83 protein-coding genes and 1 pseudogene (1 of these 84 running past the window's edge) are annotated in these 115,343 nt (G+C 73.9%); 48 read left to right on the top strand and 36 right to left on the bottom strand.

Annotated features, from left to right (window positions below; genetic code table 11):
* The 5 genes from RND61_RS12445 to RND61_RS12425 form a co-directional block, all read right to left on the bottom strand.
* Window positions 1–909: the beginning of a discoidin domain-containing protein gene (locus RND61_RS12445; RefSeq protein WP_315877954.1), read on the bottom strand. It extends 1,266 nt beyond the left edge of the window; 909 of the gene's 2,175 nt are visible here — the first part of the coding sequence; the start codon lies at window positions 907–909; its stop codon lies beyond the left edge, outside the window.
* Between the two features lie 262 nt (window positions 910–1,171).
* Entirely contained in the window at window positions 1,172–3,367 is a 2,196-nt protein-coding gene (locus tag RND61_RS12440; RefSeq protein ID WP_315877953.1) for a discoidin domain-containing protein, read from the bottom strand.
* Window positions 3,368–4,040: 673 nt separating this feature from the next.
* On the bottom strand, window positions 4,041–4,607 hold the full coding sequence (locus RND61_RS12435; RefSeq protein WP_315877952.1) for a DUF3558 family protein: 567 nt from the start codon (window positions 4,605–4,607) through the stop codon (window positions 4,041–4,043).
* Between the two features lie 568 nt (window positions 4,608–5,175).
* Entirely contained in the window at window positions 5,176–6,666 is a 1,491-nt protein-coding gene (locus RND61_RS12430) for a SulP family inorganic anion transporter (RefSeq protein ID WP_391653355.1), read from the bottom strand.
* 5 nt (window positions 6,667–6,671) lie between these two features.
* Window positions 6,672–7,265 (bottom strand): carbonic anhydrase, encoded by a 594-nt coding sequence (locus RND61_RS12425; RefSeq protein ID WP_315877951.1) that lies wholly within the window; start codon window positions 7,263–7,265, stop codon window positions 6,672–6,674.
* 897 nt (window positions 7,266–8,162) lie between these two features.
* Here RND61_RS12425 and RND61_RS12420 point away from each other — a divergent pair.
* The 3 genes from RND61_RS12420 (at window position 8,163) to RND61_RS12410 (ending at window position 12,937) form a co-directional block, all read left to right on the top strand.
* The gene (locus RND61_RS12420; protein ID WP_315877950.1) at window positions 8,163–9,002 is read left to right on the top strand and encodes an aminoglycoside 3'-phosphotransferase; all 840 of its coding nucleotides are present in this window, start codon (window positions 8,163–8,165) and stop codon (window positions 9,000–9,002) included.
* Between the two features lie 1,342 nt (window positions 9,003–10,344).
* On the top strand, window positions 10,345–11,055 hold the full coding sequence (locus tag RND61_RS12415; RefSeq protein ID WP_315877949.1) for a glycoside hydrolase family 11 protein: 711 nt from the start codon (window positions 10,345–10,347) through the stop codon (window positions 11,053–11,055).
* Between the two features lie 955 nt (window positions 11,056–12,010).
* Entirely contained in the window at window positions 12,011–12,937 is a 927-nt protein-coding gene (locus RND61_RS12410; RefSeq protein ID WP_315877948.1) for an aminoglycoside phosphotransferase family protein, read from the top strand.
* 243 nt (window positions 12,938–13,180) lie between these two features.
* Here RND61_RS12410 and RND61_RS12405 read toward each other — a convergent pair whose 3' ends face one another.
* Window positions 13,181–14,164, bottom strand: a complete 984-nt coding sequence (locus RND61_RS12405) for a pirin family protein (RefSeq protein WP_315877947.1) — start codon at window positions 14,162–14,164, stop codon at window positions 13,181–13,183.
* A 724-nt stretch (window positions 14,165–14,888) separates the two neighbouring features.
* Between RND61_RS12405 and RND61_RS12400 the strand changes: the two genes are divergently transcribed.
* Window positions 14,889–15,992: an LLM class flavin-dependent oxidoreductase gene (locus RND61_RS12400; RefSeq protein WP_315877946.1), complete on the top strand. Its 1,104-nt coding sequence runs from the start codon at window positions 14,889–14,891 to the stop codon at window positions 15,990–15,992.
* A 55-nt stretch (window positions 15,993–16,047) separates the two neighbouring features.
* Here the strand turns inward: RND61_RS12400 and RND61_RS12395 are convergent, their stop codons facing one another.
* Window positions 16,048–16,566 (bottom strand): hypothetical protein, encoded by a 519-nt coding sequence (locus RND61_RS12395; RefSeq protein WP_315877945.1) that lies wholly within the window; start codon window positions 16,564–16,566, stop codon window positions 16,048–16,050.
* A gap of 147 nt (window positions 16,567–16,713) precedes the next feature.
* Between RND61_RS12395 and RND61_RS12390 the strand changes: the two genes are divergently transcribed.
* Entirely contained in the window at window positions 16,714–17,301 is a 588-nt protein-coding gene (locus RND61_RS12390) for a TIGR03086 family metal-binding protein (RefSeq protein WP_315877944.1), read from the top strand.
* 152 nt (window positions 17,302–17,453) lie between these two features.
* Here RND61_RS12390 and RND61_RS12385 read toward each other — a convergent pair whose 3' ends face one another.
* A complete protein-coding gene (locus tag RND61_RS12385; protein WP_315877943.1) occupies window positions 17,454–18,962 on the bottom strand; it encodes an MFS transporter in 1,509 nt (502 codons plus the stop codon).
* 226 nt (window positions 18,963–19,188) lie between these two features.
* Here RND61_RS12385 and lanKC point away from each other — a divergent pair, with 226 nt between their 5' ends.
* The 4 genes from lanKC to RND61_RS12365 all read left to right on the top strand — a co-directional run bounded on the left by lanKC (window position 19,189) and on the right by RND61_RS12365 (window position 25,799).
* A complete protein-coding gene (gene lanKC / locus RND61_RS12380; protein ID WP_315877942.1) occupies window positions 19,189–21,783 on the top strand; it encodes a class III lanthionine synthetase LanKC in 2,595 nt (864 codons plus the stop codon).
* Window positions 21,784–21,785: 2 nt separating this feature from the next.
* A complete protein-coding gene (locus RND61_RS12375; RefSeq protein WP_315877941.1) occupies window positions 21,786–21,914 on the top strand; it encodes a SapB/AmfS family lanthipeptide in 129 nt (42 codons plus the stop codon).
* Window positions 21,915–22,230: 316 nt separating this feature from the next.
* Window positions 22,231–23,985 carry an ABC transporter ATP-binding protein gene (locus tag RND61_RS12370; RefSeq protein WP_315877940.1) on the top strand — a complete coding sequence of 585 codons (1,755 nt, stop codon included), beginning with the start codon at window positions 22,231–22,233 and terminating at the stop codon, window positions 23,983–23,985.
* Window positions 23,982–25,799 (top strand): ABC transporter ATP-binding protein, encoded by a 1,818-nt coding sequence (locus RND61_RS12365; protein ID WP_315877939.1) that lies wholly within the window; start codon window positions 23,982–23,984, stop codon window positions 25,797–25,799. Before RND61_RS12370 ends, RND61_RS12365 begins: the two co-directional genes overlap by 4 nt.
* A gap of 77 nt (window positions 25,800–25,876) precedes the next feature.
* Here the strand turns inward: RND61_RS12365 and RND61_RS12360 are convergent, their stop codons facing one another.
* Entirely contained in the window at window positions 25,877–26,479 is a 603-nt protein-coding gene (locus RND61_RS12360; protein WP_315877938.1) for a response regulator transcription factor, read from the bottom strand.
* Window positions 26,480–26,900: 421 nt separating this feature from the next.
* Window positions 26,901–27,410, bottom strand: a complete 510-nt coding sequence (locus RND61_RS12355; protein WP_315877937.1) for a MarR family winged helix-turn-helix transcriptional regulator — start codon at window positions 27,408–27,410, stop codon at window positions 26,901–26,903.
* A gap of 421 nt (window positions 27,411–27,831) precedes the next feature.
* Here RND61_RS12355 and RND61_RS12350 point away from each other — a divergent pair, with 421 nt between their 5' ends.
* From RND61_RS12350 to RND61_RS12335, 4 genes are all read left to right on the top strand, one after another.
* Window positions 27,832–32,169: a HAMP domain-containing protein gene (locus RND61_RS12350; RefSeq protein WP_315877936.1), complete on the top strand. Its 4,338-nt coding sequence runs from the start codon at window positions 27,832–27,834 to the stop codon at window positions 32,167–32,169.
* Window positions 32,166–34,652 (top strand): SpoIIE family protein phosphatase, encoded by a 2,487-nt coding sequence (locus RND61_RS12345; protein WP_315877935.1) that lies wholly within the window; start codon window positions 32,166–32,168, stop codon window positions 34,650–34,652. The genes RND61_RS12350 and RND61_RS12345 overlap by 4 nt, the downstream gene beginning before the upstream one ends.
* A 345-nt stretch (window positions 34,653–34,997) precedes the next feature.
* On the top strand, window positions 34,998–36,185 hold the full coding sequence (locus RND61_RS12340; RefSeq protein WP_315877934.1) for a PP2C family protein-serine/threonine phosphatase: 1,188 nt from the start codon (window positions 34,998–35,000) through the stop codon (window positions 36,183–36,185).
* Window positions 36,186–36,993: 808 nt separating this feature from the next.
* Window positions 36,994–37,278 carry a hypothetical protein gene (locus RND61_RS12335; RefSeq protein ID WP_315877933.1) on the top strand — a complete coding sequence of 95 codons (285 nt, stop codon included), beginning with the start codon at window positions 36,994–36,996 and terminating at the stop codon, window positions 37,276–37,278.
* Window positions 37,279–37,445: 167 nt separating this feature from the next.
* Here the strand turns inward: RND61_RS12335 and RND61_RS12330 are convergent, their stop codons facing one another.
* Entirely contained in the window at window positions 37,446–39,062 is a 1,617-nt protein-coding gene (locus tag RND61_RS12330; RefSeq protein WP_315877932.1) for a family 20 glycosylhydrolase, read from the bottom strand.
* 255 nt (window positions 39,063–39,317) lie between these two features.
* Between RND61_RS12330 and RND61_RS12325 the strand changes: the two genes are divergently transcribed.
* Complete coding sequence (locus RND61_RS12325) at window positions 39,318–40,604, top strand: glycoside hydrolase family 1 protein (RefSeq protein ID WP_315877931.1); 1,287 nt, start codon at window positions 39,318–39,320, stop codon at window positions 40,602–40,604.
* A 10-nt stretch (window positions 40,605–40,614) separates the two neighbouring features.
* Entirely contained in the window at window positions 40,615–41,193 is a 579-nt protein-coding gene (locus tag RND61_RS12320) for a TetR/AcrR family transcriptional regulator (protein ID WP_315877930.1), read from the top strand.
* Between the two features lie 94 nt (window positions 41,194–41,287).
* On the opposite strand, the gene RND61_RS12315 is transcribed toward RND61_RS12320, so the two are convergent.
* Together RND61_RS12315 and RND61_RS12310 are read right to left on the bottom strand one after the other, a co-directional pair.
* Entirely contained in the window at window positions 41,288–42,511 is a 1,224-nt protein-coding gene (locus tag RND61_RS12315) for a serine hydrolase domain-containing protein (RefSeq protein WP_315877929.1), read from the bottom strand.
* 1 nt (window position 42,512) lies between these two features.
* Window positions 42,513–44,807 (bottom strand): glycoside hydrolase family 3 C-terminal domain-containing protein, encoded by a 2,295-nt coding sequence (locus tag RND61_RS12310; RefSeq protein WP_315877928.1) that lies wholly within the window; start codon window positions 44,805–44,807, stop codon window positions 42,513–42,515.
* Window positions 44,808–45,151: 344 nt separating this feature from the next.
* Between RND61_RS12310 and RND61_RS12305 the strand changes: the two genes are divergently transcribed.
* Window positions 45,152–46,126 carry an SGNH/GDSL hydrolase family protein gene (locus tag RND61_RS12305; RefSeq protein WP_315877927.1) on the top strand — a complete coding sequence of 325 codons (975 nt, stop codon included), beginning with the start codon at window positions 45,152–45,154 and terminating at the stop codon, window positions 46,124–46,126.
* Here RND61_RS12305 and RND61_RS12300 read toward each other — a convergent pair.
* Entirely contained in the window at window positions 46,116–46,775 is a 660-nt protein-coding gene (locus RND61_RS12300) for a TetR/AcrR family transcriptional regulator (RefSeq protein WP_315877926.1), read from the bottom strand. The genes RND61_RS12305 and RND61_RS12300 overlap by 11 nt on opposite strands.
* 269 nt (window positions 46,776–47,044) lie before the next feature.
* Here RND61_RS12300 and RND61_RS12295 point away from each other — a divergent pair, with 269 nt between their 5' ends.
* The 5 genes from RND61_RS12295 (at window position 47,045) to RND61_RS12275 (ending at window position 52,646) form a co-directional block, all read left to right on the top strand.
* The gene (locus tag RND61_RS12295) at window positions 47,045–48,574 is read left to right on the top strand and encodes an ABC transporter substrate-binding protein (protein WP_315877925.1); all 1,530 of its coding nucleotides are present in this window, start codon (window positions 47,045–47,047) and stop codon (window positions 48,572–48,574) included.
* Window positions 48,575–48,650: 76 nt separating this feature from the next.
* Window positions 48,651–49,592 (top strand): ABC transporter permease, encoded by a 942-nt coding sequence (locus RND61_RS12290; protein WP_315877924.1) that lies wholly within the window; start codon window positions 48,651–48,653, stop codon window positions 49,590–49,592.
* Window positions 49,589–51,424, top strand: a complete 1,836-nt coding sequence (locus RND61_RS12285) for a dipeptide/oligopeptide/nickel ABC transporter permease/ATP-binding protein (RefSeq protein WP_315877923.1) — start codon at window positions 49,589–49,591, stop codon at window positions 51,422–51,424. Before RND61_RS12290 ends, RND61_RS12285 begins: the two co-directional genes overlap by 4 nt.
* Window positions 51,421–52,302: an ABC transporter ATP-binding protein gene (locus tag RND61_RS12280; protein ID WP_315877922.1), complete on the top strand. Its 882-nt coding sequence runs from the start codon at window positions 51,421–51,423 to the stop codon at window positions 52,300–52,302. Before RND61_RS12285 ends, RND61_RS12280 begins: the two co-directional genes overlap by 4 nt.
* A gap of 68 nt (window positions 52,303–52,370) precedes the next feature.
* Window positions 52,371–52,646, top strand: a complete 276-nt coding sequence (locus RND61_RS12275; RefSeq protein WP_315877921.1) for a hypothetical protein — start codon at window positions 52,371–52,373, stop codon at window positions 52,644–52,646.
* Between the two features lie 147 nt (window positions 52,647–52,793).
* On the opposite strand, the gene RND61_RS12270 is transcribed toward RND61_RS12275, so the two are convergent.
* The 8 genes from RND61_RS12270 to RND61_RS12235 form a co-directional block, all read right to left on the bottom strand.
* Window positions 52,794–55,799, bottom strand: a complete 3,006-nt coding sequence (locus RND61_RS12270; protein WP_315877920.1) for a carbohydrate binding domain-containing protein — start codon at window positions 55,797–55,799, stop codon at window positions 52,794–52,796.
* A 333-nt stretch (window positions 55,800–56,132) separates the two neighbouring features.
* A complete protein-coding gene (locus RND61_RS12265) occupies window positions 56,133–57,125 on the bottom strand; it encodes a phosphotransferase family protein (RefSeq protein ID WP_315877919.1) in 993 nt (330 codons plus the stop codon).
* A gap of 105 nt (window positions 57,126–57,230) precedes the next feature.
* Window positions 57,231–58,115, bottom strand: coding sequence for an LLM class flavin-dependent oxidoreductase (locus RND61_RS12260; RefSeq protein WP_315877918.1), 885 nt, complete (start codon window positions 58,113–58,115; stop codon window positions 57,231–57,233).
* 427 nt (window positions 58,116–58,542) lie between these two features.
* A complete protein-coding gene (locus RND61_RS12255; protein WP_315877917.1) occupies window positions 58,543–59,871 on the bottom strand; it encodes an APC family permease in 1,329 nt (442 codons plus the stop codon).
* Window positions 59,872–60,046: 175 nt separating this feature from the next.
* Window positions 60,047–60,613, bottom strand: a complete 567-nt coding sequence (locus RND61_RS12250; protein WP_315877916.1) for a VanZ family protein — start codon at window positions 60,611–60,613, stop codon at window positions 60,047–60,049.
* Window positions 60,614–60,712: 99 nt separating this feature from the next.
* Entirely contained in the window at window positions 60,713–61,933 is a 1,221-nt protein-coding gene (locus RND61_RS12245; protein WP_315877915.1) for a metal-dependent hydrolase family protein, read from the bottom strand.
* Window positions 61,934–61,970: 37 nt separating this feature from the next.
* Complete coding sequence (locus tag RND61_RS12240) at window positions 61,971–63,710, bottom strand: flavin monoamine oxidase family protein (protein ID WP_315877914.1); 1,740 nt, start codon at window positions 63,708–63,710, stop codon at window positions 61,971–61,973.
* A 320-nt stretch (window positions 63,711–64,030) separates the two neighbouring features.
* Window positions 64,031–64,699 carry a hypothetical protein gene (locus RND61_RS12235; RefSeq protein ID WP_315877913.1) on the bottom strand — a complete coding sequence of 223 codons (669 nt, stop codon included), beginning with the start codon at window positions 64,697–64,699 and terminating at the stop codon, window positions 64,031–64,033.
* Window positions 64,700–65,736: 1,037 nt separating this feature from the next.
* Here RND61_RS12235 and RND61_RS12230 point away from each other — a divergent pair.
* Window positions 65,737–66,102: a response regulator transcription factor gene (locus RND61_RS12230; RefSeq protein ID WP_315877912.1), complete on the top strand. Its 366-nt coding sequence runs from the start codon at window positions 65,737–65,739 to the stop codon at window positions 66,100–66,102.
* Window positions 66,103–66,261: 159 nt separating this feature from the next.
* Complete coding sequence (locus tag RND61_RS12225; protein WP_315877911.1) at window positions 66,262–66,675, top strand: hypothetical protein; 414 nt, start codon at window positions 66,262–66,264, stop codon at window positions 66,673–66,675.
* A 237-nt stretch (window positions 66,676–66,912) separates the two neighbouring features.
* Here the strand turns inward: RND61_RS12225 and RND61_RS12220 are convergent.
* The 3 genes and pseudogenes from RND61_RS12220 to RND61_RS12210 form a co-directional block, all read right to left on the bottom strand.
* Window positions 66,913–67,960, bottom strand: a pseudogene (locus RND61_RS12220) (LLM class flavin-dependent oxidoreductase).
* A 76-nt stretch (window positions 67,961–68,036) separates the two neighbouring features.
* Complete coding sequence (locus RND61_RS12215; RefSeq protein WP_315877910.1) at window positions 68,037–68,459, bottom strand: DUF6003 family protein; 423 nt, start codon at window positions 68,457–68,459, stop codon at window positions 68,037–68,039.
* A 133-nt stretch (window positions 68,460–68,592) separates the two neighbouring features.
* A complete protein-coding gene (locus RND61_RS12210; protein ID WP_315877909.1) occupies window positions 68,593–69,840 on the bottom strand; it encodes an SLC13 family permease in 1,248 nt (415 codons plus the stop codon).
* A 320-nt stretch (window positions 69,841–70,160) separates the two neighbouring features.
* Between RND61_RS12210 and RND61_RS12205 the strand changes: the two genes are divergently transcribed.
* Complete coding sequence (locus RND61_RS12205) at window positions 70,161–70,610, top strand: SRPBCC family protein (protein WP_315877908.1); 450 nt, start codon at window positions 70,161–70,163, stop codon at window positions 70,608–70,610.
* A gap of 110 nt (window positions 70,611–70,720) precedes the next feature.
* Here RND61_RS12205 and RND61_RS12200 read toward each other — a convergent pair whose 3' ends face one another.
* Window positions 70,721–70,978: an HU family DNA-binding protein gene (locus RND61_RS12200; RefSeq protein WP_315877907.1), complete on the bottom strand. Its 258-nt coding sequence runs from the start codon at window positions 70,976–70,978 to the stop codon at window positions 70,721–70,723.
* Window positions 70,979–71,276: 298 nt separating this feature from the next.
* Here RND61_RS12200 and RND61_RS12195 point away from each other — a divergent pair, with 298 nt between their 5' ends.
* The 4 genes from RND61_RS12195 to RND61_RS12180 all read left to right on the top strand — a co-directional run bounded on the left by RND61_RS12195 (window position 71,277) and on the right by RND61_RS12180 (window position 75,498).
* Window positions 71,277–72,161 (top strand): alpha/beta fold hydrolase, encoded by an 885-nt coding sequence (locus tag RND61_RS12195; protein WP_315877906.1) that lies wholly within the window; start codon window positions 71,277–71,279, stop codon window positions 72,159–72,161.
* A gap of 742 nt (window positions 72,162–72,903) precedes the next feature.
* Entirely contained in the window at window positions 72,904–74,001 is a 1,098-nt protein-coding gene (locus RND61_RS12190; RefSeq protein WP_315877905.1) for a helix-turn-helix domain-containing protein, read from the top strand.
* Between the two features lie 123 nt (window positions 74,002–74,124).
* Window positions 74,125–74,514: a hypothetical protein gene (locus RND61_RS12185; RefSeq protein ID WP_315877904.1), complete on the top strand. Its 390-nt coding sequence runs from the start codon at window positions 74,125–74,127 to the stop codon at window positions 74,512–74,514.
* 168 nt (window positions 74,515–74,682) lie between these two features.
* Entirely contained in the window at window positions 74,683–75,498 is an 816-nt protein-coding gene (locus RND61_RS12180; RefSeq protein ID WP_315877903.1) for an SAM-dependent methyltransferase, read from the top strand.
* A gap of 40 nt (window positions 75,499–75,538) precedes the next feature.
* Here RND61_RS12180 and RND61_RS12175 read toward each other — a convergent pair whose 3' ends face one another.
* From RND61_RS12175 to RND61_RS12165, 3 genes are all read right to left on the bottom strand, one after another.
* Window positions 75,539–76,360, bottom strand: a complete 822-nt coding sequence (locus RND61_RS12175) for a helix-turn-helix domain-containing protein (protein ID WP_315877902.1) — start codon at window positions 76,358–76,360, stop codon at window positions 75,539–75,541.
* Between the two features lie 210 nt (window positions 76,361–76,570).
* The gene (locus RND61_RS12170; RefSeq protein ID WP_315877901.1) at window positions 76,571–76,807 is read right to left on the bottom strand and encodes a DUF397 domain-containing protein; all 237 of its coding nucleotides are present in this window, start codon (window positions 76,805–76,807) and stop codon (window positions 76,571–76,573) included.
* 1,067 nt (window positions 76,808–77,874) lie between these two features.
* Window positions 77,875–79,410, bottom strand: coding sequence for a hypothetical protein (locus RND61_RS12165; protein WP_315877900.1), 1,536 nt, complete (start codon window positions 79,408–79,410; stop codon window positions 77,875–77,877).
* An 842-nt stretch (window positions 79,411–80,252) separates the two neighbouring features.
* Here RND61_RS12165 and RND61_RS12160 point away from each other — a divergent pair.
* The 10 genes from RND61_RS12160 (at window position 80,253) to RND61_RS12115 (ending at window position 94,248) form a co-directional block, all read left to right on the top strand.
* Window positions 80,253–81,674: a vanadium-dependent haloperoxidase gene (locus tag RND61_RS12160; RefSeq protein ID WP_315877899.1), complete on the top strand. Its 1,422-nt coding sequence runs from the start codon at window positions 80,253–80,255 to the stop codon at window positions 81,672–81,674.
* Between the two features lie 319 nt (window positions 81,675–81,993).
* The gene (locus RND61_RS12155; protein ID WP_315877898.1) at window positions 81,994–82,260 is read left to right on the top strand and encodes a hypothetical protein; all 267 of its coding nucleotides are present in this window, start codon (window positions 81,994–81,996) and stop codon (window positions 82,258–82,260) included.
* Between the two features lie 539 nt (window positions 82,261–82,799).
* Complete coding sequence (locus tag RND61_RS12150) at window positions 82,800–84,164, top strand: hypothetical protein (RefSeq protein WP_315877897.1); 1,365 nt, start codon at window positions 82,800–82,802, stop codon at window positions 84,162–84,164.
* 964 nt (window positions 84,165–85,128) lie between these two features.
* The gene (locus RND61_RS12145) at window positions 85,129–88,005 is read left to right on the top strand and encodes a beta-ketoacyl synthase N-terminal-like domain-containing protein (RefSeq protein ID WP_315877896.1); all 2,877 of its coding nucleotides are present in this window, start codon (window positions 85,129–85,131) and stop codon (window positions 88,003–88,005) included.
* The gene (gene redW / locus RND61_RS12140; protein ID WP_315877895.1) at window positions 88,005–89,165 is read left to right on the top strand and encodes an L-prolyl-[peptidyl-carrier protein] dehydrogenase; all 1,161 of its coding nucleotides are present in this window, start codon (window positions 88,005–88,007) and stop codon (window positions 89,163–89,165) included. Before RND61_RS12145 ends, redW begins: the two co-directional genes overlap by 1 nt.
* Window positions 89,166–89,181: 16 nt before the next feature.
* Window positions 89,182–89,544 (top strand): RedY protein, encoded by a 363-nt coding sequence (locus tag RND61_RS12135; protein ID WP_315877894.1) that lies wholly within the window; start codon window positions 89,182–89,184, stop codon window positions 89,542–89,544.
* A complete protein-coding gene (locus tag RND61_RS12130; RefSeq protein WP_315877893.1) occupies window positions 89,541–89,801 on the top strand; it encodes an acyl carrier protein in 261 nt (86 codons plus the stop codon). The genes RND61_RS12135 and RND61_RS12130 overlap by 4 nt, the downstream gene beginning before the upstream one ends.
* Entirely contained in the window at window positions 89,798–91,663 is a 1,866-nt protein-coding gene (locus RND61_RS12125) for an aminotransferase class I/II-fold pyridoxal phosphate-dependent enzyme (protein ID WP_315877892.1), read from the top strand. Before RND61_RS12130 ends, RND61_RS12125 begins: the two co-directional genes overlap by 4 nt.
* Window positions 91,664–91,691: 28 nt before the next feature.
* Entirely contained in the window at window positions 91,692–93,308 is a 1,617-nt protein-coding gene (locus tag RND61_RS12120) for a D-alanine--poly(phosphoribitol) ligase (RefSeq protein WP_315877891.1), read from the top strand.
* Between the two features lie 232 nt (window positions 93,309–93,540).
* Window positions 93,541–94,248, top strand: coding sequence for a 4'-phosphopantetheinyl transferase family protein (locus tag RND61_RS12115; protein ID WP_315877890.1), 708 nt, complete (start codon window positions 93,541–93,543; stop codon window positions 94,246–94,248).
* 42 nt (window positions 94,249–94,290) lie between these two features.
* On the opposite strand, the gene RND61_RS12110 is transcribed toward RND61_RS12115, so the two are convergent.
* The 5 genes from RND61_RS12110 to RND61_RS12090 form a co-directional block, all read right to left on the bottom strand.
* On the bottom strand, window positions 94,291–95,046 hold the full coding sequence (locus tag RND61_RS12110; RefSeq protein ID WP_315877889.1) for a ZIP family metal transporter: 756 nt from the start codon (window positions 95,044–95,046) through the stop codon (window positions 94,291–94,293).
* Window positions 95,047–95,187: 141 nt separating this feature from the next.
* Window positions 95,188–95,970: an HD domain-containing protein gene (locus RND61_RS12105; protein ID WP_315877888.1), complete on the bottom strand. Its 783-nt coding sequence runs from the start codon at window positions 95,968–95,970 to the stop codon at window positions 95,188–95,190.
* A 129-nt stretch (window positions 95,971–96,099) separates the two neighbouring features.
* Window positions 96,100–100,719: a tetratricopeptide repeat protein gene (locus tag RND61_RS12100; protein WP_315877887.1), complete on the bottom strand. Its 4,620-nt coding sequence runs from the start codon at window positions 100,717–100,719 to the stop codon at window positions 96,100–96,102.
* A gap of 51 nt (window positions 100,720–100,770) precedes the next feature.
* Entirely contained in the window at window positions 100,771–101,109 is a 339-nt protein-coding gene (locus tag RND61_RS12095) for a trypco2 family protein (protein ID WP_315877886.1), read from the bottom strand.
* A 367-nt stretch (window positions 101,110–101,476) separates the two neighbouring features.
* The gene (locus RND61_RS12090; protein ID WP_391653320.1) at window positions 101,477–102,379 is read right to left on the bottom strand and encodes a DMT family transporter; all 903 of its coding nucleotides are present in this window, start codon (window positions 102,377–102,379) and stop codon (window positions 101,477–101,479) included.
* Between RND61_RS12090 and RND61_RS12085 the strand changes: the two genes are divergently transcribed.
* A complete protein-coding gene (locus RND61_RS12085) occupies window positions 102,378–103,814 on the top strand; it encodes an aminotransferase-like domain-containing protein (protein ID WP_315877884.1) in 1,437 nt (478 codons plus the stop codon). The genes RND61_RS12090 and RND61_RS12085 overlap by 2 nt on opposite strands.
* 530 nt (window positions 103,815–104,344) lie before the next feature.
* Window positions 104,345–105,358: an SGNH/GDSL hydrolase family protein gene (locus RND61_RS12080; RefSeq protein WP_315877883.1), complete on the top strand. Its 1,014-nt coding sequence runs from the start codon at window positions 104,345–104,347 to the stop codon at window positions 105,356–105,358.
* 152 nt (window positions 105,359–105,510) lie between these two features.
* Here the strand turns inward: RND61_RS12080 and RND61_RS12075 are convergent, their stop codons facing one another.
* Both RND61_RS12075 and RND61_RS12070 read right to left on the bottom strand, forming a co-directional pair.
* A complete protein-coding gene (locus tag RND61_RS12075) occupies window positions 105,511–106,455 on the bottom strand; it encodes an aminoglycoside phosphotransferase family protein (protein ID WP_391653318.1) in 945 nt (314 codons plus the stop codon).
* Window positions 106,456–106,721: 266 nt separating this feature from the next.
* Window positions 106,722–107,693: a TIGR03557 family F420-dependent LLM class oxidoreductase gene (locus RND61_RS12070; protein WP_315877882.1), complete on the bottom strand. Its 972-nt coding sequence runs from the start codon at window positions 107,691–107,693 to the stop codon at window positions 106,722–106,724.
* A gap of 220 nt (window positions 107,694–107,913) precedes the next feature.
* Between RND61_RS12070 and RND61_RS12065 the strand changes: the two genes are divergently transcribed.
* The 8 genes from RND61_RS12065 (at window position 107,914) to RND61_RS12030 (ending at window position 115,295) form a co-directional block, all read left to right on the top strand.
* Window positions 107,914–108,378 (top strand): SRPBCC family protein, encoded by a 465-nt coding sequence (locus RND61_RS12065; RefSeq protein WP_315877881.1) that lies wholly within the window; start codon window positions 107,914–107,916, stop codon window positions 108,376–108,378.
* A gap of 159 nt (window positions 108,379–108,537) precedes the next feature.
* Window positions 108,538–109,011, top strand: a complete 474-nt coding sequence (locus tag RND61_RS12060) for a MarR family winged helix-turn-helix transcriptional regulator (protein WP_315877880.1) — start codon at window positions 108,538–108,540, stop codon at window positions 109,009–109,011.
* 189 nt (window positions 109,012–109,200) lie between these two features.
* Window positions 109,201–110,790: an MFS transporter gene (locus RND61_RS12055; RefSeq protein ID WP_315877879.1), complete on the top strand. Its 1,590-nt coding sequence runs from the start codon at window positions 109,201–109,203 to the stop codon at window positions 110,788–110,790.
* A 229-nt stretch (window positions 110,791–111,019) separates the two neighbouring features.
* On the top strand, window positions 111,020–112,354 hold the full coding sequence (locus RND61_RS12050; RefSeq protein WP_315877878.1) for a phytase: 1,335 nt from the start codon (window positions 111,020–111,022) through the stop codon (window positions 112,352–112,354).
* A 123-nt stretch (window positions 112,355–112,477) separates the two neighbouring features.
* Window positions 112,478–113,047 (top strand): GNAT family N-acetyltransferase, encoded by a 570-nt coding sequence (locus RND61_RS12045; RefSeq protein ID WP_315877877.1) that lies wholly within the window; start codon window positions 112,478–112,480, stop codon window positions 113,045–113,047.
* Between the two features lie 131 nt (window positions 113,048–113,178).
* Complete coding sequence (locus RND61_RS12040) at window positions 113,179–113,775, top strand: dihydrofolate reductase family protein (protein WP_315877876.1); 597 nt, start codon at window positions 113,179–113,181, stop codon at window positions 113,773–113,775.
* Window positions 113,776–113,914: 139 nt separating this feature from the next.
* Window positions 113,915–114,646, top strand: coding sequence for a Type 1 glutamine amidotransferase-like domain-containing protein (locus RND61_RS12035; protein ID WP_315877875.1), 732 nt, complete (start codon window positions 113,915–113,917; stop codon window positions 114,644–114,646).
* 136 nt (window positions 114,647–114,782) lie between these two features.
* Window positions 114,783–115,295, top strand: coding sequence for a putative immunity protein (locus tag RND61_RS12030; RefSeq protein ID WP_315877874.1), 513 nt, complete (start codon window positions 114,783–114,785; stop codon window positions 115,293–115,295).
* Window positions 115,296–115,343: the final 48 nt, after the last annotated feature.

The following is a 115,343-nucleotide window of genomic DNA, read 5'->3' as shown; positions in this document are numbered from 1 at the left end:
GTTCCACATCAGCGTGGCCGGGTGCGACTTGTAGGTCTCCACCCACTTCGCGAACTCCGTCAGCGCGGTGCTCTTGTACGCCGAGTCGGTCACGTAGTTCACGCAGCCGCCGCTGCCCGGGCCGCCGCCCGGCTGGAGCCAGAAGCCGTTGATCACCCGGATGCCGTTCGCCGCCGCCGCGTCCAGCAGCGGCTTGGTGGAGCCGTCCGTGCCCCAGGTGCGGATCGTGTTGGCGCCCATGGACTTCACGTCCGGCATGTACCGGGGCGCGTCGGCGATGGCCGGACCCCAGGTCAGCCCCTTGACCGTGTACGGCTGCCCGGCGACGGTGAGCCGCCAGTCCCCCTGGGAGCCGGTCACCCGGACCGGGCCTCCCACGGGGGGCGGGACGGTGCCGTCCGTGTTCCCGTAGACCTGGAACTCCCACAGGGAGTAGCCGTAGCCCCCGGACCGTTCCGTTCCCAGCACGCGCACGTAACGGCCGGAACCGGAGAGGGCGAGGTCGTCCGTGCCGCCGTCGCCGCCGGTCACGGCCCTCAGCGTCCGCCAGTCCGTGCCGTTGTCGGACGCCTGGACCTGGTAGCTCCTGCCGTACGCGGCTTCCCACGTCAGCACGGCGCGGCTGAGGTTCGCGACACGGCCGAGGTCGACCTGCAACCACTGCGGGTCGCTCCACCGGCTGGCCCAGCGGGTGCCCGTGAGGTCGCCGTCGACGGCCGCCGACGCGGCGTACGCGTCGCCCTCCTGTGACGAGGCGGTGGCGGGCCTGCCCTGCGACAGCAGGGTGTCCGCCGCCCGGGCGGGCGGGGCGGCGAGGCCGAGCGACGACGCCACCAGCGCGCCGAGGGCCAGCAGGGGCAGGCCGGTGCGGCGGTGGGCCGGTGCGGGTGGGGAGGGGGGTCTGGTCACATCTGCTCCTCGCGGGTGGGAGTGCTGGGCGGGGGGAGCGCTCTCCAGGGGTTCCCCGCCCCCCGTTCGGCGCGTGGCCGCGGCCTGCCGCCCGGTTCGGGACGGCCGGTCGCCCACGGGCACCACGGGGTGGGGGACGCGCCCGGTCCGGGCCCCGGCCGGGGGAGCGGCCCCTCCGGGCCGGGCCCCGGGGATGCCACCCGGCCCGGAGGGGAGTCACCGCCGGGACGCCGGACCGTCCGGCCCGCCGGCGGGCGGAGCGTCAGGGGAAGGACACGAGGGTGGACGGCACGGTCGAGGTTCCGGCGGGGACCGTGGACGCTCCGGTGTCGTTGATGACGTGGTTGTAGTGGCCCATCCCGCCGAGGGACACCACCAGCAGGCTGTGGAACCTCACGCCCGGCTTGACCGGGGTCTTGAAGCCGTGGTGCTGGCGGATGGACGGGTCCACGTTGTAGTTGCAGTAGCTGCCCAGGCCCCACGCCTCGTGGGTGTCGACCGAGTCGTCGACCCGGTAGGCGGCGTACCCCTGGGTGGAACCGTTCTGGATGGCGGCCTGGTTGGGTGCGTCGTACGCCTTCTCGTTCTGGTAGAAGATCGTGCGGCCGCGCTCGCCGTACCACTCGACGTCGTACTTGTTGAAGTGCTCGACGAACAGGCCGGTGGCCAGCACGTCGTCGCCGTTGACGCGGACGCCGTAGTCGGCGCGGTTGGTCTCCCAGCCGACGCCCTCGCCGTGGTCGGCGCGCCACACCCAGGTGTGGTCGATGATCGTGTCGTCGCTGTTGACGACCATGCTGGTGGTGGCCCTGCCCGCGCCGGCGCCGCCGATGCGGAGGTAGACGTCCTGGACGGTGGTGGGGTTGGCGGCGTGGTCGGCGGAGGCTCCCTGCGGGCCGACCTCCAGCAGCGTCGGGGAGTTGACCGGGCCGGCGTCGATGAGGAAACCGGCCAGCCGCACGCCGTCGACGTCGGCGACCCTCATCGCGGTCACCCCGTTGTCGGGGATGATCGTGGCCAGGCCGAGGCCCAGGACGATGGTGTTCGCCCGGTCGACGTTGATGGTCCGGTCCACGTGGTAGACGCCCGGGGTGAACAGCAGGTGCAGCCCCTGGGCGAGTGCGGCGTTCATCGTGGACGCGGTCGTGCCCGGCTTGACGACGTAGAACCGGCTCAGCGGGATCGACTCGCCCTGCGGGGCGCCGTTCGCCCAGGTGGTGCCGCGCGCGTTGGTGCGCTTGGCCGGCGCGAAGACCTTGTACTCGCCGCCGTCCAGGTAGAGGAACGGCTTCTCGCGGGAGATGGGGGTGGTGTTCAGGGTGGTGTAGCGGGGCTCGGGGAAGCTGGTCGCCGGGGCGCCCTCGACGCCGGAGAAGACCTGGTTCCACACGGAGTTGGACCAGCCGCCGATGGCGCTGTCGCGGGTGTACCACTGCTGCTGCGAGTAGTTGCCGACCTGGCCGTCGATCTTCGAGTCGGCGATGTAGCCGCCGCTGGCCCAGCCGTAGCCGTTCGGCGCGAGGTTCAGCCCGCCCTTGACGTGCATGCGGCGGAAGGACGCGGCCTGCGAGACGGCCCACCGGTTGGTGCCGCTCACCGGGTTCAGCGCCAGGTTCTCCGCTGCCCGCCAGAAGTTCTGCGTGGCGTTGCCGTTGAACCAGCCCGCGTCGACCGTCACGTCGCCGTTGATGGTCGTGTCGCCGGGCCGCAGGCCGAGCCCCGCGATCTGGGTGTAGAAGCCTATCTGCGCGTTGAGGCCGTTGTACGTGCCCGGCTTGAAGAGGAACGCGTGCCGGCCGCTGCCGAACTGCGCGGACTCCTGCTGCCGGAACACCTCGTCCAGCTTGGCCTGGATGCCCGGCGTCGAAGGGTCGAAGACGTGCACGTTCGGGCCGAGGTCGCCCCCGCCGGGCAGTTGCGGGCCTCCGGTGCCGCTCTCGCCGTACACCTTGAACTCCCAGAGCGAATAGCCGTACTGGGTGCCGCGGGCGGTGCCGTACATCCGTAGGTAACGGGCCTCGCCCGCCACGGCGATGGTGTCCGTGCCGCCGTCGCCGGTGGTGGTCTGGTAGGCCGTCGACCAGTCGGAGCCGTTGGTGGAGAGCTCGACGCGGTAGCCCTTGCCGTACGCCGCCTCCCAGTCCAGGACGACCTGGCTCACCCGGGCGGTCGCGCCGAGGTCGACGCGGATCCACTGCGGGTCGGAGTGGGCGCTGGACCAGCGGGTGCCGGTGTTGCCGTCGACGGCGTCGGCGGCCGGGGTGCCGCCGTGCTCCTGGCTGGAGGCGGTGACCGGCTTGCCCTGGGACAGCAGTACGGGCGCGGCCTCGGCCTCCTGGGCGGGGGCGAAGGTGAGGAGGGTGGCGGCGAGAGCGGCGACCAGCGCGCCGACGACACCCCGGCGCACGGGTCTGCGGGGTGCCGGTGGCGCCACGGACGGTATGCCGGCTGAGGGCATGGGGGGCTCCTTGGGAAGGGGAAGGGGAACGAGGCGGGAGAGCGCTCTCCGAAACCTTGCCCGTAACGACATGGGTGGTCAAGGGATCTGTCACCACTTAACTTTCGTCTTTCATTAAGTGCCGGTCGAGAGCTCGGCCCTCCTCTCCGGGGCGGAGCGCGGGGGCTGCCGCGGCACTACGCGACGGTGGGCGGGGCGCCTCGGTGACCAGGTCGGCCCGCGCGTGCTCGACGGCCTTCGCGGCGGCCGGGCCCGCGATGGCGGCCCGGTGCCTCCTGTACGGCCACGCCACAGCCGCAGCCGGATCGGCGGGGACCCGAGACGCCGTAGGGCCGTCCGCGTCCTGGGGAACCCCGCGTACCCGGGCGGCGAGTCCCGCTCGGTCGCCCGGGCCCGGTTCCGCGACGCCTCCGGGCCGACCCCGGGTCAGGCGGCCGACCCGGTCGTCGCTTCGGGGCGCACCCGGTACGGCGCGACCGCGTCCGCCCCGGACGCCGGCGGGCAGCGCTTCACGACCACGAGATGCCCGTTCGCGGGCCCTCGAGAGCCGGCGTCTCGTGTGTCCGGGGCCAGGGGGCAGGGATCGACGACCGAGCGGCCCCACCGTCAGGACACAGCCCCACCCCGGTGCGCCGGGAACTCCGGCAGGACGAGAGGGGCGCCCCCTTCCCGATCAGGTCGACGGGTCGAGCCGTTGGAGCTTGGAGACGATCAGCTTGCTGAACGCGGTGGCGATCCCGCAGACGTCCTCGGGGGCGCGGGACGCGGTCCGCCTGACCACGGTGCTGAAGGAGCCGCTGGAGCCGGCGACGATGAAGTCCTCGTCGGAACCGACGGTGACGTTCTGGTAGCAGGACTCCTCGTCGGCGGTCTGGACGGCGGAGTAGCCGGCCACCTCGATCCGCCGAGCGCCCGGCTCGTTCGCCTTCCCCTTCCGCGCCGCGTCACGGGGATACGGAATCCAACTCACCTGGACACCTGTGGAGACCAGCCAGTAGCACGACTCGGCAGGGCCCTCGGACAGGTCGATCTCGCGACCGGGCAGCTCGATCCCGTAGGCGGCGCGCTCCTCGTCGCTGAGCAGGGCGCACGAGGACAGGGCATACCTGCTCAGGGCTTGCGTCAGATCGCTCGGGCCGGGAGACGGGGCAGGGGACGATGACTCCGGGGGCGGGGGACCGGAAGAGGAGCAGCCGACCAGCAGGACCAGCATCGTGAGCAGGGCCGCCGTTGGGGCCACGCGTCGTTTCCCTGAACTGGGGGACATGCGCCGGAGGTTAGCGTCCGGGCAGGGGGAGGGGGTCCCGAACGGCCGAACCCGCCGTGTGTTCCCCCGGGGCCGGCCCTCGGAACGTACCGGACCGGGGACCGGCGGAAACTCGTCGACCTCGGTTCCGGCGCGGTGACGAGCACTCCACCGGGTACGGGACGCGCTCGCGGACGGCGCGCGAACACGCGTGGGCGATCCGGAGCGCCTGCGGTCACCGGGACTTCGCCGCGAGCGAGGAGGGGCCGCGGGAGTTCCCGGCCGCGCAGGCGCGGTCGCCGCCGGAGGGGCCGCCGGCCCCGCTCGACGGGGCGGGGGTGCGGCCGGTGAACGACCGGGTGCCGCTGCTCGGGGCCACGGCACGGCCAGGGGCCGTGGTTCGCCCGGAGGACGACCGACCGATCGCGCGCCGCGTACGTCCGGGTCGCCGCCGGGCCGCCGGGCACCGTCGTGCCGGAGGCGGCCCACGCCGCTTCCGCCGGCGCGGACAGGCGGGCCGGGCGGTACGAGGACGCGCGTACCGCCCGGCCGCTGGGCGTCGTCAGACGTTCGCCGTGGCCTTCTCGGCAGCGGGCTTCAGCGGTTCGGTGGCCTCCACCGGTTGCGCACCGACCGCACTGTGCCGCTGGGCCCAGTTCTCCAAGGCCGTGCGGCAGGCGTGGTCGAGGTGGTGCAGGCCGGACAGATCCAGCTCCGCGCGCCGGTCCGGCGGCAGGTTCTCCAGGCTGTCGAGGATCTTCGGCAGCCGCAGGAAGGTCGCGTTGCCCGTCAGGTGGACCTGGAGGGGGCCGGTGCCCTTGTCGACGACCTCCAGCTTGATGTGCGAGGCGTCCCAGGCGGCCTTGACCACGGCCAGCGCGAGGCCGATGAGCACCCCCTCGAACATGTTGACCGCGACGATCGACACGGCGGTGACGACCAGGATGAGCGCCTCGCCCTTGTATCCCCGCCACAGCGCCGCGATCTGGCGGAAGGGGATCAGCTTCCAGCCCGCGTGCACCAGGATGCCGGCGAGGGCGGGAAGCGGGATCAGGGCCAGGGCGGCCGGCATCGCGGCGGCGAACAGCAGCAGCCACACACCGTGCAGCACCCGCGACGCCTTGGTCTTCGCGCCCGCGCTGACGTTGGCCGAACTGCGGACGATCACCGCGGTCATCGGCAGCGCACCGAGCAGACCGCACACGGTGTTGCCCGCGCCCTGGGCGACCATCTCCTTGTCGTACTGCGTGCGCGGACCGTCGTGCAGCCGGTCCACGGCCGCCGCGCTGAACAGCGACTCGGCCGAGGCGATCAGCGCGAAGGCGACGATGGTGCCCCAGATGGCCGGGGTGGCCAGTTCGCCGAAGGCGTCGGCCCCGGGCGGCTGGATGACGCCGAGCAGACCCTCCACCTCCACCGTGGCGACCGGCAGGCTCAGGGCGAGGGTGGCGACCGTCGCCAGGACGACCGCGGCGAGGGCACCCGGCACGGACTGCGCCGCCTTCGGCAGCTTCTTCCACAGCACGACGACGGCGATGGTGCCCGCGCCGATCGCGAGCGAGGTCAGGGCCTCGGTGCTGCCGAGCGCGTCGGCGAACGCTCCGGGCAGGCCCGTGATCTTGCCGACGCCGGTCTCCGGGGCCTTCAGGCCCGCCGCCGCGTAGACCTGCCCGGCGATGATCACCAGGCCGATGCCGCAGAGCATGCCCTCGACGACCGAGACGGAGATCGCCCGGAACCAGCGGCCCACCTTGAGGAAGCCCATGGCGAGCTGGAGCACCCCGGCGACCAGCACGATCACGCCGAGCGTGCCCACGCCGAACTCGCTGACGGCCTCGAAGACGATCACGGTCAGACCCGCGGCCGGACCCGACACCTGGAGGCTGCTGCCGGGCATGAGGCCGGTGAGGATGCCGCCCACGATGCCGGTGACGAGTCCGAGCTCCGCCGGGACGCCGGAAGCGACCGCCACGCCGACGCACAGCGGCACGGCGACCAGGAAGACGACGATGGAGGCGAGGAAGTCCTGCCGTAAGTGGGGGAACTTGGACAGCACGGTCACCAGCTCCCCTGCAGCGCCTCGAACGAGCCGGACTCCGCGCGGTGTTCCCGCACGATCCCGGTGTGGACCTCGTAGTACCAACCGTGCAGGTGGAGTCCACCCGCCTTGAGGCCCTGCTCGACGCACGGGTAGGAGCGCAACCGCTCCAACTGCGCCAGCACGTGGTTCTGCACGGCCTCGGCGACCGTCGGATCGTGTCTGTCGGAGCACTTCGGCTCGTCCGCGGCGTGCGCGAGCCAGTCGCGCACGGCCGGGACGGTGGACAGGTCGTCACGGCGCACCACGGCGCCGACCGCGCCGCAGTGGGAGTGGCCGCACACCACGACGTGCTTGACGCCGAGCACCCGTACGGCGTACTCGATCGTGGCCTTCTCACCGGCGGGCGAGACGGAGCCGTACGGCGGGACGATGTTGCCCGCGGTGCGCAGCTCGAAGAGCTCGCCGGGCTTGGCGCCCGTGATCAGGGCCGGTACGACCCGGGAGTCGGAACAGGTGATGAACAGGACTTCCGGTGACTGGCCCTCGGCGAGGTGGGCGAACTCCTCAGGGCGTTGTCCGAACATTCGGGCGTTGTCGATGAGGGGCTGCATGGTGTGGTGTCTCCTCCTGGCGCGCCGTGGGGTGCGCGTCGGACTTACAGGGCAGGGTGGGGGCTACTGCTCAGCAGCGGAACACCCGGGGAACGGCCGGCGGGTGGGCTGACACCCATCCCGACGTGCCGTGATGCGCAGGGCCGGCCCGCACGTGGCTCGGGTGTTCGCCACCGGGGCGGTCCGGACATGACTCGGGTGTCTGCCATCGGAGGCGGTCCGGTGCTTCGCGGACGCACCCGACGGCACCGTGCCGACGGCCGGTGTCCCGGCGACCGGTGGGGTCCCGGAAGGCGGCGGAGCCCTGTCGGGTGGTGGGCTCGTCGGCGCAGTACCTGTCCAGATGACTGGTTTCAGTGCGCTGGATGTGGGCTTCGACCTGACGCGCTGCACGCGTGGGCGCGGACGGCCCCGTGAGGGGGAGGAACCGCAGGGTGGGACGGGGGCGGGAGCAAGACCGCTACCCGGGACGTCGCACCTCGCAGCACCCTCTCCCCTCAAGACAGTCCACCGCCCTTTACGTTCACCAAAGATCGGTCAACGGCAGGTCAAGAAAACCTTAACTCGGCAAAGCCGCTTGCCGTGTTAACGGGATGTTTCCAAGTGGAGGAAGCCTGAAAAGTAAAGTAAAGTTGGCGTGAATTTTTCTGACTTCAACATTTCATGATGGTCTGCCGGCAGGCTCGACGGAGTCGGCGGGCCAGAACCCGCCGGTCGCGCGTGGGCTGAGCGCCGTCGAAGTCGGGGACGGCCGATGGTTTCGCCGCGGCCCGGTCGCAGACGCGCGGTGAGCCGTACCGGGATGCGTGGTGTCTCTGATGCCAGAGTTACGGCCTGGTGAAGGGGAACGCATGAAGGGCCCCTCAGGGTCGGGCCGGTGCTCGTAGAGTCCGGTGGGTGGAGGACGTGACGGGGCTTCTCGATCCGGTGTGGGGTGCGGTCCGGCAGGAGGTGGTCGGCCTCGGGCTGTCGGGTGCGCGGGTCTTGCGGGTGCTCGACGCGGAGGGGCATCCGGTCGCCTTCGTCAAGCTGGTCGATGAACGGGCCCGCCACCTCGTCGACGACCTCGCGGCCGAGGCCGCCCGTCTCGCATGGCTGGGGCGGCTGGGTGTGCCGGTGCCCGAGGTGCTGGGCACCGGGGTGGACGAGGGAGAGTCCTGGCTCGCGACGCGGGCGCTGCCCGGTCGCCCGGCCTCCGATTCCTGGCCCGCCGGGGAACGAAACGCCGTGGTCGACCTCCTCGCCGGCGCCGCCCGCGAACTGCACGCCACGCCCGTGGACGAGGCCCCCTTCGACCGCTCCGCCTCGACCGTGCTCGTGGAGGCCCGGGCGCGGGCGGCCTCCGGGCTGGTCGACCGGTCGTGGGCCATCGCCGGCAAGAGGGGCCCTGCGGCCCGGACGGTCCTGGGAAAGCTGGAGGGCGCGGTCGCCGCCCTCGGCGACGGGCGGCTCGTGGTGTCCCATGGCGACTTCTGCCTGCCCAACGTGCTGGTCGCGGGATCCGATGCGGCGTTCGTGGACGTCGGCCGGGCCGGCCTCGCGGATCCGCACTCCGACCTGGCGGACATGGTGCGCAGCCTGCGCAGCCCGATGAACCCCCAGTTCGGTCCCGCCTCGGCGGACAGGTTCCTGGACGCCTACGGCCGCGACGGGATCGATCCCGAGCGGCTCCGGCTGCACGACCTGCTGGAGAGCTTCTTCTGGCCCGTCCCCGAGGCGCTCACCCCCGAGAACTGACCGGACCACGAGCCGCCTCGTCCGAGCCGTCCCCACCCTCCGTCCGACCGGCTCAGACCGAGGGCGGAAAGGGCCCAGGTCCTGTTTCCCCGTCTGTTCCCCGCCGTCTCAGCGGGACGTTCGGAAGCGCCGGGGCGGGTAGCGGACCACCTGCGTGCCCCTCCACCCACTGATCGTTGCAGAACAAGGTCGTGGTGCCGGCGGGTGATCTGCGACGGTCCGGGAGGGGGCAGGCGGTCGGGAGTGTGCGGACCGTGTTCGTCCCGGCTCGCACAACCTGCGCAAGCGCTGGGCCGTCCTACCGGATGTCGAGATCGGTACGACGGCCTCGGTGATTGTGCGGGCACGCGGGCAGAAAGCGGGCATCCGATGTTTTCGTGGGTGCGTGACGTGGGCCGTGTCGAGGTGTCGGGCAGTGCTGCTGATCTGCTGTTTCCCAGGCTCGTGCGAGAGCGCGGATGCGAGGCCCGAGCTCGCATGGATGGGAGTGCAACGCCTCGACGCTCATGTGACGCTCGACCTGTTGGTACGTCAGGTGGATGGGCGCTGCTGGTCTGCCGGATGCCGGTACCTCGGCTCGGCCCGCCCTGTACCCGGCTGGTCGGGCCTTCGACGGGGCCGGCGGCCGTCGAGGGCGGGAGCGGGTAGGGCTGTTGAGGGTGGGGTGAGGTAGCCGCCAGGGGCCGGGAGGGTCGCGGCGAGGTGGACGCCGAAGTCGATGCTCCATGTTGTGCCGCCGAGAGGCGGGACGACGGCGACGGCCTCGTCGGTGCCGTTCCTGGCGTGGCCGTTGCCGCGCCGCAACGTGGTCGACCTCACCTCCGGCACCAACCAGGCCACCGCGAAGCGACCGTCGCGGGGGTCGGCGGCGGTGCGGCGAAGGCCGGGGGGATGCCGTCCGGACGCGGTGGAGCGAGGTCGGACCTGCTGTGGCAGGGAGAAGGCGGCGTGTCCGGTGGGGGCCGCCGCAGTCGTCTCCACACCCGATCGAAAGTTTCGAAAGTCGCGCACACGCTTGCGTTACGTCCCTTCCCGATCTCATTCCAGCCCTCGCAACGGTTCGCGTGAGAGATGGCTTGACCAGCGAAGGCGTACTCGTTACACCTTCTTCAGACGAAGGAAACATTTCCGAAAGACTGTCGAAACCATTGACAGGAACATGGCACTTTTCGAAAACTGTGGCCACCGAACGACAGGAGACCGTCGTTCCCCTCGCGCCATGGCAGCGGGGACGGCGGTCGGTCGTTGCGGCACGGCGACGGGAGCCCCCCGCCGTGTTCCACGTAGAACCGCGGGCAGCAGAAGCCGCCCGCCCCCCCACCAGCCTTCATCGGGAGGACGCATGCAGCGGGACCAGATTCAGCAGAACCCCACTCCCCCCAGCGGCTTGAGCCGACGAGGCTTCCTCGGCGGCGCGGGCACCGTCGCGCTCGCCACCGCGTCCGGACTGCTGCTGCCCGGCACCGCCCACGCCGCCACCACCATCACCACCAACCAGACCGGCTACGACGGCATGTACTACTCGTTCTGGACCGACGGCGGCGGCTCCGTCTCCATGACGCTCAACGGCGGCGGCAGCTACAGCACCCGGTGGACCAACTGCGGCAACTTCGTCGCCGGCAAGGGCTGGAGCACCGGCGGACGCAGGACGGTCCGCTACACCGGCTACTTCAACCCGTCGGGCAACGGCTACGGCTGCCTCTACGGCTGGACGTCGAACCCGCTGGTGGAGTACTACATCGTCGACAACTGGGGCAGCTACCGGCCCACCGGCCAGTACAAGGGCACCGTCTACAGCGACGGCGGCACGTACGACATCTACAAGACGACGCGGTACAACGCCCCCTCCGTCGAGGGCACCCGCACCTTCGACCAGTACTGGAGCGTCCGGCAGTCGAAGGTGACCAGCGGCTCCGGCACCATCACCACCGGCAACCACTTCGACGCCTGGGCGCGCGCGGGCATGAACCTGGGCCAGTTCAGGTACTACATGATCATGGCCACGGAGGGCTACCAGAGCAGCGGAAGCTCGAACATCACGGTCAGCGGCTGACCCCTGCCCGGCGAACAACCGGCTGCGGGCCCCGCCCTCGTGGCGGGTCCCGCAGCCGTGACGAACCCGCCACCGCGGTGGGCCGCCCCCGGCCGCTGGGGGAGGGCCGACCGGTTCGACGACCAGCACCCCCACACGGCGACCCCATCGCCCGGGGCACCTCCACGGGAGCTCGGACGTACCACGGCCGCAGCAGTGGTGACGCTGACGGAGACGGCACTCCCGACACCGCTGGCGCCGAACCGGCCTCCCGCGGGAACCATGGCCGACAGGTTGTCACCACGGGGGCCGTAAAACGTGTGGGTCTGTTCCGTAGTCGGTGGTGACGCGGTTCGAGGCCGATGCCTCCGTCACGGGGATCTACCGGATCCGCATCGCTCCGGAGCGACGCAGGAGTCCGCCGCCCATCCCTCGGGCACGACAGAGCACGTCATCGTCCCTACCGGCATGGCGCGCGTCGGTGGGCTCACCGACCCGGACCTGATCGGCCCCGTCGTGCACGGCACTTGGGCCGCTGACGTTCCGCACCTGTACCAGGCACCCGCCGGAGACGTCGAGACCCTGCTTGATCGAGCGTCACTCCTTCCGGACCGCCCGCAGCGCCGGTCGCTCGGCGTCCTCGCCGTGAGGCCGGCCGTCGAACCCGCCGAACACCTCCACCCGGCCGAACCCCGCCTCCCTCACCATCCGCCGCAGCCCCACCGCGCTCTACACGAACCACACCGGAGCGGCCCGTGTCACCCGCTCACCCCGGACCAGCACCCGGTCGCTGCGCAACCGCGCCCGGTCGTCCGGCACGGTGTCGCTCCGCCCCAGTGGGACATCGCCCCGCTGGCCTGTGATGAGCTGGTGCGGAACAACGGTGGTGAACGGCCGCAACGGCACCTCGGCCGTCCGCGGCCGGCGAGGCCGCCCACTTTCCCCCAGTCGGTACGGCCGTTGAAGGAGACCCGATATGAGCACGGCGAGAGCGGTCGAGGGCCCCACGCCCCTGGCGGCGTCATACGCCAGAACCTTCGGGACGGAGGGCAGGGCCTGGATCGCCGCACTGCCCGCGCTCGCGGCAGACCTCCTGGAACGCTGGGAGCTGAAACGGGACGGCGAGGCCGGAGCCGGGGAAGCCTCGCTGGTACTGCCGGTGCTGCGCGAAGACGGCACGCGCGCGGTCCTCAAACTCCAGATGCCCAGGCAGGAGACCACCGCCGCGCTCATCGGGCTGCGCAGATGGAACGGTGAGGGGATGGTGCGGCTGCTCGACCACGATCCCGAGAGCAGCGCCATGCTGCTGGAGCGGCTGGACGGTGCCCGCACACTGACCTCGATCGAGGACGACGACGTCGCGATGACCGTCCTCGCCCGGCTCCAGGCGCGGTTGGTCCGCGTCCCCGCGCCGCGGGAACTGCGGACCCTCGGTGACATCGCCACCGAGATGCTGCAGCGGGTTCCGCACGCGGTCACGGCTCTGGCCGACCCCGCAGACCGGCAACTCCTGCGCGGCTGGGCGTCGGCCGTGGCCGAACTGGTCAGCGAACCCGGCGACCGCATGCTGCACTGGGACCTGCACTACGACAACGTCCTCGCCGCGGAGCGCGAGCCGTGGCTCGCCATCGATCCCGAACCTCTCGCCGGAGACCCCGGCTTCGACCTGTGGCCGGCCTTGGACAGCCGGTGGGACGACGTCGTCGCGAAGGGCGACCCTTCGCGCGTGGTGCGGCGCCGCTTCGACCTGCTCACCGAGGTCCTCGGCCTGGACCGCGCCCGTGCGACCGGCTGGACGCTGGGACGGCTGCTGCAGAACTCGCTGTGGGACATCGACGACGGCGTGACCACGCTCGCACCGTCTTCCATCGCCATTGCGCAGTCCCTGCTGAACCGTTCCTGACCCCCCGTTGAGAAGTGAAGACCCACGACCGGTGACCGCACCGTTCGCGCCGTACGGCATCGCCGTCGCGCAGGCACCCGAGGACCGCCTGGGAGCGCCGTTCCGGCGGGGCCGGCGCGAAGGGGCTGTACGTCGTTCGAATCGCCGAGGCACGGGTCCGCACCCTCCTCGGGTCCCCGCCCCGCCCGCGTCAGAGGTGATGGCAGCGGGAGGGGCGACGCGGACGTCCGTGTTCACCCCGGGTCATCGCCCCAGGTCGGTGCGGTTCCTGCGCGGCTTCAGGGGCACGGAGGGCAGTGTGGGGGCGGGCAGCGGGGGGCCGTCGTAGCCGTGCACCGTGCCGAAGCGGGAGCCGTTCTCCCAGTCCTCGCGGGCCCGCACGATGTCCTCGTGGGACCGGCCGATGAAGTTCCACCACATGACGATCTCCTCCCGGAACGGCGGCCCGCCCAGGAGGATCAGCCGCGCGGCCCCGGGGGCCTCGTTCGTGAGGGTCAGCGTCGTACGGCCGGGGGCGGCGTAGCCCAGTTCGGTCGGCCGCAGGAGCGTTCCGTCGAGACGGACGTCGCCGGCGTCGACGAGTACGCCGTGCTCGAACGCGGCGTCGACGTCCAGGACGACCGTGGCGCCCGGGGCCACGGACAGTTCGGCGCCCAGCAGGGGGGTGAAGGTGCGCACCGGCGAGGTGGCGCCCGCGAGCGTGCCGAGGAAGACGCGGGCCTCGCCGCCGTCCAGTGCTACCGGGGCGGGCACGTGGTGCTGGAAGTCACGGGCCGCGTCGCGGTGCCGTTCGGGCAGCGCCACCCACAGTTGCACGCCGTGCAGCAGCGTGGTGCGGGGCGTCGACACCTCCGAGTGGCTGATCCCGTGGCCGCCGGTCATCAGGTTCAGCTCCCCGGGCCTGACGAAGGCGTGGCTGCCGAGGCTGTCACGGTGCTCGATTTCGCCGGTGAAGAGCCAGCTCACCGTCTGCAGGCCGGTGTGCGGGTGGGGGGCGACGTCCATGCCGCCGGTTTGCGTGACGTCGTCCGGGCCGTAGTGGTCGGCGAAGCACCACGCCCCGATGAGCGTGCGGGCACGCTGGGGAAGGGTGCGCCGTACCGTCATCGCGCGCGGGCCGCCGAGGGGCACGCTGCGTGCCGTCAGGACCTCCACGCCGGGGCGTGGCGGTTCGGCCGCCTCCGCCCCGCAGACCAGCTCGGCGGGGCGCGTTTCCGTGTTGCTCACCGTCGGATTCCTCCCACACCAAAGAATGTTCGATTTTCAACATCTACGTGATGATGATAGGACCCATCATGGCCGTTGGCGCGACGAAGGGGGCGGACATGGCGCAGGAGGCGGGGGCGGGGGCGGCGAGGGCCGGCCTGGCCGGCGCGGCACCGGGCCGGATCCTGGTCGGGCCCGTCGGCGTCGGGGTGTCGCGGCTCGAAGGGCGCGCGTACCGCCTCCGTCCGCGCATCCGCACGAGCCCGCATGTCCGCACATCGGTACGAGCCCGCGCATCCGCACGTTCGTGCGCCTCCGTACCTCCGCGCCGGCCCGCGCGTCCGTGCGGGTGCGCGGGCGCGTCGCCCCTCGGGCGCGGCATCGGCCCCGTCCACCCCGCGGAAGTGCGCCGCGCTCGCTCCGGCGGAGACCGAGACGCACCCGGCGCGCGCGGCGCGCGGAGCCCCGTGCGCGCCGGGACGGGATCCGTGCCGACGGGCGAGGGGATACCGGCCGTGATCTGGGCGGCGATCGCCGCCGATGCCTCCCACCGGCTCTCCGCCCGGGGTGGGCGCCTCCTGCGCCTGGCTGCCGCGGGCGCGGCCCCGTGACAGGCTGGACCGTGGCGCGGCCTGGGGATCGCGTCAGGCGACCGCTCTGACCTGCGCGGAAGGGTGGGGAATCGGCGGGGGAGCCGTACCGTTGAGGCTTGTAGTTGAATTTACAACTAAAGGAAGTGGTCCACATGCAGTTCGGCATCTTCACGGTCGGCGACGTGACGCCCGACCCGACCAACGGGCGCACCCCGACCGAGCACGAGCGGATCAAGGCCACGATCGCCATAGCCCGCAAGGCCGAGGAGGTGGGGTTGGACGTGTTCGCGACCGGCGAGCACCACAACCCGCCCTTCGTGCCGTCCTCTCCCACCACGCTCCTCGGGTACCTCGCCGCCGTCACCGACCGGATCACCCTGTCCACCTCGACGACGCTGATCACCACCAACGACCCCGTGAAGATCGCCGAGGACTACGCCTACCTGCAGCACATCGCCGACGGCCGCGTCGACCTGATGATGGGCCGCGGCAACACCGCCCCGGTCTACCCGTGGTTCGGCAAGGACATCCGGCAGGGCATCCCGCTGGCGATCGAGAACTACGCGCTCCTCCACCGGCTCTGGCGGGAGGACGTGGTGGACTGGGAGGGCAGGTTCCGCACGCCGCTGCAGGGCTTCACCGCCACTCCGCGCCCGCTGGACGGCGTCCCGCCGTTCGTGTGGCACGGCTCGATCCGCTCCCCGGAGATCGCCGAACAGGCCGCCTACTACGGTGACGGCTTCTTCCACAACAACATCTTCTGGCCCATGTCCCACACGAAGCAGATGGTCGAGCTGTACCGGCAGCGGTTCGCGCACCACGGCCACGGCACCCCCGAACAGGCCATCGTGGGCCTCGGCGGCCAGGTCTACATGCGCAGGAACTCGCAGGACGCCGTACGGGAGTTCCGCCCGTACTTCGACAACGCGCCGGTCTACGGCCACGGCCCGTCGCTCGAGGAGTTCACCGAGCAGACACCGCTGACCGTCGGGTCCCCGCAGCAGGTGATCGAACGCACCCTCGGCTTCCGCGACGCGGTCGGCGACTACCAGCGCCAACTGTTCCTGATGGACCACGCGGGTCTGCCGCTGAAGACGGTGCTCGAACAGATCGACATCCTCGGCGAGGAGGTCGTCCCGGTGCTGCGCAAGGAGTTCGCGAGCATGCGCCCGCCCGGCGTACCGGAGACCGCTCCGGTCCACCCGGCCGTCGCCGCCCGCGGGACCGGCGCCGGGGAACACCGCCCGGAGCGGTGAGCCGCCGGGGGCGGCGTCCCGGACCGGACGCGCACGCGGCGCCGCCCCCCGCGGATCAGGCCGTCGCCGTCCCGGGGCCGAACCGGGCCGCCTGCATGCGCCGGGCGGCGGCGGCCGCGTCCCCCACGGCGCTCCAGTCCCTGGGCCGGCACCCCTGGAAGACGCGCTGGACCGGCGTCCACCCGATCCACCGGGGAGCGTCCCAGCCCGGGGGTACGCCCAGGTCCTGGACGTCCAGGTAGTGGTCGATCCTCACGCGGTCCCAGGCGTGGATGACCCGGCCGTCGCCGAGGCTCAGGCCCACGTGGCCCCAGTTCCGCCGCTGGCCGAACAGCTCGCCGCTCGTGTCGTAGAAGACGAAGGCCCCGATCGGAGGCGTACCGGTGTTGTCCTGCGCCGCGTACAGCTCGGCGGACTCGCGGGCGAAGTCGCCGCCGAAGACCTCCAGGTGGTTGGACCTCTCGTAGGCGTCCTCCACGAAGGCGAGGCACCGCGAGGCGTACGAGGTCTCCCCGAGGTGCCCCCTCGCCCAGGCGACGGCGTTCTCCACGCAGGTCTGCCAGTCGTGTTCCACGCAACTCCCTCGACGTTCGAACGGACGGCCTCGAAGAGTAGTCCCGAACGGGCGTGCGGCGGGAAGGGTTTTCCGCGGAGCGGACGCCTGCGGCCGGTGTCGGGCTTCTCCAAGACACCACGGCCCGCCCGTGATTACGGTTGCCCCATGACGAACTCCCTCAGTGATCTGCTCCGTACGGCGGCGGACCGCTCCCTGCCGGTCATACGCGCCGTCCCGGACGAGCACCTCACCGCCCCGACGCCGTGCAGCGAGTACGACGTGCGCGGACTCCTCGACCACCTGTTCCAGGTCGTGGTCAACTTCCAGTTGCTCGCGGCGAAGAAGGACGCCGACTTCTCCGCCGAGCCGGAGGACGTGACCCGGCGCGCGAACTGGCGTGACGCCTTCGCCGCCGAGACCTCCGCGCTCGTGGACGCGTGGGCGGCGCCCGGCGCCGAGGACGGCACGACGGGGGCGATGGACCTGCCGGCGCCGGTGGTCGGACGCATGGTTCTCGCCGACCTCGTCGTGCACGCCTGGGACCTGGCGCGTGCCACCGGACAGGAGTACACGCCCGACCCGGCCGTGGTCGACGACGTGCTGACGGCGCTCCGGGACCTGGCGCCGACCGGGCGGAAGATGGGCGCTTTCGGCGAGGAGCACCCGCTGCCCGACGGCGGCGCCGGGGCGTCCGCCTGGGACCGGCTGCTCGCGCTGTCCGGACGCGACCCGCAGTGGACCCGCCCGGAATGAGGCCGCGGGACGGCCGCGGGTGACCGCTGAGGGCGGTCCCCCCGCCCGGCTGCGGGCGGACTCCCCGCCCGTACGACGGCCACCCGCGCCGCCGCCGGTCCCCGCCGCCCGGGTGCGGCGGGGACCGGCGGTCCGTTCCTCCCGTACCGGGGTCAGGGTCGCAGCGGCGCCGGACCGGCGGCCGGGGCGCCGCCCCCCGCCGGCGGCGAGTCGTGGACGGAGAGCGGGGTGGCGATGTCCTCCAGGGACTTGCGCTCGGCGGACACGGCGAAGAAGAGGGCGACCAGGCCGCCCACCACCATCACGGCGGCCCCGAGGCAGAAGGCGAGCACGGTCTCGGCGACCACACCGCTCTCGGTGAGGCTCGCGAAGATCAGCGGCCCGGAGATGCCGCCGGCCGCCGTACCGACGGCGTAGAAGAACGCGATGGCCATGGCGCGGGTCTCCATGGGGAAGATCTCGCTCACCGTCAGGTAGGCGGAACTGGCGCCCGCCGACGCGAAGAACAGGACCACGCACCAGCACGCCGTCAGCGTCGTCGCGGTGAGGTGGCCCTGGCCGAACAGCCACGCGGTGACGAACAGCAGGGCACCGGAGAGCAGGTACGTCCCGGCGATCATCGGGCGCCTGCCCCAGGTGTCGAAGAACCGCCCCAGCAGCAGCGGGCCGAGGAAGTTGCCCAGCGCGATCACCGCGAAGAAGTACCCCGTGGACTCGCTGGGGACGTCGTAGAAGGTCGCCAGGATGGCGCCGAAACCGAAGGTGATGGCGTTGTAGAGGAACGCCTGCCCGATGAAGAGGGCCAGGCCCAGCACGGCGCGGCGGGGATAGGTGCGCACCAGCGTCCGGGCGATCCGGCCGAAGCCGACGCTGTGCCGCTGCTTGATCGTGATCGAGCCCGCGGGCTCCGGCAGCGGCTTGCCGGTGTCCCGTTCCACCTGCTCCTCCACGTCGGCGACGATCCGCTCGGCGTCTTCGGCGCGGCCGTGGATGAACATCCAGCGCGGGCTTTCGGGGACGTGCCGCCGGACGAGCAGGACGCCCAGGCCGAGGACCACGCCGAGGCCGAACGACACCCGCCAGCCGACGTCCTTGGGCAGGATGTCGGTGTCCAGCAGGACGACGGAGAGCAGCGAGCCGCCCATGGCGCCGAGCCAGAAGCTGCCGTTGATGATGAGGTCCACCCGGCCCCGGTACGCGCTGGGGATCAGCTCGTCGATGGCGGAGTTGATGGCCGCGTACTCACCGCCGATGCCCATGCCGGTGAGGAAGCGGAAGAGGAAGAACCACCACGACGAGTACGACAGGGCCGTCAACGCTGTTGCGCCCAGGTAGACGGCCAGGGTGATCAGGAACAGCTTCTTGCGGCCGTAGCGATCGGTGAGCCAGCCGAAGACCAGGGCGCCGAAGCAGGCCCCCGCGACGTAGAGGGCCGCGGCGACGCCGGTCACCTGGGCGCTGCTGATGGCCAGCCCGCTCCCCTCCTCCGAGAGGCGGCCGGCCATGTTGCCCACGATGGTGACCTCGAGCCCGTCGAGGATCCACACGGTGCCCAGCCCGATCACGATCATCCAGTGCCACCGCGACCACGGCAGCCGGTCCAGACGGGCTGGCACCTGGGTTGTGACGGTCCCGTTCTGTGACTGGCCGTCTTGTGTCATGGGTCACCTCCGCGGAGTGAGAAGCCGCATCCGCGTACCCCTGGCCGCTCCCCGAAAACGGCCGGGACGACCGAAGGGGCGGTGGCCCGCGGAGGGCCGGGCCGCGCCCCGGATCGAACAGAGATTACTCATGCGTTCCGCACGCCTCATTGCTGACAGCTGTGACTGTTGGCCACCCCTCCCGAGGTGACAACGTCTTCCTCGTCGCCGAAACGAGGGAGTGGGTGTGATCAAGGGATACGCCACCTTCTGCGACGCGGACCGCCACTTCTACGACGCGCCCCACCGGCTGTCCGCCGCAGGCCAGGGATCCAGGGGAGCGCTGTACGAGGCGGCGCTGGCCCCCGTGCCGGAGGGCTGGCAGCAGCACCGTCGCGGTGACTGGCTGGCGCTGCGCCCCGTGGAACGGGAACTCCCCCCGCAGGGCTGGAAGATCCACGTGTCGGCGTGCCTGGACAACGCGGAAACGATTCTGTCCCGGGTGCGGGAGTACTGCCTCGCCCACCGCGTCGCCTTCAAGTTCGTCCCGAGTCGCTACCTGCTGCACAACCGCAACGCGAAGTACGCCGACCGCGCGGCGAGCGGCAAGTTCATCACCGTCTACCCCGCCGACGACGACCACTGCCACCGCGTCGCCCGGGACCTGGACGCCCTGCTCGCCGGTGAGGACGGCCCGTACATCCTCAGCGACCTGCGCTGGGGCGAGGGCCCGGTCTACGTCCGGTACGGCAGCTTCACCCAGCGCCACTGCTACGACGAGGCGGGCGTACTCCGCCCCGCCGTCGAGGACCCCGACGGCCGGCTCGTGCCGGACCTGCGCGGCCCGGTCTTCCAGACGCCGTCCTGGGTGACCGTGCCCGACTTCCTCCGGCCGCACCTGGCCGCCCGGCACGCCGTCACCGTCTCCGACCTCCCGTACGCCGTCGAACGCGCCCTGCACTTCTCCAACGGGGGCGGCGTGTACGTCGCCCGCGACACCCGCACCGGCGAGCGCGTCGTGCTCAAGGAGGCCCGGCCGCACGCCGGCCTGGCGGCGGACGGCGCCGACGCGGTGACCCGGCTGCGCCGCGAACGCGACGCCCTGGAGCGCCTCTCCGGACTGGCCTGCACGCCCGAGGTGCGCGACGCCTTCGTCCTGGGCGACCACCACTTCCTGGCCATGGAGTACGTCGAGGGCAAGCCCCTCAACACGTTCTTCGCCCGCCGCCACCCCCTGATCGAGACCGACCCGTCACCGGAGGCGCTCGCCGACTACACCCAATGGGCGCTGCGGATCCACCGGCTGGTCGAGGAGGCCGTCGAGGCGGTCCACGCGCGGGGAGTGGTCTTCAACGACCTCCACCTGTTCAACATCATGGTCTCCGAGGACGAGTCGTCCGTCGTCCTGCTCGACTTCGAGGCCGCCGCGCACATCGACGAGGGCCGCCGCCAGACCGTCGCCAACCCGGCCTTCGTCGCCCCCGCCGACCGGCGCGGCTTCGACGTCGACCGCTACGCCCTGGCCTGCCTGCGCCTCGCCCTGTTCCTGCCGCTCACCAGCCTCCTCCCGCTCGACCCCGCCAAGGCCCGGCACCTCGCCGACATCGCCGCCGCCCACTTCCCGGTACCGCGCGACTTCCTCGACGAGGCCGTCGCCGAGATCCTCAAGGGGAGCCCCGGGAACGGTGCCCCGGACGGCCCCTACCTGCCGGTCGAGCCCGGGGACTGGCCCCGCAGCCGCGACTCCCTGGTGCGCGCCATCACCGCGTCGGCCACGCCCGACCGGGACGACCGGTTCTTCCCCGGCGACATCGCCCAGTTCGCCACGGCGGGCGGCGGCCTGACCCTGGGGTACGGCACGGCCGGCGTCCTGTACGCCCTGGCCGCGACGGGGGCGCCGGTCCACGCGGAAGCCGAGGAGTGGCTCCTCGAACACACCAAGGAACCCCCCTCCGGAAGCCCCGCCGGGCTGTACGACGGCCTGGCCGGCATCGCCTGGACCCTCGACCGCCTCGGTCACCGGGCCCGCGCCCTCGAACTGGCCGAACTCACCCTGGCCCGCCCGTGGGAGGGCATCGCCCCCGACCTGCACAGCGGCCTGGCCGGCCTCGGGCTGGCCCTCGACGCCCTCGGCATGCCGGACGCCGCCCTGCGCTGCGCCGACCTCGTCTCCGCCGCGCTGCCCGGGATCTCCCGCGCCGGGCTGCTGTACGGCGCCTCCGGACCGGCCCTGCTCTTCCTGCGCCTCTACGAACGCACCGGCGACACCGCGCTGCTGGACCTCGCGGCCGACGCCCTCCGCCGGGACCTGGACCGCTGCGTCCGCAGTGCCGGCGGCACCCTCCAGGTGGACGAGGGCTGGCGGACGATGCCCTACCTGGGCGCGGGCAGCGTCGGCATCGGCATGGTGCTCGACGACTACGCGGTCCACCGCGCCGACGAACGCTTCGAACAGGCGCGCGGCGAGATCGTCCGGGCGGCCCAGTCCGCCTTCTACGCCCAGCCCGGCCTGTTCCGGGGCGCTGCGGGCATGGTGCTCCACCTGAGCCGCACCACGGTGTCGGGGCCCGGCACCCGCGAACCCGACGTACGCCGCCAGATCGACTCCCTCGCCCGGCACGCCGTGCCGTACCAGGGGCACCTGGCCTTCCCCGGCGAGCAGATGATGCGGCTGTCCATGGACCTCGCCACGGGCACCGCCGGCTGTCTGCTAGCCCTCGGCAGCGCCGCGACCGGCGGTCGCGCGCACCTGCCGTTCCTCCCGCCGCTTCGGCGGCCCCAGAGCCGGTCCCAGTCAGGGACCGTGAAAGAGCACATCGTCCCCATGAAGGAAAGGAACTGATCATGTCGCTTCTCGACCTGCAGTCGATGGAGACCCCGAAGGAAGCGGCCGCGGGCGACGTCGCCGGCGGCAGCGAGGCCAGCCTGCTGCTCTGCGGTGACAGCAGCCTGAGCGTCACCACCTGCAAGTAACGTGGCTCCGGCCCCGGGCGGTTTCTCCCGCCCGGGGCCGGACCCCGTCCCGCTCTTCCCTCCCGGCGTGGCCTCCCTGTGCGGCCTCCCGGCGCGGCCCTCCCGAGCCCGCCGGCCGGTATCGTCCACCCGCCGACGCCGTCCGCCCGCCGGTACCGTCCAGCCGCCGTCCAGCCGCCGTCCCCGCCGATCGAGCCGCCCGGCCCGTCGACGCCGCCCGCAGTCGGGACCCGGACAGCCGCACCACGCGGACCCGAACCGGCGGAAGGCCCCCGGGGTCCGCCCCCGGGAGCAGCGTAGGAAGGACCCGCCCAGCATGCCGGCCACGCGCACGGCGACCTCCGACCCGGCGCACAACGCCGACCGGGCACTCCTCGCGGCCACCCGGCACAGCGCGGGGCACGCCGCCGCGATCCTGGTCTGCTCCCTCGCCTCGGCCGCCGCCGCCCTCGCCGAGCCCGCCGTCCTCGGCCACACCCTGGACCTGCTGCTCGCCCGCGACGCCCGCGCGCCGCGCTGGGCCGCCCTCTGCGCGGCGCTCATCACGGCCGACCTGCTCCTCGACGCGGCCGTCGCCCAACTCACCGGCGTCACCAACGCCCGGACGACCGCCTGGCTCCGTACCCGCGCCCTGGACCAACTGCTGCGCGCGGCGCCGCACCACGCCGCCCGCTTCGCCCCCGGCGACCTGGCGACCCGGCTCACCGCCAACGCCGCGGAGGCCGGCACCGTGCCCGCCACCGCCGCGGCCACCGCCGCGTCGGTCCTCCCGCCCCTGGGCGCGCTGGCCGCCCTGTTCCTCATCGACTGGCGGACCGCCGCCGCCTTCCTCGCCGGTGTGCCGCTCCTGTGGATGCTGCTGCGGGCCTTCGCCGCGCACTCCTCCGACAGCGTCGCGCGCTACCAGGCCGCGCAGGCCCGGATCGCCGACCGCCTCGTCGAGGCCCTCACCGGGGCGGGAACCGTCGCCGCCGCCGGAACCGCCGCCCGGGAGCGCCGCCGCGTGCTCGCCCCACTGCCCGAACTCGCCGAGGAGGGGCGGCGGATGTGGCGGGTGTACGGCTCCGCCGTCGCCCGCGGCGGTGTGCTGCTGCCGACGCTGGTCTGCCTCGTGCTCGCGGTCGGCGGCCTGCGCCTCGCCTCCGGGGCCATCGGCGTCGGCGACCTGCTGGCGGCGTCCCGGTACGCGGCGCTCGCGGCGGGCGTGGGCGCGGTCGCGGGACTGCTGGGGGCGCTGGTCCGCGGCCGCGGCGCCGCGCGCCGCGCGGCGGAGCCGCTGACCCTGCCGCCGCTGGCCCACGGGAACGGCGGCCTCCCCCCGGACGGCCCCGGCACGCTGGAACTGCGCGGCGTCACCGTCGTGCGGGACGGGACGCCCGTGCTGCGGGACGTCGACGTGGTGCTCCCGGGCGGCGCCCGGGTGGCAGTGGTGGGCCGTTCGGGGGCGGGCAAGTCGGTGTTCGCGGCCGTCGCGGGGCGCCTCACCGACCCCGACGAGGGCGAGGTGCTGCTGGACGGCGTACGCCTGGACGCCGTCGACGAGCGGACGCTGCGCGGGGAGGTCGGCTACGCCTTCGCCCGGCCCGCCCTGTTCGGCGCGACGGTCGCGCAGGCCCTCGCCTTCGGCCCGTACGCGCCGCCCGGCCCGGCGCTGCGGGCGGCGGCGCGGGCGGCCGGCGCCGACGGCTTCGTCCGGCGGCTGCCCGGCGGCTACGACACCCCGGTCGCGCGGGCGCCGCTGTCCGGGGGCGAACTGCAACGCCTCGGTCTCGCCCGGGCGTTCGCCCACGCCGGGCGGCTGCTCATCCTGGACGACGCCACGTCGAGCCTGGACACCGTCACGGAACGGGAGGTCGAGCGGGCGCTGGCCCGGGAGGTCCGGCCCGGCACCCGGCTCGTCGTCGCGCACCGGCTTTCCTCGGCGTCCCGCGCCGACCTGGTCGTGTGGCTGGACGGGGGCCGCGTACGGGCGGTGGGCCCGCACCCGGAGCTGTGGGAGGACCCGGCGTACCGCGCGGTGTTCGCCGCCGCGGCGGACGGGACCGCGCGGGACGGCGGGGGCACCCGGTGAGCGGCCACCGGACACCGCACCGCGTCCTGCCCCAGGCCCGGCGCTTCCTGCGCGCCAGGAAGCGGACCCTCCTCGCCCTCGCGGGCTGGTCCCTGCTGGAGTCCGCGCACACCTTCCTCACCGGCTACGGCGTGGCCCGCGCCCTGGACGACGGCTTCCTCGCCGGCCGCACCGGCACCGGCCTGCTGTGGCTGGCCGTCGCCGCGCTCGCGGCGCCGCTCGGCGGCGTCGCCGTGCGCGGCGTGTTCGGCGGGCTCGCCGGTCTGGTGGAGCCGCTGCGGGACGGGCTGGTCCGCCGGGCCGTGTCCCAGGCCCTGGCCTCGGCGGTGTCGAGTCCGGCCCGGCCGGACGCGGCCGCCGCCGACAGCGCGGCGGTCTCCCGCCTCGTCCACCAGACGGAGATGGCCCGGGACAGCTTCGCCGGGCTGGTCCTCACCACCCGCTCCTTCCTCTTCACCGCGTTCGGCGCGCTCCTCGGCATGGCGACGCTCGCCCCCGCGCTGCTGCTCGTCGTCCTCCCCCCGCTGCTCCTCGGGCTCGTGCTGTTCCTCGCCACGCTCGTCCCGATGGCCGCGGTCCAACGCGCCTTCCTGGACACGGACGAGGCGCTGTCGGGCCGGGTGGGCGAGGTCGGTGCGGGGTTCCGGGACGTGGTGGCGTGCGGCGGCGTGCGCCGGGTCGCCGAGGACGTGGGGCGGCTCGTCACCGCCGAGGAGCGCCTGGCGCGCCGGCTCGCCCGCTGGGCGGGCGTCCGCACCCTCGCCCTCGGCGCGGCGGGGCGGCTGCCGGTCGTCGCCCTGGTGGCCGCGACGCCGTGGCTGCTGGACCGGGGGGTGACCGCCGGGGCCCTGCTGGGCGCGCTCACCTACCTCGTCCAGTCGCTCCTGCCCGCCCTGCACGCGCTGATGAGCGCGCTGGGCGCCGCGGGGACGCGGCTGCTCGTCGTACTGGACCGGTTCGGCACCGCCACGCCGCCGCTGCCGGGTGACGGCCCCGTGCCGGACCGCACCCCCGAGGGCCCAGGGGCCGCGCCGCCGCCCGCGTCCCGCGGGACCGGCGCCGGGGCGGTCCCGGTGCGGGCCGCCCGCCCGCGGCCGGCCGCCGTCGAACTGCGGGGCGTCACCTTCGCCTACGGGCCCCGGGCCCGGCCGGTGGTCGACGGCCTGGACCTCGTGGTCGAGCCGGGGGAGCACCTCGCGGTGGTGGGGCCCAGCGGGATCGGGAAGTCCACCCTCCTCGCCCTCCTCGCCGGGCTGCTCGTCCCGGCGGGCGGAACCGCCCTGGTGGCCGGAGCCCCCGCCCGCCCCGCCGGACCTCCGGGACCGCCGGGGCCGGACCCGCGCCGCGCCCTGCTGCCCCAGCGGGCGCACGTCTTCAGCGGCACGGTCCGCGAGAACCTCTGCTACCTGCGGCCCGACGCCACGGACGCCGAGGTCGAGGAGGTCGTCGAGGCCCTGCGGCTGGGCCCACTGGTGCAGAGGCTCGGCGGCCCGGACGCCCCGGTGGACCCCCGGGGCCTCTCCCAGGGGGAGCGGCAGCACCTGGCGCTGGGCCGCGCCCACCTCTCGCCCGCCCCGCTGCTCCTCCTCGACGAGGCGACCTGCCACCTCGACCCGGAGACGGAGGAACACGCGGAGCGCGCGCTCGCGGCCCGCCCCGGCACGCTCGTCGTCGTCGCCCACCGGCTGTCGTCGGCCCTGCGGGCGGACCGCGTCCTGGTGCTGGACGGCACGCGCGCGGCCTGCGCCCCGCACGAGGCGCTCCTGGGCGCGTCGGCCCTCTACCGCGACCTCGTGGGCGTCTCCCCGCCCTGAGCCCGCCGGGGCCGCGCGCACGAGGACCTCGACGCCGACCGGGACGCCGCCGCCCCGAGCCCGCCGGGGCGGCGCGCCTACACCCACCCCGCGCGCTGCGATATCCGTATCGCGTCGATCCGGTTGCGGGCGCCGACCTTGCGGGTGGCCGACGCCATGTAGTTCCGCACGGTCCCGTTCGACAGGTGCAGGCCCCGGGCGATCTCGGCGATCGACTCGCCCTCGGCCGCCCGGGCCAGCACGCTGAGCTCACGAGCCGTCAGCGGTACGCGGGACGCCTCCAGAAAGCCGAAGGCGAGCGATTCGTCGACGAATCGCTCGCCTTTCGCCACCTGGCGGATGGCCCGCACGAGCCGGCATGGAGAGCCGTCCTTGTCGACGTACCCCAGCGCCCGCGCCTCGAAGGCCTTGCGCAGTGCCCCCGGTCTCTCGGCGGTGGCGAGCACCACGAGGCGCGTGCCCGTGCCCGTCACCGGGCCCTCCCACCCGCCCTCCAGGAGGGAGGCGGCGCCCGGACAGTCGAGGTCGACCACGCAGACGTCCGGGCGTAAGCCCTCCTCCTGCCGCCATGCCGTGCGCCAGCACGCGGCGAAGACGTCGAACGACCCCTCCGCCTTGAGCAGGGCCATGAGCGCGGAGCGCAACAGGCCGACGCTGTGCAGGATCAAGACCCTGGTCATGTGAAATCCCCTCCGGTGATCGCCGGCCCTCGCCGGCCGCTCGCGTGCCGCGCACGCGCATGCCATCCCCGCGACTGCCCCGCCAAAAGGCGCGGGAACATCGCTGAGGGATGTACGGAGGCACACGACGGAGCTCGCTCGGCGCACTCCCGCTCTCATGTGCGCGGGCGTGCGCCCCCTGTCCGCCCCCGCCCGCCGGTACCGGCCGGCGGCACCGCGCCGCCATGGCGCGGAGGGCCCCGCCGGCCCCCTCACGGCCCCGCGGCGTCCCGATGCCCGGCGGTCCGCCCCGCGTCCGGGTGCCGGGGTCGTCGACGAGCCCGCCGCAGCCGCCGGGGGTCCCGCCGGCGGCCTCCCCGGCCGGTCGCGGTGGCCCGGACGCGGCGGGGCCGCCCCGTCCGGGGGAGCGCTCCGGCCCGGCTCAGGCGGACTCCGCGTCCCGCAGCGCGGGCTCCCGCAGCCCGACGGGCCGGACGCCCTCCAGCGAGGCGCGGAAACCGTGGAGGCCCTCCAGCAGCGACGCGCGGGCCGACGGCTGCATGGCGGCGACGGCCGCGGTGAGCACCTCCTCGCGGCGGGTCCGCAGACCGTCGAGGTAGGCCCTCGCCGGCTTCGTCAGACGCAGCTCCAGCTCCCGGCGGCTGACCGAGCTCGGGAACCGCTCGACGAAGCCCAGGGCCTCGAGCCGGTCGCACAGGCGGCTCACCGACGAGGGGGCCGAGCCGAGCAGCTCGCTGAGCGTGCGGAGGTTGATCCCGTCCTCCCGCTCCAGCGCGTACAGCACCCTCAGCTGGGTCGCCGAGACGGGGGCGGGGGAGACCATCTCGCGGCCGTGCTCCCAGAGGATCTCCAGCAGTTCGATGACCTCGCCCGCCGCCCGGGCGGCGGCACTGCTGGAACCGTGCGCGGATGATGGGGGATTCGCGTTCATCAGTGCACTCCCGATCACACGTAGTCGGCTCAAGGCGCCGGCCCCGCACCGCAATGCTCAGGAGGGGAACGCACTGCGCGCGGCGCACCATCGACCACGGGGCGCTTGCCCGCGGTGCCACCATATCTTTCCGGCATTTGACCTCCCAAGGACGCGGCCCTCCGCCCCGGCGCGGCGCCGCGCCCGCATCTCCCGCCCCGTCCCCGGCACCGCGCTCCGCGCCCGCGTCTCCCGCCCCGTCGGGTGGTCCCCGCGCGCGCCCGGGACGCGGGAACGCGGTCGGGTTCCCCGGGCGCCCGCCGGGCGGACCGTCCGGTTCCCGGAGCGGGCGTTGGGCACGATAGGCTGGCGACATTTGCCGTATGACAAAGGTTCGCGGGGGCATCCTGTCGGGCCGAGGCGAGCGCTAACGAGGATGGTCATGGCTGAGACGGTCGAGAACCCCCGCCCTGTGCCGCGGTCGCGTACGCGTCAGGCCGGCGCGGTCGGCGAACCGGAGCTGCGGAGATTGCTGGCCGGTCTGACGGCGGTACGGGACGGCGACTTCGGAACGCGCCTGCCGGAGGGCGCGGACGGCCTCCTCGGTGAGATCGCCACCGTCTTCAACGGCATGGTCGACCAGCTCGCGCTGTTCACCTCCGAGGTGACCCGCGTCGCCCGCGAGGTGGGCACGGAGGGGACGCTGGGCGGCCAGGCGGTGGTGCCGGGGGTGTCCGGCACCTGGGCGGACCTGACCGACTCCGTCAACGCCATGGCGGGCAACCTCACGACCCAGGTGCGGGACATCGCGCAGGTGGCGACGGCGGTGGCCAAGGGCGACCTGTCGAAGAAGATCGACGTCGACGCGCGGGGCGAGATCCTCGAACTCAAGACGACCATCAACACGATGGTCGACCAGCTCTCCTCCTTCGCCGCCGAGGTGACCCGCGTCGCCCGCGAGGTGGGCACCGAGGGCCGGCTGGGCGGGCAGGCCGACGTCAAGGGCGTCTCCGGCACCTGGCGCGACCTGACCGACTCGGTGAACTTCATGGCGGGCAACCTCACCGCCCAGGTCCGGTCGATCGCGCAGGTGGCGACGGCGGTGGCCAAGGGCGACCTGTCGCAGAAGATCGACGTCGACGCCCGGGGCGAGATCCTCGCCCTGAAGAACACCATCAACACGATGGTCGACCAGCTCTCCGCGTTCGCGGACGAGGTGACGCGCGTCGCCCGCGAGGTGGGCACCGAGGGCCGGCTGGGCGGACAGGCCGACGTCAAGGGCGTCTCCGGCACCTGGAAGGACCTCACCGAGTCCGTCAACGTCATGGCGGACAACCTCACCGCCCAGGTCCGGTCCATCGCCGAGGTCACCACCGCCGTGGCGCGGGGCGACCTGTCGCAGAAGATCCGGGTGGACGCGCGCGGCGAGATCCTCGCCCTGAAGGAGACCATCAACACGATGGTCGACCAGCTCTCCGCGTTCGCGGACGAGGTGACGCGCGTCGCCCGCGAGGTCGGCACCGAGGGCAACCTCGGCGGCCAGGCGACCGTCCGGGGCGTGTCGGGCACCTGGAAGGACCTCACCGACAACGTCAACGTGATGGCGTCCAACCTCACGGGGCAGGTGCGGTCGATCGCCCAGGTGGCGACGGCGGTGGCCAAGGGCGACCTGTCGCAGAAGATCACGGTCGAGGCCAAGGGCGAGGTCGCCGCGCTGGCGGGGGTCATCAACACGATGGTCGACACCCTCTCCGCGTTCGCGGACGAGGTGACGCGCGTCGCCCGCGAGGTCGGCACCGAGGGCATGCTCGGCGGCCAGGCGCGGGTGCCGCACGTCGCCGGCACCTGGAAGGACCTCACCGACAACGTCAACTCGATGGCGAACAACCTGACCGGCCAGGTCCGCAACATCGCCCTCGTCACGACCGCCGTCGCCAACGGCGACCTGTCGAAGAAGATCGACGTCGACGCGCGGGGCGAGATCCTCGAACTCAAGACGACCATCAACACGATGGTCGACCAGCTCTCCTCCTTCGCCGCCGAGGTGACCCGCGTCGCCCGGGAGGTCGGCAGCGAGGGCCGGCTCGGCGGCCAGGCCGAGGTGGAGGGCGTCTCCGGCACCTGGAAGCGCCTGACGGAGAACGTCAACGAGCTGGCGGGCAACCTCACCCGGCAGGTCCGCGCCATCGCCGAGGTCGCCAGCGCCGTCGCCGAGGGCGATCTGACGCGCTCCATCACCGTCGAGGCGTCCGGCGAGGTGGCCCAGCTCAAGGACAACATCAACGCGATGGTGGAGTCCCTGCGCGAGACGACGCGCACCAACCAGGAACAGGACTGGCTCAAGACGAGCCTCGCCCACATCTCGGGCCTGATGCAGGGGCACCGCGACCTCGCCACCGTGGCCGGGCTGGTCATGGAGGAGCTGACACCGCTCGTGTCGGCCCAGTACGGCGCCTTCTACCTGGCGGACGACACGGCCGAGGGCACGGAGCTGCGGCTCGTCGGCTCGTACGGCCGTCCGGTGGGCGAGAAGCTCCCCGACCGCTTCCGCCTGGGCGAGGCCCTGGTGGGCCAGGCCGCCCGGAGCCGGCGCACCATCGTCGCCGAGGGCGTCCCCGGCCAGTACATCAGCATCACCTGCGGCCTGGGGGAGATGGCGCCGGGCAGCGTGATCGTCCTGCCGATCATGGTGGAGGACCAGGTCCTCGGCGTCATCGAGATGGCGTCGTTCACCCCCTTCACCGCGGTCCACCGCGACTTCCTCGAGCAGTTGATGGAGATGCTCGGCGTCAACGTCAACACGATCGTCGCCAACGCGCGCACCGACGAGCTCCTGGAGGAGTCCCAGCGGCTGGCGTCGGAGCTCCAGGCGCGCTCCGAGGAGCTCCAGGTCCAGCAGGAGGAGCTGCAGCGCTCCAACGCGGAGCTGGAGGAGAAGGCGGCGCTCCTCGCCGACCGCAACCGCGACATCGAACGCAAGAACCTGGAGATCGAGCAGGCCCGTCAGGAACTGGAGGCGCGGGCCCAGCAGCTGTCCCTCGCGTCGAAGTACAAGTCCGAGTTCCTGGCCAACATGAGCCACGAACTGCGCACCCCGCTCAACAGCCTCCTCATCCTCGCCCAGCTCCTCGCCCAGAACCCCACGCGCAACCTGACGCCGAAGCAGGTCGAGTACGCGGGCATCATCCACTCGGCCGGCTCCGACCTGCTCCAGTTGATCAACGACATCCTGGACCTGTCCAAGGTCGAGGCGGGGAAGATGGACATCAACCCCGAACGGGTCCCGCTGCGCCGGCTCCTCGACTACGTCGAGGCGACGTTCCGGCCCATGACCACGCAGAAGGGCCTCGACTTCGCCATCACCACCGCGCCCGGGGTCCCCACCGACCTGCTGACCGACGACTCGCGGCTGCGCCAGATCCTGCGCAACCTGCTGTCCAACGCGGTGAAGTTCACCGAGCACGGCAGCGTCGAACTGCTCATCGAGCCGGCCTCCGACGGCGAGGTCCCCGTCTCCGTCTCCCGGGGACACGGCCCCGTGGCCGCCTTCCGGGTCAAGGACACCGGCATCGGCATCCCGGAGGAGCAGCTGGAGAGCATCTTCGGCGCCTTCCAGCAGGCCGACGGCACCACCAGCCGCAAGTACGGCGGAACCGGCCTCGGCCTGTCCATCAGCCGGGAGATCGCGCACCTCCTCGGCGGTGCCGTCACCGCGGAGAGCGTGCCGGGCCAGGGCAGCACCTTCACCCTGTACCTGCCGGTGGCGCGTACGGACTTCCCCACCGACCCCGACGCAGCTCCCCGCCGCGCCGAACTGGAGGAGGCCGAGCGGTCCGAGCAGCCGCCGGGCGGGGCCCGGCGCGTCCTCGCCTCCCCGCCGCCGCGCCCGACGCGCCGGCTGCTGGTGATCGAGGAGCGGCCGCACGGCCTGCTGTCCCTCGTCGCCGAGAGCGCCGTCGCCGAGGTCAGCGGCGGGAACGCACGACCCGGTGACGGCGTGGACATCGAGGTCATGGCCGCCGTCGGCGCCCAGGAGGCCGCCACGGCCCTCGCCGCCGAGCCGTTCCACTGCGTCGTGCTGGAGCTGGACATGGCCGACGGCGAGGCCCTGCGGTTCCTGGACGCCATGGACGGCGACGCGGCGCTGCGCACCGTGCCGGTCCTCGCCCACACCAACCGCCGCCACGACAGCGCCCAGGAGCTGACCCTGCGGCGGCGGGCGGGCAGCCGCCCGCTGGAGCTCCTGTCCAGCCTCGACGAACTCCGCGAGCGCATCGCCCTGCACCTGTCCGCGGAGCAGCCGGGCGACGTGGTGGTGCCCCTGGTCCGGACGGAGGAGCCGGCCCACCAGGCACCCCTCCAGGAGGTCGACGGCGCGCTGGGGGGCCGCACGGTCCTCGTCGTGGACGACGACGCCCGCAACCTCTACGCGTTGAGCGGCATCCTCGAACTCCACGGCCTGCGGGTGCTGCACGCGGAGAACGGCCGCAAGAGCATCGAGACGCTGCGCGAGCACCCCGAGATCGACCTCGTCCTGATGGACGTGATGATGCCGGAGATGGACGGGTACGCGGCGACCGCCGAGATCCGCCGCATGCCGGAGTACGTGGACCTGCCCGTCATCGCGGTCACCGCGAAGGCGATGCCGGGGGACCGGGAGAAGAGCATCATGGCGGGCGCCAGCGACTACGTCACCAAGCCGGTCGACGCCCACGACCTCATCGCCCGCGTGCGCCACTGGATGCACGCCCGGACCGGCGGGGCGGAGTCGGTGCGATGACCACCTCCGACACGAGGAGCGGCGCCGGCGCGCCGGACGCGGCGGACCCCTCCGGCGCGGTGGCGAACCGCGCCGGGAGCGGGGCCGCGAAGCACCTGGTGCCGTCCGCCAGGACCCTGTCCCCGGAGAGCCGCACGGAACAGGACACCACGGTGGGCCGGCTGGCCGCGACCGTGGAGCGCCTGCGGGAGGAGGTGCGCGCCGCCCAGGCGGCCGCCGACGGCCGGGCGCTGATCGAGCTCGCGAAGGGCGTGCTGATCGAGCGGCTGCGGTGCGGGCCGGCGCAGGCGGCCCGGCAGCTCTCCGAGCTCGCCGAACAGGCCGGCGTGGCGCCGCTGGAACTGGCGGCCGACATCGTCAACCAGGCCGCCCGGGACCACGTGGCCGAGGTCGTCGACGCCTTCGTCCGGCGCACCGGCGGCGAGGCGGTCCCGCAGGACGACGCCGACGTGTCCGTCGCCGTGCGGTTGCGCACGGCGGAGAGCGCCGCGCTGGCCGCCGGGGACACGCAACGGATGGTCGAGTCCCTGCTGGAGCACGCGCTGGTGCCGCTCGGCGCGACGGGCGCCGCCGTCTGGACGGCCGGCCCGGACGGCTCCCTCACCCTCTCCGGCCACGCCGGGTTCAGCCTGGAGGAGGCGGGTCGCTGGTGGTACGTGCCCCCGGGCGTGGCGACCGTGGCCCGGCAGGCGCTCGACGGCCGGGAGACGGTGTGGATCACCTCCCTGGCCGACTCGGGCGTCCCCTCCATCGGCCGTGCCGAGTACCCGCAGGGCGGTCGCGTGGCCATGCCCGCCGGTACGGGCGGCCGGATCCACGGCGTACTGGAGATCTGCTGGCCCGCCCCGCTCGGACCGCAGCCGCAGCCCGTCGTACGGCAGTTGGAGGCGCTCGCCGAGCTGTGCGCGCACACGCTGGAGACCCTCCCGGCCTCGTCGGCGTACCCCTCCGCGGTCTCGCGGGAGCTCGCCGACGTGTCGGAGCTGGTGGACCTGTCCGACGGGCTGTACGACCCGGCGCTGGTCCTCACCCCGCACCTGGACGCGGAGGGGCGGCTCGTCGACTTCCGCATCCGCCACATCAACCACCACTTCCAGGACCCGGCCGGCCGCCCGCGCAGCGCGGTGACCGGCGCGCTGCTGCTGGAGGCCTACCCCATGGCCGCCGGGGAGAGCGACCTGTTCGGCAAGGTGGAGCGCGTCTACGCCACCGGTGAGCCGTTCCGGGCGCGGCGGACGACGCTGACCGCGCTCGTCGACCAGGTCCCCCTCGCGGTGTTCGCGGACATCAGCGTCAGCCGGCACGGTGGCGGGATCCTCCTCATCTGGCGCATCGAGGACGAGACCGCGCGCCTCGCCCGCCTGCTGCAGCACGCCCAGCGCCTGGGCCGCGTCGGCGGGTTCGAGGAGGACCTGACGACCGGTGAGATCACCTGGAACGGCCAGCTGTTCTCGCTGTACGGCCGGCCGCAGGCCGAGGGGCCCGTGTCGCTCCAGGAGCTGGCCTCCTACGCGCACCCGGACGACGGGGTGGCGATCGGCCGGTTCCTGCGGGCGGTCCTGCACAACGGCCGGCCCGACACCGTGGCGTTCCGGCTGCGGCGCCCCGACGGCGTCACCCGGCACATCCGGGTCATCGCCGAGCCCGTCCTCGACACCGACGACCGCCTGATCGCGGTCCGCGGCGCGTACCAGGACATCTCGTCGCAGCACTGGACCGAGGTGGCGCTCGCCGCGACGCGCGACCAGCTCGCCCAGACCGAGCAGGAGGCGGCCGAGCGCAACCGGCTGGCGCTGCAGCTCCAGCACGCCATCATGCCCCCCACCCGCTCCCCGCTCGACGTGCCGGGCCTCGACGTCGCCGTGCGGTACCGGCCCGCCGAATCGGAGTCGCTGGTCGGCGGCGACTGGTACGACACGGTCGTCCTGCCGTCGAAGCACATCCTGCTCTGCGTCGGCGACGTCGCGGGCCACGGCATCGAGGCGGCCACGGGCATGGTGGTGCTGCGCAACGCGCTGCGCGGGCTCGCGGTCACCGGGGCCGGTCCCGCCCAGCTGCTGTCCTGGCTCAACATGGTGGCCCACCACCTCACGGAGCAGGTCACGGCCACCGCGGTGTGCGGCGTGTACGACCCGGCGACGCGGGTGCTGCGCTGGGCGCGGGCCGGGCACCTCCCGCCCGTCCTGGTGCGCGCGGAGGCGGCCGAGCCGTTGCCGATGCCCCAGGGCCTGCTCCTGGGGGCGCTCTCGGAAGCCGAGTACGAGGAGTGCGAGGTCACCCTCGAACCGGGCGACTCCCTGCTCATGTACACCGACGGCCTCGTCGAGAGGCGCGACACCGCCGTGCAGGACTCGCTCACCCAGCTGCTGACCACGGCGAGGGGCTCGGCGCCGTCGCTGGGGCACCGTCTGGACCGGCTGCTGACGCACAGCCGCTCCGACACGGACGACGACACGTGTCTGATCGGCATCCACATCGAGTGAGGGAGAGCCGGTCGCGCGGCGGGCCGGGGGACCGGTGTTCCGAGCGGGCCGGGGCCCGGAGCGCCCCGGCCGGTCCGCGGGGCCCGGCGGACGGCGCCGGGCCCGTCCGCGGTCCCCGTCCCACTCGGAACGCCGGGCGGGAGACAGGGGGACGAGCCGGTGGGCACAGGACCGGCCACGACGATTGCCGCTCGGCAACTGTTTCCGCCTGGCTAAACTCTGGGCGGGCCCGGTGCCGCACGGCCTTCCCCGCGGCACCGGTGACGCCGTCGTGTGCCGGTGCCCGGCCCCCTGCCGACGGCGGAACGGCCTTTCCGTTCGGGAACGCACGAGAAGACGGACGACGTGGAAAAGATCGCTGCCCTGGAGCGGGACCTGCGCCGCGCCGCGCCGCACACCCTGCTCGAGGTCGTGAGGGCCGCCCTCGCGGAGCAGTACGGGGCCCGGGACGTGAACCTGTGGCTGGTGGACTACGGCATGCGGTCGCTGCAGGCCGTCGGGAGCCCTCCGTGGACGACGGAGCCGGTGCCCGTCCACGGCAGTCCCCAGGGCCGGGCGTTCGGCGCGCAGGAACCGCACGTCGTGGGCGGCGGGGCGGCGGGGCCCGTGGAGGTCCACCTGCCCGTCACGATCCGCGGCGACCGCCTGGGCGTCCTGTCCCTGGAGCTCCCCGGGCGCGGTGACGTGCGCGCCGTCCTGCCGGAGTTGCAGCGGGTCTGCGACGCCCTGGGCCACGAGATCCTCGTCGCCGAACGCGACACCGACCTGTACGTCCTGGCACGGCGGGCCACCCGGCTCACCCTCGCCGCGGAGATGCAGTGGCAGCTCCTGCCGGGTCGTTCGTGCGCCCGCCCCGAGTTCTCGCTCGGCGCGCAACTGGAGCCCGCGTACGCCGTCTTCGGGGACAACTACGACTGGTCCGTCTCCGCCGAGCACCTGACCCTGACGGTCACCAACGGCATGGGGGAGGGGACCGACGCCGCCCTGCTGACCAACCTCGCCGTGAACGCGCTGCGCAACGCCCGGCGCGCCGGACTCGACCTCGTCGGGCAGGCGGTCCTGGCCGACCAGGCGGTCTACGCCCAGTACCGGGGCCGCGCGCACGTGTCGGTGCTGCTCCTGCGTTTCGCCCTGGCCACCGGTGAGGTGGAGGCGGTGGACGCGGGCTCGCCCCGGCTGTGGCGCCTGCGCGGCGGCACGGTCGAGGCGCACCCCTTCGAGGCGCAGCTGCCGCTCGGCATGTTCGAGGACACGGTGTACACACCGGAGCGCTTCACCGTCCTCCCCGGCGACCGGCTGCTGTTCGCCGGCGACGGGGTGTACGACGCCCTCTCGGACGCGGGGGAGCGGTACGGGGACCGGGCCCTGCCGCGCGCCGTCGCCGCCACGCGCCTCCTGCCGCCGGCCCAGGTCCCGGGCGCCGTGCTGCGCGACCTCTCGGAGCACCGCGGCGAGCCGCCGCTGGACGACGACGCCCTCGTGGTGTGCCTCGACTGGTACGGGCGGCCGGGGGCCGGGAACACCGCCGGCTGACCGCGCGGACCGCGGAAGGGGAGGCCGCGCCCGACCGGGCCCCGGCCGCCCGGTGGGCCCGCCCGGCCCCGGGCCGCCGGGTGCCGCTTGTCATACGGCCCCTGCATTGGGGTGATGTGCCAGAACCTTTTCCCGGTGCGGCGGGTTACACGGTGTGCCGAATCGCGCAGAAGATGCGCGGGACCGCCCGGGAGCACGGCCGGGCCTTGGTTCGGCATTTCAGAGGGAAACTCCCAGCCTCTGGAGCCGCGGTGCCAGTCTGCTGTTTCCGATCCTTCTCACGGACAGGCTGGCGCCGCTTCTTCGTCCGTGCCGCCGCCTTTTCCTCCCGGCGCGCCGGCGAACACGCCGCTCTTGCGAAGGCGCGATTCCCTTCGTTTGCCGCCGTTCGGTTCCCGCCTGTTCGCGAGCACGTCGGGGATTCGGTCCGGCGCTCGCCGTACGCGGAAGGGAAATGTGGCGCCCCGGCTCCCTGCGGCTCTCCTGGCACATGGGACGTGTCTCCGCGGCGAACGATTTCCTCGGCCCGTTCGGTGTTGCCGTGCCGAGTGGAACAGCGAAACCGAGCGAACGGGCCGGAACCGACACCACTCGGTTGGAGCAATACTCCCGAAGGTCGGGCTTCGTTTATTGATCGGTGATGCCGGAATGTGGCAATAATGCTCTGCCGGATCAGTGCTGTGACGGCAGGCATGACCACGGTGCGGCATTGTGGGCGGACTCGGCTGAATGCTCAGTCGTGCAGGTTCTCCTACTCCACCGGCGAAGCAAAATGAAAAACCTCTCACATCAGAAGGAAAAGAGAAGGATGAAGCTCAAGAGTGCCCTCGCCTGCACGTTCGCTGCTATGGCTGTCGCCGGTGGTGCCGCCGGAACCGCGCAGGCGGCCGAGGACGACACGTCGAAGATCGACAACAGCATGCAGATCGTGAGCTGCGACACCATCGAGGTCATCGACATCCCGATCGCCTCGGCCGCCAACAACACCGTCGACTGCTCCGACTACATCTCGGACAAGGAGAGCAAGTCGGTGCACATCGTCGACGAGGAGAACGCCCACGCCACCTCGCTGCTCCTCAAGCGCCTCCGCTGATCGCGCGGCTCGCCCGCCTCGCCCCTTGAGGTGGTACCGAGCAGTTCACCACGCCCAGCCGCCCCGAGACCCTGTCCGGGGCGGCTGGACGTTTGGGCGGGTGCGGGGCCGAGGGTGCGACGCGCGCGGCGGGTGCGCGGACCCGGGACGGCCGGGGGGCGCCCCGGTCACGGCCAGGGGATCTCCGTGGAGGCCAGGTAGGCGAGCCCCCGCTCCCGCCAGAGCCGCCCGTGGCGGGCGAGGCGGACCCGGTGGTCCTCCCACTCGGGCGCCCGGCCGGTCCACGCGGTCTCCGCGAGGGACGCGAGGCGCGGCAGCAGCAGGGTGGTCAGGTCGTCCAACCCCGTGATCGACTCACCGAAGAGCGTCATCTCGATCCCCGCGATCCGCGCGTCGGGAATCCCGTGGGAGGCCGGGTCCCACGCGGCGGCGTGCCGGACGCCGCGCGGCCGGTAGAGGGGGAACCCGAGGCGGGCGGCGCTTTCGGCCTGGTCGGGCGGTGCCACGTCCGGGGCGTAGGGGCGGTCCAGGTAGAGGTGGGACTGCGGGGACAGAAGGACGCGTCCGCCCCCCTCGACGACGCGGGCGACGTCGTGGTCGGCCGGGGCGAAGAACGTCTTGAGGGCCCTGACGAGCTCGACGGTGTGGCCGGCCGCGAGCAGTTCGGGCCGGCGGGCGAGCTCCTCCTCCGTGTCGGGCAGGTCCATCATCGGCACGTCCACCCAGAACTGGGCGATGTCGTCCGGGGTGATCCCGGCGCGCGAGGACTCCTGCCAGGCCAGCGGCCGTTTGCCCGCCGCCCGCACCAGGGCGCGCAGTTCGCGCACCGCGAGGGCGAAGCTCTCCGGGGTCGCCCCGACGGCCTCGTCCCCGCCGATGTGCACGAACGGGCCGACGGTCGTCCGGCACACGTCGGCGAGGATCGAGGCGACGGCGTCCCGTGTGGTCGGGTCGGCGAGGTCCAGCGGGGGGACGAAGGGGAACCGGCCCGCCAGGCCCTCCGGCGCGGGTGCGTCCGGCAGCCCCGGCAGGGCCTCGCGCAGGGCGGCGCAGTGGCCCGGCAGGTCGATCTCGGGGACGACGGTCACGAAGCGCTCGGCCGCGTACTCCTGAAGGGCGCGGTACTCCTCGACGGTGTAGAACGCCCGCGGCGTGCCGTCCGCCCCGGCCGCGGTCAGCGCGGGGACGGCCGGGGTCTGCAGGCGCCAGCCCTCGTTGTCCGTCAGGTGCAGGTGGAGCACGTTCAGCTTGTAGAGCGCCGCGAGGTCGATGACGCGCCGCAGCTCGTCGGGGGTGAGGTGACCGCGCGCCGGGTCGAGCATCAGGCCGCGCCACGCGTGGCGCGGCGCGTCCGCCAGCTCCTGGCGGGGCAGCCGGCCCTCGGACGCGGCGATGAGCTGGACCGCCGTGGTGGCGGCGCGGAACACCCCCTCGGGGGTGGCGGCCCGGCAGGTGACGGCGTGTTCGGTGACCGTGAGGCGGTAGGACTCGTCCGCCGGCTCCGAAAGGCCGCGCGGGGAGACGCCCACGGGGGTGCGGTGCGGCGCCGACGGTGTCGCGTCGAGCGCGAGCACGAGGGTGGCGGGGCCGCAGCCGGGGGCGCCGCCGTCCGTGTCCGGCAGCAGGCGGCCCCCCAGGTGGGGTGCCAGCAGCGCGCGCACCGTGCCGGCGACCGCGGTGAGCCGGTCGTCGGCGGCGCGGATCCGCCAGTCTCCGGCGACGTGCGGGCCTTCGCGGCCGGCTGCCGCTGTCTGCCGTGCGGGACGGGGAACGACGGCGTTCATGATCTCCTCCACCGGGCTGACGAGGGGCCGGATCCCGGCCCGTGCGCGCACCGGCCCCGAGGGCCCGGCGCCTTCGTCAGGTCGGCGCCGGCCCCGGGGCGGCGGGCCGTGTCCGGAGCGGCGCTCGCGCCGCCGCCTCTTCTGCCGGACCGGATCCGCCTGTACGCTAACACGAAAACCGATCAATGAACGCTTTTTGTGGAGTCGCTGGCAGGCCGTCCGCCGCACCGGCTCCGAGGCGGAAGGAGCCCCCGTATGACGCCCTCGACCGGGCCCGGTCTCACGCTGCCCGACGGCTTCCTCATGGGAGCGTCCACCTCTCCCCACCAAGTCGAGGGGAACAACGTCTCCAGCGACTGGTGGGCCATCGAGAACCGGCCGGGCAGCTTCGTCGCCGAGCCCAGCGGAGACGCGGTCGACAGCTTCCACCGCTGGCCGGAGGACATGGACCTGCTGAGCGAACTGGGCTTCAACGCCTACCGGTTCGGCATCGAGTGGGCCCGCATCGAGCCCGAGCGCGGGCGGGTGTCGCGTGCCGCCGTCGAGCACTACCGCGCCATGGTGCGCGGGGCCCTGGAGCGCGGGCTCACCCCGGTGGTGACGCTGCACCACTTCACCTGCCCGCGGTGGTTCAGCGAGCTCGGCGGCTGGTCGTCGCCCGAGTCGGCCGACCTCTTCGCCGCCTACGCGAAGGTGGCCGCGGACGTCCTCGGGGCGGGGGTCCGCCACGTGGTCACGATCAACGAGCCGAACATGGTCGCGCTGATGCACACCCTGATGCGCCGCGCCGTCCGGAAGGAGGGAGACCCCGCCGCGGCGGGCGGGGAGCACACGGGCGCCGCGGCCTTCGAGCCCGGCTCGCTCGAACCGGACGCCGGGGTGACCCGGGCGCTGATCCGGGCCCACCGGGCCGCCTTCGCGGTCCTGAAGGAGGCCGACCCCGCGCTGCGGATCGGCTGGACCGTCGCCAACCAGGTCTACCAGGCCGAACCGGGCGCGGAGGAGGTCGCCGCCGCGTACGCCCGGACCCGTGAGGACGTGTTCCTGGAGGCCGCCCGCGAGGACGACTGGATCGGCGTCCAGGCGTACACCCGCCACCGGATCGGCCCGGACGGCCCGCTCCCCGTGCCGGAAGGCGCCGCCACCACGCTGACCGGCTGGGAGGTCTACCCCGAGGCGCTGGGCGAGGCGGTGCGGTACACGGCCCGCGTGGTCGGCCCGCACGTCCCCGTCCTGGTCACCGAGAACGGCATCGCCACCGACGACGACGACCTGCGCGTCACGTACACCGAGGGCGCGCTGGCGAGCCTGGCCGCGGCCATGCGCGACGGCGTCGACGTGCGTGGTTACCTGCACTGGAGCGCCCTGGACAACTACGAGTGGGGCTCCTACCGGCCGACCTTCGGACTCATCGCGGTCGACCCGCGCACCTTCGCCCGCACGCCCAAGGAGTCGGCCCGCTGGCTGGGTTCCCTGGCCCGCGCCGGACGCATCCCCGGCGGTGCGGCGGCCGTGCCCGGCGGCGGTCCCTCCGCGGGATAGGCTGGCGGACATGGCGAAACGGGGCCCGTACGAGAAGGGCGAGGCGAAGCGCACCGAGATCCTGCACGCGGCTCTGGAGACGTTCGCGGCCGAGGGGTACCGGGGCACCTCGCTGCGCAAGGTGGCCGCCAAGTGCAACCTCAGCCTGCCCGGCCTGATGCACTACTTCGACTCCAAGGAGGACCTGCTCACGCAGGTGCTGCGGATGCGCGACGAGACCGCGCGGATGCGGCAGGACGAGCGCACCAGCCCCGAGAGCTACCGGGAGATCATCCGGGAGAGCGCGAAGACCCCCGGCCTGGTGGAGCTGTTCGTCTCCATGGCGGCGGCGGCCAGCGACCCCGGCCACCCGGCGCACGAGCACTTCGCCGAGCGCTATCCGCTGCTGCGGGAGCGGGTCGCCGCGTTCGCCAGGAAGCGGATGGAGGAGGGGCGGATGAGCACCGTCGTTCCCCCCGAGCGCCTGGCGGTCCTGCTGCTCGCCGTGGCCGACGGCATCCAGTTGCAGTGGCTCATCGACCGGTCGACGGACATGGAGCAGCCGATCGACGACATCATGCGGCTCCTCGACCCGGAACGGGAGACCTGACCCGGAGGGCGCGGGGAGGGCGGACCGCGGAAGCGAGGGGGGCGGGAGCCGGTCCGGTACCGGCCCCCGCCCCTCCTGCCCGCGTCGGACGGCGTCACCCCCGGGCGGGGAGGCCCGCCGCCTCCCTGACGGCCGCCGTCCACCGCACCCAGCGCGGATCGGGCCCCGACGAGGGCTCCCAGGACATCGCCGTACAGACGTAGCCGACCGCGAGTCCGCTCTCCGGGTGGGCCATGCCGAGGCGCCCGCCCGCTCCGGCGTGGCCGAAGGAGCCCTCCCCCAGCAGGGGTTCGCCGGGGCGGGGCAGTTCGAAGCCGAGACCGAAGCGGGAGCGGTCGGGACCGTCGAGCCGGTCCAGCGGCGCGGGCTGCGGCAGGTGGTCGGTGTGCGGGGCGCGCGCCCGGTCCATGGTGGGACCGGACAGCAGCCGCACGCCGTCGACCGGGCCGATGAGCGCCGCGTACAGCCGGGAGAGGGAGCGGGCGTTGCCGATGCCGCCCGCCGCGGGGAACTCGCCGGCCCTGCCCCGGCGCGTGCCGAACGCCTCGATCGCCGCGCCCAGTTCGGCAGCCGACGCCCGCAGCGCGATGGCCAGGCGGTCGTCCTCGGCGAGCCCGAGGCCGGCCACCGCCGCCGCGACCCGCTCGGCCGTGGGCGGCTCCCGGACGGCGAACTGCGGCGCGAAGCGGTGCTCCTCCCGCTGCGGCAGCCCCATCCACAGGTCCAGCCCCAGCCGTCCGGCCACCTCCCGGGAGAAGAACCGGCCGATGCTCGTCCCCGTTACCCGGCGGACGACCTCGCCGACCAGGTGGCCGTAGGTGAGGGCGTGGTAGAGGTACGCCGACCCGGGCTCCCACAGCGGCGGCATCGCCGCGAGGGCGCGGGTGCGCGCGTCCCAGTCGAGGAGGTCGGACACCCCCACGCCCGCGGCCCCGTCGGCGAAGGCGGGCAGTCCCGCGCGGTGGGCGAGCAGGTCGGCCACCGTCGTGCCCGCCTTGCCCGCCGCCGCGAACTCCGGCCAGTACCGCGCGACGGGCGCGTCCAGGTCCAGGGCGCCGCGTTCGCTCAGCAGGTGGGCGCAGACGGCGGCCATCCCCTTCGACGCGGACATCAGCACGCCGACCGCGTCGGGGCCGAACGGCCGCCCCTCCGTCGCCGCCGGGCCCGCGGACCACAGGTCCACGACCAGCCGGCCGTGGTGGTGGACGGCCAGCTGGGCGGCGCCGGGATCGTTCGCCTGCCCCTGCGCGAAGGCGTCCCGTACGCCCTCCCAGCCGGGCAGCGCGCTCCCGCCCACCGCGGCGGCCCCGGCCGTCACGTCACTCGCCCCGGCCGTCGTCATCGGCGGCGGCGGCGACGGCGGCGGCCAGTTCGTCCACGTCCTCGGGGGAGACGGGGCTCTGCGGGAACTCGGAGATCACGTCGAGCGGCATGCCGGCGAGGAACCGCCGCATCACCGGGTCGTCCATGGCGCTCGGCCCCGTCCTGCCCGCCGCGGCCCGGGCGAACCTCTCCCCCAGCAGCGGCCCGCCCACGGGGTGCCGCAACCACTCCGCGAGCGTGTGGCGCCCGCTCAGGCGGAGGCGCGAGGGGTCGCCGGCGACGGTGAGCACGGCCGACAGCCGGATGTCGCGCGAGGAGGAGCCGACGTCGATGCGGTAGTCGCCTTCCTCGACCCTCCAGCGGCCCTCGCGTTCGCTGTAGTACGCGAGGTCCTCGCGCGCCAGCTCCACCACCACCTCCCGGCTCTCACCGGGGGAGAGGGACACGGAGGCGAAGCCGCGCAGCTCCCTCGGCGGCCGGGCGACCGCGGAGGCGGCCGGTCCGCCGCTGTACACCTGGACGACCTCGCGCCCCGCGCGCCCGCCGGTGTTGGTGACGGTGACCGCCACGGTGAACGCCGCGCCGTCCTCCCGCCGGTCCACGCGCATCCCGGAGTACGCGAAGGTGGTGTACGACAGGCCGTGGCCGAAGGGGAAGGCGACCTCGCAGCGGCGGGCGTCGTAACCGCGGTACCCGACGAAGACGCCCTCGCCGTAGCGGACCCGGCCCTCCTCGCCGGGGAAGGACAGGTGGCTGGGCGAGTCCTCCAGGCGCAGCGGGACGGTCTCGGCCAGCTTGCCGGACGGGTTGACCGCCCCGAACAGCACCCGGGCGAGCGCGCCGCCGCCGGCCTGGCCGAGCAACCAGCCCTCCACCAGGGCGGGTACCCGCTCGTGCCAGGGCGCGGTGCGCACCACGCCGCCGTTGGAGAGCACCACGCACACCCGGGGGTTGGCCTCCCGGACGCGCTCCAGCAGGCGCAGCTGGACGGGCGGCAGGTCGATGTGGTCGCGGTCGAAGCCCTCCGACTCGTCCTGGGCGGGAAGCCCGAGGAACAGCACCACCGTGTCGCTCGCGGACGCGAGCCGTACGGCTTCGGCGACCAGGGGCTCCTCCCCGTCCGCCGGCGCGGCGCCCGGGAGCGCGTAGCCCGCGGCGAAGTCCACGCGGGCGCCGTCGGCGAGCTCCCGCAGGCGGTCCAGGGGCGTGTCGAGGAGGGTCGGCGTCACCTGGGAGCTGCCCGCGCCCTGGTAGCGCGGGGTGCGGGCCAGTTCGCCGATGACCGCGACGGTGCCGGAGGCGGGGTCGAGGGGCAGGAGGTCCGAGTCGTTCTTCAGGAGCACGACGCACCGGTCCGCGGCCTCCCCGGCGAGCCGGTGGTGCTCCGCGACCGGTACCTCGCGCCTCTCGGGCGCGCCGTCCGCCGCGCGCCGGGCGAAGCGGACGAGGCGTTCCACCGCCGCGTCGAGCACCGACTCGTCGAGGTCGCCTCCGGTCACGGCGGCGACGACCTCGCGGTCGGTGCGCCCGCCCGTGCCCGGCATCTGGAGGTCGAGTCCGGCGCGCAGCGCGGCGACCCGGTCGCGCACGGCGCCCCAGTCGGACATGACGATGCCGTCGAAGCCCCACTCGGAGCGCAGGACGTCCGTGAGCAGGCGGGTGTTCTCGCAGAGCGGGACGCCGTTGACGCCGTTGTAGGAGGCCATGACGGACCAGGGGCGGTCCCGGCGGACGATGCGCTCGAAGGCCCTCAGGTAGATCTCGCGCAGCGGGCGCTCGTCGACGTCGGCGCTGACGCGCATGCGGTCGGTCTCCTGGTTGTTGGCGGCGTAGTGCTTGAGGGCCGCCCCCACCCCCGCCTCCTGCAACCCGCGGACCATCGCCCCGCCCATCTCGGCGGAGAGGAGCGGGTCCTCCGAGAAGTACTCGAAGTTGCGCCCGCACAGCGGTGACCGCTTGATGTTGATGCCGGGTCCGAGCACGACGCGGACGCCGTGGGAGGCCGCCTCCGCGGCGATCGCGCCGGCGACGCGGCGGGCGAGTTCCGGGTCCCAGCTGCTGCCGAGTGCCACGGCGGGCGGGAAGCAGGTGGCGGGGGCGGCGCTGTGCAGGTCGACCTGGCCGCCGTCGCCGCTCTCCTTGGGCAGCCGCAGCCCGTGGGGCCCGTCGGACATGGTGACCGCCGGCACGCCGGCGGAGGCGATGGCCGTGGTGACGAAGTCACCGGCGCCGCTGGTCAGCGACGCCCTGTCGGCGAGGGAGAGCCGGGGCGGTGGGGGCTGCTGGGTCATACGGCGCACCTATCGGGGTCTCGTGGGGCGGGCGGGACCGGACCGGCGCCCGACCGTGGGCGGCGGGCCCGTCCCTGACGGCGTGAAGGGCGTCCGGCCGGTGCGGGCGGACCGTGCCGACGGCCGAGCGATCCAAAAACCGTAAGATGATCGGTTTTCGCTGTCAAGGGTGGCTACCTGCCGGTAGTTACGAGATGGCATCGGTCGACTTACCTCCGTGCGATCCCTTGACGACCAGAAACCGATCAACTTACGGTTTTCGCGCTCGAGCGGCGCCGCTCCGGGACAGCGACCGGGTCCCGCAGCCGCCTCCTTTCCACTCGCCCACGAAACGAGGAACGGCCATGCCCCCATCCGGACAGTCCGCCACCCCGCCCCCCGGACGGCGGATCCTCCGCACCGCGCCTCCGGGCGGGACCGGTGCCCCCCGCCGTGCGGTGCGCGCCGGGGTCGCGGCCGCGGCGGCCGTCGCCGTGCTGGCCGGCACGGCCGCGGGCGCCGCGGCGAGCCCCGTGGCGGAGCGCTCCGCCGGGCACGCCTCCGCGCGCGCCGCCGAAGAGGTGCACTACGTCGCGCTCGGCGACTCCTTCAGCGCGGGCCCCGGCATCCCCGAGCAGACCGACGCGGTCTGCGGGCGCTCGTCGAACAACTACCCGGCCCTGGTGGCCCGTACGGTCGGCGCGGCCTCGTTCACCGACGTGACCTGCTCGGGCGCCGCCACCAGCCACATGGCGAACCCGCAGGAGTCGGTCCCGCCGCAGCTCGACGCGCTGCGCCCCGACACGACGCTGGTCACCCTCGGCATCGGCGGCAACGACCTCGACCTGGTGGGCGTCATCACCCGCTGCGTGCTCCTGGGGTACGTGGCGCCGTACGGCTCGCCCTGCAAGCAGAGCTACACCCTCTTCGGCACCGACGAGATCGGCTCCCGCGTCAACGCCACGGCACCGAAGATCGAAGCGGTGCTCAAGGAGATCCGCGTCCGGTCCCCGAAGGCGAAGGTGCTCCTGGTGGGCTACCCGGCGCTCTTCCCCGACGACGGCACGGCGTGCCGGGAGACCGTCGCGCTCGCCAAGGGCGACTTCCCCTGGATCCGGGACAAGGAGAAGCACCTCAACGCGATGCTCGCGCAGCAGGCCGGCCTCCAGGGCGCCACCTACGTCGACACCTACGGGCCGTCGATCGGGCACGACGTGTGCAAGCCCGCCGGCGTCCGCTGGATCGAGCCGGAGGACACGGCGGAGGCGGCCGGGTTCCACCCCAACGCGGCCGGGCACCGGAGCGCGGCCGATGCGGTGCTCGCGTCGCTCAGCCGCTGACACCGGCTCCCCCCGCACCGTCCCCGGGGAGGAACCCGAGGCCGCGCAGGAAGTCGCGCACCACCTCCTCCATCACCACGGCTTCCGGTTCCAGCAGCCACTGCGTCTGAAGGCCGTCCATCAGCGCCAGCAACTGCCGGGCCACGGTTTCCGGGGCGCTGCGCGCGGGTGCGCCGGCCTCGGCCTGCAGGGCCTCGACCAGTACGGTCACCTCCTCCCGGAGGACGCGGTAGCGCTCCTTGAAGTAGTGGTGGGCGGGGTGCCCGGGATCGGTGGCCTCGGCGGACAGCTTCGCGTAGAGCCCGACGATGCCCGGGGTTCCGCTGTTGCGCGCGACCAGGCCGACCAGCCGGCGCAACCGTTCCCCCGGGCCGGGTTCGGGGGTGCCCGGCCGGACGATGCCGGGGAAGACCGACTGGGCGTCGATCCTGTCGCGGCGGCTCAGCACCTCGATGAGCACGGCCTCCTTGCCCGGGAAGTGGTGCAGCAGTCCGGCGTGGGTCAGCCCCGCGTGCGCGGCGATGTCGCGCAACGACACCGCGTTGAAGCCCGAGCGGGAGAACAGCTCGGTGGCGGAGTCGAGGATGCGGGCCCGTGTGCGCTCGCCCTTCGACGGGCGGCGCGGGGCGTTCACGGACGGTTCGCTCACTTCGATGGCCTCCTGCCGTCGGCGGACCGGCGCACGCCGCACGGCGTGCGCCCGGTCGCGCGGGCTCGCGCACAGCCTTCGCTGTCCCGCGTCGGTGCGCGGGGCCCGGGAGACGGTCGTGACGGCGCCCCCGGCTCCCCGCCAGCCGGAACCTACCAGTTGGTAATTTCACCGCCGGAAAAACCTACCAAGTGGTTGGTTCCGGTTGTAAGCTCACCGCCAATCTCGCCCGGGGGCCCTTCCCCGGCCCTCCAGACGGAGCGAACCTCATGAGCAGAACCATCCGAACCGGGGCCGTCGCCGCCTGCGTGGCCGCGACCCTCACCCTCGCGGGATGCGCCGACCCGGGCGCCAAGAGCACCGGCTCCTCGACGCTGAACGTCGCGACCCTGACCCTCCCCCAGAGCTTCGACCCGGCCGTCGCGGTCGGCAGCGCCCTGCCGTTCTTCCAGGCCACGTACGACACCCTCGTCAAGCGCGAGCCGAACGGCGACTTCAGCCCGATGCTCGCCACCGAGTGGAAGTACAACGGCGACCGCACCGAGCTCGGCCTCACCCTGCGCGAGGACGTGAAGTTCGCCGACGGCACCGCCTTCGACGCGGCCGCGGTCAAGGCGAACATGGAGCGCTTCAAGAAGGGCGGCGGCGCCAACGCGAAGTGGCTGAAGGACCTCCAGGAGGTCCGGGTCGTCGACCCCTCCCACGTGACGCTGAAGCTCGCGCAGGCCAACCCCGCGATGCTCTTCTACCTGAGCGACGCGGCCGGCCTGATGGCGAACCCGGCGAAGTTCGGGCAGGCCGACAGCCTCAAGACGACCCCCGACGGCACCGGCCCCTACCGCCTCGTCAAGGAGAAGACGACGGTCGGCACCAAGTGGGTCTACGCGCGCAACGCCGACTACTGGGGCGAACGGCTCCCGTACGAGAACCTCACGATCAGCTACTTCGACAACGAGACCGCGATCGTCAACGGCCTCAAGACCGGGCAGGTGAACGCGGCCCTCCTCCAGACCGCCGACCAGCAGGTCAGCATCGAGTCCGACCCCAGGATGAAGACGACGAAGCAGGAGTTCGACTTCCAGGGGCTGCTGCTCTTCGACCGCGGCGGGAAGCTGACGCCGGCCCTGAAGGACCCCCGCGTCCGCCAGGCGCTGAACCTCGCGATCGACCGCGAGACCATGCTCGGCGCCATCCGCCAGAACCGGGGCGAGGTCACCTCCCAGGTCTTCGGGCCCGGCACCCGGGGGTACGACGAGAAGCTGGACACGTACTACTCCCACGACCCGGCCAAGGCCAAGAAGCTCCTCGCGGAGGCGGGCTACGGCAAGGGCTTCACGCTGAAGCTGCCCCGCATCGCCGCGATCGTCAACGACGCCCTCGCCGCGTCGCTCGCCACCGACTTCAAGGCCGTCGGCGTCACCCTCGTCTGGGACGAGCTGGACGGAGGCTCGGCGATCCGGAAGGTGTTCGCCGACCGCGCCTACTCGGGCATGGTCATGAACATGGGCCAGTCCACCTCCGACTGGGTGGTCGTCGACGAGCTGGTCACGCCCGGCTCCTTCAACATGTTCGGCACCGCGGACGCCACCACGCAGAAGCTGGTCCCCGCGATCCAGACCGGTACCGACGCACAGGCGGAGCAGGCCGCGCGCGAGCTCAACGCCCACCTCGTGAAGGAGGGCTGGTTCGTGCCCTTCTACCGGATGACGTACCTGCACGTCTCGGACGGCACGGTGAAGATCACCCCGCAGTCCGGCATGGCCGTCCCGTCGATCTACAACTACGCCCCCGTCAAGTGAGGCCACGCCGGGGGGAGGAGCGCGCGGAAGCCCGCGCGGTTCTCCCCCCGGCGGCCGGTCACGGATACCGAGTGCCATGCTGAACTTCATCGCCCGCAGGATCGCGGCGGGAGCCCTGCTCCTGGTCGTCATCTCCTTCCTCTCGTACCTGCTGCTGTCGATCCCCGGCACGGACGTCGGCAGGCAACTCCTGGGCCAGGGCGCCGACCAGGCGGCCGTCGACGCCAAGAACGCCTCCCTCGGGCTGGACCGGCCGGTCCTGGAGCAGTACGCCGACTGGCTCGCCCACGCCGTGCGCGGCGACCTCGGCACCTCCTGGTTCACCAGCGAGGACGTCACCCAGGCCGTGGCGGGCCGACTGCCGGTCACCGCGAGCCTGATGCTGGGCGTCACCCTCGTCACCGCCGCCGTGTCGTTCCTGCTCGGCGTCTGGGCGGGGGTCCGGCGCGGCGCGGTCGACCGCTTCGTCCAGGTCCTCGGCGTCGTGGGCTACGCGCTCCCCGGCTTCCTCGTGACGCTGGTCATGGTGCTGGTCTTCGCGGTCCACCTGAACTGGTTCCCCGCCATCGGGTACATCGCGCTCACCGAGTCGCCCGGCGGCTGGCTGTCCACCATCACCCTGCCCGTCCTGTCCCTGTCGGTGGCGTCCGTGGCCGGGGTCTCCCAGCAGGTGCGCGGCGCGGTGATCGACGTACTGCGGCAGGACTACGTCCGCACCCTGCGCGCCCGCGGCCTCCCCCCGTCCCGGATCGTGTTCCGGCACGTCCTGCGCAACGCGTCGGCGCCCGCCCTGTCGGTCCTCGGCATGCAGTTCGTGGGCCTGCTCGGCGGTGCCGTGATCGTGGAGCAGATCTTCGGCCTCCCCGGCATCGGCAGCATGACCGTCACCTACACCACCCGCGGCGACATCCCCGTGATCATGGCGCTCGTCATGCTCACCGTGATCGGCGTCGTACTGATCAACCTTCTGGTCGACATCATGATCGGCTGGCTCAACCCGAAGGCGAGAGTCGCATGAGCGAGAACCTCCCGGCCGACGCTCCCACCGCGACCCGCCCGGAACCCTCCGGCGCACCGCTCCACGACCCCGGCGCCCAGGCGCCGCCCGCCCGCCGCGGCACCCTCCTCCGACGGCTCCTGCGCAACCCCCTCGGGGTGCTCTCCGCCGGCGTCCTGCTGCTCCTGCTCGTCGCCGTCGCCCTGGCCCCGCTGCTCGCGCCGCAGGCCCCCGACGCCTCCTCGCTCGGCGACGCCTTCGCCGCCCCCAGCGGCGCGCACCCGATGGGAATGGACTCCGCGGGCCGTGACATCCTCTCCCGCATCCTCCACGGGGGCCGCAACACCCTGGGCGGGGCGCTCATAGCCCTCGGGATCGCCCTCGCCCTCGGGGTGCCCTCCGGTCTGTACGCGGGCTACCGCGGCGGCTGGTTCGACTCGGTCGCCAACTGGGCCGTGAACCTCGTCATGGCGCTGCCCGCCATGGTCGTGCTCCTCGCCTCGCGCGCCATCCTCGGCCCCGACGTCTGGGCCCTGATGATCGTGCTCGGTGTCCTCGCGGCCCCGAGCTTCTTCCGCCTCGTCCGCGGCATCGTCGCGGGCGTCCGCGCGGAGCTCTACGTCGACGCCGCGAAGGTGTCCGGACTGTCCGACCTCCGCATCGTCGCCCGGCACGTCCTGACGGTGGTGCGCGGTCCCGTCATCATCCAGGTGGCACTCGTCGCCGGCGTCGCCATCGCGCTCCAGGCCGGCCTGGAGTTCCTCGGCGTCGGCGGCGGATCGGCCCCGACGTGGGGTGCGATGCTCAACGAGGCGTTCCAGAACATCCAGCGGGCGCCGCTGCTGCTGTTGTGGCCGGGCCTCGCCCTCGGCCTGACCAACGGCGCCCTCGTCCTGCTCGCCGGAGCCCTGCGCGACGGGCTGGAGGACCGCACCGGGGAAGCGGCCGGGACCCGCCGGAGCCGACGCCGTACGACCGCCGCGGCCCCCGCCGCCGGGGATGCCGCGGCGGACCGCTCCGCGCTGCTCTCGGTGCGCGGCCTCACCGTCGCCTACGCCCAGCCGGACGGCACCGACAAGGAGGTCGTGCACGGCGTCGACATCGACGTGCGGGCCGGTGAGATCGTGGGGCTCGTCGGCGAGTCCGGCTCCGGGAAGACCCAGTCCGCCTTCGCCGTGCTCGGCATCCTCCCCGACGGCGGGCGGGTCAGCGGCGGCAGCGTCACCATCAAGGGACAGGAGGTCGTCGGCCTGCCCGAACGCGCTCGTCGCGCTCTTCGCGGCGGCACCGTGGCCTACGTCCCGCAGGAACCCATGAGCAACCTCGACCCCTCCTTCACCATCGGCAGCCAGCTCGTGGAACCCATGCGCCACACCCTCGGCATCTCCCGGAGGGAGGCCGCCCGCCGCGCCGTCGACCTGCTGCGCCTGGTGGAGATCCCCCACCCCGAGCGCACCCTGCGCCTGTACCCCCACGAGATATCGGGAGGCATGGCCCAACGCGTCCTCATCGCCGGCGCCATGTCCTGCGACCCCGAACTCCTCATCGCCGACGAGCCCACCACCGCGCTCGACGTACGGGTCCAGGCCGAGGTGCTCGACCTGTTGCGCCGCCTGCAGAAGGACCGCGGCCTCGGCGTGCTCCTGGTCACCCACGACCTCGGTGTCGTGGCGGACCTCTGCGACCGCGTCGCCGTCATGAACACCGGCAGGATCGTGGAGACCGGCACCACCGAGCAGGTCCTCCACGCCCCCCGGGACGCCTACACCCGGGCCCTGCTCGGCGCCGTCCTGGACGAAGCCCCGACCCGGGCCCCCTGGCAGCCGCGAGAGGCGAGGAGCACCACCGCATGACCCCCACCGAAGCCACCGTCGCCGAGGACGCCCTGCTCAGCGTCCGGGACCTGCGGGTCTCCTTCCCCGGCAAGGGCCGGCGCGCCCCGCGCGCCGAGGTCCTCAAGGGCGTCTCGCTCGACATCCGGCCGGGTGAGACCCTCGGCCTGGTCGGCGAGTCAGGCTCGGGCAAGACCACCATCGGCCGCGCGGTCCTCGGGCTCGTCCCCGTCGACTCGGGCACCGTCACCTTCGCCGGGGAACGCATCGACCGGGCCGGGCGCGCCCGCCGCCGCGAGCTGGGCCGCGACCTCCAGGTCGTCTTCCAGGACCCCTACACCTCGCTGAACCCCTCCCTCACCGTCGGGGACACCCTCGCCGAGCCCCTGCTCGGCCACGGGATGAGCGCCAAGCAGGCCCGGGACCGGGTCGGCGACCTGCTCGCCCGCGTCCACCTCCCCGCCGACGCGGCGGCCCGCCTGCCCCGCGAGTTCTCCGGCGGCCAGCGCCAGCGCGTGGCGATCGCCCGCGCGCTCGCCCTGCGCCCCCGGCTCGTCATCTGCGACGAACCGGTGTCCGCGCTCGACCTCACCACCCGCAGGACCGTCCTCGACCTCTTCCTGGAGATCCAGGAGGAGACCGGGGTCGCCTACCTCTTCGTCACGCACGACCTGTCGGTCGTGCGGTTCATGAGCCACCGGGTGGCGGTGATCCACCACGGGAACATCGTGGAAACGGGCGACGCCCGCGCCCTCACCACCGAGCCGCGGCACGACTACACCCGGGCCCTGTTGCTCTCCGCCCCCGTGGCGGACGTCGACCGACAGCGCCGCCGCAGGGAGGCCGCGCGGCGCCTCGTCGGGCCGCCGGCGGCCGACGAGCGGCCGGCCGGCGGCTGACGGCCGCCACCGGCGGCGCGACCCCGGGCGGGCCCGCGCTGTCGGTGGCGGCTGGGAACCTGGAAGGCATGGACAGGGACGAGGAACTGCTGCGCGGCCGGGTCTACGGCCAGGACCACGACGACCCCCGCCCGGGCCCGCGGCCCGGACGCGCCTACGCCGAACTGGTCGGCGGGCCGCTGGACGGCCTGCTGCTCGACATCACCGGCTGGTCGCCGCAGGAGACCGGCACCGGTGTCGCGCTCCCGACCGAGCTCGGGAGGTTCGGGTCCGGCGGGCGGGCCCTGTACGACCCGCGCCCCGACGACCCGCGCCGCTGGGACTGGTCCGGTGACGCCCCCTGACCCCGGCCGGCGCGCGCCCGTGCCGCCCGTTCCCCGGGGCGCGACTGAGGCCGTGGCCCCGGGGCCGGCGGTGCCCGACGGGGCCCGGCGGTGCGACGGGGCCGGCGGCGTCCGCCGCCGGCCCCGTGCTCCCGAACCCCCGCCGGACTACTTCAGGTAGGGGCCGGCGGCCCCGATCCTGCCGGGGCCGTTGAGGACGTAGACCCGCAGGTTGCCCTTGCCGGGCGCGGCCACGGTGAGCGTGCCGCCGGTGACGACCCGGGTGTCGCCGGTCACCGCGTCGGTGTAGGTGCCGTTGGGGATGCCGGTGTAGGTGGCGCCGTGGGTGACGGTGACCAGCGCGAAGCTGTCGGTGCCACCGGCGGTGTAGCGCCGCTTGAACGCCATCTCGCCCTGGATGCCCTGGGTCGAGTACTGGCCCGTCTGCAGGGCGGGGACGGCCCGGCGGATCTGGTTCAGCCGCTGCACGTGTTTGACCAGCGGCTTCTGGAGCGTGGTGGCGACCTGGCCGGTGGCGGAGTCGACCTTGGAGAAGTCGGACGCCTTCACGTCGCCGGCGACGTGGTCGCCGTAGTAGGCGCGGCCCGTGGTGGCGAGCGGACAGGTGGGCCCGCAGTCGATCTTCTTGCCGGCCTGGAACTCGATCTCCGATCCGTAGTAGAGGGTGGGGATGCCGCGGAAGGTCCACATCAGGGACATGTTCTCGGCCCAGGCGTCGGTGCCGCCCGCGTAGCGTTCGCTGCCCTTGTTGGGGCCGTAGTCGTGGCTGTCGACGTAGACGACGTTGTACGTGGCGTCGTTGTAGCTGTCGTCGGAGTCCTTGCCGTTGTGGAAGGCGTTCACCGCGTCGCCGAAGTTCATGTGCATGCGCATGTCGATGACGTGCATGCCGGAGAACCTGCTGTGGTCCGGGGCGTGGTACGCGTTGCCGTCGAGGAACGCGTTGGCGGACGTGGGCTGGTTCGCGGTGCCGGCCTGCTGCTCGTGGTCGTACATCTCCAGCGCGGCCCTGGCGTCGTCGGCGCTGTACTCCTTGCGCTCCTTCCAGGTGAAGAACTGCGCGGAGTGGTTGACGGAGCCGCGGTTCCACTTGTCGTTGACGAAGGCGGCGACCTCGCCGAAGACGAAGAAGTTCTTCGCGGCCTCGGCGCCGTGCCGCTGGGTGACGCGCTCCTGGATGGCGGGCAGGAAGCGGCGGTTCCAGGTGGTGCGCGGGATGTGGACGGCCGTGTCGACGCGGAAGCCGTCGACCCCCATGTCGATGTACTTGTTGTAGGCGCCGATCAGGTGGTTCTGCACCTGCGGGTCCTCGGTGTTGAAGTCGGCGAGGTCGTCGTGGAGCCAGCAGGAGCGGGAGTCCTCGCCCTCCCAGTTGCCGATCCAACAGTTGTGGTACAGCGACTTCGGGAACATGCCGGAGGTCGGGCTCGGCCACTGGCAGTTGTAGATGGTGTAGCCCTCGGGGCTCTTGGCGCCGGTGGGCTTGCCCCAGTTGACGCAGGTGTTCCCGGCGGGCTCCGCGGTGGACCACAGGTCGCCGTTGTAGTACGACTTGCCGGTCTTCGGGTCGACGGTCAGCCCGTCGTACTCGAAGCCGGTCTGCTTCTCGTCGTAGTACCAGCTCCACTGGCTGTCGCGCACGCCGTGGACGGTGGGGACGAACAGGCCCTTGGCGCCCCAGCGGGAGGAGTGGTTGTAGACGACGTCCTGGTAGATCTTCATGCCCTTGGCGTGGGCGGCGTTGATCAGGTCCTGGTAGGAGGCGCCGGCGGACTCCAGGCGGGGGTCGACCTTGTAGAAGTCCCAGCCGTGGTAGCCGTGGTAGTCGTAGTCCGAGCGGTTGAGGACGACCGGGGTGATCCACACGGCGGAGAAGCCGAGCCCCTTGATGTAGTCCAGCTTCTGGACCAGGCCCTTGAAGTCGCCGCGGAACATCGGGTCGTTGTTGGCGGCGTTGCCCGACTTCGCGTGCTGGCTCCCGCCGCGGTTGTTGCCCGTGTCGCCGTCGTTGAACCGGGCGGTCAGGACGAAGTAGATCGGGTCCTTGCGCGGATCGGTGCCCAGCGGCTTGCCGGCCGCCGGGGTCGGGGGCTTCTCCCCGGTGGTCGCCGTCGCGGCGGCGGAGGCGGCGGAGAGGTTGCCGGCCGCGTCCGCGGCCCTGACGGTGTACGTGTAGGCGGTCTTCTCCTCCAGGTTCGCGTCGGAGAAGACGGTGGAGCCGACGTCGGTCACGACGGTGCCCCTGGTCCCGCCGGTCCGGGTGACCTGGTACTTGGTGACGCCCCTGCCGTCGGTGGACGGCTCCCAGGTCAGCACGACGGACACCCCGTCGGCCTTCGCGGCGACCCCGGCCGGGACGGTCGGCGCCTTCGTGTCGGGCGTCTCGCCGGCGCAGGGGTCGCCGGCGTTCGGGGTGACGGTGTTGTCCACGACGGTGGTGCGGCCGGTGGGCAGGGCGTAGTCGGCGCCCTTGTTGTTGTCCCAGACCCCGTTGCCGTTGTTGAACGCGGCCTTCATCGAGGTCGCGGTGCCGAGGTCGACCTCCTTCTTCCACCAGCCGGTGCACGCCACCTGCATGCCGATGCCGGGCACGGCGGTCCAGGAGCCGCCGGCGGGCTGGTAGTGGAGGTTGGCGGTGGTCCAGCCGAGGGTCCGGGTGGAGTAGTAGACGGTGGCCTTGTTCCCGTCCCCCGGCGTGGGGGTGGGGGTCGGGTCCGGGCCGGTGCCGGCGCACGGGTCGGAGTGGGCGACCGCGCCGTCCTTGACGGTGATGCTGCCCGTGCCGAGGGCGTAGTCCTTGCCCGCGTTGTTGTCCCAGGTGCCCGAGCCGTTGGTGAAGGTGGCCCGCAGGCCCTGAGCGGTGCCCAGGGCGACGGTCTTCTTCACCCAGTCGGTGCAGGCGGTCTCCATCCTCACGCCCGGCACCGTGGTCCAGGAGCCGCCGTCGGGTGCGTAGTGCAGGTGGTACTGGGTCCAGTTCTTCGTCTTCGTGTAGTAGAAGACGGTGGCCGTGCTGTCGGCCGCCGCGACCGGCGCGGTCGAGGGGGAGGGGGAGGGGGCACCGGGTACGGCGGCCACCAGTGCCAGGATGCCGCTGACGGCCACCGCGGCGGCCAGGGGCCGTCCGGGCAGGCGTGTGGGGGTGCGTCTCATGGGGGTCTCCGGGGAAGGGCCGCGGCGAGCCGCGGCGGCTGGCGCTCCAGGCGCGTGTGACGGCGCCTGTCCGGCCGCCTTCCCTGACGCGCCTCAGGGACAGGTACGGGGGGAGCCGTACTGGAAGGGCGAACGGAAACTTGCTGAAACTTCTTACGGGAACGGGAAGTTACCCGCGCACGCGGAAGGCGTAAAGAGGTGGGACGGGAAAGGGGGCCGGGGGTGCCGGATCGTCCGCCCGGCGGGCCGCCCCTTCCGGAATCCGGACGCGCGCGACGGGGCGGTCGGTGCGCCGGGCGCGCCCCTTCCGGTACCGGCCCCGGCGGGGGCCGCCTATCCCAGGGCGCGCAGGCGGTCGAAGGCGCCGGCGAGGAGGCCGCGGCAGAAGGCGAGGTGGTCGGAGCCGTAACCGCGGGGGCCGCACTCGACGACGAGCAGCAGGCCCAGGTAGAGGTGGTAGAGGGCGAGCCGGTGGCGGAGGGCGGGGGTGAAGTCGAGGGAGCCGCCGGCGCCGGTGTAGCCGGCCGCGAGGTCGCTGTCCGGGCCGGTGTCGCCGCCGAAGGACAGGGAGACCAGTTCGGCGGCGGGATCGCCCCAGAAGGCCCGTTCGTGGTCGATGAGCCCGGTGATCAGGTGGCGCTCCCCCTCGCCGGCGGGGGCGACGAAGACGTTGCCCGGCCACAGGTCGAAGTGGACCAGCCGGGGTTCGGTGACCTCGTCGAGCGCGTGACCGCCCTCGGCCACCGCCGCCCGTACGTCGGCGGGGGACAGTCCGAGCGGGGACCGCCAGCGCTCGGCGTCCTCCAGGAGCGCCTCCACCATGGCGCTGAAGGCCGTGCGCCAGTCGGGGGCGGACAGCGCGGACTCGGCGGCCGGGTAGCCGAACCGGCCGTCCTCCGGGGTCAGGGTGTGCAGGCGCGCGGCGATCGCTCCCAGCTCGCGGCGCAGGGCCGCCTCCGCGGCGGGCGGCAGACGGGCGCCGGCCTTGTCCCACGGCACGCCGTCCAGCAGGGAGAGGACGAGGAACTCCCCGTCCGCGTACAGCAGGTCGGGCGTTGGCACGCCCTTTCCCGGGAGGGCCGCGATCCGCCGGTAGACCATGGCCTCGGTCGCCATGATGCCGCGCTCGTACCGCAGGACCGCCGCGTCGGCGGGCGGAGCGAGTTTGACGACGGCGGGACGGCCGTCGTCGAGCACCACCCGGTAGGCGGTGTTGAACCAGCCGTCGGCCAACTCCGCTTCCAGGCGGCACCCGATGCCGGTGGAAGCCCGCAGTAGCGCGTCGAGCGCGTCGGGGGAGAGTTGGCGCTTGGTCTGGCTGCGCATGGGCACGCTTTCGGATCCGGTGATGGGAGCGCTCCCATCATGGCGGCGCGTCCCCGCCGGGTCCAGTGGCCCGGCGGGGGAGGGGCGGGGAGCGGCGGGCTCGCGTCAGCGACCCAGCGCCGCCAGTGCCGCCCGCACCTGCTCCAGGGGGTCGTCGCCGACCGGGCGGAGCACCACCGTGTCGGCGCCCGCGTCCCACAGGGACTGGACGCGGGCGGCGGCGGACCGAGGGGTGCCGGAGGCGAGGAAGACGTCTTCGGGCGGGATCCCCAGCCAGTCGGAGTACTCGGCGCGCACGGGGGCCGTCGCCGCGGCGATCCGGTCCGGGGCGTCCTCCGCGACGCAGAGGTGGGTGAAGACGATCAACTGGTGGGCCGTGGGGGCGGCGGACGAGGACGCGCGGCCCGCCGCGATGTGGATGAGGGCGGCACGGACGGCGTCCGGGCCCTGCCCTTCGGCCATGATCGTGCCGTCGGCGCAGCGGCCGGAGAGCTCCAGGGAGCGGGGGCGTACGACGCCGGTGACGACGGGCGGGGGCTCGGCCGGCGGGTGGACCAGGCGCACCCCGTCGATGCGGACGGCGCGCCCGTCGACGTGCGCGGACTCGCCGCGCAGCAGCGTGCGCACCGCGGTGACGGTCTCCCCGAGCAGCGCCAGCTTGGTGGGGGTCGCCGCCCCGACCTGGGCCATCCACTCCGGGACGCCGTGGCCGACGCCCGCGACGAGGCGGCCGGGGAAGACCCGCGCCAGCGCGGCGAGTTCCATGGCGAGTAGGGCGGGGTTGCGCAGCGGCGCGGGCATGATGCCGATGCCGACCCGCAGCCGGTCGGTGGCCGTGAGCGCCAGGGCGGCGGAGGAGACGGCCCCGGCCCAGGCGAGGTCCTCGACGACCCAGAGGTCGTCCACGCCGAGGCTCTCCGCCTCGCGCGCGAAGTCCCTCAGTTCCTCCGGACGCTGGTCCCTGTCGAACATCACACCGATTCGGCTCATCGGAGCAGTATCGTCGGGCGCCCCGAAGTGGATCAAGCAGATTTCGGCCGGAGCGGCCCGTCGCCGGGACTCCCCGGACCGTCCGGCCGGGCGGCCCCCACGGTCGGGCGGTCCCCACGGTCGGGCGGTCCCCACGGTCGGGCGGTCCTCGCGGTCGGGGCCCGGAGACCGCGGCCCCGGCGCTCCTGCGCCACCGCCGTCCGGCGGCGCCCTCCTGCCCCGTGCCGACCCCACGCCCCGGGCCGGCCCCACGCGCCCCGGGCGCCGGCCCTTTGCCGCCCCGCGACGGCGACCGCGTCGTACGGGAGCCGGTGGACGGTGCCGTCGGCGTGCCGTCCCGGTGCGCGCGAACCGGCGGAACCCGGCGGCTACCCGCGCGCCCCGGACCCGCGCCCCGTCGTCCCGTACGGCCCGGCCTGCCCGGTGGTTACCCGCGCGAGCCCCGGTCCCGCGCCGCGCGTCCGGTGCCGCGCCGTGCCGCGACGACCGCGCCCAGCACCAGGCCCGTGCCGAGGACGACCAGCCCGCGCAGCCACACCGCGGCCTCGATCCGGGTGGCCAGCAGGACGCAGGAGGCGGCGCCGAGCACGGGCAGCACGGTCGGGACCCGGAAGTGGTCCGATCCGCCCGGGTCGCGGCGCAGCGCGAGGACCGCGGTGTTGACCGCGAAGAAGACCACGAGGAGCAGCAGGACCAGCGTGGAGGCGAGCGTGGCGACGCTGCCGGTGAGGGCCAGCAGCGCCGACAGGCCGGTCGTCGCCGCGATCGCGACCCAGGGGGTGCGGCGCCCGGGCAGCACCCTGGTGAGGACGCCGGGCAGCAGGCCGTCGCGGGCCATGCCGTACGTCAGGCGCGAGGACATGATCCCGGTGAGCAGCGCGCCGTTGGCGACGGCCACGAGCGCGATGGCGCTGAACAGCCACTCCGGCACCCCGCCCGCGGCCCTGACCACTTCGAGGAGGGGCCCGCTGGACCCGGCGAGCGTGTCCGTCGGGACGGCGGCGGACGCGGCGACACCCACCAGGACGTACGCCGCACCGGCCGTGACGAGCGCGGCGAACAGGGCGCGCGGGTAGGAGCGCCGGGGGTCCTGGGTCTCCTCGGCGACGTTCACGGAGGTCTCGAAGCCGACGAACGAGTAGTACGCCAGCACCGCGCCGCTCAGGACGGCCGCCGCGGCGCCCCGGTCCGCCGTCCCCAACTGGACGAGCCGGCCGGGGTCCCCCTCGCCCCGCACCAGGAGCCAGGCCCCGAGCACGACGATGACCGCCAGGCCGCCGACCTCGACGACGGTGGCGGCGACGTTCGCGCGGGTCGACTCGCGGATGCCCCGGGCGTTGAGCAGGGCCAGCGCCACCAGGAACAGCACGGCCACCGGACCGACGGGAACCGGGACGAAGACCGCCAGGTAGTCGCCCGCGAAGCCCCGGGCGAGCGCGGCCACCGACACGATCCCGGCGGCGAGCATGCAGAACCCGGCGAGGAACCCGGCGAACGGCCCGTAGGCGCGGGTCACGTAGTGCGCGGCCCCGCCGGAGCGCGGGTACTTCGTCGCGAGCTCGGCGTACGAGGCCGCCGTGAGCAGCGCCAGGACGAGCGCGACGGTCAGCGGCACCCACACGGCCCCGCCCGAGTCGGCGGCGATCTGGCCGATGAGGACGTACACGCCCGCGCCCAGGACGTCACCGAGGATGAAGAAGTAGAGCAGGCGCGTGGTCAGGGCCCGCTTGAGGGGTTGATCGTTTTCGGTCGGCATGACGCTCCGCTTTCCCTGCTCAGGGCGGTGACACGCGCGTCGGGCGGGCACTCCCGCCCCTTTGGCGGTGGGCGGGCGCGGCGGTGCCGGAGGGAACCCGTACCCGGGGCGGGCCGGGGCGCCGGGCCGGTGCCGGAGCGCGGCGTGCGGCGCGGCGGCCGGGAGGCACCGCCCGTCAGGCGGCGCGCCGGGTGAACCGGTGCCACCAGTGCCGGCGCCGGGGGTGGACGGCGCGGCCCAGCCTCCGGCCGAGCAGCAGGTACCCCAGCAGCGCCCCGGTGCTGTTGAGGATCACGTCGTCGACGTCGAAGGCCCGCCCGGTGATCAGCGCGCCCTGTACCAGCTCCACCAGCGTCATCACGACGGCGGTCGCCGCCACCACCCGCAGCAGGCCGCGCGCACGCGGCGCCAGCACGGGCAGCAGCAGCCCGAACGGCACGCCCAGCGCGATGTTCCCGCCGAGTTGCTTGACCGTGTCGCGGAAGGCGGGCTGCGCGAGGTACTGGCGGATGGAGTCGCCGGGGCGCAGGTTGCTGTGCGTCAGCCGCTCGGAGGCGAGGGACGGTTCCAGCGTCAACCGGGCCAACACCACCGCGAACCCCACCATGAACACGAAGGCCACCAGCATGGCCGCGACGCGGGCGCCCCGCGGCCACGTGGGGCCGGCGGGCCCCGCTCCGGGGTCGGGGGCCGCCTCTTGCCCCACCTGCTCGGCCGTGTCCCGCCGGACCCTCCACGCCATCACCGGCCCCCTCTCCGGGCTCTGCCTCCAGGGCCTTCGGCTACCCTCGGTACGGGGCCGCACACGCCCCGCCGGGCCGGCGCCGGCGAGTGCCGGGGGTCAGACCTCCCGGTGGCGGACGACGCCGTCCTTCATCACGAACCGGACGCGCCCGGTGGCGGTGACGTCCTGGAACGGATCGCCGTGGAGGGCGATCAGATCGGCGGTCGCCCCGGGGGCGATCCGGCCGAGGTCGGGCCGCCCCAGGAGGTCGGCGGCGACGGTGGTGGCGGCACGCAGCGCCCGCAGGGCGGTGAACCCGTGGGCCAGCAGGGTGGGGAACTCGCGCCAGTTGTCGGCGTGGGGGAACATGCCGGCGTCGGTGCCGAAGGCCACCGCGACCCCGGAGCGGGCCGGCCGCCGCAGCCCGGCGCGGAGCGCGGGGGCGTACGCGCGGTACCGGGCGCGCATGGCCGGCGAGCCGCTCCAGAAGCCGTCGTCGTCCAGCCGGTCCAGGAAGTACGTCTGCACGTACTGGGTGGGAACGAGGTGGACCCCCTCCCGTTCCATCAGTTCGTACGCGGCGTCGGTCGCCAGGCAGGCGTGCTCGACGCTCCGGACCCCCGCGTTCACCGCCCGGGTGACGGCCTCGTCGTTGAAGGCGTGGGTGGCGCACGGCAGGCCGAGGTCCCGGGCGGTCGCCACCAGGGCGGTCACCTCGGCTTGCGAGTAGGCCGTGCTCGACGGGGCGTCGGCCGGTGAGGAGAAGCCGCCGCTGCCCGCGAACTTGATCCAGTCCGCCCCGGCCCGCGCCTGCTCCCGCACCGCGCGCCGGATCTCCTCCGGGCCGTCGGCGACGGTGCCGATCTGGACGCCGTAGCGCTGGCTGAGGTCGGGTCGCTTGTCGCCGTGGCCCGAGCGGGGCGACAGGATGTTGGGCGCCGCGAGCACGCGCGGCCCCTCGACCAGCCCGTCCTCCACGGCCCGCGCCAGCGACACGTTCAGCGGCAGGTGCGCCCCGCCGAGATCCCGCACGGTGGTGAACCCGCCCGTGAGCAGGGCGCGGAGCGCGGGCACGGCGGTGAGGACCTGGTAGCCGACCGGCGCGGTCTCCGCCGCCTCGTCCAGCAGGTGGACGTGGCAGTCGATGAAGCCGGGCGTGAGGGTGCAGCCGGGAAGGTCCACGGTGAGGGCGCCGGCCGGCGGGGGGACGCGGTCGCCGATCTCGGCGACGCGCCCGTCCCGCACGAGGACGCGCGGGCCGGCCACGGGAGCGTCGCCGACCGCGTCCCAGACCCGGTCCGGTCGCAGCAGGACGTCTCGGTGCGGATGATCGCTCATGGAAACCTTTCTGCGGGGGCTCACGGGGGAGCGGCGGCTACGGATCGAAGGCGAGGGGCGTGTAGTCGGGGTCGTCCCAGACGTCGCCGGGCCCGGGGTTCCCCGGCTCGTGGCGACCGCCGAGCAGGCGCAGCACGCCCCACGCGGCGTTGATCCCCGAGGCCAGCGCGTGGTCGAGCCAGCCCGGCGACCAACTCGTGTCGTCGCCGGCGAGGAAGAGGGCGTTCCGCGGTTCGCCCGGTACCGCGGGCTTCCCGGCGAAGTCCTTCATGAAGTGGGCGAACAGGTCGCGCACGTACGGGGCTTCGCCCGGGCGGGAGAAGCGGCACAGCCCGCGGAAGTGGGGTTCGCTCTCCCACGAGATCGTCACGGCCTCCGCCGTGTCCGCGCGGCGCGCGAGCTCGGGGGCGACGTCGGGGTGGATGCGGGCGAGGTCGCGGACGAAGAGGCGCACCCGGTCGCGGGGGCCGGAGGGGGAGACCTTCACGGCGTCCTGCGCCCAGGTGAAGGAGAGGTCGAGCACCGCCCGGCGGCCGCCTTCCCCGCGCGGCGGGCCGTAGTCGACGGTGTAGGCGGCGCGCGGCAGCCGGTCGGTGAGGGTCACGCCGTCGAGGGAGGTGCCCTCCCAGAACGGGCGGTCCAGCACCAGGGCCGTCTTGGAGGAGGGCCAGTAGCTGAGCCGGCGGACGGCGCGCCACAGGCGCGGACCCAGCGGGGACCGCCCCGGGGCGGTGGACCGGAGCTCCACGTTCGTCTCCAGCAGGTGCAGCTGCGGGGTGAAGACGGCCGCGGCGAACCGTTCGGCGCGGCCGTCGGCGCTGTGCACGACGACGCCGCGGTCGCGGTCCTCCTCCACCTCCACCACGGTCACGGCGGGCCGCGGCGCGCCCCCGTTGATCTCTTCGAGGCTGGTGGGCCGGCCGCCGGGGGAGGGGGACCGGTGGGTCCAGAACCCCTCGGCCAGGGCGCTGATCCCCTCGCGGGGGTAGTACTGGGTGCCCCCCTCCGTGCAGAGCAGCAGCCGGAGGACCTCCACCATGCTGAGGTCGAAGAAGCTGTCCCAGGCGGCGGGGCCGACCCCGGCGGTGCCCAGCAGGCGGGCCTGGTCGTGGGTGAGCCCGGCTCCGTCGGGGTCCCGCAGGAAGCGGTAGAAGGTCCACTGTTCGTACTCCCGCACCAACCGCGTCCAGCGGGCGCGCAGCGAGGCCAGGTCACGTGCCGCGACGTCGCGCTGCACCTGCTGCAGGCCGATGCGGGTGAGGGCCTGCCGCCACCGCGTGTGGCCGCGGCGGAAGCCGTCGTCCAGGTCGTGGAGGTCGGTGATCTCCTCGACGGGGTACCGCTTGCCGTCGACGTCCCACACGGTCACCGGGGTGGTGCCCTTGGCGTAGTTCTCGCGGAAGGGCTCCCAGTGCATGCCGAAGGCGTCGGCGTACTGGCGGAGGAGCCGGGCGGAGTCGGGGAAGCGCATGCAGCCGAGCTCCACGACGGCGCTGTCCGCGGGGTCCAGCCGGCGGCTGTACATGCGTCCGCCCAGCCGGCGTCCGCCGGGCCCGTCCTCGCTCCGCTCCGCCTCGTACAGCACGGGCCGGCAACCGGCCCGCATCAGCTCGTAGGCGGCCGCGAGTCCGCTGCCGCCGGCGCCGATGACGGCCACGGGGGTGCCGAGCGCCGTCTCGGGGAGACGGCCGACCCGCCGGTCACCGGCGACGTGGGCGGCGTAGTCGAAGGGGAAGTCGACCTGCAGGTCGCAGGCGGGTGGGGGCGTGGAGTCCATGGCGCTCAGCGCTCCTCGTCGTGCAACGTCTTGCCGCGTCTTGCCGCGGTTCGGGCCAGCGGGCGGGGCCGGGGGCCGGGACGGGGTGCGCGGCGGCGTGCCGGCCGGCGGTCTCCGGGAGGCGCCCGGCCCCCGCCGGTCGGCTCCGGGCGCGTCCGGCCCCCGGCACGGGGGTGCGGGGCGGAAGCCCGGTGGACCTCCGGCCCCCGCCCGGGCGCCGGGCCACCACGGGCGGGTGCCCGGTCCCGAACGGGCGGCGCCGCGGCAGCCGGCCGCCGCGTGGCCGGGGGCCCGCCCGTGCGCCCGGGCCGTCCGGCCCCTCAGTGGTCCGGGTGTCCCGTGCCCGAGGCCACGGACCGCCACCAGGCCCTCAGGGCCGGTTCCATCCGCACCGCGCTCCGGGCGATCCACTCCTCGCGCTCGCCCCGCGCCAGCCCGTGGTCGATGACCTCCAGGACACCGTCCGCGACCTCCGGCGGATTGTGGCGGTAGGCGTCGACGTAGTCGACGATCTCCCCCGGCACGTCGGGGAGTTCCCGCAGGACGTCGCCGAGCGCGGCGCAGGTGTTGCACCACAGGGTGAAGTCCGTGCGGGCCAGCAGGGCGGCCTCCGCCGCCCCGGCGTGGAGCGCCACCCAGGAGATGAACTCGGTGAACCGGCGCACCGGTTCGGCGACCGGCGCGGTGCGCATCTCGTCCGCGGACAGGCCCACGGAGGCGGCGGCGCCGGAGACCATCCGGTGCCGCGCCTTCATGAGCTCGTGGGACACGAAGGCGAAGAAGCCGCCGGGCACCTCGTGCGGGTAGCGGGAGAGCAGGAGGCCGTAGGCGGTGAACTCCGCCTCCTGCGACTGGAACTCGGCCAGGGCGAACCGCCTCAGATGCGCCTTCTCGATCTTCCCTTCGCGGGCCAGGGCGATCAGCTCGTTGCTCCGGACGTGGTCGGCGACGTTCGCGCCGACCGCGTCGATGAACTCCGTGGCTGCCATGGGGAATCCTCCTCGGGGATCAGGGGTGCGGGGTGCGGGGTACGGGCGGGGGTGGCGCGACGGCGGGGGCGGCGGCGTCCTCCCGGGGACCGGCCGCCGCGACGCGCTCCCCGGCGAGCGGCGGCGGCCCCTTCCCGTCGCGCCGCTCCCGTCCCTTCCGCGCACCGTGCGCGGCGGTCGTGGGAGTCGGCTGCGGAACGACGCCCCCGCCGGTTCGCGCCACGGGCGCGGGCGGACGGGCCGGCGGGGTCCCTCCCGGGCCGGTTCCCCGGGAGGGTGGGCACGGGGCTCGTCCACCTGGCCCGGACCGCTCGCCACGGGACGGGGAGGGGCGCCCGCCACGCCACCGCGAGAACGTTTCCGTCCCTTCTCTTTCCGCGCTTCGAAGGCTTCCGGGGAAATCGCGGAGAAAAGCGGCAGTGGATGCGGCACGACCCGTCCCTCTTCCTTCGTGCTGAACAAGACGACCCGTCACGGATAGCCCGTGGAGGGATCTGCATGCCTGCGCCGCGGCGGTACCTTCGGGCTGGTCCTCCCGGGAAAAGCACGGCTGCGTGCGTTTTCGGCGGGTCTGCCCGTGCCGATTCGGCTTCCCGCCGTCCCGTGTCCGCGCCGCGTACCGCCTGGTCCCTTGAGACCGATACGAAGGGGCGGGAAACCGTCGTCGGAACGACACGGGCGGAAGATTCCCCGCCGCCCTTGCCCAGCACTTTTCCCTCTGTCATCACACGCGTCACACGAGTGGCACCGCATCCCTGTGGACGCTGCGGGGACGTCGAGGGGGAGGCCCCGGAAAACTTCCGGGCGAGCGTGTCCGGCTGTTGCTTCGCTGCGGCCGGAAGGGGTATCACGGCGTAAAGGCGCCGGCGCACCCCCTCACTCCGCCATCCGCGCGATCCCACCAGGAAAGAAAGCGATCTTCCCCCATGCCAGATCCACACAGACAGGCGGACGGAGATCACGCGCACGTGTGCTCCGATTGCCTCGGGTGCGACCTGTTGTCTTCCCTCCAGGAGATCATTCACATCCTGGTCAGGATGGAGCAGGGAAAGAGTTGCGAACACGAAACCGAAGCGACCGGCCGTGAACTCCCCTGCGCGTCCGACCGGGAAAGCGGAAAACGCGGCGGGGGAGCGCCCTGGGACCGGCTCACCGATCGGGAAAAGCAAGCAGTGGAATTACTGATGACCGGAGCGTCCAACCGCATCATCGCGAAGAGGATGGGTCTCTCCGAGCGCACGATCAAGAATCACCTGCAGTCCGCCTACCGGAAGTTACGGGTGCACAGCCGCTCGGAGGCGATACTGAAGCTGCTGGGCCCGGCCGACCGGCGTCGCGCTCCCGCGCCCCCGGATCCCGGCGAGCGCGCCGGGAGCCCTTCCCCGCCGCCGGACGGCGACTGAGGGCCGTCCCGGGTCGGCCGTCCTGCGGCCGGAGCGCCGAACGGGCCGGCGTGTCGCGGCGGAACCGCGAAAGGGAACGGGTGAGTACTCGTACTCATGTGCGATGCCGTTGTGCCCCGGCAGACTTCGGGGCCCGTGACGGATCGACGAGGAGTGACGATGAGAGCGACGAGGAAGGCCCGGGCCGTGACGGCGCTGGCGACCCTGGTGCTGACGGGCGCGGTGGCGGGGCCCGCCGCCGCGTCGACCGGCGCCCTGCTGCCCCACCCCGGTCCGGAGGGCCTCGTGTGGGTGGGGGAACGCGTCGGAGACGGCGGAGTGGCCTCGGGGGGCGCCTGGGAGGGGCTGCCGACCGTGCTCACGGTGGCGTGCGAGGGCGGCGACGTACGGGTGGTGATGGAGTCGCAGGGGACGGAGGTCGCCGCGTTCACGGTCGCCTGCCCGGCCGGGACCGCCGGGGTGGGCTCGGTGGCCATGGACGCCGGAGTGGTCCGCTCGGGATCCTTCTTCGTCTCCGTCGACGCCTCGACGGAGACGGTCCGGTGGGCGCTGACCGTGACGCAGCCCGAGTAGCGTCCGCCGGGCCCGGCCGTCCGCCCGCGAAGCCCCCGCGAAGCCCCCGCGATCCGCCGGAGCTCCGCCGGTGCTCCGCGCGGCGGGACGGCCCCGGCCGGTGCGCGCGCCCCCGCCGACCTCCGCGCCGGCACCGTGGGAGCGGACCGCGGGCGGTGATTCGCCGGCCGGGCGTCCGCCCCTCCCCGGGGGCGGCCCGTACCGGGCCGGCACCGCCGCTGCCGGGCCCCGGGCCGGTCAGGCGAAGACGGGCATGATCTGCTCGTGGACGAGGCGCAGTTGGGTGTCGACGTCCGCCACCCCGTCCAGGTCCCTGCCGGTGAACGCGTGCACCAGCCGGCGGTCGGTGACGGCGCAGATGACGTGGTTCACCCCGCTGGGGGCGATCTGGGTGCGGATCTTCTCCGCGCACTCGGCCGGGGTGCCCGCGACGGACAGCCGTTCGGCGACCTCCGGCGTGGTGAGCTCGATGCCCCTGGCCAGGTCGCCCCCAGCGATCGCCCGGATCACGGGCTCCAGCTCGGCGGGGTCGACCCCGTTGCGGCGCAGTTGCTCCTCCGGCATGGAGGAGGCGTAGATCCCCACCATGCTGCGGGCCGCCTCCTTGGCCCGCGCGGAGTCGGGCCCGGTGGCGAACACGACCCAGGCGCCGATGTCCAGGGAGCGCCAGTCCTTGCCCGCCCGCTCGGCCCCCGCCCTGATGTGGCGAACGGCGTACTCGTAGGCTTCCGCGGTGTAGCTCAGCGCGTGATGGCACCCGTCGGACAGCTCGCCCGCCGCCTCGAAGGACCTGGGCCCGCGCATCGCGCCCAGTTTGAGGGGCACCCGCCGCTGGACGGGCCGGGCGAAGGTGAACAGCCCCTCGTACGTGTAGAACTCGCCGTGATGGGTGATGGTGCCTTCGTCCAGCAGCGTCCGCACCACGTGCAGCGCTTCCTTGACCCGGGACAGGGGGCGGGTGCGGGCCCAGTCGATGCCGTACTGGGCGAGCAGCCCGAAGTTGCCGCTGGACAGCACGGCTTCCGCGCGCCCCGGAGAGCTCGTCGGGCGTGGCCAGCGCCTGCGCGATCAACGTCGGCTCCCGCAGGGTGACCGGGGAGACGCTCGGCCCCAGACGGATGTTCCGGGTCTGCCCGGCGGCGACGGCGAACAGCAGCCACAGGTCCTTGTGCCACGTCTCGTCGGCGGCGTAGCAGGCGTGGAAGCCGAGCTCGTCGGCGAGCCTGATGGAGGCCAGCGAATCCTGCAGGGGATAGTCGGGCAGCAGCGCGTGACTGAACTTCACGGGCGTCTCTCCGTTCGTCCTCGGTCGAGCGGTCAACGAGCCGGTGCCCAGCCCGGTCGCGCGGCGGGCCGCCGTGTCACCGGGCGGCGGCCGCCACGGTCGCGGGGTCCTCGCCGGTCAGCTCCACGATGCGCTCCAGGGGCACGCCGGCCGCCACCGCCCGGCCGAGCAGGGCGTCGCGGCCGTCCGCGCTCTCCCGGTAGGCCAGGAGCTGCCGCTCGACGTCGGCGAGCGCCTCTGGGGCGCCGTGGTGCCGCAGCCGGCTCAGCTCCTCGTCGCTCAGCGGGACCGGCAGCCGCTCCGCCTGCTCCGGAATGGCCGCCGTCTCCTCCGGCGGCACCAGCCGCAGCCGCGGGGATGTGACCGTGACGCCGTACGCGTCGAGCCACGCCCGTACGGCGGGGGTCTCCAGGCACGCCAGGTCGCCGACGGAGGTCGGCGGCACACCGAGCGGCGGCGTCGTGTCGTCCAGCAGGAACAGGTAGGCGTCGTCGGTCACCTGCGGCTCCTTCGGGGGCAGTGGCGAGGGCGGTCGTGGTCCTCCTACCCCATCACGGCCCGATCATCGTCGGCGGGAGCCGCGCGGGCGCACGGGCCCGGTCGGGCGCGGACGCGGGCCGCGCGGGCCCCGGTCAGGTGCCGACGAGCGCCAGAGACACCCACAGGGCGAGGGTCGAGGCGAGCAGGGCGGCGGGGACGGTGAGCAGGCCGAGGAGGGTGAACTCCCCCAGTTCGACGCCGTGGCCGTGGTGGTGGGCGATGCGCCGCCACAGCAGGGTGGCCAGGGAGCCCGCGTAGGTGAGGTTGGGGCCGATGTTGACGCCCAGGAGGACGGCCAGGACCGCGCCGGGGCCGGAGGGCGCGGCCAGCGGGACGAGGGCGAGGACGGCCGGCAGGTTGTTGATCAGGTTCGCGAGCAGCGCGGCGAGCGCGGCGGTGCCGAGCAGCGCGGGCAGCGAGGTGCCGTCGGGCAGTACGGCGCCGAGGGCGGGGCCGAGCCCGTTGTCGACCACGGCCCGTACGACGATGCCGAGGGCGAGGACGAAGGCGAGGAACGGCAGGGCGGCGGAGCGCACGATCGCGGTCGGGGTCGTGCGGCGCCGGGCCAGGGCACGGACGGCCATCACCGCCGCGCCGGACGCCGCGACCCAGGCCGGGTCGACACCGGCCGCGGAGGCCGCCGCGAACCCGCCCAGCGTCGCCGCCACGGTCACCAGCGCGAACAGCGGAAGCTCCGGCGCCTCCCGCCCCTCCACCGGCTCGGCGGGCGCGTCGAGGTCGGCGGCGAAGAAACGGCGGAAGACGGCGTACTCGACCGCGATGGCGGCCAGCCACGGCAACAGCATCAGCAGCGCGAAGCGGGTGAAGGTCAGGCCCGTGGCGGTGAAGGCGAGCAGGTTCGTCAGGTTCGACACCGGCAGCAGCAGGGAGGCGGTGTTGGACAGGTGGGCGCTCGCGTAGACGTGGGGCCCGGGTCGGGCGCCCATGCGGGCGGCGGTGGCGAAGACCACCGGGGTCAGCAGGACGACGGTGGCGTCCAGGCTGAGCGCGGCGGTGATCAGCGAGGCGAGGAAGAAGACCGCACCGAGGAGCCGGCGCGGGCGGCGGTGGGCCCAACGGGCCATCCAGGTCCCGCAGGCGTGGAAGAGGCCCTCGTCGTCGCAGAGCTTGGCGAGCACCAGGACCGCGGCCAGGAACCCGATCACCGGCCCGAGCCGGGCCGCCTCCTCCCGCACGGCGTCCGGCCCGATCGCGCCGGTGGCGACCACCAGGGCGGCGGCGGGTACCGCGAAGGCCGCCTCCGGCCAGCGGAAGGGACGGACCACGGCGCAGACCAGCACCACGACCAACGCGGCGACGGACAGGGATTCGAGCAGCATGTCTCCGATCATCCGGGCCGCCCCACCGGCCCCGGCCGCCACCCCTGCCCCGCACGGCCCGGGCCGGGGGCAGGCGGAGCGGCCGGGCCCCGGCGGCCCGCACGGCACCCCCTCCGGGACACGGGGCCCCCGGCGGGAGCCGGCCCCTCCCTGGGCGCCGCCCTGTCCGCCCGGCCCGCCCGGCCCGTTCGGCCCGACGCGTCGGGGAAGGCCCCTTCGGACGTCATGACATCCGGGGACGGGGGTATACGCCAGTCTCCGGCAAACGGAACCCGCGGCTCCCGGGCAGGGGCCGCGCCGACCCAGAGGAGGACTTCCCCATGTCGCAGGTCGAGGAATCCGTCACGGTCAACGTCCCGGTCCGCACCGCGTACGACCAGTGGACCCAGTTCGAGACCTTCCCCCAGTTCATGGAGGGCGTGGAACGGATCGAGCAGCGCACCGACACCCTCACTCACTGGACCACCAAGGTGAACGGGGTGGAGAGGTCGTTCGACGCCGAGATCACCGAGCAGATCCCCGACGAGCGGGTGGCCTGGACGACCGTGGACGGCGACGTGAAGCAGGCCGGCGTCGTCACCTTCCACCGCATCGACGACACCACCACCAAGGTCATGCTCCAGATGGACTTCGACCCCGACGGCTTCGCGGAGACGGTCGGCGACAAGCTCGGCTTCGTCAAGCGGCGGGTCACCGGTGACCTGGAGCGGTTCAAGACCTTCATCGAGAGCCGTGGCACCGAGACCGGCGCGTGGCGCGGCGAGGTCTGACCCGCCGCGCGCCCGCAGCGCCGCCGCGCCCGCCCGCACGCCGGGCGGGCGCGGCGGCGCGTGCGGACACCCGCACGCCGGGACGGCGGACGTCCCGCCTCACGGGCGGGTCAGCCGACGTCGCCGTTGAGGTACTCCGTCAGCGCCTGCCCGGGCCGCAGGACCGCCGTCCCGTCCTCGACGTGGAAACTGCCGAAGCCCATGAGGCTGACGGCCTGGTCCCGCCGGAGCGCCTCGGCCAGGGTCCCGGCTTCGGTGACCGTTCCGAACAGGGCCTCCAGCACCCGCCCGACGTCGTCGGCCGAGACCTGCCCGCCGTGCTCCGCCGCCTTGCGGGCCGTTGCCTCCGCCAGCGCTGACCTGTCCACGAGCAGCTCCAAGATGCGACACCGGGTGGTGGGGTGGCCGCGACCGCCGGGGCGGCCGGGCCCTTCGACGCTAACGGCGGAACCGCCCGGCGCGCACGGCCGGAGGCCGCGCGGCACGGCCGAACGGAGCACCCGGGCACCGGGCCGGCGTCACCGGGCGGGCCGCGCGGGCGTCGTCCACCGCTCCGCCCCGCCGAGGGGGACGCGACCCGCGCCCCCTCGTCCGTCGCCGCACCGCCGGCCGTGTGGACGTGGTGATCCGGGGCAGACGGCGGGCAGGCCGACACGAGGGGGTCAGGTGTTCGACGACTTCACGCTGGCGCGACGCGAGGGGGACGGGGCCCGGTTACGGGTGCGCTACGGCGGCAGCGGCCCGGCGGTGCTGCTCCTGCACGGCCACCCGCGCACCCACGCGACCTGGCACCGCGTCGCCCCGCTGCTGGTCGCCGCCGGCCACACGGTGGTCTGCCCCGACCTGCGCGGCTACGGCCGGTCCTCCAAGCCCCCGACCGACCCGGAGCACCGCCCGTACTCCAAGCGCGCCATGGCCGGGGACTGCCTGGCGCTGATGCGCGGCCTGGGGCACGAGCGGTTCGCCGTCGTCGGCCACGACCGCGGCGCGTACGTCGCCACCCGCCTCGCCCTCGACCACCCGGAAGCCGTCCTCGCGGTGAGCGTGCTCGACGCCGTGCCCATCGGGGAGGCGCTGCGGCGCTGTGACGCGGCGTTCGCCGCGAGCTGGTGGCACTGGTTCTTCCTCGGGCAGACCGCCAAGCCCGCCGAACGGGTCATCAACGCCGATCCGGACGCCTGGTACAAGGCCACCCCGGAGCAGATGGGAGCCGAGGCGTACGAGGACTACCGCCGCGCCGTCCACGACCCGGCCACCGTGCACGCCATGTGCGAGGACTACCGGGCCGGCCTGGGCGTCGACCGGGAGCACGACGACGCCGACCGCCGGGCCGGCCGGCGCATCGCCTGCCCGGTGCAGGTCCTCTGGGCGACCCGCGACGACATGGTCGACCTCTACGGCGACGTGCTGGGCGTGTGGCGCGACTGGGCGGGAGGCCGGTTGGAGGGAGGCCCGATCGAATCCGGCCACCACATCGCCGAAGAGGCGCCCGAGGCGCTCGTCCACGAGCTGTGCCGGTTCTGGCGGGCCGGGGCGGGGGGCCGGGCGTGACCGGGCGGAACGGAGCCGGGCCCGCGCGGCCGGTCGCCGCCTCCGCCGACCCCGCGCAGGGGCGCCCTCCCGGTGAAGCGCTGCCGGGGAACTGAAATTGCACCCTGTTATTGCAACTCGCAATAGCACAGCCCCAGAGCCATGTCACGTTTCTTTGACGTATGCCACATTAGGAACTGACGTACAGAAAGACAGTCGCTGAGACGACAGTCAACCGGCAAAGACGGTTTGCTTCCGATCAAAATCGATCATTCGTTGAAATGCCCACGCGCGTGGGAGTGCCGATCTCGGAACGCGCGTTCGACACTCGACAAGGGGCGGCCGAAGCGGGACCCCGGACCAACACCCCTGCGCGTGGCGAAAGAGTGAAGCGAAGCGGTACGTTCATCAGCGCCAAGAGGAGGGGCCGGGCCCGCGCATCCGCCGATCGGCACCCCGGGCCCTCCGTTGACCGGCCCGCTCGTCCAAGGAGGTCCCTTGTGGAAGCCGCGTCGTTCCGGCTCCCGCACGGGGAGGCCGGCGGGGCGTGACAGCGGCGGGGGAGCCGGCGGCTCGCACCGGCGCCGTGCCCGGGTCGTCACGCTCTCTCCCGACGTGCTCGCGCCGCCACCGGCGGCCCCCGTGACGCCTGTCCGACGCGCACCGTCCGCCGGACGGCCCCGGGCGGCCGGACGATCGTTCGCCGCCCCCGGAGCGATCAGGGTTCGGGCATCCGCGCAGGGCGAAGTCCTGAGGGAGGACCATGGGCAACACATCCCCGACGCCGACGACCTGCCTGCACTGCCGGGCACCCCTCCCGCGGACGGCGGGACCCGGCCGGCCGCGTGCCTACTGCGACCGGAACTGCCGGCGCCGCGCCCAGCGCCGGCGGCGCCAGGAAGGCGGCGCACGCCGCCCCGGGCACCACTTCCCCGCGGCGCTGGGCATCGCCCAGGACCTGCAGACCGCGGTGGCACGCCTCCTGGAGCTGGAGCACGCGCACGAGGACCTCGCCGGTCTGCTCGCCCAGGTGCGCCACATCGGCGCCGAACTGGACCACTACGCCGCCGCGGCCGTCAGCGACGCCCGCTCCCGGGGAGCCGACTGGGAGGAGGTGGCCCGGGCGGCGTGCCAGAGCCGGTCGACGGTCCGGGCCCGCTGGGGCGAGGCGGTCGTCGACCGGCTTTTCCGCAACCGGGCGCAGGAGCGCTCCGCGCGCCCCGGCCGAACGCCGGCGCCACCCGCGGCCCGCCACGAACTCCTCGCGCACACCGGGGCGCCCGCACCCGACGCCGCCCAGGTCGCCCGGCGCGCCTCGCGGAAGGTCGCTTCCGCGCTGTCGTTCCTCCACCGGCACAGCGCCCTGTCCGTCGAGGACGTCGCCGAGCGGACGGGCCTGTCACCGTCGTACGTCTCCGGGGTCCTCTCCGGCGAGCGGCTGCCCCCGTGGACGGCCGTGCGGCTCCTGGCCGAGGTGTTCGGCGCCGACCCCGCCGACCTGCGTCCGCTGTGGGAAGCGGGCCGGGGCCTCGCCCGGCCGACCGGACCACCGCTGCGCGAAGCGGTGGCGCGCCTGTCCGGCGCGCTGCGCGGCACGTACCTGGCGGCCGGCTGCCCACCGTACGAACGCGTCGCCCGCGCGAGTGCCGGCCTCCTCCGGGCCGACACGGTCGAGAACGCCCTCACCGGACGCACGGTGCCCTGCTGGGAGACGACGAGCGCGCTGCTGACCGCCCTGCACGCCCCGCCGGGAGACCTGCGCGGCCTGTGGGAGGACGTCGACCACGCCTTCCTCGTCTGCCTGGCGGCCCCGCCGCACGACGGCCCCCTGCCGGACCACCTCACCCACCCGGACGCATAACGCCCCGTCCCCCCAGGAGCCCTCTTGCTCCGTGCCAGAGGACGAAACGCCATGGTCCCGAGCCACCTAGCACATGACCGGAGGGGCAAGCCGGATCTCGGCCAACCACCGTCCCCCCGCGTCGTGACGATCTCCCTCCCGGTCGAGTACACCGCCTTCTGCCTGCTCTACCAGAACGTCTACCACCGGTACGCCGCCCAGCGGTTGCGGGACGTTGCGACCGCACGGGCCTGCGTCGAAGGCGCCCTGGGCGAGCTGGTCACCATCTGGCCCTCCGTCCTCAGCAGCGCGCGCCCCTCCGCCGTCGCCTGGAGGGTCCTGTGCACCTGGGTGAACCGCGCCGTGGGCGGCGGCAGGGGCACCCCGCTGCCGGCGCCCGTCGCGGACGCCGTGCTCCTGCGCGACGAGCTCCACTTCCCCAAGGCAAAGATCGCGGCCGTCATGGGGCTGGACGAGGCCGCCGTCACCGCGCACCTGCGCACCGCGGCCCGCATGGCGTCGGGAAAGCCCTGACGCGCGCCGCCGGACCGGCCGCACCGGCGCGGCCGTGCCCGGATCCTGACCGAAACGCCGTCCGCAGAACGGGTACCGCGGCCCGGGACCTACCCCGTCCCCTCACCGCGTCCCTAGCATTGGCCCCTTCCTGCCGAAGCTCCAACCGATCGACGCGGCGAGGTCCGGATGCGCGGGGAACCGCTGAGCCCGAAAGACATCGACGTCACCACCCCCAGTGTCGCGCGCATGTACGACTACCTGCTGGGTGGCGACGACAACTACGACTCGGACAGAAAGGCGTGCGAGGCCCTCCTCGCGGAACTGCCCAGTACGCGCGAACTCGCCCTGAACAACAGGCTGTTCCTCCAGCGCGTCGTGCGCCACCTGGCCGCGGAGCGCGGCATCGACCAGTTCATCGACCACGGCTCGGGCCTTCCCACCCGGGACAACGTGCACGAGGTCGCCCAGCGGGTCCACCCGGAGGCGTCCGTCGTCTACGTCGACAACGACCCGATCGTGCTCGCCCACGGACGCGCCCTGCTCGCGACGAACCGGCACACGACGGTCCTCCAGGCCGACATGCGGGACACCGACTCCATCTTCGAACACCCGCGAACGCGCCGGCTCATCGACTTCTCACGGCCGGTCGCCGCCCTGTTCGTCTCGGTCCTGCACTGCCTCCCCGACGCGGACGACCCCGCGGGCCTGGTCCGCGACGTGATCCGGAGGCTCGCCCCGGGAAGCTGCCTGGTCATCTGCCAACTCGTCAGCGAGCACCCGCGCGTACGGGCCTTCGTCACCGACTTCATGCACCGCACCACCCAGGGGAACTGGGGCCGGGTCCGGGAGGAGGACGAGGTCCGCGCCTACTTCCAGGGGCTCGACGTCATCGACCCGCCCGGGCTCGTCGAGGTCTCCACGTGGCTGCCGGACAACGATCTCGCACCCCGGCAGAAGACCTTCGAATGGAAGGAGTGGGGGGGAGTGGGCATCGTGCCGTGACGCGCCCGGCGCGGCTCGTCGCCGGGGCGCGCGGCGGCGGTCACAGCAGGTTCTTCATCTCCTCGAGCGACTGCTCGGGGGTCAGGGCGCACGCCGCCAGCCGGTCCAACTGCATCTGGTACTTCTTGACGTGCTGGGGGTCCTGGCTGAACACCGAACCGATCAGGTGCTCGATGTAGACGGAGCTGGCCAGGTCGGACCGGGCGAACTTCAGGTGCGTGACGTTGTTGCCCAGCGGAACCTGCTGCGTCGCGGCCATCCGCGCGATCTGCAGGACGATGCCGGGATGGTCCGCGCAGCTGACCAGGTACTCGATCTGGGCGCGCAGGGCCGCGGGGTCGCCGAAGTCGCGCAGCAGGACGGACTCGTCGATGAGCGCCCACAGCACGGGCCCGTCCGGCTCCCACAGGTGCTGCTTGCGCGCGTTGCGCAGCTCGGCACGCCGGTCGACCTCGCTGGGCAGCAGGTCCGGATGCTCCAGCCGGATGACGGCGCGGGCGTAGTCGGGGGTCTGCAGCAGGCCGGGCACGTAGAAGTGCTCGTAGGTGCGGATGCGTTCGGCGGCCCCCTCCAGGGCCAGGAGCGGCTGGAAGAAGTCCGCCGCGACGTCGCTCCACGTCTTCCACCACTCGGGCCGGTGGCAGAGGCGGACCAGGGCCATGAACTCGTCGACGTGCTCGGGGTCGCGGACCCGGTACAGGTCCAGCAGGCTCAGCGCCTCGGCCTCCCGGCAGGCCGCCTGGCCCGTCTCCACACGGCTGGTCCGGAACTTCGAAATGCCCAGCGCCCGCTCCACGTCCCGGGGGAGCAGCTTCGCCTGCTCGCGCAGACGGCGGAGCTTGTTGCCCACGATCAGCTTCACCGCGGTGGGGTGCTCCTCGACCCGCCCCAGCGGACCGACCAACGGCTGCCGCCGTTCGGGCGGCCATGCCGCCGGCCGTATGCGGGGAGAGGACCGGACTGGTTCGGCTGCTCCCACGGGCGGGACTCCTTTCGCGCGCACCGGTTACGGAGCGCCAGTATCTCGCCGTGAGAAGCAGCCGAAACGAATGATCTGCTTTCTAGCCGGTTTTCAGTCGACTACGAAATCGAACTCGCCGTCCTTGATCCCGGCGAAGAACGCCTCCACCTCCCCGCGGGTGTAGACCAGCGCGGGTCCTTCGGGGTAGCGCGAGTTCCTGACCGCCATGCCGCCCCCCGGCAGGGCCGCGATCTCCGCGCAGTTGCCCGAACCGTTGCTGTACTTGCTCTTCTTCCAGACAACACCCGGAATCAGATTCGCCGCCACGCCGTTCTCGACGCCCTTCATCGCAGGATCCCCTCGCTCTGGTACCAGTGGTTCCAACCCCCGCGACCGTCATGCGCAATCTCGTCTGCAATTGCACGGCGGGGTGGACGGGAGACACTACTCTCAGCCACGCGAAGCGGCCGGGGCGTTCGAAGAGAACGCCTCACGGGGGCGTGAGCAGTGGTGACGGCGGCAGAGGGCGAAACCGCGGAAGACGGCAGCGGGGGTAGGAATACGGCCCGGTACGCAGGCGCGTTTGAATGGCCGGTTCGGGACTCTCGAACGAGTGATTGGATGCGAGGGCTCGAACTGGGCACCCACCCGACCGGATTCACCGCCCGCGCACTCGACCCGTCTCCCCGGAGCACGGGACGGGCCCGGTACCGCTGTGGCGCTGTCCGCGCCGGTGGAACCCGCTCGACCTCGGCCCCACGGCGACCCCCGTCGTCAGCGAGCCGGACACCGACGCCGTGCGTCACCCCTCCGGAGAGCCGCGCCCGCCGGCCGGAGGTCTTCGTCTCCGGCGACGAACTCGTCCGCTCCGTCACCGACACGGACCCCCGGCCGCCCCGCCGGAGGGACGACGGCCTTCCGGCCGACGGGGGACGCGGCCTCCACGTCGTGACGGTCCCGAGCACCTCCCGGGGCCGGAGCCCCGCACCCCTCCCGGGAGAGACCGTGCGGGCGGGCCCCTCCGGGGCCGGCCCGCGGCGCCGCGATGAGACGGGCCCCGCACGGGCGGGGGCGGACCGGCGCGCGACCGGTGCCCCGGCGGACCGGGAGCGCCGCCACCGCCGTCGAGCTCCACGCCCCGGCCGGGCCCGGAACGAACCGCCGGCACGGGGAGCCGCGTTCCCCCACCCGTCCGGAGGGGCGGTCCGGGGGCGCCGCGCGTGGCGTCCCACCTGCGGTGGGGACCGGGAGGAGCACGACGGGCGACCGCGCATCCCCGACACCGCGTACGAGATGCGTGAGGCGTCGGCGCGCGTTTTCCCGCCGGGCGGCGCGGTGGCCGGCGCGCCGCGTGGCACCGGGCCGCGCCGGGCGGGCCGCCCGCGCCCCGGAGGACTCCCGGGCGGTAACGCGTCTCAGGGCTTCGCCGACGGCGACACGAGCACGCGGAAGTCCGGCCGGCGCGGCAGGTCGGGCAGCGGGTGGGAGGGCCAGCCGCGCGCGTACGCGGGGGCCGGACGGCCGTGGGACAGCAGCACGGCGACCGGCTGCCGCAGGGCCGTCCGCGCGAGGCCCGCCGGGGTGATGCTCGCGTCGGGGCCGCCCGGCTGCCGGGAGGCGCAGCCCGCGCGGTACGCCAGGCGGACGGCCTCCTCGCCGGTCACGACGCACGGCGGCCGCACCCCGTGCGCCCGCAGCACGGCGACGATCCGCGCATGCGTCACCGTGTCGGCGCGCACCCGCCGCGTCACCGAACCGAGCACCGTGTACTGCACGAGCAGGTGTCCGGCGAGCGCGAGCGCGCACAGGCCGACCAGGGCGGGCCGCCAGGCGGTGCGGAGGCGCACGAGCCGCACCAGGAGCACGGCGACCGGCAGGGCCAGCAGGGCGTAGGCGGGGAGCAGGAAGCGGGGCGCGGCGTAGTCGACGGTGAACAGGTACGGCAGCGCGAGCACCAGCCCGGTGACGGCGGCCGCGTTCACGGCGGTGCGGTGGGGGGTGCGGACGGCCGCCCGCACACCGCCCGCGACCAGCAGGGGCAGGGCCAGGAACCACAGCGCGGTGACCGGATGCCGCCACGGCACGTCGCACGGGCGGCACAACGTACGGCCGCCCAGCGCCCGGACGTGGTCGTCCACCGCGACGTACCAGCCCAGGCCGCCCTGGATCTCCCCGGCCCGCCGCAACCGCGCCGCGAGACCGCCGTAGCGCACGTACGCCTCGACCAGCCACTCGGCGCCACCCGCGAGCGCGCCCGCGGCGAGCACGCACAGCAGCACCGGCCGCCGCCACGCACGCACCAGCAGGGAGGCCCCGGCCAGCGGGAGGACGAGCCACACGGCGTCCGGCGGGCGCATCAGCGCCACCCACCCCACCGCGACGCCCAGGCCCACGAGAGCCCGGGAGTCACCCGGGTCACGGACCGCGCGCAGAAAGAAGCCCGCCGCGGCCAGGGCACCGTAGGCCACCCACAGGTTCGGCATCGCCTGCGGCCCGTAGTACAGCGTGAACCACAGGGTCGCGAACAGCGCCCCCGCCAACGCCAGGACCGGCGCCGGGAGCAGCGCGCGCCATGCCCGCAGGGCGAGGAACAGGCCGACGCCGGACAGCACGGCCAGCCACACCCGCAACGCGCCCGTCGAGGTGGTGACGGCCGCGACGGGCGCGGCGAGGAAGGTGATGCCGCGGGCGCGCGGCGCGCTGAAGAACGCCGCCGGCCCCTGCCGGCCGACCTGACTGACGTACACGGTCTCGTCCCAGCCCAGCCCCAGACCCGGCGCCACCAGCGTCAACTGCGCCGTCACGAACACCGCCGCCACGGCGGCCGGCCACAGCCGGGCGCCGGCGGGCCCGCCGCCCGAACGTGGCCGCGCGTCGTGCCGTCCGGTGTGCGGCAGGCCGGCCGGACCGTGGTCGGGCGGGGAACCGGGCAGCAGACGGGATTCCCGCATGGCATGACCTCACCGGTACCGGGCCGGGACCGTCCCGGCCCTCCTGCTCCCACCCTGGGCGCGCCGGACGCCGTTCACCACGCAGGCGCTCCATCCAGCCCAACGCCCCCGGACCGCCGTTCCCGCCACCACTTCCCGGGCCGCTGCTCCCGCCCCCGGACCACCACCCCCGCCGCCCCCGGATCGTCGTTCCCACCCCCGGACCGCCGTTCCCGCCACCCATTCCCGGGCCGGCCGTCCGGCACGGTTCGGGGCCGTGACCGGCCCTCGCCCGCGCGTCCACGTGCCGGATTCCCTCTCCTGCGACTTTTCCGCCGAACCGGCAGAACATCCGTGATTTCCCCTCACACCCGCACGCCCTGAAATGAGCGATTCTTCTCCCGTGATCTCCGGAATGGGACGCTCCTCTATGTGATTCCGGCCAGGGGCGCACGCGGTCGTTGACAGGATTTGTCGAATACGGCGACCATCCCACCCGAACGCGCGTTCCAGGGGGGCATCGTGACCGGATCCGCATCGGAAGGGCGGACGCCGCCGATTCGGCGTGCGGCGTTCAGCCGCGACCGCCCCGGCACCATCCGGACCGCCGCACGGGAGCGCGCACCGCGCACACCTTCGTAAAGGAGCGGGAATTGCGTCACAGAACTCCGGCCGGCGCCCACGGCGAGGGTGCCGGCCCCCTCGTGTCCACCCCGGCCGCGTCGAATCCACCCGCTTTCCGGCGGCGCCGGTGGGCCCGGTCCGCGGCGGCCCTTCCCGTGGCTTTCGCGGCCCTCTTCGCCTCCTCGTCGCTTCCCTCCCCCCAGGCCGCGGCCGCACCGCGGCCATCGGCGCGGGCGACGGTGACGGTCGACAAGGACCACGTCATCTACTGGAACAAGGTGTTGCTGCGGACGTTCCGCCAGGTGACCGGTGCGAGCGCGGCACCGACCGAGTTGGCCCGCGCGAGCGCCATGGTCCACACGGCGATCTACGACGCGGCCAATTCCGCGAAGTGCGTACGGGCCGTGGGATGCCTCGGAGAGCCGTACCTCGTCAAGGTTCCGCTCCGGGCGGGGTCGGCCCCCGATGTCGACACCGCGATCGACTACGCCGCCTTCCGCGTCCTGATGGACGTGTGGCCCGCGTTCGACTTCACGGCGGACCTCGACGCGGCCCAGGCGGCCCTTCCTCCGACCGTCACGGACACCGCGCGCGCGGACGGCGCCGACGTCGGCACCCGGGCGGCCGAGGCCATGATCCAGGCCCGGGTGGGCGACGGCGCCGGCGCCGCCACCGTGTACCCCGGGAGCACCCAACCCGGTTTCTGGCGGCCCACGGGTTCGGGCGCGGCCGTCACGCCGGGCTGGGGCCGGGTGAGGCCGTTCGCGCTGCCGGCGGTCGACCAGGTCCTGCCCCCGCTCCCGGCGGGCAGGACGTCGATGCCCGAGCTCCTGGCCAGTCCCGAGTACGCCGCCCAGGTGAACGAGGTGAAGCGGCTCGGCGGGACCACGTCCTCGGCGCGCACGCCCGACCAGACCACGGCGGCCTTCTTCTGGGCCAACGACCTCGACGGGACGTACAAGCCCATCGGGCAGATCTTCGCGAACACCCAGACCGTCGTCGCCCAGAACAAGCTGCAGACGTCGGGAACGGCCAAGCTGTTCGCCCTGCTCTCCCTCGCGCTCGCCGACGCCGGAGTCGCCGCGTGGCACGCCAAGTACGAGACACCGATCGACCTGTGGCGCCCGGAGAGCGCCATCAACCTGGACGACGACGGCAACGCCGAAACCGCCGCGGACCCGTCCTGGCGCCCCCTGTCGAAGGACCGCGGAGGCCAGAGCTTCAGCCCGCCGTTCCCCGCCTACGTCTCCGGGCACGCGACGTTCGCCGGAGCCTGGGCGAAGGTCATGTCCTTCTGGTTCCGCGGGGACGCGATGACCTTCGACGCCGGTACGGAGGACCCCCACGCCCAAGGGGTCATCCGCCGGTTCGGCAGCTTCTCGTCGGCCGCCCGCGAGAACGCCCTCGCGCGCCTCTGGCTCGGGGTCCACTACCGCTGGGACGCCGAGCAGGGACTGGCCACCGGTGACAAGGTCGCCGACCACGTGACCGCCCGTCACCTCGGCATGAACACCGCCACCGACTGGGTGTCGTTCGGAACCGCGTACAACAAGGACACCTGCCCGGCGCAGGGGCAGAAGCTGATCGACGAGCACAGGTGGTCGCAGTACCGGTGCGACGTCCTCGCCGACGGGGCCACCTTCCGGCTGTCGGTGAAGTGACCGCGCCGACGGGGCGCGGCCACCCCGCCGCGCCCCGGGGCGAGCCCGGAGGAGCGGCGGACCCCGGCGCGCGGGGGCGGTGACCCGCCGTCCGCGCGCCCGCCCGACGTACGGCCGGCCACCGCCGCCGGGCGGGACGACGCCCCGTCCCGCGGCGCCGTGTTGCCCGTGGTACGGCGGTTCCACAGGGGACGCGCGGAGGTAAGCAGAGGTAAAGAGCGGGACTCAGCGGCTGGTCATGACGGGGCCAACCCCGCCTTCCGGCCCCACCGGCCGGGTATTGCTTCCTGTGGGTGAGTTTCGGCCAGAGGGGGCGTTCATGGACGAACGGCGGGACCAACCGGCAGCACGGTGCGCGGCGGCCGACGCGAAGGATCGGACGCCCTGCGAGGGGCCCCTGGTCGCGGCCACCATCATCGCCGCGGACGGTTCGGAGATCACCGGGTGCGTACGTCACAGCGCCCGGCGGCTCGCGAGCATGGACGGGACCCGGCTGCACCCCATGGCCGCCCTGCTGCCGTGGGCGGTGGACATATACTGCCGCGCGGCCGAACTGCCGCCGTTCGCCTGGCAGGTCGGCCTGTAACGGTCCGCCGCGCGGAGAGCGGCTCTCTTCGCGGCCCGGCGGGAGGACGCGGTCGCCCGCCCGGCTCCGGAAGGACCCGCGGGGGCGCGGGGTCGACGGCGGTGCGAACGCCGCACGCGGCGGCCCCAGGGCCGCGCGCACCGGCGTCCGCACCCCCGGTCGTGGAGCGACGCGCCCGGGCGCCACCCGGGCCGTGCCGGCACCGCGGGTCGAAGGGGGCACCGCCGTGTCGAACAGGCCGGTGGCGGGGCGCGCCGGGTGGGCGAGGACACCCGCAGCTCCCGGAGCCCCTGCGGGCTCGGGGCCGCGGCGCCCCCGCGCCCGGGGCGGCGACCGCCGCGCGCCAGTTCGCTCGCGCACGACCCGAAGATCCGAAATAACCGCCGATCCGGATCAATAAGCCGACCGACTTGCACCCGGAAGCAAACCACGGAAAGTCCGTCTCGCCGAAGGAAAACGGTGCGGCGCGACCTTGACTCGACACCCAGGTTCATATACATGTTTTTGTGCCGTGGCTTGGGGCTGGCTGGGGAGCGGGTGTGGGCGGCTTGGAGTCAGGAATATCCAAAAAGGAATTCGGAATACTGCGCTCCCTGATCAAGGAGGCGGGCTGGAGCGGCGAGGATTTCGCGAAGGCGGTCAACTCCGTCGGTGCGGAGGCAGGACTCGCGCTTCGGTACAGCCGGGCATCGGTGTCCCAGTGGACTGCGGGGGGCCGGCCCCGCCCCCCGGTCCCGCACGTCATCGCCGAAGCGCTCTCCCGGCGCTTGGGGAGGGCGGTGACGGCGGCGGACATCGGATGGGACGACGCCCTCGGCCGCTGGGGCGATCGGAGCCTGCCGGAGCGGTTGGCCGAGCTGGCCGCGGCCGCCGGATCGGATCGGGACGCCGCGAGCAGGGTGGCGGTGTACCACCTCGCCGCGCTGGAGGACGTGGGCTGGCGCGGCGCGCGGGACCGCCCGCTCGGCGCCGGGGGGCAGGCGGGGCCGCTGGGCAGGGAAGAGCTCGAAGTGGCCGCCATCATGGTGCGGCTGCTCTCCGAAGCCGACCGCATCTACGGAGCGGGCCCCTTCAAGAGCGCGGCCAGCGGGTACCTGGCACAGATGGTCGGACTGTGGCTGCGGGCCCCCGTGGACGAAGGGCTGCGCACCGGATTCCTGGCTGTGGCGAGTCAACTCGCGCGCTTGAGCGGTTTCATGAGCTTCGACGACGAGGCACACGGTGCGGCGCAGCGGTTCTACCGCGTCTCGCTCGACCTGGCAGTCGAGAGCAACCGTCCGGACGAGTACGCCTGGACCTTGCGCAGAATGAGCGGACAGGCGCATTCGCTCGGCCATTTCCGGTCGGCGATGAACCTTGCGAAATCCGCTTCCGAACTGCGCATACCCCCCGCGGGAAGAGCATCGGTCCTGAGCCAGGTCGCAATAGCGCTGGCCGCCACGGGAGAACGCGCACAAGCCCTGCGGGAGATCCGCAGGGCAGAAAACCTGGTCGTCCAGGAGGAGGCGTTGCCGACCTCCCGGGAGACGAGGGAGATCCGTGAATACCACTACGGTGTCTTCGTCTTCGACAGGGCGGTCCTGCTCAGCCACCTGGGCGACTGGGAGGGGGCCGTGGAAAACCTCAGGGAGTCGTTGCAGTACTGGTCCCTCACGGAGAGAAGGTCTCGCGCCATCGTCCTGTCCCGGCTGGCCGAACTGCAACTGAGGCAGGGGCACCTGGAACAGGCTGTTGTGACCTGGCATTCCTTCCTCGACCACTACCCCTCGCTGAACAGCAGACGGCTGCACCGCGGTATGGACAACATGCGGACCCACCTGGCCGCTTTCGGCAGGAACCCGACGGCGAAGGAACTGCTCCGCCGGGCCGCCCACGTGACGAGGACCTCCTCGAACTCCGGGTGAGAGCCCGCCGGACGACGCGTTCCGCGTCACCGCCGCCGTACGCGCCGCGGGCCGTGCGGCGCCGCTCCGCCCCCCGGCGCCCTCCGCGCGTCCGCGGCACGTCCGGTGAGCCCCGCCGGCCCCGCGTCGCGCCGTGCCCGGCATCCCACCCCGTACGAGGCCGCCGAGCGCGCCCCGGGTCCGCGCACCGCGCCGCGCGCACCGCCACCGGGAGGACGCAGCCACTTCGACAACACGTCCTGCTCCTCACGGCCCCGCTCCTCACGGCCCCGCTCCTCACGGGCTCTGCCCGGCCGCGCCCGTGACCTGACCGCCCCCCGCACGCGACGGACGCGGGGTTCCGGTGGGGACCGTACCCCTTCGTGAGCCCCGGGCGAGCGGGTCCTCGCCCGGGGTGCGTACGGCGTCGGCCCCCGCCGGAACACGCCCTTCGCCCTCCACCCACCGGGCGCGCCGTCGCCCGCCCCCGCGCCCTCGGGGCCGCCCCGCATGCGCGAGCGGAAAGTCTCAACGGCACGTGACTCCGTCAAGATCCCTTCCAAAATGGACAGTCTCCCGGCAAGAGACTGTGGCATCACGCGGGGCGCCTCAGGTATCCAGAAGGAGAGCGAGCCTCCGGCGGAGCCCCGACGCCGGAGCACGACAGGAATCGCAGGGCATCCCGGGGCGGGCCGTGAACGGATCGGCCTCCTGACGGTGCCGTCCGGCGAATCCGATGGCGCGGAACGCGGCACCTTCGACCCGTCAGACCGCCGAAGGCGGTCCGTCTCCGCTCGCGCGTGCGCCCCTTCCCTCCGGTCAGGATCCGGGAGCGGACGGACGTGTCACCGACATGGGAGCACCGGAGGCGTGTCGGTGGAACCTCGACGCGCCGAAGGGCGCGTGACCGCGAACGGACGCGGACCGGCCTCGTTGGGCGAGGCCGTTCGCCCAGGCAGGCACGGACGTACGAGAGGAACAGCCCATGGCACAGACGAAGGCGCGGGAAAACCCCTCCGATTCCGGTCCCGACCCGTCGGAACCCGTCGCCGTGGTGGGGATATCCGCTGTCTACCCTTCGGCGCAGAGCACCGAGGACTACTGGGACCTCATCAGGGAGACACCGCCGCAGTGCGCGTGCGAGGGCCCCGGCTTCCCCGAGGACCCACTGCGGAACCACCGCGGGAAACGCGTGCCGGACGGCTCCTGCGCCGGGAGCGGCCTCGACGGTCTCGACGTCGACCCCGCTCGTTTCGGAATCCCTCCCGCCCAGGCCCGCTCCATGGCCCGCATGCAGATCCTCATGCTGGAGGCGGCGAGGCGGTGCATGGAGGACGCCGGCCGCACGGATCGGGCACTGCCCGATGAGCGGACCGACGTCGTCGTCGGTACCTGTCTCGGGTTCGACCGCCACTACGCCAACGCGTTGCGCGTCGAGGGGGTGCGGTACGCCGACGAACTGGTACGGGGGTGCGCCGCCGCAGGACGGGAACCCGCCGGGCAGATGGTGCAGGAGGCGCGCGGGGCGCTGCTGCGGCACTTCGGGGGATCGGCCCACGACCGGGTGGGCGAGATGGCCAGTACCATCCCGGCCCGCATCGCGACGGCCTTCGGGCTCCACGGGCGCGCCGTCGTGTGCGAGGCCGCCGACGCCACGTCGTTCGTCGTACTGGCACACGCCATCACCTGTCTGCGGGACGGTGGTTCGGATGCCGCCCTGGTCGTGACCGGGCAACGCCGGGAGAGCGGATTCCTCCCCCACGCCCTGAGGACCAAGGGGCTGCTCGACCCGTGTTCCAGCCCCTTCTCGGCGCGCGGCCGGGGCTTCGCTCCGGGTGAGGGGGTCGGCGCGTTGCTGCTCAAACGCCTGTCCTCCGCCCTCCGGGACGGAGACCGCGTCTACGCCACGATCCGGAGCTGCGTGCTGAGGCAGGACGCGCGTCCGGGGCCCTTCCGCCGAACGGCATCGGTGGAGCACTGGGAGGAGACCCTCCGCGCGGCGTACCGTGCCGCCTCGATCCCCGCCGACTCCGTCCAGTACCTGGAGTGCGCCGGCTGCGGTGCGGCACACGAGACGGAAGCCGAGGTGGCCGGAGCGGGCGGGGTGCTCGGGCGGTCCGCCGGGCGCCCCGTGGTGGTCGGGAGCGCGCGGGACAGGCTCGGCCACACACTGGCCAACGCCGGTCTGGCCAGTGTCTCCAAGGTGGCCCTGGCCCTGTACCACCGCACGCTCCCGCCCTACTGGAGCCACGGGCGAACGCCCGAAATCGACTTCCGCGGAACTCCGTTCCGCGTACCCCGCCGCGCGGAGGAGTGGCCCGCGGACGACCGCGGCACCCCGCGCCGAGCAGCCGTGAACGGCTCCTCCGTGACGGGCGTGCTGTGCCACCTGGTCATGGAGGAGCACCGCCGGGACGAAACGCGCCCCGTCGCCCCTTCCTCCCTTCCGCCCCGGCGGAAGCGGACGGCCGGTGGCGCGGAACCGATCGCGGTCCTCGCACACGGCGGGTACTTCGCGGGTGCCGCCGACGCCGACGCGTTCTGGCGCACGACCCTCTCGGGCCGCGACGGGATCGGCCCCGCCCCCGAGGCGCTCCTGAACAGGGAGCTGTACCACGCACCCGGGAAGCTCAGCCTGACGCACACCTACACGGACAGGGTCGCCCCCGTCGCGGTTCCCACCGCGCCGCCCCCCGGCCTGGACATCGACCCCCGCCGGTACGCGGAACTGGACGGGGCGCAGCGCACCGTCCTGGCCGTCGCGGGGGAGTTGTTCTCCCGCTACGACACGTCCGCGCTGGGCGGCCCGGGCCTGATCGCCGTGGGCAGCAACCTCAGTCTGCGGAGGGAGCGCCGGGCCAACAGCGCACTGGCGGTCGAGGAGGTGGAGTCGGCCGTCGCCGGACTCCCGTTCCTCGCGGACCTCCCCGAGGACGAGCGGAAAGCACTGCGGGAAAAGGTCCGCGAGGACTTCGCCGCACTGGACGGCCTGTGGTCCCCGACCCTGCTCGACAGCAGCCTGGCCAGTGGTGGAGCGGCGCTCGTGGCACACGAGTTCGGCCTCGAAGCGGTCCCCCTGGCGGTCGAAGCGGCCTGCGCCTCCTCGTTGGCCGCGTTGGACGTCGCGATCGGCGCCCTGCGCCGCAACGCCGTCGACTACGCGGTGGCCGGCGGGGTCGAACTGCCGTGCAACGTCCTCGACCTCGTCCTGTGCTCGTCCCTCAGGCTCCTCTCCCACGACAGGATCAGGCCGTTCGACGCGGCCGCCGACGGGTTCACCCCGGGGGACGGCTGTGCGCTGTTCCTCCTCAAGCGGTACGCGGACGCACGCCGCGCCGGAGACCGGATCCTGGGCGTCATCAGGGGCATCGGCGCGTCCAGCGACGCCAGGTCCCTGATCGCGCCGGACGCCGCAGGCCAGTCCACGGCCATGCGGCGGGCGTTCGAGCAGGTCGACTTCGCCCCCGAGGCGGTCGACTACCTGGAGGCCCACGGCACCGGCACCGAGCTGGGTGACCGCACCGAGATCGCGGCGGTGACCGAGGTCTACGCCGCACCGGGACGCCGTCCGCTGGCGATCGGCTCCGCCAAGTCCTTCTTCGGCCACACCTTCGCCGCGGCCGGCAGCGCCGGACTGCTGCGCGCCCTGCACGCCGTACGCACCGCGACGCTCCCTCCCAACGCCGGTCTGCGGACCGTCAACCCGGCGCTCGACCTCGCCGCGATCCCGGCCACCGTCTCCTGCGAGGCGTCACCGTGGCCGGCCGTGCCCGGTCGGCCGCGGCGCGCCGCGGTGAGTTCCTTCGGCACCGGGGGCATCAACTACCACCTGCTCGTCGAGGAGCACCGGGAAGAACGCTGATGGACTTCGCATTCGACGCACAGACCCATGAGATGTGCGAGACGATCAAAGATTTCGCGCGGGACAGGCTGGTGGGGCCGGACGCCTTCGACCCCGACGACTTCCGTCGGCGCTGGCGCCTCGCCGGTGAACAAGGAGCCCTGGGAACCGTGGTTCCCGGCGCGTACGGAGGACTGGGCCAGGGAGCCGTCACCGCGGCCGCGGTCATGGAGGCGCTCGGGTACGGCTGCACGGACACGGGGTTCGTCTTCTCCCTGGGGGCGCACCTGTTCGCCTGCCTCACGCCGATCGTCGACTTCGGCACCGAGGAACAGAAACGGCAGTGGCTCCCCCCGCTGTGCTCCGGCGAGCGGATAGCGGCGCACGGCATCACCGAGCCGGAGGCCGGTTCGGACACCCTGGGCATGCGGACCCGTGCCGAGCGCCACAACGACGTCTACGTCCTCAACGGAAGCAAGTCCTTCACGACCAACGCGCCGGTGGCCGACGTCTTCGTCGTGCAGGCGGTGACCCGCCCCGGAGGCGGCTGCTTCGGCCTGACCTCCTTCATCGTCGAGGCCGACACACCGGGACTGACGGTGGGCCGGTGCTACGAGAAGACGGGGTTGCGCGGCTCGCCCATGGCGGACGTGCACTTCGACGACTGCGTGGTCCCGGCACATCGGATGCTCGGCCCGGAGGGCGGCGGGTTCGGTGTCTTCACGACCTCGATGGCGTGGGAACGCACGTGCCTGTTCGCCCTCTACCTCGGCACCATGCGGCGCACCCTGGAGGCGTCGATCGCCCACGCCAACGAGCGGCGGCAGTTCGGCACCGCGATCGGCGGCTTCCAAGCGGTGAGCCACCGCATCGTCGACATGACGCTCCGCCTCGAATCGGCGCGCCTGGTGCTCTACCGCGCCGCCTGGGGCCTGGACCGCGGCAGCACCGACGAGGTCGCACCGGCTCTGGCCAAGCTCGCGGTCAGCGAGGCGGCAGTGCAGGTCGGCCTGGACGCCGTACGGATCCAAGGCGGCCTCGGCGTCCTCCACGGCCAGTCCGAGACCGCGCTCCGTGACGCCCTTCCGGCCCGGATCTTCTCCGGCACCAACGAGATCCAGAAGAACAACATCGCGCGTGCGATGGGGCTGAGGGGAAAGCCCGCCCGCAGGCGGAAATGAATCATCGAGGAGAAAAATGGATGTAGTGGTCCATCGTGTAAGGCTCCGGGAAGACACCGACGCGGGCGTCTTCGAGGAGTGGGTCAGGGAGACCGACTACGCCTCCTGCCGGGAACTGCCCAGCGTGGTCTCGTTCAGCGTGCAGAGGTTCACGGGAGGCGCCGCGGAAGAACCTCGTGCGCATTACTTCGAAGTCATCGCGGTGACCAGCGGACCGGAGTTCGAACGGGACACGAAGACCGAGACCTTCCGTCGCCTGGCCGATGAGTTCGACGTCATGGCCGAAGTGGTGGGCGAGTGGTCGGGGGAACGGATCGGACCCGGATACGCCGCCGACCCGGCCGACGCGAACGAGGAACCGCCCCGGGGGAACGCATGACCATCGAGGAGCACCTGATCGCCTACATCGCCGACACCTGGCTGGACGGCGACCCCGACGGGCTCGACGGGAAATCCCCCCTCATCGACCTCAACATCGTGGATTCCTCGGGAATCTTCGAGCTGGTGCACCACCTGCAGGCCGAGTACCGGATCACGGTGCCGCTGCGCGAAGTCTCACCGGACAACTTCCGGAACGTCGAAACGATCGCCGCCCTGGTCGCGCGTCTGCGAGAGGAAGGAAAGAACCGGATATGACGAACACCTCCGAACCGCGGGAAGACATGCCCCACCTCAGTCGACGGGTCCTGGACGTCATCGCGTCCCACACCCTTTACGACAGGTCCCGGCTCACGCCGGACAGCACCCTGGAAGGCGACCTCGGCATCGACTCGGTCATGCGGGAGGAGATCCTCGCGTCCGTCAAGGAGCGGCTGAACCTGCCCTCGGACCTGCCGTCGGACCTGTCGACCATCCAGGAGGTGCTCGACGCCGCGGCGGACGCCGCACAGGGGGCACCGGACGCCGCAGTCGACCCGGCGCCGGCCCCGGGCGCCCCGCCCGACCGTCCCGGGAGCCTCCACGAGGCGGTCGTCGACACGATCCTCCGCCACACCCACTACCGGAGGCACCAGCTAGACCTCGACGCCGACTTCGAAAGCGAGCTCGGCCTCGACTCCGTGACCCTCGCCTCCGTCGTGGAGGAGGTCTCCGCCTCCTTCCGCCTCCCGGACACCGCGACGAGCGCCGTGACCACACGGACCATGCGGGAACTCGTCGCCGCGCTGGACGCCTGCCGAACCGGCGCGCCCGCCTCCCCCGCTCCGGCGGGGACACGGCAGGAGACGGCGGGTGACGGCCGGGACGACCGCTCCATGAAGGACTTCCGGGAGAAGCGCGACCCCGACCTGTTCGCCAAGGCCCGCGACTTCGGCGCGCACCTCCGCGAGCGGCGGAAGGAACAGCTCTACTGGTACGGCATGCCCGCCCACTCGCGGTCCGGCAGCCGCACCGTCATCTTCGACGAACTGGCCGGCCGCAAACGCGAGTTCCTCATGTTCGCCTCGAACAACTACCTCGGCCTGGCCACCCACCCCCGGGTGGTGGACGCCATCTGCGACGCCACCCGCGCCTACGGGGCCACCCACACCGGATCGCGCATCATCGGCGGCACCCACCACCTCCACAAGGAACTGGAGCGCCGCCTCGCCGCCTTCAAGCAGCGCCCCGCCTGCATCGTGTATCCCGGCGGGTACTCCGCCAACCTCGGAGCCATATCGGCCCTGGCGAAGCACTACGACGCGGTCGTCATCGACAAACTGAACCACATGAGCATCGCCGACGGCTGCAAACTGTCGGGGGCCGTCCGCCGGATCTACCAGCACAACGACATGGCCGACCTGGAACGCGTCCTGGAGCGCTGCGCCGAGGAAGCGGCGGGAAAGCTGATCGTGACCGACGGCGTGTTCAGCATGCACGGCGACATCTGCGACCTCCCCGGGATCCTGGCCCTCGCCCGGAAGTACGGGGCCAGGATCCTGCTCGACGACGCCCACGCCACAGGTGTCCTCGGGAGCCGCGGCGCGGGAACCGCGGAGCACTTCGGCCTGAAAGGGCAGGTGGACCTCGAACTCGGCACGATGAGCAAGGCCCTGGCGGGCATGGGCGGGTTCGTCGTCGGAGAGGAGGACGTGGTCGAGTACCTGCGTTTCTACTCGAACTCCTACGTCTTCGCAGCCAACATCCCCGCCGGTGTCGCGGCCGGCCTCATCGCCTCCCTCGACGTCATCGAGTCGGAACCCGAGCGGATCGAGCGGCTGTGGCTCAACATCCACACCCTGCGCGCCGGGCTCCTCGACGCGGGCTTCGACCTGGAGAACAGCGAGAGCGCGATCCTCCCCATCGTCATAGGAGACGAGCGCAGGGCCCTGGAGATGGGCCGGGCCGTACGCGCCCGCGGCCTGTTCTGCCAGACCGTCGTCTTCCCCGGCGTCCCGCTCGGCGACGCCAGGCTGCGCATCAGCGTGACCTCGGAACACACGCAAGAGGACCTGGCCGAAGCGGTCGGCATCTTCACGGAAGCCGGCCGTGAGACCGGTGTCCTGCCTCCCGCGGCGTGAGCGGAAGCGGAGCATCGAGGAGACCGGTATGAAGCCGAACAGCGAGAGCACCACCACCCCCTCCCCGCTGGTCCGCCCGCTGCGGGACCTGTCCCCGGAGCAGGCGTCGAGGCCGGCGTTCGTGGGCGCGCGGCCCGTCACCTACGGAGAGCTCGCCGGGAGGGTCCACGCACTGGCCCACCACCTGCGCGACCTGGGCGCCGACCGTGGCACCCGCGTCGCGATCTGGATGGACAAGCGTCCCGAGTACGCCGAGGGGATGCTCGCCGCCCTGCACGCGGGCTGCGTCTACGTCCCGTTGGACGGCCGGCAGCCGCAGGCCCGGGTCCGGACCATCCTGGCGGACGCCGAACCACTGGTGCTCCTCACCGACCACCACCACCTGGCGAGCCTCGCGGAGGACCCCCTGCCCCCTTCCGTCGAAACCGTCGTCGTCACGGGCCCGGGACGGACCGGCGCCCCCACGGCAGGCTCCGCCCGCGTCCGTGCCTGGGACGCCCTCACCCCGCCCGGACCCGACCGGGACACGGCGCTGCCCGAGCCGGAGCCCTCCGACATCGCCGCGCTGCTCTACACCTCCGGGTCGACCGGCGTCCCCAAGGGGGTGAAGATCTCCCACCGGAACCTCGCCAACTTCATCACCTGGGCACAGGGGGAGTTCGACGTCGGCGCCGACGACGTCTTCGCCAACCACGCCTCCTTCAGCTTCGACCTCAGCACCTTCGACCTGTTCGTCGCCCTGTCGGTCGGCGCGGCCGTGTGGATCGTCGAGGACGCGCAGACACGGGACGTCGCGGCGCTGGCGGCCGGCATCCGGGAGCACGGCGTCACCGTCTGGTACTCGGTGCCCTCGATCCTGCACCTCCTGGTGGCGTCGGGCGCGCTCACCCCGGAGACCACCGCCGGCCTGCGGTACGTCCTCTTCGCAGGTGAGGTCTTCCCCCTTCCGCAACTGCGGGCACTCGCGGAGCGACTGCCCGCGGACACGGCGCTGTACAACCTGTACGGGCCGACCGAGACCAACGTGTGCACCTACCACCGGGTCCGGCCCGAGGACGTGGAACGCGACGCGCCCCTGCCCATCGGCAGGCCGATCACCGGCGTCCGGCTGTCGATCGTCGACGAGGCCGGCCGGCCGGTCGAAGGCCCGGGCGCCTGCGGGGAACTGGTCGTCGCGGGGGACTGCGTCACGCCCGGGTACTGGCGCAGGGAGTCGGAACCGGCCGCCGCACTGCACCGCCAGGGCCGCCACGCCACGGGGGACATCGTCGCCCGCGAGGACGGGGTGTTCGTCTACCAGGGGCGCAAGGACCGCATGGTCAAGCTCTCCGGCTACCGGGTCGAGCTCGGCGAGGTCGAACACGCCGCCCTGCGGCACCCCGCACTCGCCGAAGCGGCGGCCGTGGTGGAGGGAGAGGGCCCCGCCGCCCGGCTCGTCCTCTTCTACACCCTGCGCGCCGACGCCCCGAAACCGGGCCTGCTGGACCTCAAACGGCACTGCGCGCGGCACCTGCCCGTGTACATGCTGCCCGAAGCGGCCAGGTGCCTGGAGACGCTGCCCCGCAACGCCAACGGGAAGACCGACTACCGGCTGCTGAGCGGCACGGGCGTCGAACCGCGCGGTCACGCGGGGAAACGGCCATGAGATGAGGAAGGACTCCATCCCGTGCCACGGGTCGGGCACGCCCCGCGGGGAAAGGGGCGGACCGCCGGGAAGCGGGCCGGCGCGCGGGGGCACAGCGGCCGGCACCGGCACGCGGGCCGCGCCGGAGGACGCAAGGGTCGAAGATCCCGCGACCACCGTCGCCGGGGAACTGGAGCTGTGCCCCGCCCGGGCCCTTCACACGGTCCACGCGGGGCGGCTCACCCTCACGGCGGTGTCCCTCACCTGGCTGCGGGGGCTCGGCCCCGACGAGTGGAGCGCCTTGCGCGCCCGTCATCTGGCCGCATCCGAGTCCGGCCTCGATCCGGATCCGCACGGGCCCGCCCGGGGGCTGGAGCGGTTCGCGGGGAGGCTCGCGGTCAAGGTCGCCGTACGGTCCTGGCACGTCAGGCACACGGGCACCCGCATGAGGACGCGGGACGTCCGCGTCGACACCGTCCGGAGCGGCCTGCGGAGGGGAAAGCCCTTCGTCAACGCACCCGTCGGGGTCAACCTGTCGCATTCCGGGGAGTTCGCCGTGGCCGCCTGCGGGCCCGGCGCAGTCGGCATCGATCTGGAGCGCAACCGCGCCATGGGACCGCACCTCACCTCCCTCCTCGCCTTCGACGGCGACACGGAGGGCGGGGGGCCGGGCCATCGGCTGCGGACCATGCCGCTGCCGCTGCGCTGGGCCTGCAAGGAGGCCGTACTCAAGTACCTCGGCTTCGGTCTCCGGTTCGGCGCGCGGGAAGTACGCCTCACCGACTGGCGCGCCGACGACCGTTTCACCTGGGCCCCCGGCCCTCTGCTGGCGCCCTACGCGCCCCTCCTCGGGGAGGGGGTGGAGAGCTGGGCCCACGACGACGTGGGCGGCTACTCCCTGGCACTGGTGTGGCGTCGGCCCCCCGGTCCGCAGGAGCCCCCCGCGGACCGGGGGCGGTGAGACGCCCGGGCGCGTCCCGCCGGCCTCCGACGGGCACCGCCGCTACGCGTGGGACAGGACGAACGACGTCAGGAAACCGCACACGGTGATCACACCGATGGCCAGGTGGGCTTCCTCGAACGCCTCCGGGATCATCGTGTCGGCGATCATCGCGAGGACCGCCCCGGCCGCGACCGCGGTCACGGCGGCGACCACCGCGGTCGACAGGGCGCCCACCACCGTGTAACCGAGCAGGGACGAGACGGCGCTCGCGGCCGTGATGGAGCCCCACACGCCGAAGACGTACCCCGGTCCGCGGCCCGCCCTCCGCATGCCCGCGGCGCTCGACAGGCCCTCGGGCACGTTGCTGATGAACACGGCCGCGACCGTCACCAGGCTCACCGCGCCGCCGTCGAGGAGGCTCCCCCCGATGACCGCGGACTCCGGCACCCCGTCCAGCAGGGCGCCGAGGGCCAGGGCCGCGCCCGATCCCGCCACCTGCCGCTCCGAGGGCTGGCCCCGCAGGTGCCCGGACCGCTTGCGGTGCCGCGCGCCGCGCCGGGCGAGCCACACGTTCCCGGCGGTGTACGCGAGGGCGCCCGCCACGGTCCCTCCGGCGGCGGGCACGAGGCCGCCCTGCTCGTACGCCTCGCCGACGAGCTCGAAGGACACGGCGGAGATCAGCACACCGGCGCCGAACGCCATCACGGAAGCGATCAGCCACCGCGGCACCCGCACCGCGTACCCCACCACCGCGCCCACCAGCAGGGCCGAACCGGCGAGTAGGCCCCAGCCCGCCGCCACCAGAGCATCGATCATGATCACCCGTCTACCCGCGCGGACGGCGCCCTCACGCGCCCCCGCCTCCGAGCCGCCACCGACCGCCGTACGGCCGCCGGGCGCGTCCACCGGCCCGACCGCGTCGCGCGCACCGGTTCCCCGCCCGCCGGCAGGGCCCCGCTACAGGAAGTTGTTGGGCCAGATCATCGTGCGCCACATGTGCGCGACGGGCGAACCGTCGAAGCCGAGGCCCTGCTCGGGCTGGCGGAAGTGTCGGCCGATGACGTCCTCGAACTCGCCGACGTCGATGTCCTCGTCGCTGTCGAAGGTGTAGAGGTCATTGAGGGTGACCAGGCGCGCGGTCATGTACCAGCGGTGCGCGCGCACGTGCCGGTACGCCTCGCGGACGTGGTCCGGCGGGCTGTACCGGGCGCCGAAGAACGTGCGGTACGCCTCGGGGTAGTCGTAGCCGACGGCCGGATCGGGAAAGAACCGCAGGATCTCGTGCTGGCGGATCGCCCAGGCGACCTCCTCGGTCACGTACGGCTCCACCATCTGCGCGCCCCAGTGCCCGTGGTGGCTGCGCAACAGGCCGCCGACGGCGATGTCGTGCAGGAGGCACGCCAGGACCACGGTCTCGTCCAGCCCCTGTTCGCGGGCGCGGCGGGCGCTGTGCAGCATGTGCCGGGCGGTGAAGGGCTCGAGGCGCAGCCGGAAGAAGTCGGCCAGCGAAGGCCGCTGCGGCATCCGGGGCAGGGCGGGGTTGTCGCCCATCATGAAGACCCGCCCGGGACGGAGCCGCTCCAGCAGGTCGTGCCCGGTGGAGTGGAGGGCGGTGCCCATCGTGGCCACCGGGGGCAGGGCGGTCATCCGCACCAGCCCCTCCTGGCCGTGCCGCTGCCCGGCAGGGGGAGGGATCTCCGGGCCCGGCCCGGCGGGCACCCGGTCGACGGCGATGCTCACGTGCTCGGCGCTCCTTACCGCACCACTCCCCGGCCCGGTCTACCGGGGACGTCCGGGGCAGGAACGACGCCCTCCGCGGCCCGGTCACTCCGGTACCCGCCATTCGGGTGAACGCGGTCACGGGTGCCCTCACGCGTGCAGCCGGTCGTGGACCTCCTGCGCTTCGACGGCCCTCCGGGCCACGGCCAGCGGCTGCTCCCGCGCGAGCGCGCGGAACAGGGCCACGGCCTCGGTGGAGTCGGCGCGGGCCGCGGCGGAGGGCCCGTCCGCCGCCAGCCGGGAGCGCGCGGAGGCGGCGAGGGCGTTCGCCAGCACTTCACGATGGGCGTGCGGGTCCTGGGAGGCGAGGAGGCGCGCGCGTCGTACCGCGTCGTCCGCGGCCTCCACGGCCTCCCGCGCGCGTCCGGTCACGGCGAACCCCCGTGCCTGCTCCGCGAGGGAGTCGGCCAGCGCGGAGGCCAGGAAGGGGAAGGCGTCGACGTGGCGGCGCAGGACGTCCACGGCGCGCCCGTTCGCCACGACCCCTTCCGCCTCCCTGCCCGGCACCGTCACCGCGTACGTTCCGAAAGCGGTCAGCGCCCCGGCGAGCAGCAGCTCCGCCGAGGGGTCCTCCGGCAGGGCCTCGCAGAAGCCGACGGCCTCGGCGAGCAGGGACAGGGACGCCCCGGCACGGGCGGTGTCCGAGGCCGCCGCCTCGGACCGCAGCAGGGCGCGGTGCAGCAGGGCGCTGCCCGCCGCGAAGTCGGCGGGCGGCGGTTCGACACCGGTACGGGCGACCGCGACCGCCTCTTCGACGGCTGACAGCGCCCCCGGCAGGTCACCGGCGCGCCACAGCAGACCGGCCTGCCGCACGAGCACGCCGGACAGGTCGGCCCGAAGGCCCGGGGGGTTTGACGCGTGGTGCGCGCGGAGCACGGCGAGGGCGTCCTGCGCGGGGGCCAGGGCGTCCGGCCAACGGCCGCGTGCCTCCAGCAGTTCGGCGAGGAGGGCATCGGCGCGGGCCAGGGCGAGCCGGGTGGTGTCGTCGCCCCGGCGCAGGTGGTCGGCGCGCCGGTGCGCGCGCGCCTCGTCGGCGGCCGCCGACGCCTCCGCCGTGCGGCCGAGCAGCCACAGTTGCCGCGCGTACGCTTCGAGGGCCTCGGCCTGCTCGGCCCGGTGGCGGTCGGGGTCCCGCCCGACCCAGCGGTCCTTGATGTCCAGCGCCTCGCGCGAGCGCCGGACCGACTCCTCCCGCTCCCCGGAGAACCACAGCAGGGCGGCGCTGCCCGACAGGACGGCCCACAGGTCGGTCTCGTAGCGGGAGGGCGCCTCGACGCTGAGCGTGCGCAACCGGGCCAGGGCCTCCTCGCCCGCGTGGCGCGCCCCCTCGAAGTCCCCCAGGTCGCTGTGGCACCGGAAGGCGGTCAGCCAGTTCCTGAGCATCGGCTCGGCGAAGGCCGCCGGGAGGTCCCCCTCCGCCGCGCCGTTGAGCTCCATGGCCTCCTGGACCGTCTCCAGGGCCTTGCGCGGGTCGCCGAGCAGGACGTAGGCGCCCGCCAGGTTGTTGAGGCAGTTGGCGAGGTCCGGGAGGTGGGCGCCCGGCGCGGTCCTGAACAGGTCCCGGAGGATCCCCACCGCCTCCCGCAGGCAGTCGGCCGCCCGTGCCGTGTCCGGCCCTCCGTCCTCGGACTTCAGCGTGCCCGCGAGAGTGGCGAGGGACATGGCCAGGTGGCCGCGGAAGCCGCCCGGTTCGCGCTCGGCGAGCTCGCGGTACCCGTGGACGCTCTGCTGCGCGACGCGGTGTGCCCGGCGGCGGTAGCCGTTGGCCTGGCGCTTCAGCGCCAGGGTGTTGAGGGCGAGCGCCAGGCCGGGGGTGTGGACGTGCGGCTGCTCGTCGGCCAGTTCGCGGTAGAGCCGTACCGACTCCTCGGCGGCGTCGAGCGCTTCGGCGCGGTGTCCGAGGTTGTCGAGGTCGATGGCCAGGCTGTTGAGGGCGGAGGCGAGGTCGGCCAGGTAGGCCCGGGGGCGTGCCTTGGCCAGGCGGCGGCGGATGGTGACGGACTCGCGGATCTTCTCCAGGGCCTCGCGGGGGAGTCCGGCCAGTTGCGCCGCGGAGGAGGCGGTGGCGAGGACCAGGGCGAGTCCCGGCAGGTGGGCGTCGGGGGCGTCGGCGGCGAGCCGCCGCTGCATCTCGACCGCCCTGCGGACCGCCGCCAGGGCGACGTCGCGGCGGCCGGAGCCCATCGCGACGATGGCCCGGTTGTTCAGGTGGTTCACCAGGAGGGGGGTGTGGGCCGTCGGGTCGTCGCGCCAGACGGCCTCGCAGAGCTCCCCGCTCTCCTCGCACACGCGCCACGCGGTGTCGTGGTCGCCGAGGGCGCCCGCGGCCAGCATCAGCGTGTCCAGGGCCTTCACCAGGTCCACGCGGCTCGCGGGGTCGTCGGGGCGGAGCGCGGCGCGCAGCAGGTCCGCGCCCTCCACCGCGGCCTGGTACGCCTCCCGCCGGCGTTCCGCGGCGGTGAGGAAGATGGACGCGTTGACGCGGCAGGCTCCCCGTTCGGCCCGGTGGCGCGGGTGGTCCGCCGGGATCTCCCGCCACAGGCCGTGGGCCTCCTCCACCGCCCTGAGGCTTTCCTCCCGCTCGCCCATGGACGACAGGCGTTTGGACAGCTCCCGCAGGGCGACGGCGAGTCCGGGGCGGGCCGCCGGGTCGGCGGCGGCCCGCAGCCGGTGGACGTCGACGATGCGCCGGTGCAGGCGGAGCGCCCAGGGGGCCAGCAGATGGGTGCTGGGCGGTACGGCGGCGGCCAGCTCCTCGAGTTCGCCGAGTTCCGCGCCGGGGCGGTCGACGAGGGCCCGCAGCGCGGACAGCAGGGGCGCCGGCTCCTCCAGCCGGGGGGCCAGGGCGACGGCCGCCGGGCCGAGCACCGCCGGGTGGCGCAGGCACCAGTCGGTCAGCTCCCCGGTGCCGGGGCCGGCGTGCCGTACGGACGCCCGGGTGACCAGGGTGAGGAACCGGGTGGCCTGGGCGGGGGTCGCGGTCGGCAGCAGGGCGTCGACCAGGTCCGGGTGGTCGCGGAAGCGCTCGCCCACCAGTCGTTCGGCGAGCCGGTCGGGGTGCAGGTGCCCGACGGCGTCACCGTCGGTGGGCAGCGCGGTCCTGATCCAGGCGTGCACGGCACGGGCCCCGGCGGCCGTGCCGTCGCCGAGCACCCGGCCGAGGACGGCCGCGGTCTCGTGCCGCCCGTGCGGGCCCAGGGCCACGACGGCGGCCACCGCGTCCTCCAGCACGCCCCACAGCAGGGGAGGGCAGAGCCGGTGGGCCCTGGCGGTGCCGAGCCAGTGCGCCCGCTCGTGCTCCAGGAGCCGCTTCTCGACGGCCGAGGCGTCACCCGTGGTGGCCGCGACGCCCTGTGCCGCGTCCAGGAGGTGCACCAGGGCGGTCATGTGCAGGGTCAGCGGGGAGCCGGAAGCGCTGTGGGGGGCGGGCTGCGGGATGCGTTTGGCGAGCTTCTTCCACCGGCGCTTCCCGGAGCCGGGGAGGGCCGCCAGCCCGGCGGCCAGGGCCCGGGCGGCGGCGAGGTGGTCGTCGGGGCCGGCCGGCGGCAGCTCCGGGAGCTCACGGACCAGCGCGGTCGACAGCACCGATCCGCGGTGCAGCGAGTCCCCGGCGACCTCCTCGAGCCATCCGCCGGCCGAGCGGGCGAGGAGGACCGCCTTGACCGGTGCCTCGCGGTACCGCGAGGCGAACTCCAGGACGGAACGCGTCTCCTCGACGCGGCCGTCCGCGCCGTCGACCACCACCATCAGCGGCAGCCCGGGCGCACGGGTGCGGGCGTCCATCCGCTCACCGGGCCGCAGCCACAGGAAGGACCACTTCGCCCCGAGGCGGCGGGAGAGTTCCACCACGAGCCGTGTCTTGCCCCGGCCGCCGGGGGCGTGGACCACCGCCACCTCGCCGTCGGCCCGTTCCGCCCACGCGGCGAGCGCGCTCAGCTCCTCCTCCCGGCCGTGGAAGGGCACGATCGCCCGGCCCGGATGCAGCAGCTCCACCGCCGACCGGGGGGCGTGCCGTGTCCCGGCGTGGTGGTCGGGGTCGGCGAGAGCCGCGTACTCGACGGGCTGGGGGACATGGGGGCCGGGCGCCCCGTACCGCTCGAGCGCGGCGAGGAACGTGCCGTCGCGCAGGAGGGTGACGGCGCGTTCCGCCTCCAACCGCGCGGGAACGCGGTCGGGCACGTCCCTGACGACGACGCCCACCACGAAGTCGCCGCACAGCACGGCCGCTCCCGACATCCCCCGCCAGGACGAGTCGTCGGGCCCCCGGTCGCGGAAGGTGGTGCAGTCCAGTACGTACATGCCGCCGACCAGGCCGCTGAGCGGGCTGATCTTCCCCTCGGCCTGCTCCGACTCCCGGCAGCGCTCCTCGGAGTGCGGGAAGCCGGTGGCCCGCCACAGGACGGATTCGCCGTCCCCGACGATCCGGCCCCACAGCGTCCGGCCGGGCGGGGCGGGCTCCCAATCCTCCGCGGAGACGCGCACCAGCGCGGCGTCCGTACCGGACCGGTCGTTCCCGGCGGGGTCCTCCGGCGTCCCCCGCCACACGACGTGTCCCGGGTGGTCGGTGAACTCCCCGGCGCGGGAGACCGCGACGGGCGAGCCGACGGCGGCCACGGCGTGCGCCGCCGTCAGGACCAGGCGCGGGGCGATCTCGTAGCCGGCGGCCCATCCGCCCGCCGCCGCCACCCGTACGACGCGGTTACCGCTCATCGGCCGTCCGTGCTCCCGGGCCGCTCCCGCCGGGGCGGGAGGACCGCCCCGTCACCGGGCCCGCCGGGCACGGACCTCGTCCTCCGGTGCCTCGCCGCCGGGCAGGTCCCGGTCCTGCGCGGAGATCCTCACCGGCCCGCCGCCGCGGCGCGGTGTGAGCGTCACCATGATCCGGTGGCTGCGGCCGCGTGCCGCGGCGCCCTCGGCGTCCGCGGTGACGACCCACGCGCGGAAGCCTGCCTTGGCCCGGGCCTCCTGGCGGAGCTCGACGAGGAACTCCATCTCGATCGGGCCGACGTCGAAGGTGACCTCCCGGCCCTCGCCGCGCCGCACGGCCTCCATGAGGTCGTCGCGCAACGCGGCGACGGCGTCCCCGAGTCCAATGTCCATACAGTCCCCCCACGGTTCCCGCGCGGCTCCGGAACCTCGCCGTGCGCGCCCTCCGCCAGGTGTCCTGCCGGAGGGAACAGACTGTAGCCAAGCGGCAGTTGCCCTGTCCGGCGGATCGGGAAGGCCGGGCCGCCGGACCCGTTCCACCGGACGGGGAGCGCGTCGGGCGCGGGGCACCGGGGGCCGCACCGGGGCCGCGGCTCCCCGGCGGGCGGCGCGGGCACCGGACGCCGACCGGCCCGTACGAGGACGGGGTCGCCGGGCACGGCGCGGGCCCGGCGGTGGGCGCGGTGCCCCGCGGGCGACGGTGGTCCGGTCCGTGCCGGTGGTCCGGACGCGCCATCCGGCGGCGGTCGGTGTGGGCGCGTCAGGCCGCCCTGGCCCGTTGCGTGACGGCGATGCACGCGAGCACGACGACGGAGGCGAGGGGGACGACGGAGCCGAAGCGCTCGCCGAGCAGGAGCACGGCCCACACGAGCGTCAGCAGCGGCTGGGCGAGCTGGAGCTGGCTCGCCCGCGCCACGCCGACGAGGCCCATGCCGCGGTACCAGACGACGAACCCTCCGAACTGCGAGACACCGGCGATGTACGCCATTCCGGCCAGGGCCTTCGCCGTGAGGTGCACCGGCTCCTGCGGGAGCGCCCACGCACACACGGCGAGGTTGACGGGCGCGGCGAACACGACGCCCCAGGCGATGACGCGCCAGCCCGGCATGTGCGCCGAGAGCCGCCCGCCCTCGGCGTAACCGGCCGCGCACAGGAGCAGGGCGCCGAAGAGGTAGAGGTCCGCGACCGTCGGCCGTCCGTGGTTCTGCGAGAGGGCGAACGCGACGACGGTGGCCGCGCCGGTCCCGGACGCGGCCCAGAAGACCCCGGAGGGCCGGCGCCGGGTGAGGAGGACGGAGATCGCCGCCGTGGCCATCGGTAGCGCTCCGATGACGACCGCGGAGTGCGCCGTGGACGATGTCCGCAGGGCGAGCGTCGTGAGCAGCGGGAACCCGATCGCGCACCCGACGGCGACGACGGCGAGCGCGGGCCGGTCGGCACGGTCAGGGAGCGGCGACCGCGTCGCGAGGAGCGCCGAGAGCGCGATGACGGCGGCAAGGACGCCGCGGACCCCGGTAGCGCTCCAGGGGCCGAACCCGTCGAGCGCCCACACGGTGCCGGGGAAGCTGAAGGAGAAGCCCAGGACGCCGAGTGCGGCGAGGACGGTGCCGTTCGACAGTGGCAATACTCGCGACGGTGCGATAGCGCTACGATCAGTATTCATGAATGACGATAGCAGTCCGCGTCAGTTGGCCGACGTCCTGGCACGTGAGATCGAGGGGACACCCGCCGGAGCCCGCATCGCGACGCACCGCGAACTCGTACGCCGCTTCGGGGTGAGCGCCACCACCGTCTCGCGGGCCCTGGCCCTCCTCACCCAGCGGGGGCTCGTCACCTCCCGTCCCGGCGCCGGCACCTACCGCACGGAGAAGCGGCCCGCGACGCGGGTCGGGGACACGTCGTGGCAGGAGGCGGCCCTCGAACCGGCGGACCGCATCGACGCGTCGGCCGGCACCCCGCGCGGCTTCAGGTCGTCCGCGCTCCTGGGGACGCTCTCGGCGCCCGGACCGGACGTCATCGACCTCAACGGCGGCTACCTCCACCCCGGACTGCAACCGTTCGACAGGCTCGGCGGCGCACTGTCCCGTGCCGCGCGGCGCCCGGAGACGTGGGACCGCCCACCCGTCGGCGGAGTACCCGAACTGCGCGACTGGTTCGCGGCCGACATCGGCGGTGGCCTCGGCCGGCACGACGTCCTCGTCTGCGGCGCGGGGCAGAGCGCCCTGGCGACCGCCCTGCGCGCCCTCGGCCGGCCGGGCGACCCGGTCGTCGTCGAGTCGCCGACCTACCCGGGAACGATCGCGGCCGCCCACGCCGCGGGCCTGCGGGTGGTCCCGGTCCCGCTCGACGGCGAGGGGCTCCGCGCCGACTACCTCGACGAGGCGCTCACCCGCACGAGGGCGCGCGTCGTCGTCGTCCAGCCCCTGTTCCAGAACCCCACCGGAGCGAGCCTCTCGGCGGCCCGGCGGCACGACGTCCGCGCCATCGCCCGCCGGCACGGGGCCTTCGTCGTCGAGGACGACTTCGCCCGCCACATGGGGCACGCGGATGCCGGGCCGACGCCGCCGCCGATGGTCGCCGACGACCTGGACGGCACCGTCGTCCACATCCGGTCGCTGACGAAGGTGACCTCGCCGAACCTCCGCGTCGGCGCGCTGGCCGCCCGCGGCCCGGTCATGGCGAGGCTGCGCTCCGCGCAGGTCGTCGACACGATGTTCGTGCCCGCACCCCTGCAGTACACGGCGCTCGAAGTCGTGACCGCATCGGGCTGGAAGCGCGCCCTCGCCACGCTCGGCACGGCCCTGGAACACCGGCGGAGGACCGCCGTCGACGCGGTGGCGGCGACGTTCGGCCCGCACGCCCTCGCCGTTCGGCCGCGCGGCGGCTACCACCTCTGGGTGTCGCTGCCGGGCCACCTCGACAGCGGGCAGTTCGCCACCGCCGCGCTGGCGAACGGCGTCGCCCTCACCCCCGGTGACAACTACTACCCCACCGGCAGCGGCGCTCCGCACGTCCGACTCAGCTATGTGGCGGCGCCGTCGGCCGCGGACGTCGACGCCGCCGTCCGCCGCCTCGCGCCGGTCGTCGCGGAACCGTGACCGCGCCCCGCCGCGCACGGGCCCCGACGGCCCGGGCTCGGGCGTCCCGCAGCCGGGGTACTTCGGTTCGTGCGGCGGACGACCACGTCCGCGCCGGCCCCCGCGAGGCGCGGGCGCCTGCCGGGGCGGGTGGCGAACGGCACGCCGGAGGGGACGACGCCCCTGGACGGGTACAGGGGGTCGAACCCGGCCGGTGGGGCGAAGGGTTCGAGTCCCTCGTCCTGGCCGGCCGTCGCGGAACCGCCCGGGCCCGTCGGTCCGGGCCCGTCCCTGCCCGGCGGTGCCGTCCGCCGTCGGCCCGTTCGACGGCGAGCGCCCCCCGGGCGGTCCACCGGCGGGACACCGGGCGAGGGCGCCCCGCCGGGCGGGGACGCGGGGCCGGGCGTGTGGCGGTGCCCGGCCGGCGCCGGCGTACGCCGAACGCCCCATGTGGGTGACAGGGGTACGGACGTGGACGTTCGGGGTGAAGGGTACGGATGTCGACGCAGACCCCGCCATCCCGCGGAGCGGGACCCCCGGAAGGAGCCTCCGTGCGAAAGAGCCTGTCCGCGCGCCGGCGCGCCGCCGCCCTCCTGCCGCTCGTCGTGATGAGCCTGGGGGCGTGGACGCACGCGCCCGTCCGGCCGCCCAACCCCGTGCACCTGCGGGCGGTGTTCCTCGGCGACGCGTACACCGCCGGGTACGGCATCGCGCCCGTCGACGGCAACGCCCTGCTGTGCGTACGGGCGACGGACAACGTGCCGGCCGTCATGGTGGACCAGTTGGCCGATCAGGCGGTGGAGGTGCAGGTGCAGGCCGACGTGTCCTGCGCGGGGGCGCGCCTCAACCACGTGTGGGAGCCGCAGGACCTGGGCGGCGGGCTCACGGCCGAACCGCAGAAGAGGGCGCTGCGCAAGGACACCCAGCTCGTCGTCGGAAGCCTGGGGGCCGACACGGTGGGACTCGGCCCGATCCTGAAGCAGTGCTCGGCGCGGCTGCGCGGGAACGAGGGGGCGCTGATGCCCGCCACGGCGGTGGACACGGCGTCACCCGCGGCGGACTGCCGCGCCTTCTTCGAAAAGGGCGCGGGGGCCACCTGGTTGAAGGAGCGGTTCGCCGTGGCCGCGACCGACCTCGACAAGCTGTTCTCGGAGATCCGCAGCGAGTCCCCGGACGCGAGGGCCGTGCTCGTCGGCTACCCGAGGCTCGTCCCGGAGGACACGACCACGTGCCGGGCGGCCGTACCGGGGGGTACGGAGAAGCCGCTCGCCGACGTCCCCGAGAACGCGCTGTCCTTCCTCGACAAGAAGGTCCAGGTCCCGCTGAACGACCTCATGAAGGCCAAGGCCGCCGCGAACGGGGCCCACTTCGTCGACCTCTACGCCCACACCGAGCCCCTCACCGCCTGCGCCGGCCTGGAACGCGGCATCGGCGCCCTGCTGGAGCCGTCGGCGGTGACGCTGCTCCACCAGCCCCTGCCGTGGTTCCTGCACCCGAACGAGACGGGCCGCGACACGTACGGGGACGTGGCCGCCAAGGACATCGCGAAGCTGTACGTGAAGTGAGGCCGTACGCGAAGGAAGGCCCGGCTCGGCGGCGTACGCGTACGACGGCCCCGGGTGCCGCCGAGCCGGACCGTGCCGGACGGTCCCTCCCGAAGGCGTCCGGGCCCGGGGCCACCGGTCACGGGGCCGCCCCCGTACGCCCGCTCAGGAGCTCAGGAGCTCAGGAGCGCGCGGGCGATGGCGGCCTGCGGCCCGTCGAGCGAGGTGGCGCCGTCCTTGATGTGCCAGAGCGCGTTCTGGAGGACGCGGGCGAGGGTCCAGGCGGTGGCCCGCCGGCGGTCGAGGCCGAGCACCTCGGTCATCAGGTGGAAGCGGCGGCGCACGGCCGCGGAGACGTCCCCGGTGCGGGTGACGTCGTCCCAGCGGTTGTACAGGGCGGGCAGGAGCTCGAAGCAGGGGTCGCCGGCGAGGGGCTTGGGGTCGATGGCGACCCAGCCGGCCCGTCCGCGCGTCGGCGACCCGGGCAGCGGGGCGAGGACGTTGGCGTAGTGGAGGTCCCAGTGCAGGAGGCGGTCGCCGGGCTCGTCCAGCACCTCCCGCGTCGCGGCGGCGCAGGTGGCGAGGAGGCGCCGCTCGTCCGGGTCGGTCAGGCGGTCCGCGCCGCGGGGGAGCCGGTCGAGCAGGGCGCGCGCGAGGTCGGCCAGCCGGGGCAGGCCCTGCGGGGCCGGGGTCGCGACCAGGTGGGCGAGGAGCTCCGACAGGTCCCGCAGGGCCCGGATGTCGTCCGGGACCGTCTCCAGCGACCGGGAGGCGTCGAGGCGCTCCAGGAGCATGGTCCCCGTACCGGGGTCGTGGTCCAGCAGGTCGACGGCGTGGCGGTTGCCCCAGGCGCGCAGGGCGAGGGGCTCGCCGCGGGTCTCCTCGTCCACGGGCTGGAGCTTGAGGACGGCGGGCGTCCCGTCCGGCCGCAGGACCGGGAGGACCAGGGCGACGACCCCGTGCGCGGCGGGGCCGTCGGGCCGCAGGTCCCAGTGGTCCAGGAACCGCTCGGCCAGCCCGGGCAGCGCGCCGATCCACCTCCGCCAGGCGTCCCCGGGCAGCGACGCGGCCAGCGCGGCGGGGACCTGGACCCGGTCGTGTGCCCGGCCGGCGGTCACCGCGCCCCCACCGGTCCCGGCCGCTCGCGCTCTCCGGCCAGTCGCGTCCTCGCGGCGCCGGGGGGCGCGGGCGCCGGGACGGCGGCGCCGTCGTACGGTCGCTGATCGCGCATCCCGCGATTCTCTCCGCCGCTCCGCCACCGGACAATCGGATATTCTTCCGGGCCCCCCGTCGCCGGTCGGTGCCAGCCGCTCCGGGGCCGGTCCACCGCCCCGGGCGCGCCGAAGAGACCGGTGCCGGTCCCTTCGGCGCGCCCGTGCCGTGTCTAGGCGCCGCCCGGTTTCAGTCCGCGCAGCCGGGAGTCCAGCTCGCGCCGGTAGAAGTCGATGAAGCCGTCCGGGTCGGGCCCCGCGTTCTGCATGACCAGCCGGTCGAACCCGGCGTCGACGTACCCCTGCGCCATCTCCACGTACCGTTCCGGGTCGTTGCCGCAGGCGAAGGCGCTCAGGATGTCCTCCTCGCGGACGGTGGTCGTGGCGGCGTCGAAGTTCACCGGGTTGGGGAGCTCGCTCATCACCTTCCAGCCGGTCACCGCCCACCGCGACGTCTCCAGCGCCGCCCGCACGGCGGTCTTCTCGTCGGGGGCCCAGGCCATGGGCACCTCCGCGTAGCGGGGCCCGTCGCCCCCGGCGTCCCGGTACCCCTGGACGATCTCCGGCTTGGCCTCGGTGGCGAACAGCGCGTCTCCCAGCTCGGCCGCCACCCGCGTCGAGTCGGGCCCGCTCGCCGCCACGGCGAGGAGCGGCGGCGACGGCGGCAGGTCGAAGACGCGGGCGTCCTCCAGCCGCAGGTGCTTCCCCTCGTACGAGCGGTACCCGCCGCTCCACAGCAGCCGGATGATCTCCAGGGCCTCGCGGAGCATCTCGTGGCGCGTGGCGACCGCCGGGTAGCCCTCGCCGACGATGTGCTCGTTCAGCCGCTCGCCCGAGCCGACGCCGAGCACGAACCGCCCCTCCGACAGCAGCGCCAGCGTCGCCGCGGCCTGCGCGATGACCGCCGGGTGGTACCGCATCGTCGGGCACGTCACCCCGGTGGCCAGGCCGATCCGGCTCGTCTTCGCCGCGATCGTGCCGAGTACGGTCCAGGCGAACGGCGAGTGCCCCTGGTTGTCCAGCCACGGATGGAAGTGGTCGCTGATCTCGACGAAGTCGAACCCGGCCTCCTCGGCCAGGACAGCCTGCCTCACCAGCTCGCCCGGTGCGAACGCCTCCGCCGCGAGCTTGTACCCGATCTCCATACGACACCCCTGAGCGTGGATCCGTGCGGTCCGCGCAGAGGTACCCCGCGAGCCGGACCCCTAACAGTCCCCGCCCCCCGAACGGGGTACCCCGCGCCGCCTCCCGCTCCGGCCGGTCCGGTGCGCGCGTGCATGATCCGGGGCGAGCGGGTACCCGCTCACCGGTGCCGAGCGCGGCGCGTGCCCCTCGCGCCACCGCCACGAGACCAAGGAGTGACTGATGAGCAAGGTGAAGGAGACCGTCGAGGTCGAGGTGCCGGTCCGCACCGCGTACAACCAGTGGACCCAGTTCGAGGAGTTCCCGAACTTCATGGAGGGCGTCGAAGAGGTCAGGCAGGTCGACGACCGGCACAACCACTGGACGACGAAGATCGGCGGCGTCCGCCGCGAGTTCGACACCGAGATCATCGACCAGCTCCCCGACGAGCGCATCGCCTGGCGGACGGTGAGCGGCGACACCCAGCAGAAGGGCGTCGTCAGCTTCCAGCGCGTCGACGAGACGCACACGCGCGTGGAGCTGGTGATGGACGTCGAACCGACCGGCCTCGCCGAGAAGGCCGCCGACCTGACCGGCACGATCGACCGCCGCGTCAAGGGCGACATGCGCCGGTTCAAGGAGTACATCGAGACGCGGGGCGGCGAGTCCGGCGCCTGGCGCGGTCGCGTCAGGCCGGGCGACGCCTGACCGGCGGCCGGGGCACCGGCCACCAGGCGGAAGGGACCGCGTACCGCGCGGTCCCTTCCGCCGTCGGGGCCCTTTCCCCAGCCTCTCCGAGGCCCCCTCCGCCGCCCTCGGGGCATAGGTACGTTGACATAGCTATCTTATAAGACCTATTCTTGGGGAATGCCCGATCCCCGCGCGTCCGCTCCGGACACCGACCGCCTGGCCTCCGTGCTGGCGCAGTGCCTTCCGGAGCTGAACCGCGCCCTGGAGCGCCGGATCGCCCAGGACATCCGGCACCCCAAGCCGGCCGAGGGGCAGCTCGCGCTGCTCCGCTTCGTCATGCGCCACGAGGGCGCCACGGTGCGCGAGGCGGCCGACGCCCTCCTCATGCGGCCGAACAACGTCAGCGCCCTCGTCTCCCAGCTCACCGAGGCCGGTCTGCTGGAGCGGCGGCGCGACGCGGCCGACAAGCGGATCGCGCACCTCCACCCGACGCCCCGGGCCCGGCGCGAGCTGGCGGAGGTCCAACGCCTCCGCAACGCGCACGTCGCCCGCGCGCTGCAGTTCCTCACCGACGGGGAGATGGACGCCCTCGGCTCCGCCGTGGGCGCGCTCACGTCGCTGACGCACCACCTCCACCCCGCGGCCGAGTAGTCCCGCCGCCTCCACCGGAGGTTCCCGACCGCGCGCACGGACGCCCCTCCGCCTCCGTGCGCGCGGCGCTTGCCCCTGCGCGCCGCCGTGCCGCCTCCCGTGCCGCCGTGCCGCGCGCCCGTGCCGCCGACGGTCCGCCGCGGCGCGCCGTCCATCCGTACCGCCACGTTCCGAGGACTCCGCATCCCCATGTCCGCAACACCCGTAGCCGCTTCCGCCCCGCCCGCCGCGCCCCCAGGGGCCGCCGGCGCCACGGGGCGGCGCGCCAACCCCTGGCTGACCCTGCTCGCCGTCGCCTTCGGCCTGTTCATGGTCCAACTCGACGGGGCCGTCGTCGCCATCGCCAACCCCGAGATCGGCCGCACCCTCCACGCGTCCACCGCGGACCTCCAGTGGGTCACCAACGCCTACCTCCTGGCCCTCGCGGCGACCCTGATCCTCGGCGGCAAGCTCGGCGACCGCTTCGGCCGGCGCACGTACTACGTCGTCGGCATCGTCGGCTTCACCCTCGCCTCGGTGGCCATCGGCCTGGCCGGCTCGATCGAGGGCGTGATCGCCTTCCGCGCCGCGCAGGGCTTCTTCGGCGGTCTCCTCATGCCCAACACGCTCGGTCTGCTGCGGGCGGCCTTCCCGCCCCGGAAGTTCGGCATGGCCGTGGGCATCTGGGCCATGGTCTCGGCCGTGTCGACCGCGCTCGGCCCCATCGTCGGCGGCCTCCTCGTCGAACACGTCTCGTGGGAGTCGGTCTTCTTCGTCAACGCGCCCATCGGCGTGATCGCGCTGCTCGTCAGCGCCGCCGTCCTCCCCGAGAGCAAGAACCCCGGCGGGCGCCACCGCTTCGACGTGCCCGGCGTCGTCCTGCTCGCCCTCGGACTGCTCTCCGCCGTCTTCGGCGTCGTCAAGGGCGAGACCTGGGGATGGACCTCGCCCGGCACCCTGGGCGCCGTCGCCGCCGGCGTCCTGCTCCTCGTGGTCTTCGGCTGGTACGAGACGCGCGTCGAGCACCCGCTGCTGCCGATGCGGCTGTTTTGCAACCGCGCGCTGACCGTCGGAACGGTCGTCACCGCGCTGAACTTCTTCGTCCTGCTCGGCGTGATCTTCTTCGTGATGCTCTACCTGCAGAACGTCCGCGGCTACTCGCCCGTCGAGGCCGGAGTGCGCACGCTGCCGCTGAGCCTCGCCTCGCTCGTCGCCTCCCCGCTCGGGGCGGTGCTGACGGGCCGCTTCGGGCCCCGGCTCACCATGCCGCTGGGCATGCTGCTCCAGGCCGCCGCCACGTTCGGCATGCTCACCTGGGACACGGCCTCCTCGTACGCCACGATGTGGCCGCCGTTCGTCGCGCTCGGCCTCGGCGTCGGCATGGTCCTGTCCGCGTCGTCCGACGCCATCGTGGGCCAGGCGCCCGTCAGGGACAGCGGCGTGGCGGGCGGGCTCCAGGCGACCGCCCTGCAGGTCGGCGGCGCGCTCGGCACGTCGGTCCTCGTGTCGCTCATCAGCAGCCGGGTCGGTTCCACGCTCACCGGGGAGCTGACGCGCGCCGGGGTTCCGGCGGAGCTCGCCGGGCGGCTGGAGGAGGCGAAGGACGCCGTGGCGATGGGCGTGTCGCCCGTCTCCGCCGGCATGCCGGCCCAGGTGAGGGCCGCGGTCGTGGAGGGGAGCGGCCAGGCGTTCATGGGCGGCGTGCACACCGCGGTGATCGTCACCGGCGTGCTGTGCCTCGTCGGCGCCGCCGTCGCGGCGGCCGGACTGCGGCCCCGTACCGGCGCCGCGGAGGGCTGACGGAGGACCGGGGGCGCCCGCGCGGTCGCGGCGGGCGCCCCCGTGGCGTACCCGGGGGTCGCGGAGCGGTCGCGCGGCGCCCTTCCGGTGCCGCGGCGCCGGCCGGCCCGCCACGGCGCCGCCGCTTCACGACGGGCCGAACACCCGACACCGCGTGTTCGCGGCGCGGTCCGGCCCCCTTCGGCGGGGTGTAACCCGGCGGCTTCCGTGCCGCCCGACGATCTTGCGGATGCACACCCCCGACACGGAGGAGACGTACGTGACCGTCCGCCGATCCGCCCTTCCGGCCACCGCCGCGCTGCTGCTGTGCACGGCCCTGGCCAGTTCGGTCGTACCCGCCCACGCGGCGACCGCCGCGGAGTCGCTGCCCGCCGTCACCGCCCGGGCCGAGACGGCCCCCCTCCACGACGACGACCAGGGCGGGAACGCCGACGCCGACGACCCCGCGATCTGGCGCAACGCCGCCGCCCCGGACCGCAGCCTCGTCATCGCCACCGCCAAGGAGGGCGGGCTGCGCGTCTACGACCTCGACGCCCGCCAGGTCCAGTCGCTCCCCGCGCCGCCGCCGGCCGGCCCCGACGACGCCCCCGGCCGCTTCAACAACGTCGACCTCGTGCACGGCACGGCCCTGGCCGGCGTCCGCTCCGACCTCGCCGTCGTCAGTGACCGCGGCCACGACCGCCTCCGCGTCTACCGCATCGACCGCGACAACCCGGCCGGTCCGCTCACCGACGTCACCGACCCGCAGGCCGCCCCGATCTTCTCCACCGACCAGGAGGAGATCAACGAGCAGGACACCGCCTACGGCCTCGCCACCTGGACCGACCCGACCACCCGCCGCTCCTACGCGCTGGTCAGCCGCAACAACCGCACCACGGTCGCCCTGCTGGAGCTGGTCGCCCGCACCAACGGCACGGTCGGCTACCGCAAGGTCCGCACGCTGGACCTGCCCGCCGCGTTCCGCCTCCCCGACGGCACCTCCTGGTCCCCGTGCGGCGAGCCCGGTGAACTCCCGCAGGTCGAGGGCATGGTCGTCGACCCCGCGAACGGCACCCTGTACGCCGGCCAGGAGGACGTCGGCATCTGGCGGGTGCGCGCCGACCTCACCGGCACGCCCGTACTGATCGACAAGGTCCGCGAGTACGGCGTCCCGGCGGCGTACGACGAGGAGAGCGACGAGTGCTCGCCCACCGCCCCCGACCCGGGTCACGGCGGTGAGCACCTCGCGGCCGACGTGGAGGGCCTGACCCTGCTGACGGAGGCGGACGGCGACGGCTACGTCCTCGCCTCCAGCCAGGGCGACAACACCTTCGCCCTGTACGACCGCGAACTGGCCGACGACAACGAGTACGAGGCCGGCTTCCGCGTCGCCGCCTCCTCCGTCCTCGACGGCGCCGAGGAGTGCGACGGCGCCGCCGTGCTGAACGCCCCGCTCGGCCGCAAGTACCCCAACGGCCTGCTCGTCGTCCAGGACGGCGACGACACCCCCTCCGTCGACGACCGCGACGCCACCGGCTTCAAGTTCGTCGACCTCGCGCAGGTCATGGACGTCGTCGACGACTGATCACGCACCCGGTCCGCCCGGTCCGCGCCGGCTCGCGCCCCGGCGCGGGCCGGGCGCGTACCCGTGGCACCGACCATGAGAAGATCCGTGCGCCAAGCGCCGCCGCTCACATGGAAGGTGACGATGTACGCGATGCCCCTGGGGGACGACGGCGCCGAACTGGCCCCGCTCGAACCCCCGCAGGCCGAGGAGTTCCTCGCCCACATCGACCGGGGCCGGGAGTTCATCGGCCGGTTCAACGCCCTCCCCGACGTCGTGACCGACCTGGAGTCGAGCAGGGCGTTCCTCCAGGCGTACGCGGAGAAGGCCGCGTCCGACACGGGGCGGATCCACGGCATCCGGGCGGACGGCACCCTCGTCGGCGCCGTCGTCCTGCGCCGGATGGACCTCCGGCAGGGCACCGCCGAGGCGGGCTGCTGGCTGGAGCCGGCGGCGACCGGCAGGGGACTGGTGACCCGCGCCGCCCGCGCGGTCATCGACTGGGCCGTCGAGGAGCGGGGCGTCCACCGCGTGGAGTGGTGGGTCTCCTCCGGCAACGCGCCCAGCATCGCCGTCGCCCGGCGCCTCGGGATGACGAGGGAGGCCGTGCTCAGGGAGAGCCACCCGTACCGGGGCGAGCGGCACGACGAGGAGGTCTGGGCCGTCCTCGCCCCCGAGTGGCGCGCCGCCCGCGCGGCCCGGCGAACCCCCTGAACGCCCCGGTACGACCCCCGTACGACTGTGTGAGCCACATCACCCCGTGCGGTGGGGCGGGGCCGATGAGTTTCCCGGGGCACGGCGGTCTCCCTTGCCGTAACCCCGTGGTGAGCAAAGGAAAGAGTCACATGCGCATCGTGATCAGCGAGTTCGTCAGCCTCGACGGCGTGGTGCAGGCCCCGGGCGGCCCCGAGGAGGACACCGACGGCGGCTTCGCCCACGGCGGCTGGTCGCACCCGTTCTTCGACCCGGAGGTCGTGGGCGGCGCGTTCGACGACGCGCTGGGGAAGGCCGACGCGCTGCTGCTCGGACGTCGTACGTGGCGGGCGATGGCCGGTGCCTGGCCGGAGCGGGCGGGCGACCCGTTCGCCGACCGGATGAACTCCCTCCGCAAGTACGTCGTGACCCGGACCCTCGGCGACTCCGACCTGACGTGGGAGAACACCACGCGCGTCCCGGGCGACGAGGCCGTCGCCCGCGTCCGCGAGCTCCGCGGGACCGAGGGCGGCGACCTGCTCGTCATGGGCAGCCCCAGCCTCGTCCGCACCCTGCTGGACGAGGACCTGGTCGACGAACTCCGGCTGATGATCATGCCGGTGATCCTCGGCGGCGGGAAGTCCCTCTTCCCCGGCAACGGCCGGATGCGCAGGCTGGAGCTGGTCTCCACGACCACCAGCGGCACCGGCGTGCACGTGTGCACCTACCGTCCCGCCGCCGGGGCGTAGGCCGACGGGCCGCGGCACCGGCGGGGCGGTGCCGCGCCGCACCGAACCCCGGTGCGCCCTTCTGCTTGCGGGGGAAGGCCGTCGCACGGCATCGTCCCCTCCGAAGCCGCAGAACCGTCCCGCACCCCGAGGAGGGCCCGTGCCCGTCGCCGCCCCGCAGCACCGTCTCGCCCTGCTCGGAGGGGGCTTCTCCATCGACGACGACGGGGTGCTGGACGACTGGGTCCTCGGCCACGCCCGCACCCCACGGCCCAAGGTGTGCTTCCTGCCGACGGCGAGCGGCGACGCCGCCGTCTACGTCGACAAGTTCCTCGCCGCCTTCGGCGACCGCCCCGACCTCGTCCCGTCCGTGCTGCCGCTGTTCCGCAGGGAACTCGACGACGACGCCCTGCGCGCGTTCCTCCTGTCGCAGGACGTCGTCTACGTGGGCGGCGGCAACACCGCGAACCTCCTGGCGGTGTGGCGCGTCCACGGCGTGGACCGGCTGCTGCGCGAGGCGTACGACCGGGGGACGCTGCTCTGCGGGATCAGCGCGGGCGCCAACTGCTGGGCGGAGGGCTCCCACACCGACTCCTTCGGACCCCTCACCCACCTGCCGGACGGCCTCGGCCTGCTGCCCGGTTCCGTCTGCCCGCACTACGACACCGAACCCGGCCGCCGCCCCTCCTACCGGGCGGCCGTGGCCGCCGGGAACCTGCCGGGCGGATGGGCGGTGGAGGACGGCGCCGCGGCCCTCTTCACGGGAGGGGAGCTGACGGAGGCGGTGACCCGCGCCCCGGAGGCGGGCCTGTACCGGGTCGACCCGGACGGCCGCGGGGGACTGACCGAACGGCGGGTCCCGTGCCGCCTCCTGGAGCCGTCCCGGCGGTGACGCGAACGGCACCGCACCGGCCCCGCCGGCCGGCGCGACGCACGCCGCACCCGACCGGACCACCCGGGCCGCCCCCCGTGACGGCCCGCGTCGCCCGCGCGGCGGGTCGCGCCACCCGGTGGGAGAATGCGGCCCCGTGAAGAGAGAACCCGGCCCCCTGACCCTGAGCGAGGACGACCGGCGGGTCGTGGCCGTCTGGGCGGCCGACTGCGCCGAGCGGACCCTGCCCCTGTTCGAAGCGCGCGCCCCGCACGACACCCGGCCCCGGGACGCCGTCGACGGCGCCCGGGCCTTCGCGCGCGGAGAACTGCGCGTCGGACGGCTCCGCGCCCTCGCGGCCGCCGCGCACGCCGCCGCCCGGGAGGTGGGCGAACCCGCCGCGGAGGCGGCCGCGCGGGCCGCCGGGCACGCGGCGGCCGTCGCCCACATGGCGTCCCACGCACGGGGCGTCGCGTACGCCGCGAAGGCCGCCGGGCTGGCCGCGCCCGACGACCCGGACGCGACCGCCGACGAGGCCCGCCGGCAGCACGAGCGCACCACCCCGGACGTGCGGCGCGTACTGCGCCGCCTGCCGCCCGCGCAGGAGGGCGGCGGCCTGCTCGGCGCCCTCGTCCGCGACCTCCACGCCCACGCCGCGGCCATCCCGTGACGGCCCGGGCGCCGGGCGCGCCGTCCGGTCGGGCCGGGGCGCCGTCGG

It is taken from the genome of Streptomyces tamarix, from assembly GCF_032423885.1.
GTDB classification, from domain to species: domain Bacteria; phylum Actinomycetota; class Actinomycetes; order Streptomycetales; family Streptomycetaceae; genus Streptomyces; species Streptomyces tamarix.
The sequence above is the reverse complement of the archived record's forward strand: the minus strand, read 5'-3'. Positions and strand labels throughout refer to the sequence as shown.

What these genes read in the sequence shown, in the direction of transcription:
- RND61_RS12110 (WP_315877889.1), bottom strand. Translation starts at nt 95,046, where the DNA reads ATGATCGATGCTCTGGTGGCGGCGGGCTGGGGCCTACTCGCCGGTTCG.
- RND61_RS12050 (WP_315877878.1), top strand. Translation starts at nt 111,020, where the DNA reads ATGCACACCCCCGACACGGAGGAGACGTACGTGACCGTCCGCCGATCC.
- RND61_RS12230 (WP_315877912.1), top strand. Translation starts at nt 65,737, where the DNA reads ATGGAGCAGGGAAAGAGTTGCGAACACGAAACCGAAGCGACCGGCCGT.
- RND61_RS12425 (WP_315877951.1), bottom strand. Translation starts at nt 7,265, where the DNA reads ATGCAGCCCCTCATCGACAACGCCCGAATGTTCGGACAACGCCCTGAG.
- RND61_RS12085 (WP_315877884.1), top strand. Translation starts at nt 102,378, where the DNA reads ATGAATGACGATAGCAGTCCGCGTCAGTTGGCCGACGTCCTGGCACGT.
- RND61_RS12325 (WP_315877931.1), top strand. Translation starts at nt 39,318, where the DNA reads ATGACGCCCTCGACCGGGCCCGGTCTCACGCTGCCCGACGGCTTCCTC.
- RND61_RS12040 (WP_315877876.1), top strand. Translation starts at nt 113,179, where the DNA reads ATGCGCATCGTGATCAGCGAGTTCGTCAGCCTCGACGGCGTGGTGCAG.
- RND61_RS12355 (WP_315877937.1), bottom strand. Translation starts at nt 27,410, where the DNA reads ATGAACGCGAATCCCCCATCATCCGCGCACGGTTCCAGCAGTGCCGCC.
- RND61_RS12440 (WP_315877953.1), bottom strand. Translation starts at nt 3,367, where the DNA reads ATGCCCTCAGCCGGCATACCGTCCGTGGCGCCACCGGCACCCCGCAGA.
- RND61_RS12240 (WP_315877914.1), bottom strand. Translation starts at nt 63,710, where the DNA reads ATGGACTCCACGCCCCCACCCGCCTGCGACCTGCAGGTCGACTTCCCC.
- RND61_RS12370 (WP_315877940.1), top strand. Translation starts at nt 22,231, where the DNA reads ATGCCGGCCACGCGCACGGCGACCTCCGACCCGGCGCACAACGCCGAC.
- RND61_RS12270 (WP_315877920.1), bottom strand. Translation starts at nt 55,799, where the DNA reads ATGAGACGCACCCCCACACGCCTGCCCGGACGGCCCCTGGCCGCCGCG.
- RND61_RS12275 (WP_315877921.1), top strand. Translation starts at nt 52,371, where the DNA reads ATGGACAGGGACGAGGAACTGCTGCGCGGCCGGGTCTACGGCCAGGAC.
- RND61_RS12390 (WP_315877944.1), top strand. Translation starts at nt 16,714, where the DNA reads ATGACGAACTCCCTCAGTGATCTGCTCCGTACGGCGGCGGACCGCTCC.
- RND61_RS12125 (WP_315877892.1), top strand. Translation starts at nt 89,798, where the DNA reads ATGACGAACACCTCCGAACCGCGGGAAGACATGCCCCACCTCAGTCGA.
- RND61_RS12070 (WP_315877882.1), bottom strand. Translation starts at nt 107,693, where the DNA reads ATGGAGATCGGGTACAAGCTCGCGGCGGAGGCGTTCGCACCGGGCGAG.
- RND61_RS12225 (WP_315877911.1), top strand. Translation starts at nt 66,262, where the DNA reads ATGAGAGCGACGAGGAAGGCCCGGGCCGTGACGGCGCTGGCGACCCTG.
- RND61_RS12305 (WP_315877927.1), top strand. Translation starts at nt 45,152, where the DNA reads ATGCCCCCATCCGGACAGTCCGCCACCCCGCCCCCCGGACGGCGGATC.
- RND61_RS12360 (WP_315877938.1), bottom strand. Translation starts at nt 26,479, where the DNA reads ATGACCAGGGTCTTGATCCTGCACAGCGTCGGCCTGTTGCGCTCCGCG.
- RND61_RS12065 (WP_315877881.1), top strand. Translation starts at nt 107,914, where the DNA reads ATGAGCAAGGTGAAGGAGACCGTCGAGGTCGAGGTGCCGGTCCGCACC.
- RND61_RS12280 (WP_315877922.1), top strand. Translation starts at nt 51,421, where the DNA reads ATGACCCCCACCGAAGCCACCGTCGCCGAGGACGCCCTGCTCAGCGTC.
- RND61_RS12090 (WP_391653320.1), bottom strand. Translation starts at nt 102,379, where the DNA reads ATGAATACTGATCGTAGCGCTATCGCACCGTCGCGAGTATTGCCACTG.
- RND61_RS12260 (WP_315877918.1), bottom strand. Translation starts at nt 58,115, where the DNA reads ATGAGCCGAATCGGTGTGATGTTCGACAGGGACCAGCGTCCGGAGGAA.
- RND61_RS12165 (WP_315877900.1), bottom strand. Translation starts at nt 79,410, where the DNA reads ATGCGGGAATCCCGTCTGCTGCCCGGTTCCCCGCCCGACCACGGTCCG.
- RND61_RS12120 (WP_315877891.1), top strand. Translation starts at nt 91,692, where the DNA reads ATGAAGCCGAACAGCGAGAGCACCACCACCCCCTCCCCGCTGGTCCGC.
- RND61_RS12295 (WP_315877925.1), top strand. Translation starts at nt 47,045, where the DNA reads ATGAGCAGAACCATCCGAACCGGGGCCGTCGCCGCCTGCGTGGCCGCG.
- RND61_RS12385 (WP_315877943.1), bottom strand. Translation starts at nt 18,962, where the DNA reads ATGACACAAGACGGCCAGTCACAGAACGGGACCGTCACAACCCAGGTG.
- RND61_RS12180 (WP_315877903.1), top strand. Translation starts at nt 74,683, where the DNA reads ATGCGCGGGGAACCGCTGAGCCCGAAAGACATCGACGTCACCACCCCC.
- RND61_RS12320 (WP_315877930.1), top strand. Translation starts at nt 40,615, where the DNA reads ATGGCGAAACGGGGCCCGTACGAGAAGGGCGAGGCGAAGCGCACCGAG.
- RND61_RS12045 (WP_315877877.1), top strand. Translation starts at nt 112,478, where the DNA reads ATGTACGCGATGCCCCTGGGGGACGACGGCGCCGAACTGGCCCCGCTC.
- RND61_RS12235 (WP_315877913.1), bottom strand. Translation starts at nt 64,699, where the DNA reads ATGGCAGCCACGGAGTTCATCGACGCGGTCGGCGCGAACGTCGCCGAC.
- RND61_RS12135 (WP_315877894.1), top strand. Translation starts at nt 89,182, where the DNA reads ATGGATGTAGTGGTCCATCGTGTAAGGCTCCGGGAAGACACCGACGCG.
- RND61_RS12255 (WP_315877917.1), bottom strand. Translation starts at nt 59,871, where the DNA reads ATGCCGACCGAAAACGATCAACCCCTCAAGCGGGCCCTGACCACGCGC.
- RND61_RS12335 (WP_315877933.1), top strand. Translation starts at nt 36,994, where the DNA reads ATGAAGCTCAAGAGTGCCCTCGCCTGCACGTTCGCTGCTATGGCTGTC.
- RND61_RS12055 (WP_315877879.1), top strand. Translation starts at nt 109,201, where the DNA reads ATGTCCGCAACACCCGTAGCCGCTTCCGCCCCGCCCGCCGCGCCCCCA.
- RND61_RS12350 (WP_315877936.1), top strand. Translation starts at nt 27,832, where the DNA reads ATGGCTGAGACGGTCGAGAACCCCCGCCCTGTGCCGCGGTCGCGTACG.
- RND61_RS12130 (WP_315877893.1), top strand. Translation starts at nt 89,541, where the DNA reads ATGACCATCGAGGAGCACCTGATCGCCTACATCGCCGACACCTGGCTG.
- RND61_RS12210 (WP_315877909.1), bottom strand. Translation starts at nt 69,840, where the DNA reads ATGCTGCTCGAATCCCTGTCCGTCGCCGCGTTGGTCGTGGTGCTGGTC.
- RND61_RS12400 (WP_315877946.1), top strand. Translation starts at nt 14,889, where the DNA reads ATGCAGTTCGGCATCTTCACGGTCGGCGACGTGACGCCCGACCCGACC.
- RND61_RS12205 (WP_315877908.1), top strand. Translation starts at nt 70,161, where the DNA reads ATGTCGCAGGTCGAGGAATCCGTCACGGTCAACGTCCCGGTCCGCACC.
- RND61_RS12100 (WP_315877887.1), bottom strand. Translation starts at nt 100,719, where the DNA reads ATGAGCGGTAACCGCGTCGTACGGGTGGCGGCGGCGGGCGGATGGGCC.
- RND61_RS12330 (WP_315877932.1), bottom strand. Translation starts at nt 39,062, where the DNA reads ATGAACGCCGTCGTTCCCCGTCCCGCACGGCAGACAGCGGCAGCCGGC.
- RND61_RS12345 (WP_315877935.1), top strand. Translation starts at nt 32,166, where the DNA reads ATGACCACCTCCGACACGAGGAGCGGCGCCGGCGCGCCGGACGCGGCG.
- RND61_RS12265 (WP_315877919.1), bottom strand. Translation starts at nt 57,125, where the DNA reads ATGCGCAGCCAGACCAAGCGCCAACTCTCCCCCGACGCGCTCGACGCG.
- RND61_RS12245 (WP_315877915.1), bottom strand. Translation starts at nt 61,933, where the DNA reads ATGAGCGATCATCCGCACCGAGACGTCCTGCTGCGACCGGACCGGGTC.
- RND61_RS12415 (WP_315877949.1), top strand. Translation starts at nt 10,345, where the DNA reads ATGCAGCGGGACCAGATTCAGCAGAACCCCACTCCCCCCAGCGGCTTG.
- RND61_RS12095 (WP_315877886.1), bottom strand. Translation starts at nt 101,109, where the DNA reads ATGGACATTGGACTCGGGGACGCCGTCGCCGCGTTGCGCGACGACCTC.
- RND61_RS12310 (WP_315877928.1), bottom strand. Translation starts at nt 44,807, where the DNA reads ATGACCCAGCAGCCCCCACCGCCCCGGCTCTCCCTCGCCGACAGGGCG.
- RND61_RS12190 (WP_315877905.1), top strand. Translation starts at nt 72,904, where the DNA reads ATGGGCAACACATCCCCGACGCCGACGACCTGCCTGCACTGCCGGGCA.
- RND61_RS12290 (WP_315877924.1), top strand. Translation starts at nt 48,651, where the DNA reads ATGCTGAACTTCATCGCCCGCAGGATCGCGGCGGGAGCCCTGCTCCTG.
- RND61_RS12145 (WP_315877896.1), top strand. Translation starts at nt 85,129, where the DNA reads ATGGCACAGACGAAGGCGCGGGAAAACCCCTCCGATTCCGGTCCCGAC.
- RND61_RS12375 (WP_315877941.1), top strand. Translation starts at nt 21,786, where the DNA reads ATGTCGCTTCTCGACCTGCAGTCGATGGAGACCCCGAAGGAAGCGGCC.
- RND61_RS12155 (WP_315877898.1), top strand. Translation starts at nt 81,994, where the DNA reads ATGGACGAACGGCGGGACCAACCGGCAGCACGGTGCGCGGCGGCCGAC.
- RND61_RS12170 (WP_315877901.1), bottom strand. Translation starts at nt 76,807, where the DNA reads ATGAAGGGCGTCGAGAACGGCGTGGCGGCGAATCTGATTCCGGGTGTT.
- RND61_RS12250 (WP_315877916.1), bottom strand. Translation starts at nt 60,613, where the DNA reads ATGGCGTGGAGGGTCCGGCGGGACACGGCCGAGCAGGTGGGGCAAGAG.
- RND61_RS12285 (WP_315877923.1), top strand. Translation starts at nt 49,589, where the DNA reads ATGAGCGAGAACCTCCCGGCCGACGCTCCCACCGCGACCCGCCCGGAA.
- RND61_RS12410 (WP_315877948.1), top strand. Translation starts at nt 12,011, where the DNA reads ATGAGCACGGCGAGAGCGGTCGAGGGCCCCACGCCCCTGGCGGCGTCA.
- RND61_RS12060 (WP_315877880.1), top strand. Translation starts at nt 108,538, where the DNA reads ATGCCCGATCCCCGCGCGTCCGCTCCGGACACCGACCGCCTGGCCTCC.
- redW (WP_315877895.1), top strand. Translation starts at nt 88,005, where the DNA reads ATGGACTTCGCATTCGACGCACAGACCCATGAGATGTGCGAGACGATC.